This is a genomic window from Vibrio sp. 11-4(1), assembly GCF_013048625.1.
Taxonomy (GTDB): Bacteria; Pseudomonadota; Gammaproteobacteria; order Enterobacterales; family Vibrionaceae; genus Vibrio; species Vibrio diabolicus.
The window spans coordinates 345,215-442,253 of record NZ_VHSY01000005.1; the positions used below are offsets into that span (position 1 = coordinate 345,215).

General features: G+C 46.2%; 97 protein-coding genes, 1 rRNA gene, 1 pseudogene and 1 riboswitch (1 of these 100 only partly in view). Of the genes and pseudogenes, 43 read left to right on the forward strand and 56 right to left on the reverse strand.

From position 1 onward, the window contains the following. The 4 genes from FKN16_RS12485 to FKN16_RS12500 all read left to right on the forward strand — a co-directional run. Positions 1 to 777: the 3' portion of a hypothetical protein gene (locus FKN16_RS12485; protein ID WP_170902826.1), read on the forward strand. It extends 552 nt beyond the left edge of the window; only the last 777 of its 1,329 coding nucleotides appear in the window; its start codon lies beyond the left edge, outside the window; the stop codon is at positions 775 to 777. Further along, a complete protein-coding gene (locus FKN16_RS12490; protein WP_074190268.1) occupies positions 778 to 1,806 on the forward strand; it encodes a sensor histidine kinase in 1,029 nt (342 codons plus the stop codon). Between the two features lie 4 nt (positions 1,807 to 1,810). Continuing rightward, the gene (locus FKN16_RS12495; protein ID WP_053809536.1) at positions 1,811 to 2,602 is read left to right on the forward strand and encodes a LytTR family DNA-binding domain-containing protein; all 792 of its coding nucleotides are present in this window, start codon (positions 1,811 to 1,813) and stop codon (positions 2,600 to 2,602) included. A 68-nt stretch (positions 2,603 to 2,670) separates the two neighbouring features. Further along, positions 2,671 to 3,336 carry a DUF2268 domain-containing putative Zn-dependent protease gene (locus FKN16_RS12500; protein ID WP_170902827.1) on the forward strand — a complete coding sequence of 222 codons (666 nt, stop codon included), beginning with the start codon at positions 2,671 to 2,673 and terminating at the stop codon, positions 3,334 to 3,336. A 117-nt stretch (positions 3,337 to 3,453) separates the two neighbouring features. Here the strand turns inward: FKN16_RS12500 and FKN16_RS12505 are convergent, their stop codons facing one another. From FKN16_RS12505 to FKN16_RS12520, 4 genes are all read right to left on the reverse strand, one after another. Further along, positions 3,454 to 3,948 carry a peptidylprolyl isomerase gene (locus FKN16_RS12505; RefSeq protein WP_010644425.1) on the reverse strand — a complete coding sequence of 165 codons (495 nt, stop codon included), beginning with the start codon at positions 3,946 to 3,948 and terminating at the stop codon, positions 3,454 to 3,456. Positions 3,949 to 4,070: 122 nt separating this feature from the next. Continuing rightward, positions 4,071 to 5,732, reverse strand: coding sequence for a methyl-accepting chemotaxis protein (locus tag FKN16_RS12510; protein WP_005392065.1), 1,662 nt, complete (start codon positions 5,730 to 5,732; stop codon positions 4,071 to 4,073). A 180-nt stretch (positions 5,733 to 5,912) separates the two neighbouring features. Then, positions 5,913 to 6,299: a DUF393 domain-containing protein gene (locus FKN16_RS12515; protein ID WP_104970346.1), complete on the reverse strand. Its 387-nt coding sequence runs from the start codon at positions 6,297 to 6,299 to the stop codon at positions 5,913 to 5,915. 24 nt (positions 6,300 to 6,323) lie between these two features. Then, complete coding sequence (locus tag FKN16_RS12520; RefSeq protein WP_170902828.1) at positions 6,324 to 7,118, reverse strand: DUF4344 domain-containing metallopeptidase; 795 nt, start codon at positions 7,116 to 7,118, stop codon at positions 6,324 to 6,326. Between the two features lie 865 nt (positions 7,119 to 7,983). Between FKN16_RS12520 and gltS (FKN16_RS12525) the strand changes: the two genes are divergently transcribed. Then, complete coding sequence (gltS, locus tag FKN16_RS12525) at positions 7,984 to 9,219, forward strand: sodium/glutamate symporter (RefSeq protein WP_006740921.1); 1,236 nt, start codon at positions 7,984 to 7,986, stop codon at positions 9,217 to 9,219. Between the two features lie 101 nt (positions 9,220 to 9,320). Here gltS (FKN16_RS12525) and FKN16_RS12530 read toward each other — a convergent pair whose 3' ends face one another. From FKN16_RS12530 to FKN16_RS12540, 3 genes are read right to left on the reverse strand one after another with little or no spacing between them, the layout of a single operon-like run. Beyond that, complete coding sequence (locus FKN16_RS12530) at positions 9,321 to 10,151, reverse strand: hypothetical protein (protein WP_170902829.1); 831 nt, start codon at positions 10,149 to 10,151, stop codon at positions 9,321 to 9,323. After that, a complete protein-coding gene (locus FKN16_RS12535; RefSeq protein WP_170902830.1) occupies positions 10,151 to 11,008 on the reverse strand; it encodes an ABC transporter ATP-binding protein in 858 nt (285 codons plus the stop codon). The genes FKN16_RS12530 and FKN16_RS12535 overlap by 1 nt, the downstream gene beginning before the upstream one ends. After that, positions 11,005 to 11,376 carry a GntR family transcriptional regulator gene (locus FKN16_RS12540; protein WP_005392046.1) on the reverse strand — a complete coding sequence of 124 codons (372 nt, stop codon included), beginning with the start codon at positions 11,374 to 11,376 and terminating at the stop codon, positions 11,005 to 11,007. The genes FKN16_RS12535 and FKN16_RS12540 overlap by 4 nt, the downstream gene beginning before the upstream one ends. Before the next feature lie 415 nt (positions 11,377 to 11,791). Here FKN16_RS12540 and gltS (FKN16_RS12545) point away from each other — a divergent pair, with 415 nt between their 5' ends. Further along, positions 11,792 to 13,018 (forward strand): sodium/glutamate symporter, encoded by a 1,227-nt coding sequence (gltS, locus tag FKN16_RS12545; RefSeq protein WP_046875620.1) that lies wholly within the window; start codon positions 11,792 to 11,794, stop codon positions 13,016 to 13,018. A gap of 157 nt (positions 13,019 to 13,175) precedes the next feature. Further along, positions 13,176 to 14,042 (forward strand): glycerol kinase, encoded by an 867-nt coding sequence (locus tag FKN16_RS12550; RefSeq protein ID WP_170902831.1) that lies wholly within the window; start codon positions 13,176 to 13,178, stop codon positions 14,040 to 14,042. Between the two features lie 91 nt (positions 14,043 to 14,133). Here the strand turns inward: FKN16_RS12550 and nagB are convergent, their stop codons facing one another. After that, entirely contained in the window at positions 14,134 to 14,934 is an 801-nt protein-coding gene (gene nagB, locus FKN16_RS12555; protein WP_006740926.1) for a glucosamine-6-phosphate deaminase, read from the reverse strand. A 374-nt stretch (positions 14,935 to 15,308) separates the two neighbouring features. Between nagB and FKN16_RS12560 the strand changes: the two genes are divergently transcribed. Continuing rightward, positions 15,309 to 15,560: a DUF3081 domain-containing protein gene (locus tag FKN16_RS12560; protein WP_005392042.1), complete on the forward strand. Its 252-nt coding sequence runs from the start codon at positions 15,309 to 15,311 to the stop codon at positions 15,558 to 15,560. Between the two features lie 154 nt (positions 15,561 to 15,714). Here the strand turns inward: FKN16_RS12560 and FKN16_RS12565 are convergent, their stop codons facing one another. Continuing rightward, positions 15,715 to 16,068 carry a DUF413 domain-containing protein gene (locus FKN16_RS12565; protein ID WP_170902832.1) on the reverse strand — a complete coding sequence of 118 codons (354 nt, stop codon included), beginning with the start codon at positions 16,066 to 16,068 and terminating at the stop codon, positions 15,715 to 15,717. Between the two features lie 148 nt (positions 16,069 to 16,216). Between FKN16_RS12565 and FKN16_RS12570 the strand changes: the two genes are divergently transcribed. Further along, positions 16,217 to 17,110: a LysR family transcriptional regulator gene (locus tag FKN16_RS12570; protein WP_046875618.1), complete on the forward strand. Its 894-nt coding sequence runs from the start codon at positions 16,217 to 16,219 to the stop codon at positions 17,108 to 17,110. Positions 17,111 to 17,191: 81 nt separating this feature from the next. Here FKN16_RS12570 and FKN16_RS12575 read toward each other — a convergent pair whose 3' ends face one another. The 3 genes from FKN16_RS12575 to FKN16_RS12585 all read right to left on the reverse strand — a co-directional run bounded on the left by FKN16_RS12575 (position 17,192) and on the right by FKN16_RS12585 (position 18,870). Then, positions 17,192 to 17,887 carry a pirin family protein gene (locus tag FKN16_RS12575; RefSeq protein ID WP_005392038.1) on the reverse strand — a complete coding sequence of 232 codons (696 nt, stop codon included), beginning with the start codon at positions 17,885 to 17,887 and terminating at the stop codon, positions 17,192 to 17,194. A gap of 9 nt (positions 17,888 to 17,896) precedes the next feature. Further along, on the reverse strand, positions 17,897 to 18,340 hold the full coding sequence (locus FKN16_RS12580; RefSeq protein WP_005392037.1) for a DoxX family protein: 444 nt from the start codon (positions 18,338 to 18,340) through the stop codon (positions 17,897 to 17,899). Between the two features lie 326 nt (positions 18,341 to 18,666). Beyond that, the gene (locus FKN16_RS12585) at positions 18,667 to 18,870 is read right to left on the reverse strand and encodes a hypothetical protein (RefSeq protein WP_017633816.1); all 204 of its coding nucleotides are present in this window, start codon (positions 18,868 to 18,870) and stop codon (positions 18,667 to 18,669) included. Between the two features lie 194 nt (positions 18,871 to 19,064). On the opposite strand from FKN16_RS12585, the gene FKN16_RS12590 reads away from it, so the two are divergent. The 3 genes from FKN16_RS12590 (at position 19,065) to FKN16_RS12600 (ending at position 21,830) form a co-directional block, all read left to right on the forward strand. Further along, entirely contained in the window at positions 19,065 to 20,432 is a 1,368-nt protein-coding gene (locus FKN16_RS12590; protein WP_170902833.1) for an AlkA N-terminal domain-containing protein, read from the forward strand. After that, complete coding sequence (locus FKN16_RS12595; protein ID WP_005392035.1) at positions 20,429 to 20,911, forward strand: methylated-DNA--[protein]-cysteine S-methyltransferase; 483 nt, start codon at positions 20,429 to 20,431, stop codon at positions 20,909 to 20,911. The genes FKN16_RS12590 and FKN16_RS12595 overlap by 4 nt, the downstream gene beginning before the upstream one ends. A 100-nt stretch (positions 20,912 to 21,011) precedes the next feature. Beyond that, on the forward strand, positions 21,012 to 21,830 hold the full coding sequence (locus tag FKN16_RS12600) for a hypothetical protein (protein WP_170902834.1): 819 nt from the start codon (positions 21,012 to 21,014) through the stop codon (positions 21,828 to 21,830). A gap of 79 nt (positions 21,831 to 21,909) precedes the next feature. Here FKN16_RS12600 and FKN16_RS12605 read toward each other — a convergent pair whose 3' ends face one another. After that, on the reverse strand, positions 21,910 to 22,518 hold the full coding sequence (locus FKN16_RS12605) for a YitT family protein (RefSeq protein ID WP_170902835.1): 609 nt from the start codon (positions 22,516 to 22,518) through the stop codon (positions 21,910 to 21,912). Between the two features lie 201 nt (positions 22,519 to 22,719). On the opposite strand from FKN16_RS12605, the gene FKN16_RS12610 reads away from it, so the two are divergent. Next, complete coding sequence (locus tag FKN16_RS12610) at positions 22,720 to 23,115, forward strand: GFA family protein (RefSeq protein WP_053809316.1); 396 nt, start codon at positions 22,720 to 22,722, stop codon at positions 23,113 to 23,115. A 37-nt stretch (positions 23,116 to 23,152) separates the two neighbouring features. Here FKN16_RS12610 and nhaD read toward each other — a convergent pair whose 3' ends face one another. Next, entirely contained in the window at positions 23,153 to 24,583 is a 1,431-nt protein-coding gene (nhaD, locus tag FKN16_RS12615; RefSeq protein ID WP_170902836.1) for a sodium:proton antiporter NhaD, read from the reverse strand. 420 nt (positions 24,584 to 25,003) lie between these two features. Continuing rightward, positions 25,004 to 26,029 carry an acyltransferase family protein gene (locus tag FKN16_RS12620; RefSeq protein WP_170902837.1) on the reverse strand — a complete coding sequence of 342 codons (1,026 nt, stop codon included), beginning with the start codon at positions 26,027 to 26,029 and terminating at the stop codon, positions 25,004 to 25,006. A gap of 251 nt (positions 26,030 to 26,280) precedes the next feature. Here FKN16_RS12620 and FKN16_RS12625 point away from each other — a divergent pair, with 251 nt between their 5' ends. Beyond that, entirely contained in the window at positions 26,281 to 26,871 is a 591-nt protein-coding gene (locus FKN16_RS12625; protein ID WP_005392013.1) for a TetR/AcrR family transcriptional regulator, read from the forward strand. 130 nt (positions 26,872 to 27,001) lie between these two features. Beyond that, the gene (locus tag FKN16_RS12630; protein ID WP_005392011.1) at positions 27,002 to 27,859 is read left to right on the forward strand and encodes an alpha/beta hydrolase; all 858 of its coding nucleotides are present in this window, start codon (positions 27,002 to 27,004) and stop codon (positions 27,857 to 27,859) included. Positions 27,860 to 28,033: 174 nt separating this feature from the next. Here the strand turns inward: FKN16_RS12630 and FKN16_RS12635 are convergent, their stop codons facing one another. Further along, the gene (locus tag FKN16_RS12635) at positions 28,034 to 30,580 is read right to left on the reverse strand and encodes a glycosyl hydrolase family 18 protein (RefSeq protein WP_170902838.1); all 2,547 of its coding nucleotides are present in this window, start codon (positions 30,578 to 30,580) and stop codon (positions 28,034 to 28,036) included. Between the two features lie 369 nt (positions 30,581 to 30,949). After that, a complete protein-coding gene (locus FKN16_RS12640; protein ID WP_104972159.1) occupies positions 30,950 to 31,453 on the reverse strand; it encodes a DUF2850 domain-containing protein in 504 nt (167 codons plus the stop codon). 326 nt (positions 31,454 to 31,779) lie between these two features. On the opposite strand from FKN16_RS12640, the gene FKN16_RS12645 reads away from it, so the two are divergent. After that, positions 31,780 to 32,064 (forward strand): pyrimidine/purine nucleoside phosphorylase, encoded by a 285-nt coding sequence (locus FKN16_RS12645; protein ID WP_047009740.1) that lies wholly within the window; start codon positions 31,780 to 31,782, stop codon positions 32,062 to 32,064. A gap of 131 nt (positions 32,065 to 32,195) precedes the next feature. After that, the gene (locus FKN16_RS12650; protein ID WP_104972160.1) at positions 32,196 to 32,477 is read left to right on the forward strand and encodes a hypothetical protein; all 282 of its coding nucleotides are present in this window, start codon (positions 32,196 to 32,198) and stop codon (positions 32,475 to 32,477) included. Between the two features lie 3 nt (positions 32,478 to 32,480). On the opposite strand, the gene FKN16_RS12655 is transcribed toward FKN16_RS12650, so the two are convergent. After that, a complete protein-coding gene (locus FKN16_RS12655; RefSeq protein ID WP_104972161.1) occupies positions 32,481 to 33,629 on the reverse strand; it encodes a GGDEF domain-containing protein in 1,149 nt (382 codons plus the stop codon). Positions 33,630 to 34,162: 533 nt separating this feature from the next. On the opposite strand from FKN16_RS12655, the gene FKN16_RS12660 reads away from it, so the two are divergent. Next, on the forward strand, positions 34,163 to 35,503 hold the full coding sequence (locus FKN16_RS12660; protein ID WP_104972162.1) for an MATE family efflux transporter: 1,341 nt from the start codon (positions 34,163 to 34,165) through the stop codon (positions 35,501 to 35,503). Between the two features lie 97 nt (positions 35,504 to 35,600). Here the strand turns inward: FKN16_RS12660 and FKN16_RS12665 are convergent, their stop codons facing one another. The 3 genes from FKN16_RS12665 to FKN16_RS12675 all read right to left on the reverse strand — a co-directional run bounded on the left by FKN16_RS12665 (position 35,601) and on the right by FKN16_RS12675 (position 38,878). Next, positions 35,601 to 37,280 (reverse strand): pseudouridine synthase, encoded by a 1,680-nt coding sequence (locus FKN16_RS12665; RefSeq protein ID WP_104972163.1) that lies wholly within the window; start codon positions 37,278 to 37,280, stop codon positions 35,601 to 35,603. Positions 37,281 to 37,397: 117 nt separating this feature from the next. Then, positions 37,398 to 38,018, reverse strand: coding sequence for a DsbA family protein (locus FKN16_RS12670; RefSeq protein WP_006740943.1), 621 nt, complete (start codon positions 38,016 to 38,018; stop codon positions 37,398 to 37,400). Then, positions 38,012 to 38,878: an MBL fold metallo-hydrolase gene (locus FKN16_RS12675; RefSeq protein ID WP_104972164.1), complete on the reverse strand. Its 867-nt coding sequence runs from the start codon at positions 38,876 to 38,878 to the stop codon at positions 38,012 to 38,014. Before FKN16_RS12675 ends, FKN16_RS12670 begins: the two co-directional genes overlap by 7 nt. 126 nt (positions 38,879 to 39,004) lie before the next feature. Here FKN16_RS12675 and FKN16_RS12680 point away from each other — a divergent pair, with 126 nt between their 5' ends. Further along, on the forward strand, positions 39,005 to 39,892 hold the full coding sequence (locus FKN16_RS12680) for a LysR family transcriptional regulator (protein ID WP_005391995.1): 888 nt from the start codon (positions 39,005 to 39,007) through the stop codon (positions 39,890 to 39,892). 95 nt (positions 39,893 to 39,987) lie between these two features. Beyond that, positions 39,988 to 40,791 carry a Cof-type HAD-IIB family hydrolase gene (locus FKN16_RS12685; RefSeq protein WP_046875603.1) on the forward strand — a complete coding sequence of 268 codons (804 nt, stop codon included), beginning with the start codon at positions 39,988 to 39,990 and terminating at the stop codon, positions 40,789 to 40,791. Between the two features lie 110 nt (positions 40,792 to 40,901). Here FKN16_RS12685 and FKN16_RS12690 read toward each other — a convergent pair whose 3' ends face one another. From FKN16_RS12690 to FKN16_RS12710, 5 genes are all read right to left on the reverse strand, one after another. Beyond that, entirely contained in the window at positions 40,902 to 41,291 is a 390-nt protein-coding gene (locus FKN16_RS12690) for a hypothetical protein (RefSeq protein WP_006740947.1), read from the reverse strand. Positions 41,292 to 41,315: 24 nt separating this feature from the next. After that, positions 41,316 to 42,413 (reverse strand): GGDEF domain-containing protein, encoded by a 1,098-nt coding sequence (locus FKN16_RS12695; RefSeq protein WP_170902839.1) that lies wholly within the window; start codon positions 42,411 to 42,413, stop codon positions 41,316 to 41,318. 5 nt (positions 42,414 to 42,418) lie between these two features. Next, on the reverse strand, positions 42,419 to 42,874 hold the full coding sequence (locus tag FKN16_RS12700; RefSeq protein ID WP_005391987.1) for a hypothetical protein: 456 nt from the start codon (positions 42,872 to 42,874) through the stop codon (positions 42,419 to 42,421). Between the two features lie 451 nt (positions 42,875 to 43,325). After that, complete coding sequence (gene fghA / locus FKN16_RS12705; RefSeq protein ID WP_047009747.1) at positions 43,326 to 44,165, reverse strand: S-formylglutathione hydrolase; 840 nt, start codon at positions 44,163 to 44,165, stop codon at positions 43,326 to 43,328. Between the two features lie 61 nt (positions 44,166 to 44,226). Continuing rightward, positions 44,227 to 45,375, reverse strand: coding sequence for an S-(hydroxymethyl)glutathione dehydrogenase/class III alcohol dehydrogenase (locus tag FKN16_RS12710; protein WP_054866733.1), 1,149 nt, complete (start codon positions 45,373 to 45,375; stop codon positions 44,227 to 44,229). Between the two features lie 293 nt (positions 45,376 to 45,668). On the opposite strand from FKN16_RS12710, the gene FKN16_RS12715 reads away from it, so the two are divergent. Together FKN16_RS12715 and FKN16_RS12720 are read left to right on the forward strand one after the other, a co-directional pair. Further along, positions 45,669 to 46,475 carry an arylamine N-acetyltransferase gene (locus FKN16_RS12715; protein WP_046875599.1) on the forward strand — a complete coding sequence of 269 codons (807 nt, stop codon included), beginning with the start codon at positions 45,669 to 45,671 and terminating at the stop codon, positions 46,473 to 46,475. Between the two features lie 80 nt (positions 46,476 to 46,555). Beyond that, complete coding sequence (locus FKN16_RS12720; RefSeq protein WP_170902840.1) at positions 46,556 to 47,428, forward strand: LysR family transcriptional regulator; 873 nt, start codon at positions 46,556 to 46,558, stop codon at positions 47,426 to 47,428. A gap of 99 nt (positions 47,429 to 47,527) precedes the next feature. On the opposite strand, the gene FKN16_RS12725 is transcribed toward FKN16_RS12720, so the two are convergent. From FKN16_RS12725 to FKN16_RS12735, 3 genes are all read right to left on the reverse strand, one after another. Then, complete coding sequence (locus FKN16_RS12725; RefSeq protein WP_170902841.1) at positions 47,528 to 48,301, reverse strand: siderophore-interacting protein; 774 nt, start codon at positions 48,299 to 48,301, stop codon at positions 47,528 to 47,530. Positions 48,302 to 48,512: 211 nt separating this feature from the next. Continuing rightward, a complete protein-coding gene (locus FKN16_RS12730) occupies positions 48,513 to 50,435 on the reverse strand; it encodes a S9 family peptidase (RefSeq protein ID WP_170902842.1) in 1,923 nt (640 codons plus the stop codon). Between the two features lie 256 nt (positions 50,436 to 50,691). Continuing rightward, a complete protein-coding gene (locus FKN16_RS12735) occupies positions 50,692 to 51,276 on the reverse strand; it encodes a LysE family translocator (protein ID WP_006740964.1) in 585 nt (194 codons plus the stop codon). A 114-nt stretch (positions 51,277 to 51,390) separates the two neighbouring features. On the opposite strand from FKN16_RS12735, the gene FKN16_RS12740 reads away from it, so the two are divergent. Both FKN16_RS12740 and FKN16_RS12745 read left to right on the forward strand, forming a co-directional pair. After that, on the forward strand, positions 51,391 to 51,831 hold the full coding sequence (locus FKN16_RS12740) for an Lrp/AsnC family transcriptional regulator (RefSeq protein WP_005482841.1): 441 nt from the start codon (positions 51,391 to 51,393) through the stop codon (positions 51,829 to 51,831). A 215-nt stretch (positions 51,832 to 52,046) separates the two neighbouring features. Then, positions 52,047 to 53,225: a lytic polysaccharide monooxygenase gene (locus tag FKN16_RS12745; RefSeq protein ID WP_170902843.1), complete on the forward strand. Its 1,179-nt coding sequence runs from the start codon at positions 52,047 to 52,049 to the stop codon at positions 53,223 to 53,225. A 116-nt stretch (positions 53,226 to 53,341) separates the two neighbouring features. Here the strand turns inward: FKN16_RS12745 and FKN16_RS12750 are convergent, their stop codons facing one another. Genes FKN16_RS12750 through FKN16_RS12760 form a run of 3 tightly spaced genes read right to left on the reverse strand, consistent with a single transcriptional unit; the run spans position 53,342 to position 54,972 of the window. Continuing rightward, positions 53,342 to 53,962 carry an HAD-IB family hydrolase gene (locus FKN16_RS12750; protein WP_170902844.1) on the reverse strand — a complete coding sequence of 207 codons (621 nt, stop codon included), beginning with the start codon at positions 53,960 to 53,962 and terminating at the stop codon, positions 53,342 to 53,344. A gap of 38 nt (positions 53,963 to 54,000) precedes the next feature. After that, positions 54,001 to 54,312, reverse strand: a complete 312-nt coding sequence (locus FKN16_RS12755; protein WP_170902845.1) for a cupin domain-containing protein — start codon at positions 54,310 to 54,312, stop codon at positions 54,001 to 54,003. A 9-nt stretch (positions 54,313 to 54,321) separates the two neighbouring features. Further along, a complete protein-coding gene (locus tag FKN16_RS12760; RefSeq protein ID WP_140103685.1) occupies positions 54,322 to 54,972 on the reverse strand; it encodes a Qnr family pentapeptide repeat protein in 651 nt (216 codons plus the stop codon). Positions 54,973 to 55,468: 496 nt separating this feature from the next. Between FKN16_RS12760 and ompW the strand changes: the two genes are divergently transcribed. From ompW to FKN16_RS12775, 3 genes are all read left to right on the forward strand, one after another. After that, on the forward strand, positions 55,469 to 56,113 hold the full coding sequence (gene ompW / locus FKN16_RS12765) for an outer membrane protein OmpW (protein WP_005391962.1): 645 nt from the start codon (positions 55,469 to 55,471) through the stop codon (positions 56,111 to 56,113). Between the two features lie 215 nt (positions 56,114 to 56,328). Then, the gene (locus FKN16_RS12770) at positions 56,329 to 57,354 is read left to right on the forward strand and encodes an HlyD family secretion protein (protein WP_170902846.1); all 1,026 of its coding nucleotides are present in this window, start codon (positions 56,329 to 56,331) and stop codon (positions 57,352 to 57,354) included. Continuing rightward, positions 57,351 to 58,841 (forward strand): MDR family MFS transporter, encoded by a 1,491-nt coding sequence (locus FKN16_RS12775; protein ID WP_170902847.1) that lies wholly within the window; start codon positions 57,351 to 57,353, stop codon positions 58,839 to 58,841. The genes FKN16_RS12770 and FKN16_RS12775 overlap by 4 nt, the downstream gene beginning before the upstream one ends. A gap of 96 nt (positions 58,842 to 58,937) precedes the next feature. Here FKN16_RS12775 and FKN16_RS12780 read toward each other — a convergent pair whose 3' ends face one another. Then, positions 58,938 to 59,183, reverse strand: coding sequence for a Rho-binding antiterminator (locus FKN16_RS12780; RefSeq protein ID WP_140301714.1), 246 nt, complete (start codon positions 59,181 to 59,183; stop codon positions 58,938 to 58,940). A 180-nt stretch (positions 59,184 to 59,363) separates the two neighbouring features. On the opposite strand from FKN16_RS12780, the gene FKN16_RS12785 reads away from it, so the two are divergent. The 3 genes from FKN16_RS12785 to ygjK all read left to right on the forward strand — a co-directional run bounded on the left by FKN16_RS12785 (position 59,364) and on the right by ygjK (position 64,529). Further along, the gene (locus FKN16_RS12785; RefSeq protein WP_170902874.1) at positions 59,364 to 60,500 is read left to right on the forward strand and encodes an MBL fold metallo-hydrolase; all 1,137 of its coding nucleotides are present in this window, start codon (positions 59,364 to 59,366) and stop codon (positions 60,498 to 60,500) included. Between the two features lie 455 nt (positions 60,501 to 60,955). Then, positions 60,956 to 61,723 (forward strand): transcriptional regulator, encoded by a 768-nt coding sequence (locus FKN16_RS12790; protein WP_170902848.1) that lies wholly within the window; start codon positions 60,956 to 60,958, stop codon positions 61,721 to 61,723. 115 nt (positions 61,724 to 61,838) lie between these two features. Continuing rightward, positions 61,839 to 64,529: an alpha-glucosidase gene (gene ygjK / locus FKN16_RS12795; RefSeq protein ID WP_170902849.1), complete on the forward strand. Its 2,691-nt coding sequence runs from the start codon at positions 61,839 to 61,841 to the stop codon at positions 64,527 to 64,529. Between the two features lie 133 nt (positions 64,530 to 64,662). Here the strand turns inward: ygjK and FKN16_RS12800 are convergent, their stop codons facing one another. From FKN16_RS12800 to FKN16_RS12830, 7 genes are all read right to left on the reverse strand, one after another. Next, positions 64,663 to 65,175 (reverse strand): O-acetyl-ADP-ribose deacetylase, encoded by a 513-nt coding sequence (locus FKN16_RS12800; RefSeq protein WP_046875590.1) that lies wholly within the window; start codon positions 65,173 to 65,175, stop codon positions 64,663 to 64,665. A gap of 59 nt (positions 65,176 to 65,234) precedes the next feature. After that, positions 65,235 to 65,660 carry a VOC family protein gene (locus tag FKN16_RS12805; RefSeq protein WP_005391937.1) on the reverse strand — a complete coding sequence of 142 codons (426 nt, stop codon included), beginning with the start codon at positions 65,658 to 65,660 and terminating at the stop codon, positions 65,235 to 65,237. Between the two features lie 174 nt (positions 65,661 to 65,834). Further along, on the reverse strand, positions 65,835 to 66,320 hold the full coding sequence (locus FKN16_RS12810) for a VOC family protein (RefSeq protein ID WP_170902850.1): 486 nt from the start codon (positions 66,318 to 66,320) through the stop codon (positions 65,835 to 65,837). 138 nt (positions 66,321 to 66,458) lie between these two features. After that, complete coding sequence (locus tag FKN16_RS12815; protein WP_170902851.1) at positions 66,459 to 66,776, reverse strand: DUF4144 domain-containing protein; 318 nt, start codon at positions 66,774 to 66,776, stop codon at positions 66,459 to 66,461. Positions 66,777 to 66,872: 96 nt separating this feature from the next. Beyond that, a complete protein-coding gene (locus tag FKN16_RS12820) occupies positions 66,873 to 67,583 on the reverse strand; it encodes an HAD hydrolase-like protein (protein WP_023623092.1) in 711 nt (236 codons plus the stop codon). Between the two features lie 25 nt (positions 67,584 to 67,608). Further along, complete coding sequence (locus tag FKN16_RS12825) at positions 67,609 to 68,145, reverse strand: DUF924 family protein (protein WP_170902852.1); 537 nt, start codon at positions 68,143 to 68,145, stop codon at positions 67,609 to 67,611. Between the two features lie 65 nt (positions 68,146 to 68,210). Further along, complete coding sequence (locus FKN16_RS12830) at positions 68,211 to 70,058, reverse strand: M3 family metallopeptidase (protein ID WP_170902853.1); 1,848 nt, start codon at positions 70,056 to 70,058, stop codon at positions 68,211 to 68,213. Positions 70,059 to 70,341: 283 nt separating this feature from the next. Between FKN16_RS12830 and FKN16_RS12835 the strand changes: the two genes are divergently transcribed. After that, complete coding sequence (locus tag FKN16_RS12835) at positions 70,342 to 70,704, forward strand: hypothetical protein (protein WP_047009761.1); 363 nt, start codon at positions 70,342 to 70,344, stop codon at positions 70,702 to 70,704. A 69-nt stretch (positions 70,705 to 70,773) separates the two neighbouring features. Here the strand turns inward: FKN16_RS12835 and FKN16_RS12840 are convergent, their stop codons facing one another. Beyond that, positions 70,774 to 70,947 (reverse strand): hypothetical protein, encoded by a 174-nt coding sequence (locus FKN16_RS12840; protein WP_005391896.1) that lies wholly within the window; start codon positions 70,945 to 70,947, stop codon positions 70,774 to 70,776. Between the two features lie 234 nt (positions 70,948 to 71,181). On the opposite strand from FKN16_RS12840, the gene FKN16_RS12845 reads away from it, so the two are divergent. The 3 genes from FKN16_RS12845 (at position 71,182) to FKN16_RS12855 (ending at position 74,988) form a co-directional block, all read left to right on the forward strand. Next, positions 71,182 to 72,324: a sugar diacid recognition domain-containing protein gene (locus tag FKN16_RS12845; protein WP_170902854.1), complete on the forward strand. Its 1,143-nt coding sequence runs from the start codon at positions 71,182 to 71,184 to the stop codon at positions 72,322 to 72,324. Between the two features lie 158 nt (positions 72,325 to 72,482). Then, complete coding sequence (locus FKN16_RS12850; protein ID WP_005391886.1) at positions 72,483 to 73,835, forward strand: GntP family permease; 1,353 nt, start codon at positions 72,483 to 72,485, stop codon at positions 73,833 to 73,835. Between the two features lie 16 nt (positions 73,836 to 73,851). Then, a complete protein-coding gene (locus tag FKN16_RS12855; RefSeq protein WP_170902855.1) occupies positions 73,852 to 74,988 on the forward strand; it encodes a glycerate kinase in 1,137 nt (378 codons plus the stop codon). Between the two features lie 96 nt (positions 74,989 to 75,084). Here the strand turns inward: FKN16_RS12855 and FKN16_RS12860 are convergent, their stop codons facing one another. After that, positions 75,085 to 76,521, reverse strand: a complete 1,437-nt coding sequence (locus FKN16_RS12860; protein WP_170902856.1) for a PLP-dependent aminotransferase family protein — start codon at positions 76,519 to 76,521, stop codon at positions 75,085 to 75,087. 92 nt (positions 76,522 to 76,613) lie between these two features. Here FKN16_RS12860 and FKN16_RS12865 point away from each other — a divergent pair, with 92 nt between their 5' ends. The 3 genes from FKN16_RS12865 (at position 76,614) to FKN16_RS12875 (ending at position 78,631) form a co-directional block, all read left to right on the forward strand. Further along, entirely contained in the window at positions 76,614 to 77,513 is a 900-nt protein-coding gene (locus tag FKN16_RS12865) for a DMT family transporter (RefSeq protein ID WP_170902857.1), read from the forward strand. Between the two features lie 67 nt (positions 77,514 to 77,580). Next, a complete protein-coding gene (locus FKN16_RS12870) occupies positions 77,581 to 77,865 on the forward strand; it encodes a hypothetical protein (RefSeq protein WP_047009765.1) in 285 nt (94 codons plus the stop codon). A gap of 238 nt (positions 77,866 to 78,103) precedes the next feature. Further along, a complete protein-coding gene (locus tag FKN16_RS12875) occupies positions 78,104 to 78,631 on the forward strand; it encodes a hypothetical protein (RefSeq protein WP_005391876.1) in 528 nt (175 codons plus the stop codon). Here the strand turns inward: FKN16_RS12875 and FKN16_RS12880 are convergent. From FKN16_RS12880 to FKN16_RS12900, 5 genes and pseudogenes are all read right to left on the reverse strand, one after another. Further along, positions 78,615 to 79,127, reverse strand: a pseudogene (locus FKN16_RS12880) (GNAT family N-acetyltransferase). The gene FKN16_RS12875 and the pseudogene FKN16_RS12880 sit on opposite strands and share 17 nt — an antisense overlap. A gap of 33 nt (positions 79,128 to 79,160) precedes the next feature. After that, positions 79,161 to 79,628 carry an HAD family hydrolase gene (locus tag FKN16_RS12885; protein ID WP_170902858.1) on the reverse strand — a complete coding sequence of 156 codons (468 nt, stop codon included), beginning with the start codon at positions 79,626 to 79,628 and terminating at the stop codon, positions 79,161 to 79,163. A 118-nt stretch (positions 79,629 to 79,746) separates the two neighbouring features. Beyond that, on the reverse strand, positions 79,747 to 80,217 hold the full coding sequence (locus tag FKN16_RS12890) for a GNAT family N-acetyltransferase (RefSeq protein ID WP_170902859.1): 471 nt from the start codon (positions 80,215 to 80,217) through the stop codon (positions 79,747 to 79,749). Position 80,218: 1 nt separating this feature from the next. Beyond that, a complete protein-coding gene (locus FKN16_RS12895; protein WP_170902860.1) occupies positions 80,219 to 80,950 on the reverse strand; it encodes a glucose 1-dehydrogenase in 732 nt (243 codons plus the stop codon). 9 nt (positions 80,951 to 80,959) lie between these two features. Next, positions 80,960 to 81,475 (reverse strand): GNAT family N-acetyltransferase, encoded by a 516-nt coding sequence (locus tag FKN16_RS12900; protein ID WP_170902861.1) that lies wholly within the window; start codon positions 81,473 to 81,475, stop codon positions 80,960 to 80,962. Between the two features lie 270 nt (positions 81,476 to 81,745). Between FKN16_RS12900 and FKN16_RS12905 the strand changes: the two genes are divergently transcribed. Both FKN16_RS12905 and FKN16_RS12910 read left to right on the forward strand, forming a co-directional pair. Beyond that, on the forward strand, positions 81,746 to 82,840 hold the full coding sequence (locus tag FKN16_RS12905) for a NapC/NirT family cytochrome c (protein ID WP_104972194.1): 1,095 nt from the start codon (positions 81,746 to 81,748) through the stop codon (positions 82,838 to 82,840). A 22-nt stretch (positions 82,841 to 82,862) separates the two neighbouring features. Then, positions 82,863 to 85,310 carry a trimethylamine-N-oxide reductase 2 gene (locus FKN16_RS12910; RefSeq protein WP_145472540.1) on the forward strand — a complete coding sequence of 816 codons (2,448 nt, stop codon included), beginning with the start codon at positions 82,863 to 82,865 and terminating at the stop codon, positions 85,308 to 85,310. 70 nt (positions 85,311 to 85,380) lie between these two features. On the opposite strand, the gene FKN16_RS12915 is transcribed toward FKN16_RS12910, so the two are convergent. From FKN16_RS12915 to thiD, 8 genes are all read right to left on the reverse strand, one after another. After that, entirely contained in the window at positions 85,381 to 86,106 is a 726-nt protein-coding gene (locus FKN16_RS12915) for a phosphatase PAP2 family protein (RefSeq protein WP_170902862.1), read from the reverse strand. Between the two features lie 182 nt (positions 86,107 to 86,288). Continuing rightward, positions 86,289 to 86,903: a thiamine phosphate synthase gene (gene thiE / locus FKN16_RS12920; protein ID WP_170902863.1), complete on the reverse strand. Its 615-nt coding sequence runs from the start codon at positions 86,901 to 86,903 to the stop codon at positions 86,289 to 86,291. A 63-nt stretch (positions 86,904 to 86,966) separates the two neighbouring features. After that, a complete protein-coding gene (thiM, locus tag FKN16_RS12925) occupies positions 86,967 to 87,758 on the reverse strand; it encodes a hydroxyethylthiazole kinase (protein ID WP_170902864.1) in 792 nt (263 codons plus the stop codon). 18 nt (positions 87,759 to 87,776) lie between these two features. Beyond that, positions 87,777 to 88,439, reverse strand: a complete 663-nt coding sequence (gene tenA, locus FKN16_RS12930) for a thiaminase II (protein WP_006740999.1) — start codon at positions 88,437 to 88,439, stop codon at positions 87,777 to 87,779. Positions 88,440 to 88,457: 18 nt separating this feature from the next. Beyond that, entirely contained in the window at positions 88,458 to 89,408 is a 951-nt protein-coding gene (locus FKN16_RS12935) for an ABC transporter substrate-binding protein (protein WP_170902865.1), read from the reverse strand. 22 nt (positions 89,409 to 89,430) lie between these two features. Beyond that, the gene (locus tag FKN16_RS12940; protein WP_046875571.1) at positions 89,431 to 90,231 is read right to left on the reverse strand and encodes an ABC transporter permease; all 801 of its coding nucleotides are present in this window, start codon (positions 90,229 to 90,231) and stop codon (positions 89,431 to 89,433) included. Further along, a complete protein-coding gene (locus FKN16_RS12945) occupies positions 90,224 to 90,979 on the reverse strand; it encodes an ABC transporter ATP-binding protein (RefSeq protein WP_046875570.1) in 756 nt (251 codons plus the stop codon). Before FKN16_RS12945 ends, FKN16_RS12940 begins: the two co-directional genes overlap by 8 nt. After that, positions 90,969 to 91,829, reverse strand: coding sequence for a bifunctional hydroxymethylpyrimidine kinase/phosphomethylpyrimidine kinase (gene thiD, locus FKN16_RS12950; RefSeq protein ID WP_074190218.1), 861 nt, complete (start codon positions 91,827 to 91,829; stop codon positions 90,969 to 90,971). Before thiD ends, FKN16_RS12945 begins: the two co-directional genes overlap by 11 nt. A 97-nt stretch (positions 91,830 to 91,926) precedes the next feature. Continuing rightward, positions 91,927 to 92,034, reverse strand: a riboswitch (TPP riboswitch). Positions 92,035 to 92,346: 312 nt separating this feature from the next. Here thiD and FKN16_RS12955 point away from each other — a divergent pair. Next, positions 92,347 to 93,732: a TldD/PmbA family protein gene (locus tag FKN16_RS12955; RefSeq protein WP_139060482.1), complete on the forward strand. Its 1,386-nt coding sequence runs from the start codon at positions 92,347 to 92,349 to the stop codon at positions 93,730 to 93,732. Further along, entirely contained in the window at positions 93,732 to 95,075 is a 1,344-nt protein-coding gene (locus tag FKN16_RS12960; protein WP_170902866.1) for a TldD/PmbA family protein, read from the forward strand. The genes FKN16_RS12955 and FKN16_RS12960 overlap by 1 nt, the downstream gene beginning before the upstream one ends. A gap of 80 nt (positions 95,076 to 95,155) precedes the next feature. Here FKN16_RS12960 and trmY read toward each other — a convergent pair whose 3' ends face one another. Continuing rightward, positions 95,156 to 95,755 (reverse strand): tRNA (pseudouridine(54)-N(1))-methyltransferase TrmY, encoded by a 600-nt coding sequence (gene trmY, locus FKN16_RS12965; RefSeq protein ID WP_005459965.1) that lies wholly within the window; start codon positions 95,753 to 95,755, stop codon positions 95,156 to 95,158. Between the two features lie 160 nt (positions 95,756 to 95,915). On the opposite strand from trmY, the gene FKN16_RS12970 reads away from it, so the two are divergent. Together FKN16_RS12970 and FKN16_RS12975 are read left to right on the forward strand one after the other, a co-directional pair. Next, positions 95,916 to 96,440, forward strand: a complete 525-nt coding sequence (locus FKN16_RS12970) for a DUF3087 domain-containing protein (protein WP_170902867.1) — start codon at positions 95,916 to 95,918, stop codon at positions 96,438 to 96,440. A 512-nt stretch (positions 96,441 to 96,952) separates the two neighbouring features. Further along, positions 96,953 to 97,039 (forward strand): 16S ribosomal RNA (locus FKN16_RS12975); the annotation flags it as partial.

The window sequence follows — 97,039 nt, forward strand, 5'->3', positions numbered from 1 at the left end:
TCAAGCTGGGGGCAACAAGACCAAAGTGCACTTGATCAAGCCGCAGAGCAGCAAGGTGTTGGTATTCGTCGTTATGCGCTGGTGGGTGACATCGAGTATCAACTTATTGGTTATTACGATGATGTGCGCCGAGGTTTACTTGGAGCCAGTGTAATTGCGGTGTGGGATGAATCCATCGCAATGCACGGTTCCATGCTGTGGCAAAAGCAAAGTGTCGGCTATCAGTTTCAGCAGGATGATCTTTACCGACCCATTTCGGTTGAGGAGCAGGGCAGCGCATTCCAAGCCTTAGCTGGGGTGAACTGGGCAAACCAAGCCGGACACAACGTGATTGCTGAATATTGGTACGACAGCCGAGCATGGTCGAAAGGCGAATGGCAACAAGCAATGGAGCGTGGCGAATTTCTCTCTCAGCTCCCTGATCCGAATGTATCTCTACTTGCGACAAGCTACGCCCAAGGGTTTCAGCATGCCAATATCGTTCAGCATAACGTAATGCTGCACTGGAGTTGGGATGTGGAAGCGTGGGCTGCATGGAACGGCAAAGCAGATATGGGCTGGCTAAGTGATGTAACCCCTACGTTGGATGTGATGCTGTCGCCACAAGATGGTGGTGTGATTGTCACGCAGTGGCTTAACTACCAATGGATTGATACTGGCGTTCAAAGTGTAGAAGTGGAAGTTGCCGCACGCTTTTTAACCGGAGACGACCAATCTGCTTACGCACAAATCAATGATAAGCATATGATTGTATTTAACATCAAAGGGAAATTCTAAATGTATTCAGCTAAGTTAATGGTAGAAAGTGGATGGCTACGCAGTGTGGTTGTCACGACTTTATTCTGTTTGTTTATCTCGGTAATGACATTGTCTGTTTGGGGGGGGCCTTACTATGTGCATGTATTGGTGAGCTTTGGTTTTGGTTACTCCGCCTTGTTCTTCTCTTGGTTAGTCGACAAGTTGTTTCCTAGCATCCCTCGTAGACTAGAAATTGCTTTGTCACTGACCGCCTGTTTGTTGTTTGGCGTCATTAATGCGCAGTTTTGGCTCGGTGAATACTTCGGCATTTCGGGCATGCTGCCAGTGTTGCTGATGGGCTTGTTATTCAGCGGCATGTGTTACTTTTATTTCCACTCACGAGAGAAAGAAGCGATTGCTCAGCGTGAATTAGAGAGTATCAAGCGTGAAAAGGCAGAGCAGGAACGTGCACTGTTGCTAAGTCAGCTTAAACAGATGCAAAGCCAGATTGAACCGCATTTCCTATTTAATACCTTGGCAAATATCAGCGCGTTGATGTCCCAGGACGTTGATAAGGCCAAGCAGATGTTGGATCAACTTACCGCACTATTACGTGCGACGCTAAAAAGCTCACGTGAAGAGCACACCACGATTGAGAATGAAATTGCCTTAATTGAAGCCTACTTGAGTATTCAGAAGATACGTCTGGATGGACGTCTAAGCTACAAAATTGAAGTAGAAGACGGTTTAGGAACAACAGAACTGCCACCGATGATGTTGCAACCTTTGGTGGAGAATGCCATTGTTCACGGTATTGAGCCAAAGCGAGAAGGCGGCGAAGTCAGTTTACTCATAAAGCGCGAACAACAGAACTTGCAGATTGAAGTTAGAGACACAGGTGTTGGCTTGAATCATGTCAGCAAGCATTGTGGTTCAGGGGTAGGGCTGAGTAACTTGAAACAACGCGTCGATGCGTTGTTTGCAGGCGAAGGACAAGTGTCGATCAGTGAACCAGTTGAAGGTGGCGTGAGTGTCCGTTTGAGTTGGCCAATGACAAGCAAGGAATAGTGGAATGAATACAGGGTTTACTGCCATTATTGCTGATGATGAACCGCTATTGAGGCGTCATCTTGATAAAAGCCTAGCTGAAGTGTGGCCAGAGCTAGAGGTGATAGCCAAAGTCGCAGATGGTGAACAAGCGTTGCAAGCCATTGAGAAAAACCAACCTGACATTGCGTTTCTTGATATTCGTATGCCAGTTCTGGATGGCATGACACTAGCGCAAAAACTCAATCAACTCGCCAATCCACCTTTGATTGTGTTTGTTACCGCGTACGATGATTACGCCATCAAAGCCTTTGAACAAAATGCCGCCGATTATTTGCTCAAGCCTATCTCGGATGAGCGCCTCCTGACGACGTGTGAAAGAGTGAAAGCACGCCTTGCTAAGCGAGAGCAAGAAAGCAGCAATGTGCAGATGAACAGCCTGTTAGAACAGTTACAACAATTATCCGCGCCTCAAACGCCGCAATATCTTCAGTGGATCAAAGCAACGCAAGGGGAAGATATTCATCTGATCGCCACGTCTGATGTGCTGTATTTCAAAGCGGAAGAAAAATACGTTTCTGTGTATGCCCAACAAGGACAAGGTAAAGTGCAGGAGTATTTGATTCGCACATCGTTGAAAGAGTTGATAGGGCAGCTTAACCCAGAACAGTTCTGGCAAGTGCACCGTTCAAGCGTGGTGCAAGTGTGCAAAATTAGCAAGGTAAACAAAGACTTTGCAGGCAGAATGTTTGTTCACGTTGGAGAAAACAAGCTCCCCGTGAGCCGTGCATCTCAAAGTTTGTTCAAAGGGATGTAATCGCTAGAACTGTTCACTCTTTACACTGTAAACTCGCTGCTCTTAACCCACATTATCAAGGAAGATAAATGAGTTATCGCGTCACCCTCTTAAATGCGACGGGAGAGTTGTCTCCACTCGCTGAGTATTTACATCAGAAACTTGATGACCTGAGCTCACAGCTTTCTAGTTACTTTGATTTAAGTAACATCGATTTAAGTAGCAACGATTTAAGTAACGTAGACCTGACCGTTAGCCCGTTTGATCGCAATGACGCACCGCAGACGGGGATTGGTGGCTATTGCTTAAGCGCCCATCGTGTAGAGATTCTTCTTGATACTCAACGTGCAGATATTAAAAACGTGATTGATAAAGAACTAGCTGCGGTGCTAGCGCATGAGTTGCATCACCTGTTCCGTATGCGAGCGGGAGAGAATGGCGTTGCGCTTGGTGATGTGCTGATTATGGAAGGGTTAGCTTGTCATTTCGAACGCAAGGTGAATGGAGGCATCACACCGAGCTTGTTTGAGAACATCAAAGATCAAGATTGGCGTCCTTTCTATGCTGAGATGAAAGACAAGCTGACCAGCTTAGATTACAACTTCGACGCTTACTTTCTTGGCAGTGATGAAAGCCGCTGGCCGAAATACATGGGGTATTGGGTTGGGTATAACCTTGTCGCTGAATATCTGGTGGACTTTCAAGGCTCTGAGCTTGATTTAGTCGGAGCAAAAGCCGAGCTTTTTTATCAATAAATCCGGTACAAGCCAAACTCATCGATTGAGTCATAAAAACAAAAAGCGCCTAAGTCATAAGACATTAGGCGCTTTTTTCGTTTTGTAGCGACGATTTCTACCAAGAGGCAAATGGGCTTATTCGCTGACTGTCACTTTCTCGATAATGATTGGATCGCATGGCACATCATCATGGCCAAGCTTAGAGGTCGTTTTTACTTTCGCGATGCGATTTACAACATCCATACCCGCGGTCACTTTACCAAATACCGCGTAACCCCAGCCTAGGTTGGTGGTTGCGGTGTGGTCTAGGAAATCGTTGTCTTCCAAGTTAATGAAAAACTGTGCCGTTGCAGAGTGCGGTGCATCGGTACGCGCCATTGCGATAGTGCCAACAAGGTTCTTTAGACCACGGTTTGCTTCGTTTGCGATTGGGGCGCGCGTTGGCTTTTCTGCCATGTCTTCGGTGTGACCGCCACCTTGGATCATAAAGCCATCGATAACGCGGTGGAAAATGGTGCCGTCGTAGAAGCCATCTTCACAGTATTTTTTGAAGTTCTTTGAGCTAACTGGCGCTCGTTCTAGATTCAGTTCAATTTCGATGTCACCGAAATTGGTGGTCATGATAATCATCTGGTTTTGCCCCTGTGGGTACTAAGTTGGCGGCATTATAGCTAAGTCGTTTGAGGATAGCAGAAATAAAAACAGCGACGTTTTGGCGTCGCTGTTTCTACTATTAAGTATGGTTAAGGAAGTTAAACCGTGAAGCGTCCCACCAAGTCGTAAAGCTCGTTGGCTTTGTGATTGAGGTTTTGGCTGCCCGAGCGATTTTGATTGGCAAGGTGCGCCGATTGACTACTTTGCTGAGAAATGACTTCGATGCGTTGTGAAATCTCTTGTCCAACTTGGCTTTGCTCTTCGGTCGCGGTAGCGATCAGCGTGTTCATGTCCATGATATTCGCAATCGCTGCTTGAATATCTTGCAGCGCAACCGATGCAGCACGTGCTTCTTCTACTGTCGCTTCGCCACGTGCTTGGCTAGATTCCATCGCTTTTACTGCGGCATCCGATCCAGCTTTAAGTTGATCGATCATCTTGTGAATGTCACCTGTGCTGTCCTGAGTGCGGCTTGCAAGCTTACGCACTTCATCCGCTACAACTGCGAATCCGCGTCCTTGGTCGCCCGCTCGTGCCGCTTCAATGGCGGCATTTAGCGCAAGCAAGTTGGTTTGTTCAGCAATATCTTGGATGACTTCAAGTGAGGATGAGATGTTCTGCACGTCACTCTCTAGACGTGAAATTACAGTGCTTGCTTCAGAGACCTCATTCGCTAGCGCTTCAACGGAATTAGCGGCGGAGTCTACGATGTGTTTCGCTTGTTGTGCGTTGTCATCGGCGTTTTTAGCGGAATCGGCGGCTTGGTTTGCGTTGCCAGAGATCTCGTGAGCGGTGGCCGTCATTTCTGTCATTGCAGTCGCGACTTGTTCCGTTTCCTCACGTTGACCAGAAGCCAATTCATCCACTTGTGAGGCGCGTTGAGACATGTTGTTAGTTTCTGATACTACCTCTTGTCCGACATGGCTGACGCTCTTAATAATTCCTTGCAAGCTCTCAACGAAGATATTGAAGTTATGCGCGAGCTGCTTAAATTCTGGCACGCTAGATTCTTCCATACGCGCGGTTAAGTCGGCGTCACCTTGCGCGAAAGATTGGATTGAGCTGTCAAACTGTTCGATAGGGCGCATAATGCTACGGTTGACGAGTACGGCAAAAATGGCCACGACAACGGCAATAGAGACACAAAACATAGCAATAGCGGCTAAGGTATTGTTTAGCTCATCGTTTGCTGTGTTTTCCATCTCTGTAATGATCGCATCGATGTCATCAGTATAAAAACCTGTGCCAATCATAATATCCCACTTGGGAATGAACATGGAGTAGCTGAGTTTTGGTAATGCTTCGGTTTGCCCTAACTTAGGGAAGTAGTAGGTTGTGAAGTCACCCGTTTTGGCGTTTTTCAACAGGTCTTGGATCAGGTAGTTGCCTTTTTTGTCTTGAAGGTTATAGAAGTTTTCTCCAACCCCTTTGTTGTTTTTTCCGACAACAACACGCACGCCTTTTGAGTCGTACGCAAAAATATAACCTGATTGGCCGAACTCTAGCTCTTTGAGCACTGGAATAGCTTCTTGCAATGAGGCATTACGATCCAATAATGGTTTGAGTGCGGAATGAGCCATCTGCACATAGTTTTTCAGTTCCGCTTTCTTCATCGCCATCATCGTCGTGTGCGTATGATTGATTTGTTGTTGGTTGTAGGTACTGGTTTGGAGGTAGGTAAACCACATCATACCCAAAGCAATCGTTAACACGGGAATGATGGAAAGAATATAAAGTCGCTTTCTTATCGTTAGATTCATAGGTACTTCCTTACGTCTCGGCGCAGCGTTACAAACTGGTAAACTTCAATAGCTTTACCAAATAAAAGTGTTAATAATTATTTTTGTACTGATTGCAGATTAACCGAGTTGGCGGGTGAGAAGTACAGGAAGTTGGTGATCGTGGACGAGAGAGACTCACATTTTTAAGCAGGATCACAATTAGCGAGAGCATTGGCCCGAGTTGCAGCGGGAGTTACCAGTAAGCCAGTATGAGACACGATACCTATTGTTGGCAAAGCGCAGGTAAAGCCAGTCTGCAATTGGCTTGAGTAATGGCCAACGTAGTGGTGCATATAGCCAACCTCGTCCGACCAACTGCCATGCTCGGTGAGTCACATCAAGACCAAGTATCAGTTCATTGTTGTCATTCAGCGCATGCAAAATCGTGTTGGCTTTTTGCGCGTCTATCTGTGGGTAATCAGAAAATTCATCGCTGTAGATATCGACGATTTTTATCGCTTGTTTTACATCTCGTCGCTTAAGTGCGTGCATTTCTTTGGCGCACAGTGGGCAAGTTCCGTCATAAAATATGGTGAGTTTTGTCATTGCGATCGTCTTACTTGATTTGTCTTACTGAATTCTACGTGGCGATTTTTCTTTTGGTTCATTATGTTGCAGGTAGTGGTTCCAATTCGTGCGTATGTTCTCGTAGTTGTATTGGCAAAAGTCTTTGCGATCTCGTAGGTAGTCTTTTTCAACTTCATCGAGAAGCGACTTGTACTGTTCCGGATCACTGCCGTACACCAAACATAAGGTAGAGAAGTAGCGTTGCAAATCAAAACTGTGCTCATCAATGTACTCACCGAAGTCGTAGTAGTCCGGTCTGTCATCGGACTCAAATGCGAACATGTCGGCGGCGCTAATGGCCATCTCTGCGCCATCTTCTAGGAAGTCAATCATTAAGATCGTGGCAAAATTATCGACGGCATCTTCTTCTTTTCCGAGAACAGGGATGTTTTGATCTTCGATGTAAGCATGCCCGGCTTCATGCAGCAAGGTGTGTAATAACGTATCTAACGCCCCTGTTTTTGGGGATTTTCCAAGGCGTTCTTCATACTGGTTATTGGAGAAGTAATTGAGTGATTCCAAATAAAAAGTGTAGGGAATGTGTATCGTGTGCGTATCGGGATCGTACATTGGGCCATCTTCTCCGCCGTAAACCAGTGTGAGTGGTTTGCGAAATGGAAAGTGGATCTGAGATAGCTCAAGAAAAATTGGGTTTACATCGCTGTTTTGGATAGATTGCAGGGCGATGTTTTCATGGGTTGTTTCCACGGGAGAATATTCAATACGGATATTTTCCGCTGCAGTGGCAGATGAGATGGCACAGAGTAATAGCACAGGGAAAAGCGAATGAATTTTCATGTAGGGCTCTTGTTATTTGAATAACTTACATAAAAATTATACATGTTTTTGTGTGATGCATAATTGGGATTGTTTTTATCACCCAGAATCGGGTAGTTAGCCTCGAAAGATTACCATGACAACACCGTACATTTTGGTTGCTGGGCCCTCCAGAAAGCCTATCAAAACACGTTGTACTCAGTAGACCATAGATAAGTGATTGGCTTTTAAGGTTTATTTCTTGGCGAGTCTAAGCTGAATTCGCTTCGCTCTTTTGTCTGTAAAAATGCTATTCAGCAGTTAATCATTATGGAACGAAACCATGGGATTGGTGAATGTCACTGAATTGAAGAAAATTATCAGCAATATGTTATAATCCGGCTCCGTTGTGACGAAAACGTTTGTTGCAGCTTGAGAGTTTCCTCGGATTCGGTTCGTTTACACACCATGAGCCAGAGTTAAAAAACTACGACAGGAACAAGCAAACCCAATTGTTTTGAACGCGATCTCGGCGTTTAGAGGTTACAACGGGAAGGAACTTTGTTTGATAGTAATTGACACATTCTGTTTAAGTAAGGGAGCCCAATGTGGTTCAGAAAGTGTCACCCAGAATTTACTCACAACACTATACCCCAAGCAGTCACGCACAGGTATTGCGAGGGGGCATTTGAAGGAGCTATATCGGCTCCTTTCACATTTAAGGGCTTGCTAACAGCGGAAAACTGACACATCGCTAAAGGAGCGTCCCTTAAACTAGCCTAAGGCGCATCTACACCAACTTTTGAGTATTTTCGAAACAGTAAAGCGAGAACATTTGCTATTGAATGAAGGTTAAATTAACACTCGATCATTACGGAGGATGAAGAGAACAATAATAAGAGGCGATATGAATCATTTAATATCTGTAGGTGCACTGGAGTCCTTCTTGGTCGCAATCAGTGTGCTTTTCCTGGGGCATTTTATTAATGCTAAGCTACCGATTTTAAAGAAGTTCAACATACCTGAGCCGATTGTAGGTGGCCTTATTGTGGCCTGCATGATTACTGCTCTTCATTTCAACGGCATCGACTTGGAGTTCGATTTGCCGTTACAAAATACGTTTATGTTAATGTTTTTTGCGACGGTTGGTTTGGCCGCAAATTACACTCAGTTGATGAAAGGAGGTGCGAAGGTTTTTATCTTCTTAGCTGTCGCATCGTTTTACATCATCATACAAAACGGCGTTGGCGTTTCACTCGCGGCAGCGCTCGGTTTAGATCCTTTGATGGGGTTAATTGCTGGCTCGATTACTCTGTCTGGTGGCCATGGCACAGGTGCTGCGTGGTCACAAACCTTCCAAGACGTGTATGGATTGGATAACGTTTTGGAAATTGCGATGGCATCAGCCACTTTTGGTTTGATCATCGGCGGTATCATTGGTAGCCCAGTGGCACAGCGCCTCGTAGAAAAAAACAGCATTGAATCGGAGTATGGTCGTGGTGGTCGAGATGCCAAAACTCACGAAAAATTCCCTGAGTTGGTGACCTACAACGAGTACGAAGAAGATAAAGTAACGGCGAAAAAAGTGGTGGAGAAACTCTTCTTCCTACTGATCTGTGTTACGGGTGCGAAGTATGTTGAGCAATGGGTCAGCACGTATGAAATCTCATGGTTGATGATTCCAGACTTTGTATATGCGCTGTTCATTGGTGTGATCATCACGAACTTCTTAGAGGTGACCAAGCTTCGTAAGTTAGATGCAGAAACCGTCGATATGCTCGGTACTGTTTCTTTGTCATTGTTCTTGGCGATGGCATTAATGAGCTTGAAGTTATGGAATATCTTTGACTTAGCGATTCCATTCTTGGTCATTTTGGCTGTGCAGTCTGTGGTCTTAGCTATCTTCACTTACTACGTTACGTTCAAAGTGATGGGACGCAACTATGACGCTGCGGTTATTGCGGGTGGTCACTGTGGTTTTGGCTTGGGAGCAACCCCAACAGCCGTGATGAACATGGGCTCTATCGTTAACCGATTTGGCCCGTCGCCGCAGGCATTTATGGTGGTGCCAATTGTGGGGGCTTTCTTTATCGACATCGTTAACTTAATCATTTTACAAGGTTACATTTCATTCCTTGGTTAAATGTAAGTTCATGATCTCCTAAGGTCGAAATAAAAACGGTCACAACACCGGTTGTGACCGTTTTTTTATGGCTCGATTTTGGCCGTTTATCGAACGACGGATTATTGAATGGTTCGGCTGAACTTGAGACTAGCTGTCCAACCAAGAACGCCGATGAAAGCGTAAATGCCAACGTTTAACCAGCCCGCCTGAGGAATTGCATTAAATGGGTTTGGTGCAACAATGGCGTGCAGTGGAAGGTAAAGTACTTCGGAGAAGAACTGATCTAGGCCGTAATAGCCAAATAGTGCGATTGGCATCCAGCGCAGCGCATAAATGGCGATAAACAAAATGACCAGTGGTGAATTCACTTTCTGAGAAATAGCCATTGCGGTTAATGCCAACGGTAACAGTAGAATACCGGCGAACAACATTCTGATTAAAAACTCTCCCCAATGCAGCAGCACGTAACCTAACGAGGCTTGGCGGTACAATAAAGCCAATTGGTGATCGGTAGAGATGTTCAGCAACCACAACATCAAATCTGCTGCGAGCACAAGCGCCGAGCAAACGAGCGGAATCACCAATAAGCCAAACCCTAGCTTCACTAAGTGAGTTTTTATATCGCTGACCGGCATACTGCGCCAAAACATAATACTGCCCTCTGCGCGCTCTTTGCGCAGTGTTCTCGGGAAGTATTGAACGGCTAACAAGATAGACAGCAGTCCCGCCCCGCCGATAATCAACATGTTTACATCGTCACCAAGCTCTTTGTGAATGTCACTAACATCACCACCAAAGCTCATTTGAAAAAACATATTGTGTTGTAGAGTGTCGTTACTCATTAAACTGACAAAGAGGATAAGTCCACATGCCAACACAAACAGTGGAATACGTAAAACAAGAGGGTTTTCTAACCACTCTTTTTGCAACATCGCGACAACTGAACGCATTACGCTGCCTCCTTCTGCAATGCTAAAAATAGATCCGCTAACTTCACCCCATGGATGGCCCCCATTGTTTCTGCTTGTTGGGCATATTGGGCAGTGAGTAACCATTTCGTTGAACCGAGCCCTTTTTGTGACGACAGTGGGTTCATCGCTTCAATTTGTGTGCGGTATTCGTCGCTGGCCTCAAGGATGAAGTAGTCTTCACTGATACTGTCCATCGAGGTTTGTAGTACAGGGCTACCATGCTTGAGAATCAGCACATCAGTCAGTAAGTGCTCAATCTCTGATACTTCATGACTGGCGATGATCAACACGCGCTCGCCGTCGTGAAACCATTCCAATAAGTGACGATAAAACGTATCACGATACACGAGATCTAACCCGAGTGTCGGTTCATCCAATATGAGGATTTGGGTGTTGGTCGCGATTACAATCGCAAGGTGCAATTGCACCTTCATCCCTTTGGATAAAGATTTGATGCGCGCACGAGGTTTGATGTCCGTTTGACGAAGCAGCGTATCTGCTTGGGCGCGATTGAACCCTGGATGCACGCCTTCGGTATAGTTAAGCAGTTGAGCGACAGTCATCCAATCTGGCAGAACGTTCACATCCGAGATGTAGGACAAGCTCTGCATTATTTTGTCGCGTTGCATAATGGGTTCAAATCCGTTGATACGAACAGTGCCTTGATATTCATGTGCGCCGAGTAGGGCATTAATAAGCGTTGATTTACCTGCGCCATTATGGCCGAGTAAGCCAAGTACTTGTCCTGCATGTAGGTCGAAACTCACTTCATGCAGTGCTTCTCCTTGTTGCTGATATTGCTTGGAGACGTTGTTTACACTGACTAATGCGCTCATTGGTCACCTTTCAAGTGTGGTTTTAGTTGTTGAATGAATTCGTCGAGTGACATATCCAGACGCTGTATTGTGTCGGCTATCTGCGGAATTTGTTGTTGAAGAAAACGTGCCTTCTCGTCTGCGAGCAATTTGAGTTTTGCCCCTGAAGCGACAAACATACCTTGACCGCGTTTTTTCTCCACTAACCCCTCATCAACAAGCAATTGATAGCCTTTCATGACGGTGAGGTGGTTAATTTTCATATCCGCAGAGATGCTACGAACAGAGGGCAGAGCATCGCCTTCTTGCCAGATACCTTGCAGTATTTGTTGAGTGATCTGGTCAGCCAACTGTCGAAAAATCGGTTGGCGATCATGCCAATTGGTCATGAGTGAATCTCTTGGCTGAAGTGGTGTTATATATAGGTATAACACCTAGTGTGCCGGAGAGAAAGTAATAATTTAAAATTAAGCGTATGTTCCAGCCTTCGCTTTCCCTAAATATCTACCTATGTGATAGCTATTTTGAAGACTTTATTGTGAACATAAATTAGACACTTCTCATAAGTTGAGAAGTGTTATTTTTTTAATCCAATCAAGGTATTTACCACCAGCTTGGTATTGGTATTCTCATATAATGATAATCAGTGGGATTTTGGGTGCATCCATTTCTTACTTGATGAGAATTTGTGGTAAATACACCCTAGAAAACAAAAGGTTCGAGAGGCAATCTGATTGACTTAGGCACCTATCTCACGTTGGGCGCTTGCTCAATGAATGAGAAAGAGGAGAGTAAAGAGGTCTCATGAATCAGGTAATATCTATCGGCCCACAAGAGTCGTTTCTCGTCGCAATTTGCGTGTTATTTTTAGGGCAGTTCATTAACACCAAATTACCAACCTTAAAGAAATTCAATATCCCAGAGCCAATTGTTGGTGGTCTAGTGGTGGCTTGCGTGATCACGACGATGCACTTAAATGGTGTGGATGTATCATTTGATTTACCACTGCAAAACACCTTTATGCTGATGTTTTTTGCGACGGTTGGCTTAGCGGCAAATTACACCCAACTGATTAAAGGCGGTGCGAAGGTTTTCATCTTCCTTGTTGTGGCATCGGTCTACATTCTTATCCAAAATGCGGTCGGCGTATCATTAGCAACCGCATTGGGGTTAGATCCACTCATGGGGTTGATCGCCGGCTCTATTACGCTTTCTGGCGGACATGGAACTGGTGCGGCGTGGTCGCAAACTTTTCAAGAAATGTATGGTTTGCACAATGTCCTAGAAGTGGCGATGGCTTCTGCTACGTTTGGCTTGGTCATGGGCGGGATTATTGGCAGTCCTGTCGCGCAAAAGTTACTCAACAAGCACAACTTAGAATCGGAATACGGACGCACCAACCAAAGTCATCAGAGTTTCCCTGAATTGGTGACCTATAACGAACATGAAGAAGATCGTGTCACGGCGAAAAGAGTTGTAGAAAGCTTATCCATTATTTTGCTTTGCGTGACAGGCGCGAGCTATCTGGAGAGTTGGGTGAGCAGTTTTGGCATCAAGTGGTTGATGATCCCAGATTTTGTTTATGCGCTGTTTATTGGTGTTGTCATCACCAACATCATGGAAGTGACCAAGGTGCGCAAGGTTGATTTAGAAACCGTTGATATTCTTGGTACGGTTTCGCTATCGCTGTTCCTTGCCATGGCTCTGATGAGCTTGAAATTGTGGAATATCTTTGATCTTGCGATCCCGTTCCTTATTATTCTTGCTATTCAGTCGGCCGTACTCGCGGTGTTCACTTATTACATAACATTCCGCATGATGGGCAGTAATTACGATGCCGCGGTGATCGCCAGTGGACACTGTGGTTTCGGTTTAGGTGCCACACCGACTGCGGTCATGAATATGGGCTCTATCGTGAGTCGTTATGGTCCATCACCACAAGCATTTATGGTGGTACCAATTGTCGGTGCATTCTTCATCGACATTGTGAACTTAGTGATTTTACAAGGCTGCATCGCTTTTATTAAATAACACCCGCTTCTTTCAACTTAACATAACAAAGCCAGTCCCTTGAGGCTGGCTTTGTTATTTGTAACACGAAATCTTGTTTCTCTGACTTCAAGCCGTGAAATCAATACGTTACTATGATGACATAGTGTTCAGTTTTACAGCAGCATGAGGTACCCACATGTCTGAAAAAATATCGACGTCGGCATTAGCGAAAATGCGTAAGGTTGAAGCCAAGCTGTTGTTTGCCGATCTCAAACGTGCTGGCTACATTGTTCGCCAAGACGAAAAATGGATTCTGACGGAAGAAGGCGCCAAGTTTGGCGGCGAGTATGTGGATCACCCTAAATTTGGCCAGTTCATCGTCTGGCCGACCAATTTACATATTGAGCTGACTTCCAGCTCAGGGAAAACATTAAGCGCCACGCAGCTGGGTGAAAAGCTGAAACTGAATGCGAAGCGCATGAACCAACTGTTGAGTGAGTTGGGGTGGATCGCCAAATCTGAAGAAGGTTGGAGTGTCACTGAAGCTGGTATACGCGCTGGTGGACAGCAAAGAACCGATAAAGAGACACAAAATACCTTTGTCGTATGGCACGATGTGGTGCTGCGTAATAAGCGTCTTAAGCAGTCTGTCATTGAATTTTTAGGGCAAGATGCGGAGTCACACTCCACGGATAAATCTTACTCAAGCTTTCGCCAAAAGTTTGAAGCCAAACACCGAACATTAGATGGGCATTACGTGCGCTCTAAGGGGGAGTTGCTCATCGACAACTGGCTGTACTTGGCTGGTGTGGTGCACGCTTATGAACGTCAGCTGCCGATTGACCAAGATGTCACCAGTGATTTTTATTTGCCAGGCGGTAAAGTCTATTTACAGTTTTGGGGAAGTGATACTGGGGAGATGGCTGAGGCTGACCGTGAGACCATTCGTACTGTTTATGAGCAGCATCATTTTAACCTTATCGAAGTCGAACCGAGTGAACTAGACAAGTTAGATGAAGTGCTGCCTAAGCGTCTTCGTCAGTTTAGTATTAAAGCTTATTAACGACTTAAGCCCGCTGTTCAGATAAGAAAAAACCCGTGATCAATCACGGGTTTCGTATTTTTAGCGTGCATCTAGGCTGTCATCCTATGGATTAAAAACCTTTGATGTTTTCCGCTTCTAGCTCCGAGAAGTACTTCACTGTCTTCACTTTCAGTTCTTGTTGAGCTGGCTCGTCACATACGATCACTGCTTTAGGGTGAAGTTGAAGTGCAGAAACCGTCCATAGGTGGTTTACACAACCTTCTACTGCTGCTTCAAGTGCTTGAGCTTTGTTATGACCTGTTACCAGAATCATCACTTCTTCTGCGTCTAGCAGCGTACCCACACCGATAGTCAGTGCGTATTTAGGCACTTGGTTGATATCGCCGTCAAAGAAGCGAGAGTTCGCAATGCGAGTGTCTTCAGTCAGTGTCTTGATGCGAGTACGAGAAGACAGAGATGACGCTGGCTCGTTGAACGCGATGTGACCGTCGTTACCCACGCCGCCCATGAACAAGTTGATCTTGCCGTAAGACTTAATTTTGTCTTCGTAACGCTTACATTCTGCGTCGTGATCGTCAGTGTTGCCGTTCAGTAGGTTGATGTTTTCTTCTTGAATATCAATGTGATTAAAGAAGTTGTTGTACATGAACGAGCGGTAAGACTCTGGGTGATCTGCAGGGATGCCAATGTACTCATCCATGTTGAAAGTCACGACGTTTTTGAAGCTCACTTCGCCGGCTTGGTAAAGCTCGATTAGGGCTTTGTAGGTTGCTAGAGGAGTGCCACCAGTTGGTAGACCCAGAACGAATGGACGCTCAGCAGTAGGTTTAAAGTCGTTGATACGCTTAGCGATATGCGCAGCTGCCCACTTACCTACTTGTGCTGCTCGAGTTAACGGGATAAGTCTCATTTTGTGCCCCCAGTTATTGGAATTTACGATGTACCGAAACATTAATTCGCATTATAAAATAAGTAATGACGAACTGCTATTGTTTTAGGTCAAAATTTTGCTTTTTCTTTAACCAGTGTTGATATTATCGACTGTTTTTATATCTAAATGCTTTTATAAGCCGATTTTTTACAAAGAAATTGCATTATGAAACTGACGGATTGATAGATAAAATTTATGATCTAAATTAAGTTCTGTCTTCGCACTTAACCTTGTTTTTTAACAACCTACAGAGTGTGAAATCGCACACGAACTTCAAATATTATGGGATGGACATGGCACGACGCTCATTCCTTAACCATAATTAAAATGTGTAAACCAGTGAGGAATTCGGTATGAAAAATGAGTTAGATCCGAGCAAAGTACTACAGGCTTACGAATGTGTGATGAACAACGGTACACCAACCGAATTTGGCAAAATGTATGAAGGTGTAGAAGCGTTTTCCGATTACGACGGGTACAACGTTTTCTTACGAGGGAATGGTGTTGAGCTAAAGGTTGGCTTCCACAATACCTATCAATTGGAGTACGACCAAGAGCACTTGAAAGAGAGCTTTTTGAAAAAGATCGCGATGCTTGCAAAGTAGACTGGCAGCACTAAATACTAAAAAAGCCCTTGGGAGAACGCGCCCTTGGGCTTTAGGAGAAGAAATGAGCTTGTTTTGCTCGCTCAGTCAAACCAAACGAGCTTTCGCCTATTACCTACTGCTAGAAAAAGGCGAGAATTAGTTTATTTGGTTATTAATCGTCTTCGACCACACTCTCTTCAATGTAATCTTCTGTCGCGTCAGGCTTATTACGACCATTTAGCGTGTGGAAGCGCTTGCGACCACGAGCAAGTTGGGTGTACTTTAGCCACGTACGCTCAAGTTTTGTTTTTGCTTTGCCTGGGTTTTCTAGCACCTTGATGAAGTGTTTCTCTTCGCTATTTTCAGGTGTTAATTCGCCTGACTCTAAGCCAAGCATAGTATCCCCATAAATTGTTAGGATTTCCTCTTCCGAGAGAGTAAAATCGCCAGACTTTGCAAAGCCGCGTGGGAATTTTACGTTGTCGTAAAAACGTTTTTTGCCATGACGGAATTCAGTGTCAGACATGTCAACAGCCTCTGTAACCGTTATTGATGAATGTAGTGAACTACGGCGAAAATTAGGCGTAAAGCTAACAAAAGAAAAACAAAACTTTTTTGTCGTCATGATTTTAATTAGTTGTTAATCTGGTTTTATATTAACCAGGAGATGGTTTATGGATGTAAAAGTCTTTCGAACATTTTTAGAGCTGGCAAGGGTTCGTCACTTCGGACGCGCCGCTGAGAATCTTTATATTACCCAAGCTGCAGTGAGCGCACGTATCAAACAATTGGAAAGTTACTTCGATACGCAATTGTTTATTCGTGATCGAAATAACATAAAGTTGACCTCTGCAGGTGAGCGCTTAATCAGTTATGCAGAGGTGATGGTCACCACATTGCAACAAGCGAAGCTAGAGTTATCGCTTGAAGATGGCAAAGCGCTGCAATTAACGTTAGGCGGTACGCCAAATATTTGGGACGCTTACTTGCAGAACTGTTTAAGTGTCGTCACAGATTCATTTGGTGGTTATGGTTTTATGGCAGAAGTGATGGGGCGGGAAATGCTCAGTCGCAGCTTGCTAGAGCGCACGTTAGATATGGCATTTGCGTTCGACCAAATCAAAGCTGATGAGCTTAACTGCAAAAAAGTGGCTGATGTTGTTCTCGTTCTGGTATCGACTGAGAAAGACTCTTTAGACACCGTTTTTGAAAACAAATACGTGTATGTGGATTGGGGAACGCGCTTCTCATCAGAACATTCTGAACGTCACCCTAAGATCCCGGCTCCGTATCTGCGCACGTCAACAGCGCGTATAGCATTGGACTTTATTTTAGAGAAGGGCGGTGCCGCTTACTTACCCATCTCTCTGGTAGAGCCATTTATCGCCAATGGGCAGCTTCACAAGGTGTCTGGCGTAGAAGATTGGTGTCGCCCTATCTATTTGAGCTATCGTAAAGCTAGCTCGTCTGTAGACGCGATTAAGCAAGTGGAAGAAATTGTTAAAGAGATTGATCCACTGACGGCTTACAGTTTTCAGCAAATTGGTTCCGGTATTTCCGACGAATAGCGTTGAGTGAAGAGTCAGAGAAATTAAAAAGCCGCCTTGGAAGATCCAGGCGGCTTTATTTTTATCTCGATGAATCGATAGTTATGGCAAGTCAAATAGCAGGGCGGTTGTGCTCTCGTTTGATGTATTGCGTAAAACAACCTTACTTTGCTGTTCGATCTTCGCGCCGTCGCCTGCCGTCAAGGTGGTATTGTCGATGCTAAGGCTCCCCGTTACTTGGTGAACGAATAAGTTTCTACCCGATTCTATCTCAAAGTTAAGTTCGCTATTTGGTTCAAGAATTAACTGATGTAATGTGGCATCTTGCTTAATAAGTAGCGTACCGTTTTCTCCTGTTGGAGTCGCGATAGTTGTTAATCCAGGCGTGCGACCAAAATCTTTTTGCTGATAACCTGGTTTGGTTCCAAATGTATTTGGCTGAATCCAAATTTGTAGAAAGCGCAGCGTGTCGCGGTTCGACGCATTGTACTCACTGTGGTAAATCCCTTTCCCTGCCGACATGAGTTGGAATTCCCCGGCAGGTAATGTTTTCACGTTACCTTCGCTGTCTTTGTGCGCGATAACACCTTCCAGCACATAGCTGATGATCTCCATATCACGATGGCCATGTGTATCAAAACCTGCGCCAGGTTGGACTACATCGTCATTAATGACTCTCAGCTCAGAAAAGCCCATATGTTGAGGATCGTAATAGCTACCGAAAGAAAACGTATGTTTGCTATCAAGCCAGCCAAAGTTTGCTCGACCTCGGTCTGCTGCATGTCTTACCGTAATCATGGGGCCTCCTTAAGAGAGCTTTTTGTTCAAGAAGTTATCTAGCGCGGCCTTACCTGCGCCAGAAAACGCCAGTGAAACACTTGCTGCCAGTAAAGCTAATCCAAACTCGTAACCGTTGTTTGCCATGAACAAACCGTTTTCAAAGTGGACGGAGAATATCGCTACCACCATCGTGAACGCTAAAGCAACGGCGGCTGGGCGAGTTAGCAGACCAAGTAAAATGAACAAGCCGCCAAAGAACTCTGCGCTGCCCGCAAGGAATGCCATGAGCACGCCAGGACCTAAACCGATAGATGCCATCCACTGACCTGTGCCTTCTAGCCCGTAGCCACCAAACCAGCCAAACAGCTTTTGTGCGCCGTGCGCCATAAAGATAATGCCGATTGGAACGCGAAGGGATAGTGCGCTGTAACCTGCGTTTGATGTGGTAATTTTCTGTAATAGTGCTTTCATGATTCTGTCCTCTGACTCTTTTCAATGAGTGGGAAGCGTGTGCTCCCGTGCTGTTGAGAACAGTTTAGGTGGCGGTGAGAATAAAAATAACGGGAGTATTTTGATAAACTCGTTCTAAAAAATTGAATAACAGATTTTTGTTATTTTTAATCAGTTGCTTGAGTGTTTTTTATGAGTTTTTTTATGCCAGTTTTGTCGTGTTTTAAATCAGGCTCCATCATTATTTTCGATAAACATTTTTGCTGTTAAACAAAAAAAGAGCACAGGTTGCTGTGCTCTATTGCTTTCGCTATTAACAAGGGAGAAAGGTGTGTTAAAGAAAACCGTCAGAGGTTCATTAAGCTCTCTAGTGACTCCTCTACATTGTTGTAGTGATAGGTTCGAATATTACGCCCATCCGTGGCATTAATTTGAATTTCTGAGATCTCGTTATCTGAGTCTCGTTCGATAATTCCAATTGAATGATCTACGGATTTACTGGTAATAACCTTTTGGTTTCTTAGTACAATTACGCAAGTGTGTAAGTCCATGCCAATTCCCTTTAGCCGACGTTGTTGTGATGTTCTGAATCTAACTTTAGTGTACAAAAGCGCTAATGCCAATAAATCTCAATATTGAGTTCCGAAAATGGCTAATTGTAGACGCTTAAGCAAGCTACAATAACATTATATTGAACGATGCCTATGAACAATAAATGACAAAAGGCATGAGCAAGGAAAGCACTATGTTTATTCACCCCCATACCTCACTGACTTTCGAGCAGTGTCATAAGGCGCGAGTCGCGCGAGACAGCCGCTTTGATGGGCGATTTTATGTGGCTGTGAAAACAACGGGGATCTTTTGTCGCCCAATTTGTCCGGCTAATTTACCTAAAGAAGAAAATGTAGAGTACTTCACCGATAAAGCGCAAGCTCTCCAAGCGGGGTACCGTCCTTGTTTGCGCTGTCGACCTGATAGCGCGCCGGGTTCTTGGGCATGGAAAGGCGTAGAAACGACCTTTCAACGAGCGATTTCGTTAATTGATCGAGGGGAGTTGCATCACCACTCGGTGTCTGAGCTAGCAGAGCGTGTTGGGATTTCGGATCGTTACTTACGCATGTTGTTTGAGCAGTATCTAGGCATGTCACCCAAGCAGTATGCGCAATATCAACAATTAATGTTCGCCAAACAGTTGCTTCATTCCAGTTCTATGTCGGTCACCGAAGTGGGGTTTGCGTCTGGTTTTAACAGTACACGCCGCTTTAACGATGCTTTCCAAAAGTTTCTCAAACTGACGCCTTCTCAAGTCCGTCGCAAAGAGTTTGACGGTATGGGTAGCAATCGAATTGCCTTGCCTTATCGAGGTGAATTGAATTGGCAGCACATGTTGAACTTTTACCGTTTACGAGCGATTGAGGGGGTTGAGCTGGTGAGTGATGAGAGTTATCAGCGCAACGTTTGTCTGGATACCAGTAAAGCATGGTTTAAAGCGACCAAAGGTGAAGGGTACCTAGAGCTAGCGTTTGAAATTGAAGATGTAACGAAGCTGCAAAACTTGGTGTCTGACATTCGTCGTATGTTCGATCTTGACGCCGATATTTGTACTGTTGAGCAGCATTTGGATTATGTTGCACCGGGGCTTGTGTCGAGTAAAGGTATTCGGATTCCTGGTGTATGGAATGCATGGGAGGCTGGAGTTCGAGCGATTTTAGGCCAACAAGTGTCGGTCAAAGCGGCGATTGGTCAACTTAACTTATTGGTGGCCACACTTAGTGGAGAGTCAGAAAAACGCTTTTTCCCGACACCAGATGCGATAGCGAATGCCGACGTGAGCTTTTTGCGCATGCCGCAAAGCCGTAAAGAGACGCTAGTACGCTTCGCCCAGTTCATGCAGGACAACTCAGAAACCGACCCCCAGCAGTGGCTAGCTTTGAAAGGCATTGGACCTTGGACAGTCAGTTATGCTCAACTGCGAGGGCAATCTCAACCCGATTGCTTTTTAGATAAAGACTTGGTGGTGAAAAAGGCGATGCAGCGTTACCCATCACTGAATACGCACACTGCGGCCCCTTGGGGAAGCTACGCGACGTTTCACTTATGGAATCAATCATGAAAACATTTTATACCGAAATGCCGAGCCCATTAGGAACGGTGACCATCCAATCTAACACTGAGGGCTTGCTTGGCATTTGGTTTGAAACATGCACCACTAAGCCGAGTGAACTGGGAGCGCGAGACGATCAACACCCGATTTTGCGCCAAGCTGTTACCCAGTTGAATGAATATTTTTCTGGCCTACGTAATGAATTTGAGCTGCCTTTGGCGGCTACAGGCACGGATTTTCAAAATCAAGTTTGGCAGGCACTAACGACCATTCCATACGGCGAGACGTGGAGCTATCAAGATCTCGCCAACGCGATTGGCAACCCTAAAGCTGTGCGCGCTGTTGGGTTGGCAAACGGAAAAAACCCTATTTCTATCGTGGTACCTTGTCATCGCGTTATTGGCAAAAGCGGTAAATTGACAGGGTATGCTGGTGGAGTAGAGCGCAAGCAACGTTTACTTGCGTTGGAGCAAGGTACACCGCTTTAAGTGAAGCGATTCTCATATTGTGATTAAGCGTGCTGCACAGGGGAAATGATAGTGTAGAGTTTCATATTCGTTATACGAATAGAAAAAGGATAATAAGGACATGCCTTTCAAAACGGATTTTGATGCATTCATGAGTGAGTGTTGGCAGCATCACGAAACACAGCCCGAACAAACTTATGCTCAATTGGAAACGGCTCTGAGTGAGGTTGAAAACGTTAACCACATCGAGCGAATATTTGCATTGATGCTGCACACCGCGATTGGGCACCTCCAGCGTCCAGAACCGTTTCTTGCTTGTTTAGAGCGCTTTGATGAACGCAAGGTTGCCGAGAGTTCGGCATTGCAACGCAGTATTGCCGTTGCGCGCTTTTTCGTTGATGGCACTGACTGTGTGGGGTTGTTAGCAGAGCAAGACCAACGCCGAGTTTACGCTCTGATTTCGAATGCACTTTCTGTACTTGCTCAGCTTGAGCTGGCGAGCCAATGGCTGGAGAAAGCCGCGCTAGGTATGACACCACAAGATGCTGAAGGGCCGCTAGCGCGCTCTATCGCAATCACAGCAAACAACTTGGCGTGCCAGTATGAAGCGCTGGCTGAGCGCACGGATGTGGAAAAATCGAGGATGCTAGAAGCGGCGAAGCTCGCGTTGGATTACTGGAAAGTGGCGGGTGGTTGGATGCAAGAAGAACGTGCAGAGTATCGCTTAGCGATGAGTTTACTCAAAGCGGGTGAAGCCGGACAAGCCAAGCAGCATGCCGAGCGCTGCGAAGCCATTTGTCAGCAAAATGGTGGTGACGCGTTTGAGCTGTTCCATGCGCATGATTTGCTGATGCAAGTGCACTTCCATCTTAGCCAGAAATATAAAGCTAAAGTGGATGTGGGGATGCAGCAATACTGCACAACGAGTTCGTTGACATGATCTCAACGTTGAATAAAAAAGCCCCGAGCGAATGGCTCGGGGCTCATATTTTGTAAGTTCACTCATTACACGATGTTGATTAAGCTATTTGCGCTTTTGCCTGGTATCGTCCTGGTTTATGGTTCATCGCCAAAATCAAATTTGTCGCCACGGCACCTAGGACGGATAGAGCGATAAGGTGAGCATCCACAATGAACAGCGACATCACTACGATGGCACAATCGAGCGCCATCTGAACTTTACCCGCTCTAATTCCAAAACGTTCCTGAAGGTACAACGCTAGAATGTTAAAACCGCCTAAACTCATCTTGTGACGGAAAATCACCAACATACCTATTCCAATTAACCCACCACCTAGAAGTGCTGCATAGAAAGGTTCGATTCGTGAAATTTCAATCACATGGTGCAGATGATCGACCGCAAAAGAAACAATCGAGACCGCAATGAAAGTATTAATGGTGAAGCGCCATCCCATGCGCATTACAGACAAAATATAAAAAGGGAGGTTGAGAGCGAAAAATATCTGACCAAAGCTGAAGTCACTCACTTTGGTAAGGAAGATCGCCAAACCAGCCGTACCTCCGGTGAGCAATCCTACTTTGCTGAAAAATATTACCCCAAGCGACACTAACGCACTGCCGAGCGTCAGAGCCAAGAGGTTCTCTCTTAGGCTATGATCTTTATCCATAAAATTTTTTCCTTGGTTTAAAAACCGCGCCGGAGACAACACGTCCATCCAACGAGATAAACAGTTGCCAAAATAGCAACTAACAAATCGGCCAATAAAATGTCGCGAAAAGTGATGAATGTCGAGTTTTTGGACAAGATTGTGCTGATGCTAGCCTGTTTAACATAATGTACACAGGTAGAAAAACAACAAGGAAAAGTTATGATTAAGAAAGTCGGCACTACCCAAATCAACGCATTACATCGACTGAGTTGTCACTGCGGAAAAGTTGAGCTGGAACTTGCATTACCTAATGGTATTGAGAAGCCGAGACGATGTGATTGCTCCATGTGTCGACGTCGCGGCGCGATTGTGGCATCTGTGCCTCTGAATGGTATTCGTATCGTGCAAGGCGAAGACGTTTTGAAGCTGTATCAATTTAACACTCGCACAGCGAAGCACTTTTTCTGTGGCGAATGTGGTATTTATACGCACCATCAGCGTCGCTCTGACCCGAGTGAGTACGGCTATAATGTCGGCTGTTTAGAGGGCGTCAACCCATATGAATTGGGAACTATCGAAGTGATGGATGGCGTTAACCATCCATCCGACAGTTAGGTTATATCGCAAGTTAAGCGCCTGACTCACGGTGCTTTTAGGTAAATAAACCGCTATTCATCCACAAGTGCACTGCAATACTGGCGGCATAACCCAAGGCGATGACGGGAGCCCATTTTAGGTGGCCAAAGAAGGTATATTGACCACGCGCGGCTCCCATTAATGCGACACCTGCCGCAGAGCCAATTGAAAGCAAGCTGCCCCCCACACCCGCAGTCAATGTGACAAGTAACCAGTTCCCCATCGACATGCTTGGTTCCATAGTCAGTACAGCAAACATAACCGGAATGTTATCGACGATGGCAGATAGAACACCAACCATCACGTTGGCCCAGACAGGGTTCCATTGGTTGTACATGACGTTTGAAACCAGTTCGAGATAGCCAAGTAAGCTCAAACCGCCGACACACATCACTACGCCGTAGAAGAACAGCAAGGTATCCCATTCTGCGCGAGATACACGGTGGAACACGTCAAACGGAACGACTGAACCTAAGCGTTTTAATGCGTGATCGTCGCCATTGGCAATTGCCATGGCCGCTTTTTTTGCCAAGGAGTGTTTGAGTGTTTGGCGTAAGAAGTAGCCGAAAAATTGTAAGTAGGCCAAGCCCATCATCATGCCCATAACGGGTGGGAAGTGCAGCAAAGCGTGGAAAGAGACTGCGGTGGCAATCGTCAGAATGAATAGTGCGACAATACGTCTCGCGCCGCGTTTCAGTTCTACGTGTTGGTGAATCGTATTCGGTTTGGTGCTTGGAACAAAGAGTGACATCAAAAATGCAGGAACCAAATAGTTCACCAGTGACGGGACGAATAACGGGATGAATTCAGCAAAGCTGACATGTCCGGCTTGCCACACCATCAGGGTCGTAATGTCACCAAATGGGCTGAATGCACCGCCAGCGTTGGCAGCGATAACAATGTTGATACAGGCAAGATTCACGAATCTAGGATTATCACCAGAGACTTTCATCACCACAGCGCACATCAAGAGGGCTGTGGTTAAGTTATCGGCAATCGGTGAAATAATAAAGGCGAGAAACCCCGTCAGCCAAAACAGCTTTTTGAAGCCAAAGCCTTTGCCGACCATCCACGCCTGTAAGGCATCGAAGAGTTTGCGCTCTTCCATAGCATTGATGTAAGTCATCGCTACTAACAAAAACAGCAGCAGTTCCGCGTATTCCAACAAGTTGTGCTCTAGTGCGGATTTGGCGACTTCTGGCTGGTTGTGTTGAGCAAAGGTGTAGCCAATTAGAATCCAAATTAACCCTGCAGCGAGCAGCACAGGCTTGGATTTTCTCATTTTCAGATACTCTTCCAACATAACCAGTATGTAAGCAATCGAAAAGATAATGAGAGCCGCGTAACCGACACCAGAATTAACAAGGTTCAGTTCATTGGTGGGGGCAGCAAAGGTGGCGCTAGAGAACAACAAACAGCAGAAAGCTACAATTGGATAGATTGGCATAGACATTTCTCCTTTGTCTGGTTGGAGAAATATTAGCCACAAATTAATGAGTTAGTTGTGAGAGAGCTCGAATTAACAGTAGGAGTTAGGAAATGATAGTGTGCGCCACTATTTTCTGAGTGACGCAATGCTTGCTGCGCCAAATAAAACCACAGCGGCATACAAACCGTAAGTTAACCAATGGCTAATCTCTAAAAAAGGAACGAGTCCTTGACCTGCCCACATACAGCCTCCGTTTAATGAGCAATGTTGTAATAGTCGAGCCAATTTAAAGGAAATGAACAATGTTTTTTGTGAGTGACGGCAAATTCTGAAGGATTAGAAAGTCAAAAATTGGTCAGTGAGAGAGAAATCTCATTTTTAACTGGTTAGCTCTAACCCTTTTGAGTTAGAGCTAGCTATATCGAGCGCTGAATGGATTTAGCGCAGCAGCCATTTTCTCAACGGTGAAGCCTCAATTGCTTTCACAAGCAGTATGGTTGCGACAATCGTTGCAGGATAAATAAACACATCTTTCTCAAGGTGTTGCAACCCGATAAATCCAGCGACATTCATCATAATAATTATCACAAGAAGATGGCTAACATAAATGCCTAACACGCTAGGAGATAGTTTGAATACCCAAGGCATATCGCCAAAATGTGGGTGGACTAACAGCCACATGAAGACACCCAGGGCCCAGATAACAGTACCAAACAGGAAGTCGTGAGAATTAAAAGCGACCTCGTGTTGCATTAGCCAATAAGCTTCACCAAAATGCAGCGCCATACCAAGAAGAATGCATCGAATCGTATTGTTTCGCGACCATCGCCACTGTTCTTCTCGTGCTAGATAACCCAGTGTTACCAGCAAAGTACTGAAAAACGGCCCATTACGAGTAAAGAAAGGCGCTGGCAGATCGGTAATGGTCGAATAACTGCCAGCAAACACGCCGTATATGTATAGCAATACGGCGGTTGGCAGTACCAATTGAGCCATATTGATATGCACGAGGAAGGCAATTAAGGCAACGGCAATGACCAGAGCTGGAATAAACCACAGGTGAACGAGCCCGCCTTCGACGAGTGAATTGAACGGGGTCGACATTAAGTAGCCCCAGTAGCCCTGCCTTTCGGCGAGATACCCCGCCTCAGCGACAGTTTGCCACTGGAATGGCATCAATAAACTGATCACGCTCCAAATGAGCCAAACCTTCATCAGTGGTTTGGCGTAGTTTTTTAGTGTTTCGATAGGTGCGCGGCTTAACTTGGGCTGGATAAGATAACCAGAAATGAGAAAAAACAGTGGCACAGCAAAACGAGCCAATTGGTTGAGCATATAGCCAACCCACGGTATTCCATCCCATTGCCAGTATGTCAGGGCCATCTGGCAGTGCAATCCTATAATTGCAAACATCGCAATTATACGCGCAAACTCTAAGCTGGCTATTTTTTGTTTCTTTGCCATTACATTACTTACCTAAATAAAAAAACTTAGGTGAAAGTAGCAGGTTGTGACTGAATTAATGCGTGAAAAAGTCAACAGACTCGCGCTTACACTGAAGCTGTGTTTAAATTTAAGACTTACTTCAAACTTCTTAATTATTAACCCATTAACCAACTCAATACGTGATTGGCGAGTCGAAAATGACACTAATGTATGGTTAGACCAGTTAACTCTAGATTGAAAAAAAGAACGATCGTGCTAAAAATAAGATTATGCAAAAAGGAAAAGTGACAAAAGAGTTTATTCTGCAACGGGCTTTTGAGATCGCCAGCGAAGACGGATTAGAAAGTCTTACGATTGGTGAGTTAGCCAAGCAATGCGGTATGTCGAAAAGTGGTCTGTTTGCCCACTTCAATTCGAAGTTGAATTTACAACTATCGGTATTGGAGCACGCCAATAAAGTGTTCGCCGCCCGAGTTATTGAGCCTGTTCGTGAAGCAGGGGATGGCAATATCGAACGTAAAATTCGAGGGTTGCTCGACTCTTGGATGACTTGGAACCACGCATTTCAAGGAAGTTGTATGTTTCTAGACGCTTGGAATGACACGGCAGATAAAGATTGCCCACTTCAGGCCGGACTGCGTAAATCCATAGACACTTGGCTGAGCTACTTGGAGATCCAAATAACGAAAGGCAAAGAGAAGCAAGAATTTGCAGCAGACTTAGATACACGCCAAGCAACGTTTGATTTATACGGTCTTTATTTGAGTGCGCATGTTTTTTACTCAATTAAAGGTGAGGAAGAAAGCTTGCGCCTGTTTTGGCAAGGGATCGACAACTTATTTTCTCGCTGGAAAGGCTGATACCAGTTATTCGCTTTCCAGATTTGTAGACATAAAATCATAAAGAGCGGCTGAGTTCGCTCTTTCTTATCAGTATAAAAAGCACGACCGTTCTATTTTTTGTGCGAAGCTGATAGTTAAGGACATAATCATGAGTGAAAAAATTTACTTTAATACATCGCAACGTTTCAGTATTAAGCGCAGTTTGGTGAACATCAGTACGCGTTTACACCATACACTGGCCCCTTCCCATGCAAAGAATACCGCGCGTAAGTTGCTCCTGACACCTGCTCGCACAGCACCTAAAAACACCGAACCTCAAGGACTTGCCAAGGGTGAAATTAAAGGGCATGCAGGCATTATCAAAACCTACACTTTGGGCTCTGGACCTATTTGGGTGCTAACTCATGGTTGGTCTGGCACCGCAAGTCAGTTTTATCCGTTGATGGAACATATTGCGTCGAAAGGGTTCACCGCTTTGGCATACGATCATCCAGCACATGGTGAGAGTGAAGGGCAGTATGGGCACATTCCGGGTTTTGTCAAAGGGTTAGAAGATGTGTTAGATACGGTAGACGATATTGTTGGTCTAGTTGGGCACAGCATGGGCACCGCTTCTGCTCTTGAGTGCAGACATAGCAAATTAGAAAACAAGCCTTTACTGCTTATTGCACCGGTATTGAATTACGTAGAGAACCTATTCGGTAGCATTGCGCGTTCAGGTTATTCGATGAAGCTTTTTAATGCTGTGGTTTCAGAAGTTGAAGATCAATTTGGTTACCCATTACAGTCAATTGATCCGCTAAAGCGTTTGGCTGAGCGCTCGTCTCCAGCCATCATTGTTCATGATGAGCAGGATAAGTTCACTAAGTACAGTATTTCTGCACAAGCCGCTGAAGAGATTGAAAATGTTGAGTTAGTGACAACGCAAGGTCAAGGCCATGGCCGAGTGATGAAGTGTGCACAAGTCTTCAGTAGTTTTGACCGTTTACTCGATCGTTCTTGGTAATCTTCATGCTTGCTAATTGGCTCGATCCGTTTTGGGCTAATTAGATTTGAAAGTAATACCTCGGATGGTTTTTCGTCTATGGTATCGCTTTTCTCGTTATGAGATAAAAACAAAAAAGGACAGCCGAAGCTGTCCTTTGATCGTTAACTTTACAGAAAGTCTGCAAGGTTGGGCTTAGTTACAGTTAGCTACGCCAACTTCTTTCCAAACGCCCCATTCGCCAGATTGGCTAGGATCGTCACCCTGAGTCCACCATTTCGCTTCCCAAGTTTTACCTGCATGAGTGACTTGGTTGCCGCCTGTGTACACTGCGCTTGCATCCCATGTGTTGTCACAGGTGCCTGGGTTTGGATCGGTTGTATGCTGTGCAACAACAACAGTTGCGCTTGCCGTTGAAGACGCTTTGCCGTCGCTCACACTTACGGTAAAGCTTAGGCTAGTGTCTTGCGGGTATTCAGCAGCAGTGAAAGTTACTTTAGAACCTTCAACCGTTGCGTTCAAACCTTGAGGCAGCGTCCAGTTGAAAGTAAGAGTATCGTTGTCTGCATCGCTAGAGGCTGACGCATCTACAACCACAACGTCACCAGCGTTTGCTGTTGCTGGAGCAACAACTTGCGCTACTGGCGCATTGTTCGCTGGGTCAACCACACCTGCTGGCTTCACAGTTACTACAACAAGGTCAGATGCCGTTGCACCTTCGTTGTCAGTCACTGTCAGCTTGAAAGTTAATTGCTCCTCAACAGTAACTTCTGCTGCATCAAAGCTTGCTTTCGCTGTGTCTGCGCCTGCTAGTACCACTGCTGTACCAGATACTTGTTCCCACGCGTAACTCGCGATAGTACCGTCAGAGTCTTTCGATAGGCTACCATCTAGAACCACACTTGCAGGGCCAGTTACAGATTGATCTGCGCCAGCAGCTGCGGTTGGTTTACGGTTTGGTTGAGGAACCACACCGCCAGCCATACCTTCGTGCATTGCGTTGAGAATGTCGCCGTTATCCGCGTCGATTTCCCAAGAGAATAGACCCGCAAGACCTAGAGACTTAGCGTAGCTACCTTTTGCTAGCACTGAGCGGTGGTCATCAAATGTGATCAACTCGCCCGTAGTGCGGTTCCATACCCATGGTGCTTCTGCTTGTGCATCATAGCCGTACTCGAAGCCGTTAATGCCAGTGTTGTTTGCACCTAGCATGAATGACTTAATGCCTTTGTAGTCAATTACGCCATCTTCCCAAACACCTTGCGCTGTACTGCCCTTCAGTTTACCTGTAGCAGTACCTGTCATTGGGTCATTTGGATCGGTTAGCGTATCTGGAGTTACGCCTTCCCAGCCACGACCGTACATTGCTGTACCAAGTACTAGCTTGTTCGCAGGAACGCCTTGAGCAAGAAGAAGCTGGATGCCGTTATCTGCTGTGTAAGCAGGACCTTTGTACGGTTCGCCGTTCTCATCTACGCCACTACCGTCACACTGACCAGGGCGCATGAATGAACCACAGTAAAGCGCAGTCTGGTGACCAGGAACGTTGTTCCAACCGCCATAGAAGTCGTAAGTCATCGCGAAGATGTAGTCCATGTATTGAACCGCATCTGCATAGTCTACGTCTTCAATCTTGTCGTAACCGACACCGATAGCTGACGTTAGCTCGTAAGTACGGCCTGTCTCAGCTTCTAATTCATCAAGCATTACGCGCAATTCGCGCATCAGTGCGATGTAAGCTGGGCCATCGTTTACAGGGTCGCCCTTATCCGCGGCTGCACCGCCACCACCAGGGAATTCCCAGTCGATATCAACACCGTCGTAGAATTTCCAAGTTTTCAGGAACTTCTTAACCGATGCGACGAATGTGTCTCGGTTTTTCTTGTCTACGAAATCGAAGAATGGGTCAGACAGTGTCCAGCCACCGATAGATGGGATGATTTTTAGATCAGGGTTACGTTGTTTCAATGCCATTAGCATTGCGTAGTTACCCTTGATAGGTGTGCTGTATTCATGACCAGCTTGTGGGAAGCTCTTCTGATAAGCGGCCCAAGGGTCGTGGATCACGACTTCGTAGTCAGGCACGCCTGTACAAGCGGTTTGTAGTGCATTGAAGCTGTTGCCGCCAACAGACTTCACAGACTCATTTGGGCCACAAATTGGGATAAAACCGTAAAGGATGTGAGTCAAGTTGTCGACTGGCATGTTATCGACCGTGTAGTCACGACCATAGATGCCCCACTCAACAAAATACGTACCCATCACGACGCTTGGATCGGTATTGTACGTTTTGTTGTTTGGATCAACATTCATCGTCAGTGGCTTCAAGTGAGAACCATCGGTATCTGCAATCGTGATTTCAGCTGGTGCGCTTTTCGCACAACCTGTCGCATCACACGCCTCGATTTCCATTTGGTATAGGCCGCCCTGACCATATTCAAATGTCGCTGTTGTTTGGCTACCAGTGATTGGGCCGGTTGCTACTTTTGCACCATCAAAATAGACGTTGTAAGTATCACCTGGCGTGCCACTCCACTGGTTAAACTTAACAGTGATCTTCGCTTGCTCATGGTATTTCACCATGTCGTAGTAGCCTGACGTGGTTTCCATCGCGAGTTCAATTTTAGAAAACTGAAGGTTGTTGGAACCGTACATATCGATACTTGGTGCGGTTGGAGCCGCAACTGCAGCACCTGATAGTGCTAAAGCAACGCCAGCTGCACATAGGTTAAATCGAATCATAACTTCTCTCTCAATCCTTGGATTCATGTTCTACCTAGAACATAGGCTGCTCTTGCACCAGATAAGATGATTGGATTTACTCCATGTGCAAAAGCATCACACTCAGCATTTCAGAGAGTTTTTTTTCGTCAAAAAAAATTAAGACGGTTTTCGAGGCACTTGAGAGAACTTAACTAAAACTCGCACTCTGTTACACAGAAAGTGTCAGACTGAGTCAATAATTTATAAAATCTCAGCAGAAACTAAAATTATTGTTTACTCAGTAGCGAGTGTGATAAATGCGATGAATACCTTATTTCATTGTTTATTAAGGTTTTGTTTCATCGAAATATAAAGAGAATTGAAAGGAGAAATAGCCGTGAAGACGTGCTAGTCACGGCTGAAATGTTCACTTAATGCAGCGCGACGTTTTGAAGCCGCTCCGGTTTCTGAGCCTTGAACGGTATGCTCAAATCCCTTACGGATGAATCGTTGGTCTGGAATAAGAGGCTCAATACGGCGAATCTGAGGTGAAAGGTGAGAGCCCGAGATCTGGTACGCGGTTTTTCCTAATCCGGTGTTCAACGTGATGACCTTTCCATCGAATTCAAATTCTGTCGTGATGAGTCGATGGTTTCGATATACCCCATCCTCCGTGAAAGTCAGACGTTCTGTTTGGTAGGGTGGCGCGCCGATCTCAATCCACTCGCCGTAGACTTTTTCTGGGTCAATATGGTCTTGATAGGATAGGTGGATTTGATAGCTGAAAAACGTCAAAAGACCCACCCCAAAAACGGCAAATGTGCTTTTGAGGACTTTGGATTGGTGGCGAGCCCAAAATGAAAGTTTTGGTTCCTGTCTTGTTTTCCGCCTTCGGCGAGCTGAGTCCGTCATTGGTCTACTTTTCTTCCCTTTTTTAATATGGTGGAAACCTTCCTTCTCAAAAACAAACAATCCCGCCATTAAGACTAAGAAATTATGATCTAATGTCCACTTTTACATTCGGATACACTCTTATTGATGGTTTTATTGTTTGCTAGCGTTAACTAATTCATCGACTTTATCTCACTAATTACGTCGTCTGGTTAAGCCTAGAAAAAGGTGGCCTCGCTCAGTAGCAAAGGATGTGCTTTATAACGTTGAGCTTAATGACTTTCAGAGCTTGAGTAACAGGAAGAAACAAGGTAAAAAAGAGCGGACTTTTGATAAGGAAACCAATAATGAGTATTAAGGAAAATAGCTATTTTGCAGGTAGTGTAAAATCACTAGGCTTTAACCAGAATGATCAGGACGTTAGCGTTGGAGTAATGCTTCCTGGTGAATACACGTTCGGCACTCAAGCGCCTGAGCGTATGACGGTTGTAAAAGGTGCGCTTGTGGTCAAGCGTGTCGGCGAAAGTGATTGGACGACTTACCAAAGTGGTGAGTTTTTTGAAGTGGAAGGGAACTCTTCATTTGAGCTTCATGTGAAAGACGCGACCGCGTATTTATGTGAGTACTTCTAGCGCTCATTTGTTGCTCGTCATAAAACCACCTTCGGGTGGTTTTTTCGTCTATGTGCTTCACTTATAACGCATCTTTTGGTTATTTGGGTATATACTTAATAAAAATGTACCCATCGACCAGGGAGGAAGTGATGGCAGTACAACGCAAGCATTCTGATCTCCCTCCTCGTTACGAGGACAAAGATCTCACCAATGAGCAAAGACATCGTTTTACCGAGGTCGCCAATGCAGCCCATAAGAGACGTGAATTCTATCGACGTGCTCTAGGGAAAGGCTTAATAGGCAAAGTGAAGGATCGTGCGTTTAAAGGCCAATTCAGTCGCCAGCAAGATAAGCCGAGCAGAGTGTTGCAAGCTGTGTGGCTAATCGTATTTCTGGTGCTGGGGCTATGGGTGATGCATGTATTCGCTTAACCGTTAGCAAGCTTCTGACACAGCCGGCGTTTCAGAGGCTGACTTCTCTTCGGTATTGCAGTGCTCGTAATACGCGTATTGGTTTTTCCCTGTGTGTTTAGCCGCATACATTGCTTTATCTGCGCACCGAGTCAATTCAGATAAATCCTTCGCATCTTGTTTGTAGATAGCAGCGCCCACACTCATCGTTAACTCGTTAATCATATCGTAGCTTCGGTAGCCTTTTGGGAATAGATTCACAATACGCTTCAAAATGCTGTCTAGGTCATCTTTACTGTTTATGTCGTACAGCATGAGCACAAACTCGTCGCCCGCAAATCGAGCGATGGAGTAGTCGTGTTTGTCTGTTTTTCTGTCTTTATGGCGAACATTGTTTTTTAATCGAGTTGCAAAAGCTTGAAGCACTTGGTCACCAATATCGTGCCCGTAGGTATCGTTAATGTGTTTGAAGTTATCAATATCTAGGAAGACCAGAGCAGTGATACTGTCATCAGATGAATGGTTGATCTCATCGAGCTTTGCACGAGCCCAAGTTTCAAAGCTCCAGCGGTTGGCAAGCCCTGTGAGTTGGTCAAAATACGCCAACTCTTCAATCCCTTCACGATAAAGTGCTTGAATGTAGTTGAGGACTTTTGTGTAGTAGTACGAGAATGTGTGACATACAAATGCAGTCGCTATCAAGGTCAGCATAAATCGTCGTTCTATGATGTCACTGGCTGTTGGTAGCCGATCTAAAAAAACGACGCCAAAAAAGATCAGTAAGATATAGGTGCCACTAAACAGCAGACCGACTTTAAACTCATTGATCAGCACCAGAGTGGCGACAATGGGGTATAGCCATAGCAGTTTGCCTGAGGGGGCATCGTTATACAGAAGTAGCAATAACCCTTCGAACATCAAGACTGCACTCAGCCATAGGTCGGCATATTGATGATGTCGTTGGACCTTTATTACATAACTGATACCTAAACAGGCTAAGGCACACAGAGCATGGAAAAAGCTTAATCCCCAATTATCCTCAAACAATTGAGCAATGGAGCCATAAGTTAAACATGCCGCGGCGATACTGGAGCATAAAAAGACAATTTTCTTTTTTCTTGTTGAGCGGATATCCGCCATTTCCTCTAAGCGTGCTCCAGCCAATGTCGACATTACGTATCCTTGCTTAATTAACGTGTACGCTTATTCTAGGCGGTATTTTAGCGATAAATAGAACAACAAAGTTTCCAAATGTGATGTCAGTCATTTTTAGTATGGGCCTAGAAGTGTGGTTTGGTGAGAGTGCTCAAAGCACAACAAAGGCTTATAAAGTTTTCCATGGCGGATCTTTATGGTTTCAGATGGTTCGATTAATAATTCAAAGTAATGCATTTCCACCGCTGTATTTGCAGGATCTATCCTGACTCAACTCTGTTGGGACTAGCATGAACTGCGCCTTCTACCTATTGAGCTCATTGTTCGTCAATCGATGATCTCTAAGCTCCGTCAATGAGTTTTTCGTTGTGAAAAAGCATTAGAAATATTTTTCCGAAACAGAGCGAAATATTGTTGTCGTTGTGACCAATATGCGACTAGAATCCGCGCTAAATCACGACCTCATCTCGAGCTTCGTTCTAGTTACTCTTTTTCCAAACTGCTTCACACATTTTGTGAGGCAGTTTTTAGTTGTAGGAAAGGTTAAAAACATGCCTAAAAGCCAAAACATCAACCAACGAATGTCCATCGTGGCATTGGCTTGGCCGATTCTTGTCGAAATTTTGCTACGGACGGCTTTAGGAACCAGTGACGTGTTCATGCTGAGTGGCTACTCAGACAAAGCGGTATCCGCTGTTGGTGTGATCACGCAGATTACCTTTTTCTTAATCATCGTTTCGACGTTTGTCAGCAGCGGAACGGGGATTTTGATTGCCCAATACAATGGCGCAGGGCGCGAGCAAGAGTCTGTGAGCGTCGGCGTTGCAAGTATTGCGCTGTCTGTGATCATCGGTGTGCTATTGAGTGTGATTGCTGTGCTTGGCGCGATATTCCTGCTCCCGTATTACGGTTTGGAGGCACAAGTCGAGCAATACGCACGTGAATATCTGCTGATCAGCGGTGCGATGACGTTTAACGTTACGATTGGCGTTGTTTTTACGACCATTCTACGTAGCCATGGCTATTCACGTTCTCCAATGGTGGTGAACTTGATCTCGGGTGTGTTCAACATCATTGGTAACTATATTGCGCTTTACCAGCCATTTGGTTTGCCTGTGTATGGTGTGCAAGGTGTAGCAATAGCAACCGTCGTCAGCCAAGTCATCGGTACGTTAATGTTATGGTTTATTCTCGCACGCAGTAGCATTGAACTACCAATGTCGACCATGAAACAAGTACCCGCAGAGATTTATAAAAAAATCTTAAAAATCGGCGGTATGAACGCGGGTGAAGTGCTGTCTTACAACGTGGCGCAAATCTGCATTGTGTACTTTGTGGTGCAAATGGGGACGGCATCGTTGGCGGCTTTCACTTATGCACAAAACATAGCCCGTTTCTCGTTTGCTTTCGCATTGGCAATTGGTCAGGCAGCGCAAATCCAGACTGGTTACTACATCGGTAAAGGTTGGGTGAGCAGCATTTTAAAACGCGTACAAATCTACTTCTTAGTGGGATTTGTGGCATCAACGGCGGCAACCACACTGATTTACCTGTTTAGAGAAGATATTCTGCGCGTATTTACCGATCAACCGGAAATACTCACATTGGCAGGCTCGTTAGTCATGGGCTCAATTTTGCTCGAAGCCGGACGTGTGTTTAACCTGATTTTTATCGCGGGGCTCAAAGGCGCGGGTGACATCAAGTTTCCAGTGCAAATGGGGATTTTGAGTATGTGGGGACTAGGCGTGCTTTTCTCTTACATCTTTGGCATCCACTTGGGTTATGGCGTTTTAGGAGCTTGGATGGCAATCGCACTCGATGAATGGGTGCGTGGTATCATCATGGCAAGACGTTGGCGCTCTCAGGTGTGGAGCAAGTTTAAGGTGAGCTAACGGTTTGCTTTATCACGCATCACGCTTATTCTGTTGTTAGAAACCAAAAAAGGCACTGATAGTCAGTGCCTTTTTGTTATTTAAAATCTGGAAGAAGTTAGAATTCGCACTCAGCTCTGAACACCATGCGCTCTTTGCTGTATGGATGATCCAGCTCTAGCATCTCAGCATGCAGGTGTAAGCGATTCGCTTTTTCGCCGTATAAACCATCACCAACCATCGGCATGTTTAACCCCATGTGATGAGCACTGTGTACACGTAGTTGGTGAGTTCGCCCGGTTTTCGGATACATGTATACCTTGCTGCGTCCATCTTTGACATCAATCAGTTGCCAGTAGGTTTCTGCATGTTTCCCGTGTTCAAAACACACCAGTTGACGTGGGCGGTCGTCTGGGTCGCCACGCATTGGCAGTGAAATTTCCCCTTCCGGCTCGTTTAATACGCCTTCGAGCAGTGCCATATAACGTTTTTGTACGCCGCGAGCCATAAACTGTTTTTGCAGACTTTTGTTCGCGCGTTTAGTTAAGGCAAACACCAAAATGCCAGAGGTCGCCATGTCGAGGCGATGAATCACAAACGGCCCTTCCACATCAGGGAACATCGCTTGTAGGCGCGTATAAGCAGAGTCTTTGATGGTTTTACCCGGCACTGAAAGTAAGCCCGAGGGCTTGTTGACGACGACCATAGCGTCGTCTTGGTAGATTATCTCTAGCTCTTTGTCTTCTGCCCAATTCTCCGCCAATGGGTTAGGTTCGACATCCAGCCCTTGCATCATATGGCCTAAAATCGGCTGACATTTGCTGTTGCACGATGGGTAGAATTTTTTGTGTTGGCGAACCTCAGACTTTGGCGAAACACCCCACCAAAATTCTGCCAGCGCCAGCGGTTTGAATCTGTGTTTAAATGCGTATTGGAGCAGTTTTGGCGCAGCACATTCCCCCGCACCTGCTGGTGGGGTTGGGTTTGTGGTGTCCGCAAAAATGTCCACCAAGTCGCGTGTTTCGCCATGGCTGTTTAGGAAGCGGTATTGTTTATGCAGTTTGTGCTGTAAAGCGTTGGAGAGTGTCTTGCGCTGCTCTTTCAGGTGAGCAAGTTGCTGCTCTAACTCGGCCAAGCGCGCTTCTTTGATTGCAAGCTTTTCATCCCACGCTTGCTTTAAGTATTTGAGAGCGTTTTTCTCGGCGACACTTTGTTTACCCAACTCATCCAACAAGATTTTGAGGTCATCGGCATTGAGAGTTTGCTCGCCCTGTTGGCGCTGTCGTTTGCGTGCGGCGCGGCCGTCTATCATCACTTGGCGCTGTGTTTGCTCTTCTTGCTGATAAGCGGCTCGGTCGGCTTGGATTTGCGCTTTAAGATCCGCTAATTCCGGATTCGCAGCACAGGTTTTGTACTCCGCATTGGCGGCGTTGATGGCATCCGTTTCTGCGCGGAAGAAGCCTTCATCGGTCAGCATGTCGTACACAGGAGGGACAAATCCTGGAATCAAGTTTTGGTCAGCAATTTTGCCAGAAAATGCACTTAAAAAGCCGAGCTCGCCTTGAGGGCTTTCTACCAGCAATACGCCAAACATTTTGCCTCGCCCCGTTTCTTCATTAACCAAACCAAAATCGTGTTCGAAGTCGGTTTGCGCTAATAAGTGCTGTTGCAATTGCTTTGCGGCCAAAACGCAAAGAGGATGCGGCGTGTAGTAGAACGGAAACGTAAACTGCGTTGGTAATTCATAGTCAGAAGTATCAGCAGTAAAACGTGTAAAACAATGTTCAGGCGAGTGCATGGTGGGTATCCGCGCGAGTAAAAATTCGAGCGAGGATTGTACCTGTTTGAGTCAGGATTGCCATGTCGGTGTTGGCACTCGCTCTTGGCTTAAGAACAAGAGCGAGTGGGGAAGAGCTTATTGCAGTTTTCGTAATGCAAGCTTCCACTGTGCCGGTTTGTCGTAGTAGGTCGAGTGCGGCAAGGTCAAGTACTCGCCATTTACTTCTGCAATCAGGGTTGGATAACCACCAACGTGTAACTGGCGCATCAACTGTCGGCTGGAGCGAATTCTTTCGTTTAGCTCGGCTTCGCTTAACGTCATGTTTTGCTCCCACGCATCGTTTGCTAAGCCTAGCGATTCTGCAATGGCTTTGAGCGTCGATGCTTCATTCACTTTTAACCCGAGCTGATAATGCGCGGATTGGATGGCCTTTAGCATGTGCCATGGATTCAGCCCCATTTTCTCCGCACTCAAGATCGCTTGTGTGGGTAGATAAGAATCAAGAACAAACGCATCTTCGCTTTTCACGCGTTGCAGATATGCTTCACCAAACGTTGCTCCGGTTTCGGTTGCGATACGAGCGTCACTGTTGATGATGTGCTGACGAAATTCAGATTCAATCGCGCGTTTCTCAATCATACCGCCGGGATGAAGCTCTACCTTAAATTGAGAGGTGTCCATCAAGGCTTCGATGAGTGGTGATGCCCCGTAGCACCAACCACACATGGGATCGAAGAAGTAATGCACGGTTACCATGACATTTCACCAGTATGCACTTTCGCACCGATTTCTAGCGCGATTGGCAATTGAGCTTCTGGGTATTTCGCTGACATGGTGTCAATGAGTTGAGCACTGTTATTGCTGTGTTTTTTCGCTTGCTGAAAATCCTGTAAGTATTGTTGCGAGTAGCGAATGGTGTCTGCGTTCAGCTTTGTGCCTGCTTTCATGTGACCAGGAATGACCACTTGAGGTTTAAGCGCAAGCATCTCGCTAAGCTGCTGCTCCCAAGCATTGATAGCGGTTTGGTCAGCGGCATCTGCCATCCATAAATGCACGTTTGAGTACACGGCTACGTTACCTAGAATCGCTTTGTTATCTGGAATCCATAGGTAAGGGCGGTGTGCTGATGTGCCATGGTTACCACGGATTTCAATCTTATGACCTTCTAGCTCCAATGATGCTTTATCGTATGCGACAGGGATCACTGGTTTTACCGGTGCGTTTGCGCCAAGCTTTGGTCCCCAGTACGCCAGCTTTCCAGCCAGTTTCTCTTTAATAATTTTTTGAACCGCAGGCGTTGCGATGATCTGCGCATCAGGGAACTGTTGGTGTAGGGCCTCTGCGCCAAAGTAGTAGTCTGGGTCCGCTTGGCTGATAAAAATGGTTTTAAGCGTTTTGCCTGAGTCCAACACTTTAGCGGCAATGCGCATCGCGTCAGCTTTGGTGAAGCCAGTGTCGATGACCATGGCGTCAGTCTCACCGTATACCAAGGTTGAGTTAACGTGGAAGCTGTTACCGTCGGCGTTGTAAACCTCAAGAGTAAGGGGAGAGTGGTTTGCCGCTAGGACAGGGCTTGCCATTAAAATGGATGTAGCAATCAAAGTGAATTTTTTCATAATAAGCTCCTAAAGAATTTGGGGCCAAGCGACGATGGCTTGGGAACGGGAGCTATATTAGGAAATTGATACGCTCGGAAAAATACACAATAATGTGCATCACTATTTCTTATTTCGAGCAAATATATGGACAGAGTAACGGCAGCAAAAGTATTTGTGGATGTGGTGTATTCTGGCAGTTTTACCGCGACCGCAGAGCGGTTAGACATGTCTCGGCCAATGGTGACTCGTTATGTAGAGGCGATGGAGAACTGGTTGCAAACTCGTTTGTTGCACCGCACCACGCGCAAGGTGTCGCTCACCACCGCAGGGGAACGCAGCTTGCCTCAGATTGAGCGTTGGTTAAAACAGGCCGATACGTTGACGTCGAACATTGCCGTTGATGGTGAGCTGTCCGGAAAAATCCGTCTCGCGTCTAGCACTTCATTTGGGTTCTCACAGTTGATCCCAGCAGTAAACAGTTTTATGCAAAAGCACCCCAAAGTGCATATCGACATAGATCTGCAAGATTCAGTGAGTGATCTAACCGAGCAACGCATCGATCTGGCAATCCGAATTGCGTCAGATCCCGATCCTTCTTTGATTGGTAAGCCGATTGCGGTGTGTGAATCGGTGTTGGTGGCATCGCCGCAATACTTGCAAACTCATCGCGCGATCGCGCATCCGCGAGATTTATCTTCACACGACTGTTTGGGTTACAAAAACTTTGAGCGTCACGTGTGGCATTTGTCTCAGGGCGACCAGTTCGAATCGGTGGGAATTGAGTGTCGCCTAACCAGCAATGAGGCCACGGCGTTATTGCATGGCGCTTTGCAAGGCATGGGTATTTCGATGCTGCCAACCTATTTGAGCAATATCTATCTGCAATCGGGTCAGCTTGAGTCAGTGTTGCCGGATTGGAAGCCAAATGATCTCAACATTTACGCGCTTTATTCATCGCGTAAGCACTTGTCTCCTGCGGTGAGAGCCTTCATCGATCACAGTGAAGATTACTTTAAACAGCACCCTTGGTAATCGCGAAAGGCGTCGTCATCCCGACTTGAGATTCATACAAGATCCTGTACCTTACATGGATTATATTTTCGCAGCGTCATTTAGAGTTTTAGTTAATGTCACAAGTTCGCATCAAATTTATTGCTTCCGATATGGACGGCACTTTGCTTGACCAATACGGTCGTTTGGATCCAGAGTTTTTCGATCTGTTTTTGCAATTGGAAGAGCAAGGTATTTTGTTCTCCGCTGCGTCTGGTCGTCAGTATTACAGCCTGCGTGACACGTTCGCGCCAATCAAAGATCGAGTGTTGTATGTGGCCGAAAACGGCACCTTGGTGATGTACCAAGACAAAGAGCTCTACAGTTGCACCATTCCTAAAGCGGAAGTGGCGGAGATTGTGAAAGCGGCTCGTGAAATTGACGGGGCGAACATCGTATTGTGTGGCAAGCGCTCGGCGTACATCGAAACGCATGATCAGCAATCGCTGGAAGAATTTCAAAAGTACTACCACCGCTGTGAATACGTGCCGGATTTGCTTGAGGTCGAAGACGAGTTTATTAAGGTGGCAATTTGTCACTTTGACGGTTCGGAAGAGCTCCTGTTCCCGACCATGAACGCGAAGTTTGGCGCAACGCATAAAGTTGTGGTGAGCGCAAAAATTTGGCTGGATGTGATGAATGCCGAGGCGTCTAAAGGCGCGGCCATTCAGCACCTTCAAGAGACGATGAATTTTACTCCGGCAGAAACCATGACGTTTGGTGATTACCTCAACGACCTCGAAATGCTGCAAGTCAGTGAGCATTCGTACGCGGTTGCTAACGCGCATGAAGAGATTAAGAAAATCGCTCGTTATTCTGCGCCAAGCAACCAAGAGGCTGGGGTACTAAAAGTGATTAAAGAGAAAGTGTTAGCGAAGTAACGCTCATCCTTTCGATGTTCTTTTCTTGTTAACGTAAAAAGCCCCGCAGTGCATGCGGGGCTTTGTTTTTTTGTGTGTGTGGTGGGAGGGGGTAGTAATGTTCCCGTTTTTTAGCGCACGTACTTAGCGGTTGCGCTGACCAAAAAGTGCTGCAACTTTCCATTCGATTTTGGTACCCACAAGTCGTTGTGGTATTGGTAGATACGGCCATTGACGGTCACAGACAAGGTGTTATCACCCGTTTGTTCCATGCGAATAAACTGATCCGAAGTGACCAAAAACGGCTCTTGCTCTTCAATGCTCTGGCCAGTTGCCAATACGAAGTAGCCGAATCGGTTGCCAGCATCCGGATCGGTTGAGTAGATTCGATGCCCAACGAGGCTGTAGTCGTCGTTGAGTGCCTGCTCAAGCGTTTTTTGCCCGATGGTTTCGTGCGATGGAATAAATACCCAAGCCAACACACCTGCCGCAATGACTGCCAGTAGAAGCAGTATTTGCATGAACTTTCTCATCATAAATACCGTTTAACGTTGAAATTTCATTTTGTACATGCGCTTATCCGCTATGCTGATAAGAAAGTCAACATTGTTACTGTCTTTTGGGTATTGCGCTAAGCCCATGCTGGTTGATAGTGTTGCGACGTTGTCGGAATTTAGTATTGGCGCATCAAATACCGCATTGATATGCTCACGAACGCCTTCTTCATCAACATGCTCCCCTTCGAGGATGACGGCGAACTCATCGCCTCCCATGCGATAGACGGTAAAATCATTCAACGCCATAGATTTAAGCCGTCTAGCAATTTCACGCAGTACGGTGTCTCCCACTTGGTGACCGTGTGTATCGTTGACACTTTTAAAACCATTTAAATCTAAAATCCACAGAGAAAAAGGCCTTTTCTCTTGAGTGAGCTCATTTAGGTTGATAAATAGCGCATTGCGATTTCCAAGATGAGTCAGTGGGTCGCTGAGCGCCAGTTTTCTATGGAAATGGGATTCACGATAAAAGAAATAAGTCAGAGACAGGATCGACAAAACGAATGTAGCAAACAGCATATACTGCGCTTGCATTAACCGTTGCGTTTCTCCTTTCTGTGCCTCATAGACTTTGCTGCTTAGGCGAAAGTTCTGATTAACGAAATCGACCAAGCTTAAGTACAGTGTTTGAGTGGATCGATAAAATTGAGCCGCAGCTTGGCTATCGCCAGTTCTTGCTTCAACTAATTGCGCTTCCAGCCCCTGAAATTCCTCAAAAAGATCAATGAAATACTGATGCATATTATTTCGAGAGAAAAAAGTGTAGGCTTCATTACTACTAATTAATAAATCGAATCTACTCCAGGCCAATTCATATTGCAGCTCTGCACCTTCGATATTTAATACATTTTCATCGACTCGTCTCGCTTCTCCGACAAGCTCCGAAAGCTCTTTAGAGAGTTGGAATAAAAACCAGGTTGCTTGTTTTTGCTCATTATTAAAGTTTTGTGACAGTGCGCGTGTCTGCTGCAGAAGCAATACATTTGCGAGAAGCAAAGAAGTGGCAAACACCACAAGCAACATTTTACTGGTTGTAGAGTATTGTGGTGCTCTCTGCTTTTGATAGATGGGTTCTGATAACTTCATTCTTATTATTTTGCTTTCATCTCATTTACTTGCCAGACCATTTGCGCATGATATTTATTGTAGTTGAGCTCAGGATAGAGACTAAGAGAGTATATTACCCAAAATGGCCCCTTATTCCTGACTTTTATATAGTGTTGATCTTGTTGGTAAGCCAGTATTGGTTGGTATCTAAGAATGTCTTGTCGAGACAGTGTCGAGTGATAGTCATTCAAGCTACTGACATCAACTTGTTCTGGCACTTTGCCATAGACGTGGGTGAGGAGCGTGCTAAGTTTGACCCCAAGAAATTCAGAAGAAGCAGGGATCCAAGGCAGCGTGGTTGTGTAGCTGGTGGTTGGTAAAGATTGAATCTCTTCCAGTTTTAATGTGACACTAGGTTGTTGGCTACTGCTAAATACGATCGTACTTGCAGATAAGAATGGCGCAACAAAAAACAGACCTAGCGCGACTATCTTTTTCATCATATGCCCTTTGAGTTTTATTCTTTTTGCTGAGCTAGGACAAAGGTGCTAGCGGTACTTTATTTGTAATTGTAATAATAGAGCCAACCGGATGAGATTTTATAATATGTTATGTTTGAAAAGTAACTGTCGGTTTACTGTACGTCAAGGTTATTAAGTGACTTCTTAATTAAAAGGTCAGAAATATGCATTATTATTTCGCTCTATAACGAATTCGTGTCAGTTCGCAGATTTTTAATGGAAATTAATCCTATTTTCAACCGATGAATTGTATTGTGAATGAGAATTAGAAGGGTTAATGATTGAGGTACAAGCAAATCCGATTTCATCCTTACATTGTTCTCTATCTTTATTCCAATGTTATTTAAGATTGGTATGTTAATACGCACCAAAAATAAAGCCACCTAGGTAGGTGACTTTATTTTTTAATTCATCAAGTTACTTCTATGAATTAGGCAAACAAATACTTCGCATGGAAGTTGAGATGATCGTCAATAAAGCTTGAGATGAAATAATAGCTATGGTCGTAACCAGATTGCATTCTTAAGTTCAGGTTTGAATCATGCACTTTTGCTGCAGCAACCAGCGCTTCTGGCCTAAGTTGCTCGTTAAGGAAGCCATCAGCATCACCTTGATCAACCAAAATAGGAAGTGGTGATGGTTTTTGCTTGAGAAGCTCACTTGCATCGTATTGCTTCCAGCTTTCAATATCTTTGCCCAAGTAAGCAGTAAAGGCTTTTTGTCCCCAAGGGCATTGGACTGGGTTACAGATAGGGCTAAACGCCGATATTGAGCGATATTGTTCTGCGTTTTTCAGACCAATGGTTAATGCTCCGTGACCTCCCATGCTGTGCCCAGAAATGGATTTTACTTCTGAGACAGGGAAATTGCTTTCAATGATCTCTGGTAACTCTTTAGTCACGTAATCGTACATGAAGTAATGCAGTGACCAAGGTGCTTGAGTCGCATTAAGGTAAAAGCCAGCTCCTTTACCCAGGTCATAGTTTTCATCGTCAGCGATACCTTCGCCTCTTGGGCTCGTGTCTGGTGCAATGATCGCAATGCCAAGCTCGGCCGCCATACGAAATGCGCCCGCTTTCTGCATAAAGTTTTCATCGGTGCAGGTTAAGCCCGACAACCAGTACAAAGCGGGTACGGGGTTCGATTTAGTGGCATTCGGTGGTAAGAAAATCGCAAAGCGCATCGTGCAGTTTAGGGCTTTGGATTCGTGTGTATATTGTTTGTGCCAACCGCCAAACACTTTGGCCTGGCTTACATTTTCAATGGTCATGAATAAACTCTCTAACAACAGAATGAATTCAGGCTCCCCAAAAGGAGAGCCTGAGGTAGCATTATTGATCCATATGAATAACAGTACGGATGCTCTTACCTTCGTGCATCAGATCAAACGCTTTGTTTACGTCAGCCAATCCCATTGTATGAGTAATGAACTCTTGCAAGCCAAACTCACCAGCCATGTAACGGTTTACGATTTCTGGAAGCTCAGAGCGGCCTTTAACACCACCGAAAGCCGAGCCACGCCATACACGACCAGTTACTAGCTGGAATGGACGAGTTGAGATCTCCTGACCTGCACCCGCAACACCGATGATCACCGACTCACCCCAACCTTTGTGACAACACTCAAGTGCCTGACGCATCACGTTTACGTTACCGATACATTCGAATGAGTAGTCAACACCACCGTCAGTCATTTCAACAATCACTTCTTGGATAGGCTTGTCGAATTTCTGTGGGTTAATCACATCGGTTGCGCCTAGCTGTTTTGCAAGATCGAATTTGCTTTCGTTGATATCGATACCGATGATGCGGCTTGCACCTGCCATGCGCGCACCGATGATCGCTGAAAGACCGATGCCGCCCAGGCCAAAGATCGCAACCGTGTCGCCTTTTTCAACTTTTGCCGTATTCATAACTGCGCCCATACCGGTTGTTACGCCACAACCTAACAGACACACTTCTTCAAGTGGTGCATCTTTGTTTACTTTCGCTAGCGAGATTTCAGGGAGTACCGTGTACTCAGAGAAAGTAGAACAACCCATGTAGTGGAAGATGGTTTCACCGTTGATAGAAAAACGGCTTGTACCATCGGGCATCAGACCTTTACCTTGTGTTTCACGCACTGCCTGACAAAGGTTGGTTTTGCCCGATTTACAGAACTTACACTCGCCACATTCTGCGGTGTAAAGAGGAATCACGTGGTCGCCAACCTCAACGCTGGTAACGCCTTCGCCAACCATTTCAACAATACCGCCACCTTCGTGACCAAGAATCGAAGGGAAGATGCCTTCTGGATCGTCGCCTGACAGAGTGAACGCATCAGTATGACAAACACCTGTTGCGACGATGCGCACTAGCACTTCACCCGCTTTAGGAAGCTGTACATCCACTTCTTCCATTTTCAGTGGTTCGCCAGCGGCCCATGCAACCATTGCCTTGGATTTGATGTGAGTTTGACCAGGTTTGATTTCAACAGTCATTGGATTTTCCTTTATATTCTCAGTATATGGAGTGACGTAATAAGCGTAGTTAAGGTTTGCTTACTGCGCTGCGTCGTTTTGTTGGTATCTATTCTAGGTGTTTCAATAAAAATGATAATCCGTCCATTTTGAAAATGATTTTTACATATACGTAATAATGGTAAGGTAAGCAGATTATAAGAGTGTGATGCCTCCTCAACGCGGAAGGGAAAGCGGAAAAGGCAGTTGACCTGAAGTTAGGTAGAGGGGCTAGAGTAGAACGCAATCAACCCATCAGCGAAGTAAGAGTGATTATGAACAAGACGGATCTGAATGCCTATTTAACCAAGCTCGGTTTGCCAAGAGAGCTACCTGCCGATTTAGAAACATTACATAAAGTACACGTGGCGCAGCACCGCAGCCTGCCGTTTGAGAACTTTGATATTGCGTTGCAGCGCGGCATCTCTGTTGAGATTGAAGACATCATTCAAAAAACGGTGTATCACTCTCGCGGTGGTTACTGCTTTGAATTGAATGGCTTAATGCTTGAGGTACTCAATACTCTCGGATTTGAAGCACGCAGTTTACTAGGACGTGTGCATGTGTCGGGCACACCAACGGGCCGTAGTCATCAAATCACGTTGGTAACGCTGGATGAACAAGCATGGATTGTCGATGTGGGCTTTGGCTCCAATACGCCGCGCGCGCCATTGCCGTTTATCCTCAACCAAGTGATTCAGACGGACTTACAAACCTTCCGCTTTGTCGAAGATGCTCAGTTTGGTTACTTCCTTCAAGTGTTGTCAACGGATGGAACGGACACATGGAACAACCTTTATAGCTTCGATTTAGAGTTTGTGTTTGCGGGTGATATCGCGTGTGGCAACTTTTTTACCTCCACTTCTCCTCACTCGCGTTTTACCAGCGCAAGAGTCGCGGCGAAAGCAACAGAAAGTGGGTTGGTGACATTGCTTAACTACACACTCAAATACACCAGCCAAGGTGAGCAGACAGAATTGGAGTTAGAGCCAGGCCAAGCCTATTTGGATGCATTGAAAGAATACTTCGGCATTGAGCTTGATGCGCAGTACGGCGATCTTCGTCCGTTGCCTGATGCGTAAAATTCTCCCGTTTTCAAAGCGTAGCGCGACGAGAACATTTTCATCACTATTTGTCTAAAAGAGGTCGACAGGAATACAGCATGGCGAATTGGGAAGGGGTCAGCGAATTTGTTGCTGTGGCGGAAACCAACAGTTTTACCGGAGCAGCAGCTAAGCTGAAAACATCGGTGGCACAAATCAGTCGTCGGGTATCAGCACTTGAAGAACGACTTGCGGTGAAATTGCTGCATCGCACGACGCGAAAAGTCTCCCTGTCTGAAGCCGGACAACTCTATTACCAGCAGTGTAAACATTTGGTGGAAGGGTTAGAACTGGCCGAGCTTGCCGTAACGCAAATGCAGACCGAACCGCGCGGTTTACTGCGCGTGACGGCTCCTGTGACGTATGGGGAAATGAACCTCGCGCCGCTTTTGCATCAGTTTTTGGAAAAGTACCCGCGTGTGGATCTCGATTTAGTGCTGACCAACCAAAAGCTGGATTTGATTGAGCAAGGTGTGGACGTGGCGATTCGTCTTGGCCGCTTGCAAGATTCCAGCATGATCGCCAAGCGTCTTTCCTCACGTCAAACCTACGTGTGTGCCAGTCCTATGTACTTGGAGCGTTTTGGTGAGCCACATACGTTGTCGGAATTGGGACGGCATCAGTGCTTGGTTGGCTCTGTCGACTATTGGCACTTTAAGGAAAATAAACGCGATAAATCTTTGCGCGTGTCGGGACGGATTAAATGCAACAGCGGCTTTGCTTTGGTGGACGCAGCGAAACGCGGTCTGGGTTTAGTGCAGCTGCCGGATTACTACGTTCAAGAAGCGTTAGACAGTGGTGAGTTGGTCGAGGTGCTGACCGATTACCGAGATAATCGTGAAGGCATTTGGGCGCTGTATCCGCAAAGTCGCAATTTGTCGCCAAAAGTGCGGTTATTGATCGACTTTTTGGCGCAAGAGCTTGTTGATTAGCGGTTTAAAGTGTCTCATTACAAGGTATGTTGCTAAAACGCCCGGTAATGCCGGGCGTTTTTATTGGGATGAGAGCTGGAATCGAAAAGACATGAACCACTATTGATTGGATTCCGCGTCTTCACGTTTAATCACTTTGTGCCCGTCTTCCGACACGCCTTGTTTCCAATAGCTGCTGATGTAGATATTTTCACGATCAACTTCTTTCTCATTGCGGAAATATTGGCGCAGCGCACGCATTGAGTCGAACTCACAGGCACACCATACTGCGGCGTCCCCATCTAGCCATTTTTGTTCGCGTACCGCTTCTGCTAGGGTTTGACCTTCTGTAAGCCAAATTAGCTCTATACCAGCTGGTGCGTGCAGAGGCTGGATGTCGGCCGCAGACATCACACTGATCACGGCGTAGCCTTTTGCCTCTTCTGGTAGCGTACGAATTTTCGCTGAAAGAGCAGGAAGTGCTGTCATATCGGCGGCCATAAAGAACCAGTCAGCCTCGGTATTCAAATTAGAGATACTGCCTGGACCTACGATATTAATCGTATCGCCTTTTTGTGCGGCCATCGCCCAACGCGCGGCAAAGCCACACTGTAAATCTTGTGTGGTGTGGCGGACAAAATCGACTTCGATGGTGTGTGTTTCCGGATGGAAACGACGAATAGTATAGGTTCGCATTAATGGTCGGTCATCGTCGCTTAGCGTGTTCAAATCGGTACCGCCCATCTCATTGAACAATAGCTTGATGTAGCTACCTTCGCAGTCGCGTGGAAACTGGCTTAGCGCTTCACCTTGCAAAGTAATACGCTGCATATTTGGGGTAATTGTCTCTGTATCTGTGACAACAATCGTTTTAGGTTGAGGCTTCTTCTTCATCTTTGACTCTACTCGATAATTATTCTCTTTCTCATTTAAGATTATCAAGATCTCTCATAAGAGGGTAGTGTCTTTATATAAATTTACACTGTGAATTGAGCTGGATTATTGGAGTATTGCAGTAGTACTGGGGACTGGGTCGAGCAAAATACGTAGAAAAAATAAGAAAGGGCACGCCAACATGCCCTTTCGAACTTAACGATGTAAAGGCTTACTGAGTTTGCTCAAGTAAATGTGTTTTTAGGAATCTATCCATCGCTTGATAACCATCAAGACGGTTCTCCAAAGAGCGGAATCCGTGCCCCTCATTTTCCTTCACGATGTATTCGACCTCGACGCCTCGTTCACGCAGTGCATTAACGATTTGGTCTGACTCGCTCTTCACCACGCGTGGATCTTGTGCTCCCTGTAGAACCAATAAGGGTGCCTTAATTTGGTCGACATGGAACACTGGTGAGTAGGCTTTCATCATTTTCGCATCTTCAGGATCATTCGGATTGCCTACTTGCTCGTGTAACATTGCAAGGAATGGTGCCCAATAAGGTGGAATGGAGTCCATAAAGGTAAATAAGTTAGATACGCCAACGTAGTCGATTCCGCACTTATACAAATCAGGAGTGAATGTCACCCCCGCCAGAGTTGCGTAGCCGCCATAAGAGGCACCATAAATACATACGTTGCCATCTTGTGCGTAACCTTGTTCGGTAGCCCATTTGACACCGTCGGTAATGTCATCCTGCATGGATTGTCCCCATTGCTTAAACGACTTCTCCCAAAACTCGCGACCATAACCAGTTGAGCCCCTGAAGTTCATTTGCAGCACCGCGATACCGCGGTTAGCGAATAATTGCACCTCAGGCTGAAATCCCCAGTGATCACGAGCCCATGGACCGCCGTGTGGGATCACAAGCAAAGGCAGATCTTTGGCTTCTCGACCCTTCGGCAGCGTTAGGTAGCCATGAATGGTTTCTCCATCGCGAGCGGTGTATTGGATAGGCGTCATCTTCGCCATATGTTCTGGCTTATGCCATGGAGCGTTTTCTGCCAATTTCTCCAATTTATCTGCTTTACGATCGTAGAAGTAGTAATTTGGTCGATCGACATCGCTGTAGGTGACGACAATCATTTTACTTTCATCTCGCGTCGCACTGGTTACAGAAATTTCTACATTTGGCAGTTTCTCTGAGAGGCGTTCGAAGGTTTGTTGGTAGGAATCATCTAAGAAGTGATAGTGGTTTTTATCTGTCACGTAAGAGACTGAAACCAGCTTATTAAGCGCTTCAGAGTAGTGAGCGCTATTCACGTCAACTTCCGGGTGAGAGAAGATTTCTCGTATTTCTTTATTGGCTTTTACATCGTATTCAACGATGGCTGATTTATCACGCGTAATTCGTGATGCCACATATAAGTTTTTGTTGTCCGGCGTGAATGAAATGGGGCTAAAGCTCTCTTTGAAAGTGAGATTCTTTAGCGGCTTAAATTCATCTTCAACCGTGTCGCGATATAAAACGGAGGTATTAACACCATCTGATGTGGTGATGACACGAATGTTGCCATCGTGATCGGTACCCCATGAGCGCACATTGCCCGGGTTTTGCGCGACGAGAGTATTTTCGCCTGTTTTTAGATTATGTCGATATACATCAAAGACTTGCGGGTTACGTTCGTTACTCGAAATCAAAATGTCATCGGGTTGATTGTCTAGTGTGTCGATGACGTATGCCACAACACCGGATGTCGGTGTGATGGTTTTCTCTTCGCCTGTTTTGACATTAACCGTCACGAGATAAAAGTTCTCATCTCCTCCCGTATCACGAGAGTAAATTACGGTGTCTTCGCCAACCCAGTAGTAGTATGCGATGTCACGCCCTGTTACGGATGTGACGCGTTTTATCTGATCGGGGTTATCTGTGGGATAAACAAAGACGTTCTTACGGTCTTGCCATGGCTTCATCATTGAAATGTAGTCACCAGCAGGAGAGATTTGATAGCTAGAAACTTCGCTGTTTTTAAAGAAATAATCCACTGGATACTCGGGTGGAATCATTTCAGCATTGGTTGTGGTGGATGTTTGACTGCAACCCGCCAATAATAATCCAAAAGTGGCAGCAAGAATAAGCTTGCGAGTGTGCATTGTGTAACGCTCCTTGTGTAAAGGACCTTAAGCTAATGAGCTTTTGGCCAGGGTGATAGATTCATCGCAGTTACTGCGAGCAAGCAACGAACATTAAAAATAGCTGTGGCTTATAATTAGTGTGCTTTTAATAAATAGCGCATTGCTTCGCTACTATGACCCTGGCATTGTCCAAAAGTGGCGTTAGATTGTGATTATTGATTCAGTATCTACCTGAACTTTGTATTAGATCACGGTTTTACGGCTATTTTGTCTTCTATATCATTGGGATAGTCGACAGCAGTAAAAGCGCTGCCATCCCATAGTTAAACCCTTTTACACGCCTAGATGTGGTCAACCAGCGTTGAAGTTGCATGCCTGCTGCGGTCCAAAATGTTACCGATGGCAAGTTGGCTAAACAGAAGATACCGGCGATAAAAGTCAGTTCAAGCCAAGAACCGCCACTGGTGTATACCGTAATGGCCGTCAACGCCATCGACCAACCTTTTGGGTTCACCCACTGGAATGCCACCGCCCCTAAAAAAGACATCGGGCGAAAATCGTGTTTTGCTTCGGTTTTGCCGCTCGTGGCGATTTTGTACGTCAAGTACAGCAAATAACTCAAGCTCAATACTTTCAAAATGGAGTGAGTAATCGGGTAAGCGTTGAAGAGACTCATCAAACCAATGCCTACTAAAATCAGCATGGCACCAAAACCGAAGGTAATGCCCAACATGTGTGGAATGGTGCGTTTAAATCCAACATTTGCCCCTGAGGTCATCAACATAATGTTATTGGGACCCGGCGTAAAAGTGGAGACAAAAGCGAACAACGCCAAAGCGCCCAGTTGATGATATTCCATAGATTGTTCCTTGAATCAGTTCTCGATAAGTTGAGAACAACTATAAGTAGAACTGAGGTCAATATTGTGCTTTTATTTGATGATTAGAAACTAAATAAGCAATGAAACATCATCATGGATAGATTTGACGAAAGAATATTGCAAGTGCTCAAGCGAGACGGAAGAATCTCCAATGTGGAGCTGTCGGAACGCGTTGGTTTATCTCCGTCTGCAACCTTACGCCGAGTGCAAGATTTAGAGCGTAAAGGCGTGATCAAAGGCTACCGAGCGGTGCTGGATAATCAGCAACTTGGTGTGGGTTTTGTCGCTTACGTGTCTATTGGTTTAGCCTCGCACTCTAAGCAGGCGCAGCTTGGTTTCGAAGAGCATGTGCGTTTTGTCAACGAGGTGGTGGAATGTCACAACATCACTGGCGCGAACGAGTATTTGCTGCGTGTGGAAACGCAAGATCTCGCCGCTTATAAAGCGTTTCACGCTGATGTGTTGGGTGAGTGCGAACACGTTAAGTCGATCACAACCATGGTGGTAATGGACACACCGAAAGACGAACGTTAGTCGGTCAAGAGTGTCATGGTTTTGTGGCACATGAATTTGAAGTGACTCGAAAGAGTCAGTCGAGTATGAGATAAGTACACAACAAATGCTGGAAAGCAGATGGCACTCTTACAATTTCCACCTTTATTCTAACCTTCGAAATAATCTCATCCTGCTAGTTTTGCTTAAACCGCTTGTGTTCATGAGCGGCGAGTCAGCAAATTTAAGGATGAACGATGAAATCACATGTAACACTTCCTCTTTTGAGCTTAAGCGCTGTTGCCGCATTGAGCTCATTTAACGTCAACGCCCACGGCTGGGTAGAATTTCCAAGTGCTCGTCAGAATACGTGTTATTTAGACGGTGGTTTTTGGACCAATGAGATCCCCAACCAAGCGTGTAAAGCGGCTTTTGAAGAATCTGGTGCTTACCCGTTTGTGCAACGCAGTGAAATTGCAGCAAACGTACCAAATTACCGAGATATGGAGCATGTTAAAGCCGTAGTCCGTGACGGCGAACTGTGTTCTGCTGGAGATGCGGCTAAGAAAGGCTTGAACATTCCTTCTCCAAACTGGCAGCGCACCAATGTTACGCCAGATGCAAATAACCAGATTGAATTGGTGTTTTACGGCAAGGCGCCGCACAACCCATCATACTGGGAATTCTATCTCACCAAGCCGACCTATGATGATTCAAAACCGCTTACTTGGAGTGATTTAGAGCTGATCGACACCGCAGGTGATGTGTATGTTGATGCGGAAAAACGCTACCGTATTCAGGTGACTTTCCCAGCTGAGCGCTCGGGCGATGCAGTGCTTTATACTCGTTGGCAGCGCATTGATGTGGCTGGTGAAGGTTTCTACAACTGTAGTGACATTACGTTAAACGGAACAGGTACGACGCCGCCGACTGACCCCGTTGATCCAACCGAACCGAGTAATAATCTGACATCTCTGGGCTACTTTGTTCAGCAAGGTTTTGGACCAGTAGAAGCGGGTGACACCATCCGTTTCCGTACGTTTAATGCGACAGGCAATGAAATTGTTGATATTTCACTGCCAATCAGCGCAAACAATACGACGACTTGGGCGGCAGAAATTGCGGATCAATTTAACGCGCAGCAAACGGGCGATTGGTATGTGGGCATTTGGCATCAAGAGATGAACCACTACATGTTCGATAGTAAGAACGTGAATGCGAACCAAGTATTAGCGCCAAGCGCAGACTTCAGTTATGCGTTGTCACTGATCAAAGCGGATGTACCGCCACCAGTTGAACCAACCAACTTGTGGGACAAGACGGCTGTTTACGACCAAGGTGATGTGGTGACGCACAACGGTAAAGAATGGACCGCTCAGTGGTGGACGTCTGGTGAGGAACCAGGCACAACGGGTCAATGGGGTGTATGGCGTTAAGCCATTTATTCGGGCCCTGAACAATAAAACCCTTCTCATGTGAGAAGGGTTTGTTTTTTCAGTCTAAAACGACCACTTTGGTGGAGTGGTTGTCTTGAAAATCAGAGCACATATCGTTATTCGCTTGCTCTCCACTCGATCCAGTTGAGCATCGCGTAGTCTGCCAGTTTGAGCATCGGAATGTCTTCGTGTGTATCACCGTAGGCATAAATAGACTCAAACTCGTCGAGCGAAAACGCCGCCTTAACGCGCGAGACTTTTCTTTCTAAACTGCAATCACCTTGCTGGTAAAAGCCACTCAGTTTTGGCTGTTCTGAGATCAGTTCACTGCACAGCAAGCGGTAACCGTTCGCTTCACACCAAGGCTTGAGATACGCATTGAGTGATGCCGACACCACCACAATGGTATCGCCTCTGTGTTGATGCCACGCCAACCTTTCGATCGCTTCTGGCCGTAAGTACAGCGGGATCACTTCATGGGCAAACTGAGCGCCAATCGCTTCAATTTGCTGCTTTTCTTTCCCTGAAAATGCAATAAAACTGCTGAGCGGACGCATAAGACGAGCGGGTAACACTCCGAGTTTGTACAGCGCATAAAATGGCATAATAGCGACCTTTCCTACTCGCTTGCGCAGGCCATAAGCAGAATAGTGGAGGAAAAGGCTAAACATATCCTCTCGGGTAATGGTGCCATCAAAATCAAACAGTGCCAGTGACGGCTTAGTAGTATCGAGCAAATTCAGCGCCTATTTTTGGGTTTAAGATCGTTTTGTGTTTATTGATAAAACACCGCCAGCCAGATGGTTTCTTGCGTTGGGTCAGTCCAGCTCACTTTGTGTTTGGTATGCGCTGGAATCGTAACGTGATCGCCTGCCTCAAGTCGTTGCACTACATCTGATTCAAAAGTCAGCTCTCCTGTTCCTTTAAGAACCAATACCCATTCATGTTCTTCTTGATCGTACCAGCCACTTTCGGGCGAGGCTTGCCCCGTTGAGACAATGCGTTCTATACGCAGGTTTTTGTGGGTCAGCAGGTCTTCGAACACTTCCTCGTCGAGGTTATTCGGTAAGTCTTTAAACAGGTTCATGGCCTTTCCTTAGAGAATGATCAGTCCAAAAGGCGCAAGCAATTGCTCTTGTTGCCAATCACAAATTTTAACACCAAACAGAGAAACGCGGCGAATATCCAGCCCGTCCAGTTCGACATGAGTCAGATCACACTGCTCAACGTTAAAGGTTCCCCATTGTTCTGGCGAGAATTCGCAGCGAGATAAATCCGAGCCTTTGAGAGTTGCCCCTGCGAGGTTCGCACCGTTCCAACGGTTTTCAAAGAGGTCACATTTTTCTAGTAACACTCGCTCGAAGTTACAGTAGGTGAGGTTGCAGCCAGTAATAAAAGCAGAACAGAAAAACATGGTGTTACTGACGCGATTAGCAAAGTTCGCACCTTGGAAGTTTGCCCCTTTGAGATCGCACTTACGCAGCTCCAAGCCCATACAATTTGCGCCGTTAAACAGGCTCATCGCCAACATACAGTTCGTAAAGCTGGCGTCTTTTAAGTTTGCGAAGCGAAAACTACACCCTTCTAGCGCTTTGGATTCGATAAAGCGACAGTCGATGAACTTAGCATCGCGCAGATCGGCATGCTCGAAACTGCACATATAAAAGTGACAGTTTTTAAAGGTGGCATTCTGAAAATCGTGATGAGAAAAGTTTTCTCGTTCAAAAATGAGATCGGTTTTTAACATGTCTTCTCCTTAGCTGCGAGCAGACTAGCACTCCAAGTGACTGATTTTCCAGAAAAATAACTCCTTGTATTTCAGTGTTTTACAAACCCCTCAAATCGTGATTTTAAGGGGTCAAACGAGCGTTTTAAGTGGGTTGTTTTTTGAAAATAGAAGACGTAGAGGAAGAAAAAAGTTTTTGCTGACTACGAGCCTTAGCGAGAGGATTCGTGTTTTTGAGTAAGCATGGCTTCTCACACGCACAGTTTGCATTACAGAATTGTATCCTATTTGCATAATTTGTTGATCGGTATGGCGTTTCTCTATACAAAAAACCTATATTTTTCACAAATTGATTTCCATCAAAATAGTAGGGTTTCTATGTGCTAGATTGCGCGCAGCTCAAAAAAATATAGATGCCCGTGTGCTTCAAGGCGCTGAGTTTACTTGAAATCTAAGGCCAGTCAGCAGGCACACCTTTGGGTACGACATAACGAAGCCCTATAAAAGGAAATAAAAAATGAAAAAAACAATCTGCAGTCTAGCAGTGGTTGCTGCACTCGTGTCACCAAGTGTTTTCGCTCATAAACAAGGTGACTTCGTTCTTCGTGTTGGTGCGGCGTCTGTCGTTCCAAATGACAGCAGCGATAAGATTCTTGGTTCTCAAGAAGAATTGAAAGTGGATTCAAATACGCAGCTTGGTTTGACGTTTGGCTACATGTTCACAGATAACATCAGCCTAGAGCTTCTAGCAGCAACACCATTCAGCCACGATATCTCAACAGATTTGTTAGGTCTTGGTGATATCGCGGACACCAAACATCTTCCACCAACGCTTATGGTTCAGTACTACTTTGGCGAGCCACAAAGTAAATTCCGTCCATATGTTGGTGCAGGTCTCAACTACACCATGTTCTTTGATGAGGGTTTCAATAGCACGGGTAAAGGCGCTGGTCTTTCAGATCTTAAGTTGGATGACTCATTCGGTCTAGCAGCGAATATTGGTGTGGACTACATGATCAACGATCAATGGTTCCTCAACGCTGCTGCGTGGTACGCAAACATTGAAACAGAAGCAACTTACAAAGCAGGTGGAGCGAAGCAAAAAACCGACGTCAAAATTAACCCTTGGGTATTTATGATCAGCGGCGGTTACAAGTTCTAAGAAAAACCAGTAGTTACACGCACATTACTATTATTGGCATGACTTTGGGGGCGGTTACGGGGACTGCCCCTCTTTTTTTATCCTCGTTTTGATTGCACATCATTTACTCAACTTAGCAACACGTAAAATTGGATCTTTACCTTGCAGATCATTTTATTGTCCGAAGATCGAAAAGTCCTACACTGATCACATAATTGAACAAGTGGACAATATAAATGAGCGACGACATCGCGAAGCATTCTTCCTTCAGATCTAAGCTGGTAAAAACTCTTTCCTTTACTCTCTGTGTTATCGCATTTGGTGCGATGTATTGGTCTTGGCAGTATTCAGACAGTCATCCAAGCACGGAAGATGCCTACGTTAGGGCAAAAATTTTGTCGGTAGCGCCTCAGGTAAAAGGCCAAGTGGTTTCTGTGGATGTCAAAGATTTCCAATCTGTTAACAAAGGTGACCTACTGCTGAAGATAGATTCACGCCCATATTTGTTGGCAGTGAAGCAAGCAAAAGCGGCATACCAATTGGCGGTCCAACAACATGACGTTGCCGATAAGCAGGTAACTGAAGCTGTTGCGGGCTTAGATGCGGCGCGCTCTAACCTGATAGAAGCGCAAGTAGAGTACAAACGTACGGATTCCCTAGTGAAACGCAAACTGGCGTCGGACCAAGATTTAGATACGGCGAAAAACAAACTCGCCAATGCCCAAGCGAGCCTAGAGCAAGCACGTGCGACGGTAGAAAAAGCCATTGCGAACCGTGGTGAAGAAGGCGTAGAGGCTGCGGTCGTTCAACAAGCGGCAGCACAGTTAGCGCAAGCGGAGCTGAACTTGAGCTACACCGACATTACGTCACCAGTGGATGGCATTGCCGGTGAAATCAATACGCACGTAGGCTCGGTCGTTAGCGTGGGTCAAACGTTGTTCCCTGTGATTTTAAAAGACAGCTATTGGGTACGCGCGAACTTTAAAGAAACCGATCTTACTCATATTAAACCTGGCATGCATGCGGATGTGGTGATTGATATGTACCCAGACGTGGTTTGGAAAGCAACGGTAGAGCAGCTGTCGCCTGCGAGTGGTACATCGTTCTCCTTGATGCCACCAGAAAACGCAACGGGTAACTGGGTTAAAATCAAACAGCGTTTCCCTGTACGTTTGGCATTAGAAGTACCGGCCGATGCGCCGCAACTTCGCGTGGGTGCGAGCTCAGAAGTCACCATTGATTTGCAAAGTAGCGTGCAATGAGCCATCAAATTACGGCAGACAAACGGGGGATTGCCACCGTCGCCGTGATGCTTTCTGCCATCATGGTGTTAATCGATATGACCGTTGCGAACGTGTCGCTATCGCACATGATGGGCGCGTTGGGCGCAACGGCAGACCAAATTACTTGGGTGCTGACGGGTTACAGCATGGCGGAAGCGATCTTCATTCCGATGACCAGTTTCTGGGTGTCGCGCTTTGGTGAACGCAAAGTCATGCTGGTTGCCGTGGTCGGTTTTGTGATTGCCAGTGCGCTTTGTGGGCAAGCACAGTCGCTTGAAGAGATGGTGCTATTTCGCATTATCCAAGGCGCTTTCGGCGCGTCGGTGATTCCATTGGCGCAGTCGACGTTAGTACAGATTTATCCGTATGAGCAAAAAGGCAAAGCGATGGCGATTTTCTCCATCGGTATTTTGCTTGGTCCTATTTTGGGCCCAGTTGTGGGTGGCGTGATCACCGACAACATCAACTGGCGCTGGATTTTTTACATTAACTTGCCATTCGGTTTGATCTGTACCTCTTTGATTTATCGCTATATCCACATCGACAACAAATCCAAACCTAACTTTGACTGGTGGATCATCGGTTACATGGCGTTAGGTGTGGGCGCGTTGCAGTTTGTGTTGGATAAAGGGAACGAAGAAGACTGGCTCAACTCACGTATGATCCAGACCGCGATATTATTCGCGGTCATGGGGTCGGTGATGTGGATTTATCGCAGCTGGAAAACCAAAAGCCCAATAGCGCCATTATGGCTGCTTAAAGACCGAAATCTTATGGTCTCGTCGCTGATGATTGCTGTGGTGTCGATGGCGATGTTTGGTCTGACGACTCAACAACCGATGTTGTTGGAAAGCTTGCTGAATTATCCGGTCTCAACCACTGGCTTGTTAATGGCACCGCGTGGATTGGCGTCAGCGGCGATGTTGATTTTGGTGATTAAACTCAATCCGCAATTCGATCCCAGAATCAAAATAGTCTTTGGCTTGAGCTGCATCGGGATTGGTAGTTATTTGATGACGCAATACTCACTGCAGATCGATACATTTTGGATTGTGATGCCGAGTATGATTCAGGGCATGGGGCTTGGTTTAACCTTCTCGACGCTGTCCACCTTGGCGTATTTAACGATTCCGAAAGAGCAATCTGTCGCGGCGGCGAGCATTTACAATCTGTTCCGTACCATTGGTAGTTCGTTTGGTATTTCTATCGCCACCACGTTCCAATATCGAGATAGTCAGCAGCAATGGCATGCGCTGGGAGAGGGTATTAATCCTTATAACCCCAACTTGCATGACTGGGCGGCCAATCAGGGGCTTTCCATTACTGACCCGGTTGCGTTAGACCAATACCAACAGATGTTGCAGCAGCAATCGCAAATGGTCGCGTTTGTGCACACCTTCCAGCTTGTGGGAGTGATGTTCGTGATCATGATGCCGATGCTAGTTTTCATCCGGTCGCGTGAATAACAACAAGTTCAGGTGAACCGTGTAAGAGAACGCCTCTCAAGTTGTGTCAGCTTGAGAGGCGTTTTTTATTGGACAGCGTCAGTGAAAGAAGAACGTTTACTCAAACGTCACTTCGTCAAAATGCGGATTGGCTTTGAGCGCGCGTATTGCGACTAATTGTTCAGTCGGGAAAGCGGTGTGCTCACCATCCATATCTAAAAACAAGCACTCTTGTCGCTGCATGTCGTAGCCTGTGTCGAACGCGTTGCCCTGATGAGTTTCACCATTTTTTAGTGTGATCTCGATAGGGAGCTTAAACATACAGGCGATTTCAATAAAATCGTATTGGCTGCAAGTCACCATAGTTTTCTCCTTTCAAACCGACGCAGTATTCAGAAGGTTTGAGAACCGTATCCTTAAATAGAAGACGTTTGATTGAAACTGAATCTTCATCTTACACCTCATTTTGGTCACGAAATAGACATACACGCACGTTTTAATAAACCTACTGTTGAGCGTTCGCAAGCGAGACAAAACTACGATATGTCTGAGACGATACTTAAGCGCACATACCTAACGAGTGAACAAAAGACACAAAAGCCAAGTTCACTGATTCCGCCTCAAACCTACCATGCGCAGTTGGCGCACCGTGTTCACCACTCGCCTCAATTTGAAAACGGCCGCGTTAAAAACGAGATGCCAAATGTCCCTAGTCCGCAATCGTTCTGGCAGGTTTGTTGGAGTTATCTTGGTGGTAGAACACCGTTGAGTCCTAACGAACATCTGCCACATTCCCCAATTCAACCCACGCAGTTTGCGCAGCGAAGTGAATCGATGCGCCTTACTTGGCTGGGCCATTCCACTATGCTGGTGGAGGTCGATGGCATTCGAATTCTGACCGATCCGGTATTTGATTACGCTTCTCCGTTCATCGCAAAAGCGTGGTTTGAACGCAATATTCCCAATACTCACGCCAGAGATTGTTTGCCGATTCCTGAAATTATCGTGATTTCGCACGATCATTACGACCATTTAGAAGCGTCGACCATACGTTTCTACGCCGATAAACCCGTGACGTTTTATGTGCCCTTAGGGGTTGGCAAGCATCTGATAAAATGGGGCGTTTGCGCAGACAACATCGTGGAATTCGATTGGTGGGATAGCGTGCACTATGCTGGAATCGAACTGATTTGTACGCCCGCTAACCATAATTCGGGTCGTACTTATTTCGATAAAAACTCGACCTTGTGGGCTTCTTGGGTCATCAAAGGCAAAGAAGAGACGCTCTATTTTAGTGGTGATTCAGCTTACGATTCGCACTTTTCTGAGATCGCACAGCGATGTGGGTCAATCGACATTGCCTGTTTGGAAGTGGCTGCCGATGTGAAAGGCCAAGGTTATCCGGTCGAAAACTGGGGGCACATGCAGGCTCATCATACCGTGCAAGCGTTTCGCGATTTAAATGCGAAAAAACTGTTGCCAGTACATTGGGCTACATACGAACTGTTTACTCACCGCTGGGACGAACCGATTTTAGATTTGCTTACCCATTGTCAAAAAGAACATATAACGCTGCTGACGCCAATGCCGGGGGAGAGTTTTTACGTTCATCAAGAACATATAAATAAACAATGGTGGCGAGAAAAAGAAATATGTGAGCCAGATATAATTTTGACTTAATAACATGATCTTACTTCAATAATTATTTTATAAATTAACCTTGTTATTTTCAGAATATAACAAGGTTTTTACTGGTCATTTAAATTCAAAATTTCCATAGGTTCACTTTCCAATTGTGATCTCACGCTTTTATAAATCGATTGGTGTCATTTTTTGATACTTTTCATCTGAAAATTTGCGCTCTTATCAGAAAAGTTTTAGTAAAAACCTTTGCCATCTTAATTTTACTCTTCAAAACAATTATACTGACTATTATCTTGATAAGCCCATAGAGCAATGTCCACAACTTGTTCAGATTGGGTAAAATGCATCCAGTTAAAGAAAAGTAAAAAATTTAATGGATAAGATATGTTTTACGCCAACAAGATAGAATATTGAGACCAAAATCACAAGAGTAGGACTCTCTTGAATTTATCATCATGGATGCTGAATAAATAAAATACAGGCATTGTTAGATGAATAATTCTGCAACGTATTTACTTGCTGCTTTACGAGAAAAAATAAAAGAAAAAGGCATTGGATATTCCGAGCTTTCTATTGGACTTGGAATCCCGCTTTCTACTATAAAAAGGCAGCTTCACAATACGTCTCTTGGTTTAGATAAAATCTTGTTGTACGCCACGCACCTTGATACGGATTTGGTTGAGTTATCCATGCGAGGTAAGCAGCTGCAGCAAGAGAGTGAACAGTTTATCACCGACACCAACAGTGAGATTTTCCATCAATATCCTCACCTATTTGATTTTCTTTATCTTTTGCGTCGACCTGAGTGGTCTTTAGAAGAGATCGCTCGGAGATACCAGCTGAGTGATACTTCCGTTGCGCTTTATTTACGCGCGCTAGAAATGATGGATTACATTGAACTAAAAGGGGATAAACACTATCAATTTAAAGATACAGGCCGCTTTATTTTTGAAGAAGGTTCAAATTTAGACACGCTATTTGCACAGCGCTTTCGTGAAGAAGTGTTTAGCCATGATATTCGGCCTCCAATTTGTGTTGGACGCATTGCGATTACCGAAGAACAAGAAGAAAAACTGGCAAATGAAGTGTACAACAAATTAATTGAGTTTGGTGTTCAAAATAAAACTAGTGACAACAGTCAACGACTAAAAAACGTTTTACTCACTTTTACGCCTGGTAATCAGATATTTTTGGCTGACACAATTCCGAATATTAATGGCGATTTATTAAAAGCCATCACTATCGCTAAAGAAAAATAAAAGAATAATTATTGGAAGCTCGTGCTTATTTAGTGCGAGCCGGGCTTCTGCACACTAAAAACACTCATTTATATAAATGAAAATATAAAAATAACGTAAATAATAGGGAAAAAGTATGTTTAAAAAGAGCACACTTGCCATTCTGATCGGGGCTACTATTTCGCTTGTTGGATGTGGTTCCAATGATAAAACTGAAATCCGTTTACCACAGGCGCCAACTTCGGAATTTACTAACGTGATTGATCGCACTGGTAATCCAACTTACCTGCGTGATTACGACAGTTATTCGAACCTGAAGTACAACGCACTCACGGATAACGGCGCGTGGCATGGCCATTTGCTACCTGAAGATGCGGCGGGTTATGGCGCTTTCGGCGGTATTATGCAAGTGACGCAAGAGTACGCGCATTTTATGTCTGGCCAAACGTTCGACAAGCTCACGTTGACCGACAAAGTGAGTGGCCAAACTTACGATTTATCGAACGCAGAAGCGAAAGTCTATTCCATTCCAGGTGCATTAGTGCAGGTGTTGGACTTGGACGATATTCACGTGCAAATGGTGCTGCGCTTCGTGACTGACCGCTCTTCGCTGGTGGAAACGCTCATCACTAACAAAACTGATCGTGATATGAACTTGGCGTTGGAGTGGGACGGCGAGTTGGTGAAATATGCGCTGTCGACGCGCAAAGACCAAACCGTGGCGCAGTACTACCCAGATTACAAGCGCCAGATTTCGACCATTGAGAGCGGCATTAAAATTAACTTTAGTGAGATGAAAGGCAACTGGGCGATCCGTAATGACCGCGATGCCGAGTTCCGCATCACGCGTTCTTTACCGACTAAGACCTTCACCAACGAAACCTCGTTCAGTTCTACTGCAGAGATGAGCCTACCAGCTGAGCAAACATCGGCGGTTTATACGGCGTATTCTAGCCTGCACAATGCGAAAGAAGTGCAGTCAGAATCGTTGAAATTGCAAGATGTATTAGCGAATCCAACTCAATACATGGAAGCGTCGAAAGCGCGTTGGGACGGCTATTTAGCGAATGGTCTCATTAACAAAGAAGCGACAGCAGACCAAGCTCGTGTGGCCGTAAAAGCGATGGAAACCCTAAACGGTAACTGGCGCTCTGCGGCGGGCGATATTGAACAAGCGACAGTCACGCCATCGGTCACTGCGCGTTGGTTCTCTGGTAACTTAACGTGGCCGTGGGATTCGTGGAAACAAGCGTACGCGATGGCGCATTTCAACCCAGATGTTGCAATGGACAACATTCGCACGGTATTCCAAGAACAAGTTCAAGCTGATGACAAGATTCGTCCGCAAGACAAAGGCTATTTGCTGGATGTGTTGACGTACACCAAACCTGTTAGTCGTGGTGGTGCTGGCTCTGAAAACTGGAACGAACGCAATACGAAACCATCGTTGGCGGCATGGTCTGTGATGGAGGTGTATCACGCTCTCGTGAACCAGTTTGATCGCCCAGAAGACGCGCAAAAATTCATTGATGAAATGTATCCGAAGTTGGTGGCATACCACGATTGGTGGCTATCCAACCGCGACCACAACCAAAATGGTGTGCCTGAATACGGCGCGGCAGTAGACCCAGCACACAACACGGAAGAAGGCGTGATGTACGTTTGGGTAGAAACGCGCGATCCTAACTTCACGACCATTATTCCTGCAGAAGACATCATCGAGCAAAACGACAATTCTTATAAAGTAAAAGGCATGGCGTCTTACAATAAGATTCTCGATAAAGTGGATTACATGACGATTCACGTCGGCGCACAAGAAGCGGCGGGCTGGGAATCGGGCATGGATAACGCGGCTCGTTTTGGCTTTATCTACAACATCCACAATATGAATTCGCAAGCTGAAGACATCAGCAATCCAGACAGAAATGTGGATCAACTTGGTCGCTACGCGGCAAGTGCGTACGGCTTTGATAACAGCATCAAGCTGGAAGGCGAAGAGTGGGTGTACAGTAATACGTCAGCGGAAAACTTAGCGAAACTCGATCTAGCGAAGAAAGATTGGGAAGTTCGTTTTGCAGAAAACCGCACCAACAATAACGCAGCGGACGGTGAGCTGCTTGGCTTCTCTATGCTGCAAGAATCGGTGGATCAAGCCTCTTACATGTACTCAGACAACAAATACTTAGCGGAAATGGCGAAGTTGGTGTCCGATGGCGTAGAAGGTAAAGATCGTGCGCAAGAATTCCTTAACGGCGCAGAAAAAATCAAGACGTACATTAACCAATGTATGTTTGATGAAAGCACAGGATTCTTCTACGACATTCACTTAAATGTGGCTGAAGATGGCACTACTCCTGCGCCTCTTGCAAATGGCTGTGCGGGTTTGCCGATTGTAGAGCGTGGACGTGGCCCTGAAGGTTGGTCGCCGCTGTTTAATGGTGCAGCAACGCAAGAGCATGCCGATAAAGTGATCGCGGTGATGCGTGATCAAGACGAGTTCAACACGCCAGATAAATTCCAAGGAACGGGTGTGCCTTTGCCGACCGCATCGCAAACTAACCCTGCTTACGGTAAAGATGTGTACTGGCGTGGTCGTGTGTGGCTAGACCAAGTGTACTTTGGCTTCCGTGCGATGGAAAACTACGGCTACAAAGAAGAAGCGATTGCAATGGCGAATGAGCTGTTTAACAACGCAGAAGGTATGACGGGTGACATGCCAATCCGTGAAAACTACAACCCAGAGACGGGCGCGGTACAAGGTGCGTCGAACTTCTCTTGGTCTGCGGCGCATTTGTACATGATGTACAACGGATTCTTCAAAAACTAGATCGCACACATTAGGCGCTTTGGATGACCCCCCTAGCATTCGTAGCGCTTAACGAACGATAATTCAGTGATAAATAAGACAAACCGGACTGTATTGGCAGTCCGGTTTTTTTATGTCTCTTGTCACACAGATTTTAGTGCTGGGTCAGGGCGCGTTGCCAAATCGAAAGCATCTCTTCACTAAACAAGTAAAAGCGCATGTCGAGTGCCGCGTATTCCGGTCTTTGGCAAACGGCCATCGCGACTTCTGCTGCTTCTTGGGGCGGGTAACCATACACTCCGCAAGAAATCGCAGGCAGTGCCACACTTTGGCAATGCTTGTCGAGCGCGAGATCCAGCGAACGTTGATATGCAGATTCCAACACCGCTTTTGGATCGGCGAATTTATCGTAAATCGGGCCAACGGCATGAATGACGTAACGCGCGTTTAAATTGCCAGCCTCAGTAATGCGTGCGTCACCAAACGGGCATCGAATACCGTCGACATCATCAACGGCATAACACGCATTGATAAGCGCAGGCCCTGCTGCGCGATGAATGGCACCATCGACGCCACCTCCGCCGAGCATTCTCGGGTTTGCTGCATTCACGATGGCATCGACATGTGCGGTGGTAATGTCGCCTTGGACTAACGAGATCGCGTTCATTTTTTTGAGCCTTCTACAATGATGAGAAACAAATGGTCAGTAACACAGTTAAGTGTAGTTTACTCATCAATCACTTGAGGTTTTAACTCGACGACATTTCCTTCCGGATCATGTATATAGAGTGATCTACCGAACCCTTGTGCGCCATACCGCTTCGCAAACTCTTCGGTTTCAATGCCGTTCGAACGCAGATATTCCAGTATTTCATTTTCGGAAAAAGGCGCTAGTTGCAGGCAAAAATGGTCAATATTACGACCATTTTGAACTGGTGGCTTTCCGCCAAGTTGCCCTAACTCGCTGTCCACCGTCACCACATCAATCAATGCGTTACCAGCCCTAAGCTGGGTTAAACCAAGCTCCATTACTTCGCGCTCGACAGGGCAGCCCAAAATATCTCGATAGAAATGCAACATAGCGTCGAGATTGCACGTTCTTAACACGACATGATCAAGGGCTTGGATTGCGATTGGATTGTTGGTGGGCATGCTTCACTCCTTTTTGCATTGTGTTGAGGTAAGTATAAAGTGACCTTAAAAGTGGTGAGAGAAATGATCAAATTCAAGACGTTTTTTTGCTAGAGCGAGTGCAGAAACACTGCAACTCAAAGCAAACAAAAAAGGCTAGAGTATTGCTAGCCTTTTGGAATATGGATGGGGCTATTACTCGTAATCATAAGCGTAAGTTTCTTCGTAAGAGTGTGAGTAAAGCTCGAATAGGTTGCCGAATGGGTCTTCTAGGTAAACCATTTTCGCAGGCTTGTTATCGTTTTCTGGGTGGTAACGCATGATGTCCATACGCACTTTGCCACCAAACGCTTCAGTGCGCTTGATTGCACCTTCAAAGTCGTCCGTCTGCAAACAGAAATGGAAGATACCGATGCGAGAAAAATCCACTTCATGGCGCGCTTGACGCTCTTTCATTTCAAATAACTCAAGTCCGATGCCATCGCTTGTCACTAGATGCGCAATGTTGAAGCCTTTAAAGCCCTCACCAAAGATCGCAATACACATTCTGCCAATTGCGGTTTCGCGTTCTTCAATCACTTTCGTGTTACCCATAACGACTTTTAGACCAAGCGCTTGTGTGTAAAACTCAACCGCTTTATCCATATCTCCGACCATAATACCGACATGATTCATTTTCATTTGTTTGCTCCCAACATGTGTGCTTAAACGTTGTTTTGTTTCGATGTGGGAGAGTATATGGCGCGGTTTTAATTACATGAAATTATCATAAATTATAAAAATAATAATTTTGTGTAATCATCATGAGCGGGGTTCGAGCTAATTGGCTAATGCCTCAACAGCTTGCTGTACCGAGGTGAAGTGAATTTTGATGATGCATCTTTGTGCGAGACTAAACTCATGCGACTGGATGAGTGACGTAACTTCCTCGACGGACAGAGTGCGTTCTTCCGGTTGTAAAACGGTGGTGTTCGAATCGTTGTATTGCAACCCGAACGTGTTGCCATTTGAGTCAATTACGTAATCATCTGGCCCCAAAATGAGCGCTTCGCATTCGGAATCAAGATCGGCATGAGAATGCAAATAGATAAGTTCATCGTCGCCATCGAGTTTCAATAAACATGGCCATGTAACCATGGGGCCTCCGGTGTAGTGGCTAAAATTGTTTCAATGTCTGAAAGGGCAAGGTGAGCGCTGGCATTCAAGGTGTTGGCCTTAAACCGCAGTCAAAAATTACGTGTGTTGAGCAATAATCGAAAACAGCTCGTCAACCGTTCTTGCCACGTAATCTGGTTGCACGCTCCAATGCTCTGGCATCGCGCCGCTGTACGCTGCTGCAACGGCAATCACTTTACTTTGGCCACCCAACTGCTGTTCGATGTTGCGTGCGAATTGCGTGTCGGCTTCATGGTCACCGATGTACATCAGCTGTCGATTTTCTGCGTGACCAAAAATCGACTCAACGCATTTGATGCCACTGTACGCATCGGGCTTTTGATGCCCGTTCGAGACGTCATCATACCCGACGATGGATTTAAACGGCGCGCTGATGCCGTTGTCGGACAGCACTCGACGAATATTGCTTTGTGAGTTTTGAGAACAAATGCCGTGAGGCAGCTGCACAAACTCTTTAATGACGCCATCAATGCCTTCAAACAGGGTTACTGGTGTTTGGTTTTTCTCTTGATGCTCTGCCCATAAACCGCCAGCTTGCAGCATTTCATCATGGGACATGCCGTAGTAATCCACGTAGAGCTCTTGCCAGTTTTTCGCCGCGTGGTTTGCGTAGTGATAGTTGGCTTCTGAATGGAGATATTTCGGTAAATTATCGCCAGTTAAATGCGGGGCAACGATGGATAAGATCGCTTTGGTGATGTCGATGTTTTTCGGTACAGAGTTTACGAGTGTCCCATCGTAATCCCACAATATGGCGTCTAATTTCATTCAACGTTCTCGTTGTTATTGATGGTTAAAAACTGGAACCGGGTTGCTGCAAAAATGCCAACTCTTCAGGTGTGCTTTCTCTACCCAAGATGGCGTTGCGATGTGGGTAACGTCCAAATTGGTCGATGATGGCTTTGTGTTTTAGCTCAAAATCGTAGTTATTTTCAAGCCCTGATGCGCGAAACAATTTCTCAGCTTCGACATGAATGAGGCGAGATTCGCTGTGCATAAAAGGCATGTACAAAAAGCTTAGCTGCTCAGGCACTAATTCTTGATCGTGTCCTAACCGAATTGCTTCTTGAGCCAATGCTAATGCGAGTGGGTCTTGTGCAAATGCTTTTGGGGTGTTGCGATACACATTCCGTGAAAACTGGTCGAGCACGATGATTTCGGCCAATCGCCCTTGTACGCTGTCTCGCCAGCTAAAAAGCTCACAGCGAGCGGCTTGCTCTAATACAGAGGTAAATCGCGATGTAATATGTTTGTCCAGTTCAGGGTTGCTTTCAAACCAGTTTTGAGGTGTCAGCTCTTCGAACCAGAACTTGATGATTTGTTGATGCATAACGCTTCCTTTTGTTGTGCCTTAATAGTAAAAAGCCAGAAGCGTGGCTTCTGGCTCTTGGCGTGTTATCGACCGTAAGTCTCTACGATGTAACGTTCAAAATCGTCACACATTTGTTCGTCAGAGATGACGTTGCTTGCCAGTTCTTTACTGCCATCGACGACTTTAATCGTCGCGTTCAGTGAAGCAACTGGTGCTCGTTCTCGTGTTGCAAGTGAGTCTATTTTCTTCTGCTGTACTTCCCACGCTTGCTCTGGCGATAGATTACATACATCTGCCAAGTACTTAGCATTGAACCCCTCGCCAGTTAGGCTGAAAATGGTTTCGTTGTGTGACAAATGATTGCCCGCGTGCCAGTAGTGTTTTGCCAGCAGTGGGCCAATTTCTGGGTTATCCGTCAGATAGCCAAACTTCTCAAGGAAGTATGCACGGGTCTGGTACACCGCCATGTGCGCGAGTAGGTAACCTTGATACGCACAAGCTGCTTCGTCGGATAGCAAATGTGGAATCGCCATCAGTGGGCGAGGGCTGCATTCCAAACCAAGGATCTGTTTTTCACAATCGCGAGCCAGCTTAGTGATGCGCTCTGGCGTTAACTCGTCATCGCTAAGTTGATATAACGCGCGTTCAAAGTACGGCACAACCAAGATGCTACGTTCTTCATAAGCTTTGAATGGCTGACGACTGTTGATCATCGCTTGAATGATCTCATCAGGAACCGGATTCCCTTCATCATCCAGTGCGTATTGTTTTAGCCAATCGGCATCGGTTAACAGGCTGTCACAGAACATCGACTGAGTTTCTGCATAAGCCATTGAAGTCGGTGCAAACTCCTGCGAGAAACAAGGTGCGTTCATTTTTACGTTCGCAAAGTGTGCTGCGTGGCCACCTTCGTGGAACAGCGTGTTAATGCCATCGTAGCCGCTGCCCACTTGGTCTGGTTTGGCATTGCTGGTGAAGTTCACCTGTGCTGCGACCCATTCGCCTTGATTGTAGAAAGAAGGGATAGGGCCGTGGCAGAACCCGTTCGGGTACTTACCTTTCCGGTCTAACAAATCAAGCGTTAGCGTCGCGCCAGAGTAATCAATATTCAGACGACCAAACGATTCTACCCAGCGTCTCAGAGATTTTGAGAACGGCACGTATGGGTCAAGGTCACGCATGACGTCACCCGCGAACGAGTAAACAAAGTTGAAGCCAGTTAGCGCGCTTGCGCCTTTCTCTTTCGCCAAGTTTTCTAAGCTGTTTAGGTGTGCATCTCGCGTGCGTTGTTCGAAATCTTCCAAAATCTCGAATAGCTGCTCAGAGCTCATCTTTTCCGTTTTTTTCACGGAGTAATCAAAGAAGGTCGCATAACCCAGTGAGCGAGCGAACTGGTTGCGCAGTTTGATCAGTTCTATAAAGCCGTTTTGCAGTAGCCATTGTTCAAGGTTCAGCAACGCTTGGTGAGCCGATTGGCGAACTTCTTCATGATTGTTGGTGCGAATGGTTGAGCTCAATACTGGCAGTGAACCTTCCACTTGCTCGCCGTTTTCATCGGTAAACGTTTGTACGTGGTTCTGTTTTTTCTCGAACAGCTCAGCTTCAAAGGCAATGAGCTGATTTTTCAACGCTTGTGCCTTTTCGCCCTCGATTGCGTGAGATTCAAACATCGCCAGCCAACCAGAAAGACCCGTAATGGTTTGCTGTTTCTCTTGTGGGTCGGTAATTGAATCCGCGGCTTCAAGCTGTTGTTTGATGGCAGTAATTTGCTCGGCGTTGCTCAAAAAGCTTGTCCATGCGGTTTGTGCTTGCGTCGAGCCATCATGGTCATCGCTGATCCCCATGTAAGTTTCCCAAAAGAAATCTTCTTTGGTGCGGTGAATCGCGAGGTAACGTTGATTGAGGTCGTTGAGATAATCCGTTGCGGTCATTTTGATCCTTCAAATGGTTGGGAGTAGACCCCTAATTATTGCACGCTTGTTGATAATAAAGGAGGGACAAATTAATTTGCTGGTAGTGTACTGCGTAAACGTGATTTTACTATTTGTTTACATTTTAATGAGTTAGCAAGAGTTGTTACGAGTTTGGAGTGCGCAGTGTTAAGACTGGCACGGGTTTTACAGTTCATCAGTTAATTAATCTGCGAGGCGCTCTCGATGATCTTTGTCATGTGTAATAATATTTCTATATCGCGGCAGTACATATGGAAACGATATGATAAATAAGACAAAAGTTACGCTATTGGCGCTAGGTACGATTTTGGTTGGATGCTCTTCAGTCACGCCGCCAAGAAATGATGCGGTTGAGAACATTCAACAAAAGTGCTCTGTAATTTTAAGCAGTGATGTTTCAGGTGAACAGCGCTGGCAGACATACAACGGCTTGCTTGTAGAATATGCTGTGCATGGCATTAAGACTCAGGCGCAGTTAGAACGCTTTGAAGCGTTTGTGCAGCGAGTACAAAATGATGAATCTGGACAGTTAGTTACCGAGCTGATTGAAGTCACCGATTGGGGATGCTCAAACGGCAATTATCTTGAAGAGATGGGCTTGTTTATTCAAGAAGTTCAAAAGTAAAAAACCGAGCGTTAAGTCGCTCGGTTTTTCTGTTTATGGAGCGCTTTGTGCGCTGGCCCGTCAGGACGTTTACTCCTCTGGGTACTCGCCCATACCTTGCGTTTTACCTTCCGCTTTCCAATGCTCACCGGGGTCAAATGCTTCATCGCATAAATCTACGGTGTAGCCCATTTCTGTGATTTCCTTCAAAGTGAGATTATCTGCAATTTTTGCGACTTCACCCGATTTATTACGTAATTCCATGTTGTTTCCTCCTCTGTAGGTAGACGAGCGGTATCGATGCACAGTGACGAATGCATCGGTGACCTTTGTTCTAAGTATATAACTCTCAGCTCAAAATGAGGGTTTAATCCATTTTCATCGTGTGGTTAATTGAGTAATGCTTTGAGCTGCTTCAGTTATTTTTAACTGCATCATCGCGACAGTTGGTTATTTGTGATTTATTGAACGATTAAATTGTCAATCTGGAAACTCGAAATGGTTATTCTCGACCACTCCTTAGCACAGCAAATTGTCGATCGAACCATGTCCATCATTGGTCACAACGTAAATGTGATGAACTCAGCGGGCATCATCATTGGCAGTGGCGACCCTAAACGCTTTGGGCAAGTGCATGATGGCGCGGTATTGGCGTTGAATCACGGCGATTCGCTAGAGCTGAATGAGCAGCAATGTTTGACGTTGCAGGGTGTCAAACCCGGAATCAATATGCTGTTGAAATTGCATGGAGACGTGGTCGGTATTGTTGGTGTGACAGGCGAGCCCGAGAAAATTCGAGATTTCGCCAAACTGGTTAAAATGACCGCTGAACTAACAATCGAGCAAGCTGCGCTGGTGGAAAAATTTCAGTGGGACAGACGTCATCGTGAAGAGTTTATTCTGGCTTGGATCAATGGCAAATTGACCGATGAAGAGCTGAAAGATTGGGCGATGCGTCTTTCTATCGATGTTACTCAACCACGGGTGGCAACGGTGATTGAAGTCTCGACGCCGTCCGCCTCAAAAAGCATGAAGAGTGTGCGCAATATTGTTGAGCTGCTTGAATACCCAGAGCGTAACAACCTAGTTGCGATTGTCTCAGTGAATGAAATTGTGGTGCTGAAACCGTGTCATTCCGCCAAGCAATGGGATAGCCAAATCGAAAGTGAACGCATTGATAAGTTGATGTCGCGTTTAAGCGATCACGATTCGCATACGTTTCACATTGCGCTAGGGCAGCTGTTTAATGAGCCTAAAGATGTCGCGTTGTCATACCAAAGCGCGAAGCAGGTATTAGCCATTGGCAAGCAGTTCTACCCAGAGAAACGTAAGTACCTGTTCGATGAACTTCGTTTGCCTGTGCTGTTAGCGCCGTTGGCGGATATTTGGCAAGGTGAACAAATTATTGATGGCGTGAAACGATTGAAAGAGAAAGACAAGTCTGGGCAATTGCTGAAAACCCTAGATGCATTGTTTGAATGCAATGGCAATGTGACGGAGTGCTCTAAAATGCTGTTTATTCACCGGAACACACTGCGCTATCGATTAGAAAAAATCACCGAGATAACAGGGTTGCCAACCACCAATTTTGTGGGGTTAGCGGAGCTTTATATTGCGACTCGGCTCTCAAAAATGGCGTGATATTGTGCATTTGCACAATACGCGTCATTTTTTGACCACATCATTTGTCACTCCGCCTAAAGGAATTCGAAAGCAAACGATTAATAATTCATGCGTCCCTACATGTTGAGTGAGCCAACACGGACTCGCTTAGCACAATAAGAATAAATGGAGTTATCATGAACCTTATATTAATCCTGCTTGGGGTGATCGCATTTATTGTGCTCACGACCACCAAATTCAAATTACATCCCTTTTTAGCGCTGATCATCGCAGCGTTCCTTGCTGCATTTGCTTACGGCTTACCGGCAGATAGCATTGCCAAAACCATTGCTTCTGGCTTTGGCGGCATCCTTGGTTACATTGGCTTGGTTATCGTTTTAGGTACCATCATCGGTGTTATTTTGGAAAAAAGTGGTGCGGCGATCACCATGGCCGATACGGTTATTAAAGTGTTGGGTGAGCGTTTCCCAACATTGACTATGAGCATCATCGGTTACATCGTTTCTGTTCCGGTATTTTGTGATTCAGGCTTTGTCATTCTGAACTCGCTCAAAGAATCACTCGCGAAGCGTTTAAAAACCTCAAGCGTTGCGATGAGTGTAGCGTTGGCTACTGGCCTATACGCGACGCACACGTTTGTGCCGCCAACTCCTGGCCCGATTGCCGCTGCGGGTAACTTAGGCCTGGAATCTAACCTTGGTTTAGTGATTGGTGTGGGTGTGTTTGTTGCAGCGGTTGCGGCGTTAGCGGGTATGCTGTGGGCGAACCGATTCCAACATGTTGAACCAGATGGCATTGAAGCCGTAGAAGAAATTCAGCAAGACTGGCAAGCACTCAAAGCGTCTTACGGCAAATTGCCAACGGCGAGCCAAGCATTCGCTCCTATTTTTGTTCCTATCTTATTGATCTGTTTTGGCTCTATCGCGAAATTCCCAAGCTTACCGTTGGGCGAAGGTTTTGTGTTTGATGTTCTGACTTTCTTAGGACAGCCACTAACGGCATTGGTGATTGGCCTGTTCCTTTCTGTTCGCCTACTCAAGTCAGACAACAAGATTGAAGAATTTGGCGAGCGAATCAGCCAAGGTATTACGGCTGCTGCGCCTATTCTTTTGATTACCGGTGCGGGTGGTGCATTTGGCGCGGTATTAAAAGCAACGCCGCTAGGTGAATACTTGGGTACGACGTTATCGGCGCTGGGCGTGGGTATTTTCATGCCATTTATCGTTGCGGCTGCGCTAAAATCGGCGCAAGGGTCATCAACGGTTGCATTGGTGACCACATCGGCTTTGGTTGCGCCTATGCTTACGCAATTGGGGCTCGATTCAGAAATGGGCCGCGTATTAACGGTGATGGCGATCGGTGCAGGTGCGATGACGGTTTCTCATGCAAACGACAGTTTCTTCTGGGTAGTTTCGCAGTTTAGTCGCATGTCGGTGGGCTTAGCGTACCGCGCGCAAACCATGGCTACGCTCGTTCAAGGTGTCACGGCAATGGCATTGGTGTACATTTTGAGCCTCGTTCTCTTATAAGTCTCTGGAAATACGTATGAAAGTGGTAATTGCACCTGATTCATTTAAAGAAAGTTTAACCGCCAAACAAGTGAGCGAGGCGATCAAAACAGGTCTTGCTCGCGTATGGCATGATGCTGAGTTTGTTACGGTTCCGGTCGCAGACGGTGGCGAAGGCACGGTTCAATCTTTGATTGATGCAACTCAAGGCGAACAAGTCTTCACAACGGTGACCGCGCCATTAGGGAATGATGTTGAAGCGTTTTATGGCATCCTCGGCGACGGCGAAACCGCGGTTATTGAAATGGCGGAGGCCAGTGGGCTGCACCTTGTGCCGAGTGATGCTCGCGACCCAAAACTGACCAGCAGCATTGGTACCGGACAGCTGATCAAACACGCGCTAGACAGAGGTATTCAACGCTTAATCATTGGTTTGGGTGGCAGCGCTACTAATGATGGTGGCGTGGGCATGTTGACCGCGTTGGGGGTAGCGTTTCTTGATGAATCTGGTCATGCAATTACCCCAAATGGAGGCGGGTTAGCGACGCTTGCGTCCATCGATATTTCTGGTCTTGACCCACGTTTAGCAACTTGTGAAGTGTTGGTAGCATGCGATGTTGACAACCCACTCTGTGGCGACAAAGGCGCGTCGGCTATCTTTGGCCCGCAAAAGGGAGCGACGACGTCAGACGTCACTCTGCTCGATAACGCATTGCGCAAGTTTGGCGAGTTGACGGAACAAGCGACGGGTAAGCATGTACTGACTCGTGAAGGGGCGGGTGCTGCTGGTGGTATGGGCGCGGCCTTGCTCGGGTACACGCCAGCACGTTTGCAACCGGGAATTGAGATTGTGCTTGAAACGGTCAAGCTTGCTCAGCATGTTGCGGATGCGGATATTGTATTCACAGGCGAGGGTCGAATCGATCATCAAACCGCACATGGCAAAACGCCGATGGGGGTTGCTCAGGTGGCCAAGCAGTTTGATTTACCAGTCGTTGCATTAGCAGGTTGTGTGGGCGACAACTATCAGGCGGTCTATGAATGCGGCATTGATGCGGTGTTTGCTTGCGTGCCAAAGGCGATGAGCTTATCTGAGGCCATGAAAGAGGCCGACGTCAACGTTGCCAATTTAGCCGAAAACGTCGCGAGAATGTGGCAAATTCAGTCGCACTGAGGGCGATAGCGATACGAGAAAACTCCACCTTTGCGTGGAGTTTTTTGTTGTTACCTGTTTGCGTGTGTGGGCATAAGTTCATTTATTAAGAGTGAGTTAACAGACATGCTTTGCTATCAACTTTGCCAATGTTTGCATCGCTTGACTCCAATCGGTTTCACTACCAAAGTTTGCCACGCTGAGGCGCACGCAATGTCGATATTGCCCTTGAGTGCCAAATACGGTACCGGGAAGTAGGCTGATTCTGTGTTGATTACACGCTTGATACAACGCATAGCTGTCCGTTTCTTTGGGCAGGCGCAACCAAAGCAAGAACGAGCCTTGCACGGCGTTGATCTGGTATCGATGTTTTAGAGATTCGTATTCATCCAAGTATTGATGAAGCATCTGGATAAATCGGCGCATGTTGTTTTGATAAACCCGACCCATTCGCGAAGTATGCGTTCGATACTTGCCTGACGTTAGAAACGTTGCCACGGCTGATTGCATCAGGTTCAAGCTGCCCATGTTTTCACACAGTAGATATTGCTCAATTTGATCTCGATATCGCCCCGCTAACATCCAACCAATTCTCAAACGCGAATCGAGCGTTTTGGATAACGAATTCACGTAAATTACGCGTTGCTTGTCATCGAGCAACCTCAAGCTTGGCAAAGGCTTGTTATAACTTAACCCGCCAAATACATCGTCTTCGATAATAGGAATATTGCCAGACGCCAATAACAATTGCCGGCGCTTTTCTAGCGGCATCATGGCACCAGTTGGGTTGGTGAAGTTTGGCGTTACGATGATCGCTTTTATGTCCCATGTCGCCATTGCTGTTGCTAAGGCTTCGGGGCACATACCGTCTCGTGGGCAACTCGGAATTTCCACCACTTTGAGGCCGAGTGATTCGAGCATCAATAAGTTGCCAAAATAGCAAGGGGACTCCACCGCGACAATATCGCCTTTTTGTGTCGTTGCGCGCAGCGCTAGGCTAATTGCTTGTTGCGCGCCGTGCGTCACCATGATCTCATCCAACTTGGCTGGCGTGCCCAAATCTTGCGTGATTTTCGCCAGTTGTTTGATTAAGAGGTGATCACCGGGTGGCAATTGGTAATGGCTCGGTACATGCGTTTGCTGGCGGCTGTGGCGGCCAATCTCGGCGTACAAGCTTTTGATCGCGGGGGAGTCAATGTTTGGGTGGGCAGAGCCTGCGGGCAAACGCTCTTGGTATTCAGGGTACGTGAGGATTTCTTTGCAGATCGAGAGCAAATCCACGCGAGTCGGATCCGGAATTGAGCGATAGGTCGGCAAAGCGACTTTCACTCGATAACCCGATTTGGGAACCGAGTACACCAAGTTTTGCGCTTCCAACTCTTGATACGCACGAATCACGGTGTTTTTGCTGACGCTTAATTCTTGGCTCAACGAGCGAATGGAGGGCAGTCGATCATCCGCTTGATAAACGCCACCATTGATGGCTTGTTTGAGGTGTTTTTCCACCACGAGGTACTTATTCCCTTCACCGCTTCCCAATAAATCTGTACCCATAAAAACACTTCCATCTGTCACTTTTTGAAAACACTGTACCTAATTACATTAGCAGCATCTCAAAACATAAAACAAGCGTGAGTGAGGCGAACATGTTAATCCGAGCCATCCCTTTTGTATTTGTCATCCTTTGGGCTTCTGGATTTGTTGGTGCGCGTTTTGGTTTGCAGTATGCCGAGCCAGCGACACTACTTTCTATCCGTATGGCATTCAATGTCTTACTGTTTTTGGTTCTTGTGGCGGTATTGCGTAGAAGGTTGCCGACAGGAAGCGATTTCTGGCACAGCTGTGTGGTGGGTGTGTTGATCCATGGCTTCTATTTAGGCGGCACTTATTTCGCTATTGATTTGGGTATGCCTGCCGGGCTGAGTTCGTTGTTGGTGGGCATTCAGCCGATTTTAACCGCGGCTTTGCTGGTGGTGTTTGTTCGTGAGGAATTTAAACCCTCGCAATGGCTGGGTTTGGCTCTTGGCTTTGTCGGCATCGCCATGGTGCTGATGGGAAACATGGAGTGGCAGTCTGAGCAACATAAGTTTTTAGCCATTGGAGTCTGTTTACTGTCTTTGGTTGGTATCACGTTAGGGACGCTGTATCAGAAAAAACATTGCCAACAGGTGGATATGGTTGGTGGTGCGACGGTGCAATATTTGGCCGCACTCATCATGTTTCTGCCTGTTGCGATGCAGTTTGAAACCATGCAAGTTCAGTGGGAACTGGAGTTTATTTTGACCGTGTTGTGGTTGGTCGTCGTGCTCTCTTGTGTGGCTATCCTGCTGCTGCTGTACATGGTGAGAAATGGCGCGTCTTCGAGTGTGGCGTCTGTGTTTTACCTAGTGCCGCCAACAACCGCGATTCAAGCTTGGCTCGCGTTTAGAGAGTCGTTTGATTGGATGGGCATTTCTGGCTTTGCATTGGCGGCCACGGCGGTCTATCTAGTGGTTAAAAAGCCAGAGCTGACGATAAAAAAATCGGTTCAAACAGAATATACCTAAATTGGGTAGGGACATTAACGTGCCAGTGAGTACAATTCTGCTTCATCTTAATCCGTGGAGCAGAGTGATGACGTTAAAGCCAGATCGAATGACCGCGATGCGTAATATCATCGAGCAAGTAAAAGCTGAACTACCGATTTACGAACCGGAAACCTTTGTGTGTGGGCCGGAAGGGCAGTGCATCGGTTGTCCAAAGAAATTATTAGAAATGGTCGATTCAGAGGTTACTTATTGGGAGTCGGCAATGGAGCGGGGTGTGATTCCGCAGTTTGATGAGATCCGTCGTTTCGGGAAGATGTGCACTAACGTACGTCGCGGACTTGTTCGTAATAACGTTCCACTACTCGGGTAATCTACTTCAGTAAATAAGTGATTGATAAATAAAGTCCTAAAATTGACACATAAATGTGTGCGTTTGCATAGTAACTTGGCGAGCGGTCTCAACTTTGGCCCATGACTCTTGTTTGTCATCTACTAGGGCTTTAAACGTTTTAAATCAGCGATATATTGGCAAGGTCTCACATGGATGTGAGGCAAACGACCATTCATTCTGCTGAGATAAAAAAGTGAGATTAAAGGGATTTACTCTGATGGAAATCACCATAGTGCTCGCCACTTTGGCTTTCATCGCTTTGGCTGCGTTGCCAACACTACTCCACATTCATCGCCAAGCCTATGCGTCGATGTTACACAGTTCCAATTCGTCATTGGGTACCGCGCTTAAATTTTTCAACGCCCGAGTGGTGATAGACAATGCTGCCGAGCAAAACCAAGTCCACTATATTGATAGGAACGTAAAAACCTTAAGTGGTATGCCAGAAGCGAGCGCCAATAGCATTGGCGCGTTATTAGAAATCGATTTGCCGCAGAGTGGCGTGTCCAAAATTGATGTTCCCTGCAAAGGCAGTGACTTTTGTATTATTGGTCAGCAACACCCAAATAGTACCCACTTTGTGTCTATTCCCGATTATCAATTTGTCGACCAGTCAGGTCTTGATCGGGTGGTGTACATTTGGCCGCAAGGGTATACCTTGGCAGAAGAGGCATGCTATTTCTATTATGTAAATCAAGCATCCACAGAGTCTATCGTCCGAGGGCACGTTACTGAGGGTTGTTAGGCGCGCTTAACATCATCTTCTGACTCATCAACACTTCGCCATTGGGGAGAGTGACTTCTCCTAGTTCACCATAGTGCTCAAATCCAAATCGTTCGTACAACGCTATCGCGGCAAGGTTGTCCTTATAAACATTAAGTACAATGGTGTCGTAACCATATTCCCAGGCACTTTTAAGTGCGACAGACAATAGCTGCTTACCTAGCCCTTTTCCTCTGAATGTTCTATCGATATGAATACCTAAAATGCCTGTGCTAGTGAGTTGACCGCCTTCATAACCGCACAGTTCGGCAGGAAAAATCTCTACACTACCAATCAGAACGTGATGGTCCAAAGCAACAAATTGAGGAATCGATTCAAGTTATACGCGACGTAAAATATTGGTCAGGGTGTCTTTATCTGGAGCCGGACTGCGCAGGTATTTACCTTCGGCATAGACTCGGTTCCACAGTTCGGTAAAGCGCTCGATATCGCTTACCTGGATGGGTCTGATTTGCATTCATCTTCCTTGATTAGTGCAGGTTAGTGATGGTTAAGGTACGAGTTCAGATAAACAGCGAATTTGATTCGGAATGGGATCGGCTGGCGCATTGGCTCCTGTTGGATTAAACCAAATCGTATTTACGCCAGCTTGCATTGCAGGGTAAATGTCTTTATAGGGCAAGTCGCCAACCATAGTTAACTCACTCACGTTAACCCCTAGCTGTTTTGCGATAGCAAGATAAAACTCAGGTTGGTTTTTAGCGATGCCGAGATTGGCAAAACAAAAGTAGCCATTTAAGTACTGGTCTAAGTCGACGCGGACGAACGCACGCTGAACCTCTTCCATGTTGGAATCAGACGCACTGGTCGCGATGTAAATAGCATGATTTTGGGAAAGTGTTGCCAGTGTTTTTTTGGCCAGAGGAATCGTTTCTACGTGTTCCCAATCGCACATTTTTCCTTGTGCGTGAGGGAAATCCACCATTAAGGTGTTCCCCCAATCGAAAAGATAAATCATGTTCGAATCTCCTTTATCCGCACATCATATCGTCTTTTCTAAAATCAGGGGATAAATTGCATCGATAAATGCGATTTAGGTGGCTTTAGTCGTGAAAAGCGCTTAATTGTCGTTATCGTTACAAATGTTTCAGCATAATGCGTGAGTTAGTTTTAAAACCTTGCTTGTCGTAAAACCGCTGTGCTGATTGATTGAATTCCATCACTTCTAATCGAACTTGTGTAGCATTGGCATCGCGCGCCCATTGCTCACAGACCTCAAGCAGTTGGCGACCGATGCCCTGCTGCTTCTGCTCCTCATCGACAACAATCGTTCCTACTCGACAAATTGGATCTTTGATCAGAAAGCTGACGGTTTCATTCTGAGTGATCATCGCGGTTAAAAAGCCGACTACCTCCTTTTCATGTTCTGCGACTAAAAACAAGCGTTCATCATTCTCGAGAGCCTGAGTGAGGAACGCTCGGTCGCCTTCCGAAGGTGCTACAAAAGCTTCAGGCGCGTTGGCAAAATGCAGTGCGTTGATTTGTAGGTTTAATTCAAAAATTGCATCCAAATAGTCAGGAGTTGCTTGTCGAATGTTGACTTCCATTTTACTTACCGCCTGAAAGATCGATAAAAGATCCTGTAACATAAGAAGCTTCATCACTGAGTAGCCAAGCGATCGCATTCGCCACTTCTTCTACCTTACCGCCCCGTTTCAGTGGAATTTGAGGGCTGAGCCTATCCACTCGGTTTGGTTCTCCACCATCGGCGTGCATATCGGTGTAAATGAAACCAGGTCGAACGCCATTGACGCGAATATTTCGGTCTGCCAATTCAAGCGATAGCCCTTTGGTTAAGGTATCCATTGCGCCTTTTGATGTGGCGTAATCGACATATTCAAATGGCGCGCCTGAGCGTGATGCCCCAGAAGAAACATTCACAATTGCGCCACCAGTACTGAATCGCTTCGCCGCTTCTCTACAACAAAGAAAGCAGCTATTCACATTAGTGTTCATTACTTTCTGAAAGCGTTCCAAGCTGATTTCCGCCAACGGTGACTGAGTAAATAGAATGCCAACGTTGTTGACCAAATGGGTGACTGAGCCTAGTGCGTTTTCTGTTGCATCGAAAAGGTTGAGCACTTGTTGCTCGTCAGATACATCTGCTTGAACGGCGATCGCTTTTCCGCCATTTGCTTGTATGTCTCTGACCACTTGGTGAGCTGCTTCACTTTGCGCACGGTAATTAACACACACGGCATAGCCTTGCTCGGCCAGTTTTTTCGCCGTTGCGGCTCCAATGCCTCGGCTTGCGCCAGTAACGATGACTACTTTATTCAAAATACATCCTTATTTTTGTAGTGAGTAGATTTTGTCGGCGTAACGCTTGTCGCCAATTTGGTATGCGTCAGGAATGACTTCAGATAGCTCGAATCCGCACTTCATGAGAACACGCTCTGAAGCAATATTCCCTTCAGTGACCGTAGCGGAAAAGCGGTCAATGTCATGTGTTGCTCTCGCCCAATTTAGAAGCGCTTGAAGGGTTTCTGTTCCAAACTGTCGGCCATGAAATTCAGGCAAAAGTAAGTAACCCACCTCTGCGTTACCTTCTTCAATGGCAAGGCCAGTGACGCCAATCGGTTGTTCAGATTGCTTATCGAGTATGACGAGGCAAAGCCAGTGCGGACTGTCTGGTGTCCATGGTAATAATCGCGAAGCAAATTTTTCTTTCATTTGTTTTTCGCTCGGGCGATCAAAACAGAGCTCAATGATCTCTGGTTCGGAATGTAATCGCTGAAATAGTTCCCAATCGCTGGCTTCGATAGGTCTTAATCGGCTTCGGTGAGTCTCAATATAAACTGACATGCGTGTCCTTACAGCATTTATGTAGAGAGCCAGTTTCTCATCCTCTTATCTCTTTAATCAAACGGTTGCACTTACAAAAGTGATTTGTGTGGTGAATGCCTAGTTGGGTAATGAATTCTTACTGAATATTCATTTATGGGATGAAAATAACGAAATTTCATACTTGAGACACTTAGAGCAACACGGAAATGATGTGGATCAAGAGATAACTACCCATAAAGTAGTATTTTGCGATCTATAATTACATTTTATTTGGAAGTGTTGCTAATTATGTCAATAAAAAAACGATATGTTGCACTGCTGGTTGCTGCCGGCATTGGTGTGGGCTGGTTAACATTAGGTGGTACTGCAGCGGTAATGCATTACACCTCTGATACTGAGTTCTGTCTCTCGTGCCACTCTATGGAAATCCCTTACAAAGAGTACCAAGGCTCAGTGCACTTCAGTAATGCGAAAGGCATTCGTGCCGAGTGTTCTGATTGCCACATCCCACAAGAACCGATGGACTACCTGATCACGAAGATTCGTGCATCGAAAGACATCTACCATGAGTTCGTGACTGGCAAGATCGACACGCCAGAAAAATACGAAGCGCACCGCAAAGAGCTTGCGGAGATGGTGTGGGAGCAGTTCCGTGAAAACGACTCTGCAACGTGCCGTTCTTGCCACGACTTTGACGCGATGGAAGAATTTGAGCAATCTCGCGATGCAGCGAAAATGCACGAGTACGCAAAAGCGAACGATCAAACGTGTATCGATTGTCACAAAGGCGTTGCTCACTTTGCACCAGAAGCTGAGCTAGACAGCAAGGCATTTGAAACGTTGATGAGCTTCACCACAAAAACATCACCTGGTGCCAAAGTCGTTTACCCTGTGACTGAAATCGCAATGGGTGAGATGGGTAAAATTAACCCAACGACGAAGTTAGAAGTAATCAGCTCTGAAGGTGATGAGCGTACTGTTAAGTTGGACGCATTCCAAATGAAAGGCGCAGAGCAAGTGCTGTACATGGGTGAAGGTCAACGTGCCATCGTAGCAACGCTAACCGAGCAAGGTCAGCATGCCCTTGAGGGCGGTGAGTTTAAGGCCGACGTTTACGGCAACGAATGGCGCGCAGTGTCACTAACAGGCACGATCGATTCTCCTGTTGTGGATACGCTTGACCCAGTTTGGTCATACGCAGAAGAGCTAGACAACGTTTATTGTGCAACTTGTCACGCGAAAATTCCTTCAAATCACTTCACGGTGAACGCATGGGGACCAGTGGCGAAGAGTATGGGTGATCGAACAGACATCACTGCCGAAAACCTAGAAATTCTTACTAAGTTCTTCCAGCACCACGCGAAAGATGTGGTTGGTCACTAACGATAAATAGAAGGATAAGATTATGACTAATTTAACCCGTCGTGGATTTCTAAAAGGCACAGGTATGGCGGCTGGCGCCATGGCATTTACTTCTTTTGCACCTATGTCTGTTGCGTCTTCAAACCAGCGTGGCAAGGGCATTTTGACAGCGGGCCGCATGGGCCCAATGTTATGTGAAGTGAAAGATGGCAAGCTAGTATCGACCACTAATGCTCTGCCACAAACTGTACCAAATAGTCTACAAACTACTGGGCCTGACCAAGTGCATACCAAGGCGCGTGTGAAGTACCCAATGGTACGTAAAGGCTACTTGGCAAACCCATCGTCGCCAGAAGGTGTGCGCGGTAGTGATGAGTTTGTGCGTGTGTCTTGGGATGAGGCTTACAAGCTGATCCACGAGCAGCACATGCGAATTCGTAAAGAATATGGCCCGGCTTCTGTGTTTGCTGGCTCTTACGGCTGGCGTTCAAGTGGCGTGCTGCACAAAGCACAAACCTTGCTGCAACGTTACATGAGCATGGCGGGCGGCTATTCAGGCCACTTGGGTGACTACTCAACGGGTGCTGCGCAGATCATCATGCCGCACGTTGTGGGCTCTATCGAAGTGTACGAGCAACAAACCACGTACCCAGTGGTACTAGAGCACAGCGATGTGGTTGTGCTTTGGGGCTTAAACCCGATCAACACCCTAAAAATCGCGTGGAGCTCAACAGACTGTGCTGGTCTTGAGTTCTTCCATCAATTAAAAAAATCAGGCAAGACGGTTATTGCGATTGACCCTATTCGTTCTGAAACCATTGAGTTCTTTGGCGAGAATGCGGAGTGGATTGCTCCTCACCCAATGACCGACGTAGCGATGATGATGGGTATCGCACACACCTTGGTGAAACAAGGTAAGCACGATAAAGCCTTCCTCGATAAATACACCGCTGGTTACGACAAATTTGAAGCGTACCTGATGGGCGAAGAAGACGGCGTAGAAAAATCAGCGGAGTGGGCATCGCAAATCTGTGGCGTACCAGCGAAGCAACTTGAGCTCTTAGCTGACATCTTCAGTAAAAACCGCACCATGCTGATGGCGGGTTGGGGAATGCAGCGCCAACAATACGGTGAACAGCGTCACTGGATGCTGGTTACACTGGCAACGATGTTGGGTCAAATCGGTTTACCGGGCGGTGGTTTTGGTTTCTCTTACCACTACTCAAACGGTGGTAACCCTGCTCGTGACGCTGGCGTGCTTCCTGCGATTTCAGCATCACTGGGTGGCGGCTCTTCTGCGGGTAACGACTGGGCGGTGTCTGGCGCGGTGCAAAGTTTCCCTGTGGCGCGTATTGTCGAGGCGCTGGAAAACCCAGGTCAATCCTACCATCACAACGGTCATGAACTGACGTTCCCAGATATCAAGATGATTTGGTGGGCAGGTGGTGCAAACTTTACTCACCACCAAGACACCAACCGCTTGATTAAAGCATGGCAAAAGCCTGAACTGATCGTGATTTCAGAACCTTACTGGACAGCGGCTGCGAAGCACGCGGACATCGTCCTACCAATCACCACATCGTTCGAGCGCAACGACTTAACGATGACGGGTGACTACAGTAACCAACACTTGGTGCCAATGAAGCAAGTGGTTGAGCCGCAAGGTGAAGCGCGTAATGACTTCGATGTATTCGCGGACATGGCGGAGATGCTAGCACCGGGTGGACGTGATGTGTACACCGAAGGTAAAACTGAAATGGAATGGCTGTACGGCTTCTACAAGGCGGCGCAACAAGGTGGCCGTGGCTCTCGCGTAGCAATGCCGAACTTCAGCAAGTTCTGGGAAGATAACCAACTGATCGAGATGAAGTGGAACGAGAAGAACGCACAGTTTGTTCGTTACGCAGATTTCCGTGAAGACCCGATCATGAATCCACTCGGTACACCAAGTGGTAAGATCGAAATCTTCTCGAAAACCATTGAAGGTTACCAGTTGGAAGACTGTCCTCCACACCCAACGTGGATGGCACCAACCGAGTACACCGGCAATGCAAAAGATGGAGAGTTGCAGCTAATGACCGCGCACGCAGCGCATCGTCTACACAGCCAGTTTAACTACGCGAAGATTCGCGAAGAGTACGCAATTGCAAACCGTGAACCTATTTGGATTCACCCTGAAGATGCGAAAGCGCGTGGTATTAAAACAGGCGATCTAGTTCGTGCGTTTAACAACCGTGGCCAAGTATTGGTTGGCGCAGAAGTGACTGACCGAATCAAGCAAGGTTCAGTGTGTATTCATGAAGGCGGTTGGCCGGATTTGGATCCGAAAACCGGCATTTGTAAGAACGGCGGTTGTAACGTGTTAACGTTGGATATTCCGACCTCTCGACTTGCAAACGGCTGTGCGGCGAACTCGGCACTGGTTCGTATTGAAAAATACACTGGCCCAGAATTAGAACTAACGGCGTTTGAACCACCAAAAAATGGCTAGAAAAAAGTAGCGCTTGAAAGCAAGAAGCCAGCGAATCGCTGGCTTCTTTTTTATCTAGTCATCGTTCACATTAGCGCGAAGCGAGAGAAACAAACGGCATCTGTTTCTTAATTTGAAATGTCGGGAGTAAAGTAAATACAATCGCGACAAACAAGACCGAGCCTATTAAATCTTCAGGGCGATGCATGCCCAGCCATAAGCGGCTATATGCGATGCTCATTCCCCACATCCATAATGACAGTGCAGAAATATAGCACTTGTTCTGTAAGAACAACCCACCAAAGAAAGCCAAACAAATCGAAACGAAAATTGTATGGCCGGATGGGAAAGAATAGTCTTTCTCGCCTTGCCAATGGCGTGTCCGCCAATCACTGACTTGTTCAGAAATCTGGTTAATTACGTTGGCTTGTTGCTTTGTCTCCAACTGATAAAACGTTTCTGGTGTTTCAATCAATTGTTCTGCTGCGAGCAATTCCGTGTACGGGCGCGGGCTTTCTGTCATCAGTTTTAGCCCCGTTTTGCTGGCAAAGCCAATCACAAGTAACAGCCCTAACATTGAGAGTTTTTGCATCCACTCAGTGCGACTTGGTTTAAAGCGAAATAAAGAAAGCAGTAGCAGTGTTAAGGTAATTAAAAAGCCTTTGCTGCCAGCAGAATCAGTGAGCAAAGTAAAAGTAATACCCAGACTTTCAGGCACCTGTGAGGTGAGATCATGATAAGAGCCAAACAGCGACATTGGGATGATGCCAAGAACAAACAAGGCGAGCATCATCAATCCATATTTTTTGGTTTTCATTGAGAGCGTTTTGTTTTTATTGAGGGTTATTCAACCACGTGAAAATAAGGGGCTTATCTTACGTTATCTGGCGTGAAAAACTTATCAACGCTTTGTCAATTTGACGAGAGAATGAAGGCTGAGTGATGAATTGATGACATTTATCCGAAGGGTAAAGGCGCTCATCCTTAAGCGTTGGGGTCTTAATCCATCAGAGAAAGTAAGTATTCTGCTGCTTTGGTTGGATTTTCTGCATGACAAATGGCAGAAACCAAAGCCAAACCATGAACACCAGTGGCGCTAAGCTGCGGAATGTTACTCTCGTTAATGCCGCCAATGGCAACAATCGGTAGTGAAGTCGTCTCTAACGCCATCTTCAAACCATCAATACCCCAATGTTTTTTGGTGTTGGTTTTGGTTGGCGTCACGAAGATCGCGCTCAAACCGATGTAATCAATCGGAAGAGAGTCCGCTTCTGCAAGCTGCTCTTCATTTTCGATGGATAAACCGAGAATTTTGTTTGGTCCAATCAACTCGCGAGCGATAGTTGCGGGCATATCTGATTGCCCCAAGTGGACACCATCAGCATCAACAGCAAGGGCAACATCAACACGATCATTGATGATTAACGGGACTCCAGTGCCTTCAAGGATCGTCTTGACGGCTTGAGCTCGTTCAATAAATGCACGAACGTCACCATGTTTTTCACGCACCTGCACCATGGTGACCCCACCTTCTACCGCCTTTCTTACAACGTGTTTGAGAGTGGATAAATCTTGTTGGTCGTCGGTGACCAAATACAAACGATAGGCGTTCATTGTGTTTCCTTTCGCCTCCCACTTTCGTTGGAGTGAGAGGCGTTTCAAGCATTGAGAAGCGATTTATCTCACTTGTAATGTAAGACGTGTTGCCAGTGTTTCTTCATCCAGTTGGTAAAGCTCATCCAAAAGATGCATTTGCAAGCTACCTGGCCCTCGCGCTTGCTCAGCCGCAATTTCACCCACAACGCCAAGCACCGCTGCCGCAGCAAGGCCCGTTTCGTCGCCGATTGCTGCGAAAGCGCCAGTCAGTGCCGTTAGTGTGCAGCCCATGCCCGTTACGTATGGCATCATCTCGTGACCATTATTCAGCTGGACGGTTTGCTCTTTTGTCACTATGTAGTCAGTTTCGCCGGAGATCACCACGCTCGCTCCGTATTCTTCAACTAAGAAGTGAGCCGCCCCAAGGGCTGCATTACTACTGTCGAGTGCATCTACACCTTTGCTTTGCGCTTGCTCACCAGCGAGAGCAATGATTTCGGAAGCATTACCACGAATGATTAACTTGTTTGCAAGGCGGGCGATTTCGCGCGAGGTTTCGGTGCGTAGTGAACTTGCACCGCAACCGACAGGGTCGAGCACAACAATTTTACCGTTCGAGTTGGCTTGCTCTACAGCGTAGATCATGCGCGGCGTCCAAACGCTGTCTAGGGTGCCGATGTTGATCACCAAAGCGCCTGCAAACGACATCATTTCTGCCATTTCTTGCTTTGAATGCGCCATGATTGGCGAAGCACCGATAGCCAACAAAGCGTTCGCCGTGTTGTTCATCACCACGTAGTTGGTAATGTTCACGACTAAAGGCTTTTGCTGACGTACTGCGGTTAATGCTTGAGTGATTTGTTCTATTAACATGAGATTCTCCAATTAACCTTATTGCGCGTTTAGACCTTGTTGCCAAAACGCCACTTCCATACGCGTTGCAGTTTTGAAGACCTGAATCAGGTTTTGACCGCGCTGGCTGTGGATGTCGATTTCAGCCAGCAACTGGTTAAAGTGTTCGGCCCCACTTGCCACGCCTGATTGGAACTCTTCACCGCCGTACAAGTTAATCCAACTTGCGTAAGGATTGCCTTCGAATACCGTGTTTTCATCTTCAATCAGCATTTTACCAATGACGGCGTAGCCGATGGAGCAAGGGGCGAGCGCGGCATACAAGTCAACTAAGTCGCCCGTCATTCCCGCATCCAATACGTAGCGCGTGTAAGCCACCGTGCCAAAATCTTCCGGCTCGTTTTCGAGATCCGATTCCGTTAATCCCCACTGGCCGCAGTAGGTCACATGGTGGGCAATCTCTGAATCTAAAAGCGCATGTACACTTGGTAGTGCGCGGCGCATGTCGTCTAACGTACGTGCTTTGTAGATTGCCAGCGCATAAGCTCGCGCGTACTGTTTTAGGAATAAGAAATCTTGTTTCAAGTAATGCAGAAAACAAGGTTGAGCCAGCGTGCCTTTGGCCAATTGCTGCACGAAGGCATGCTCAGTGTATTCTTGCCAATCTTGGCGGCAAGCGTCGATCAAATCTTGGTATTTCATAATGGGGCAGCCTCGTAATTAGTCAAAGCTCGGTACGTAATCTTTCGCTTTTGGTAGCGTTTCGATGATTTTTTGTGAATACATGAACTCGGCGTAATCGTCGTAGCGTTTTAGGTCAACTGCCGATGGGCGAAGCGCGAAACGAGTTAACGTGTCATTCCAAGCGCGTTGGTTGAGCTCGTTGTTTAGCGTGTCTGGTGAGTAAGCGACAAACTCTTTCCAAGACTCTTTAGGGTGGTTGACGATGTAAGTGGTCGCTTGCTCCAGCGCTTTGTTGAACGCTTTAATAGCCGCTTTGTCGTAGGTTTTTGCATTCGCCACAAACACCAGTTCGTCATACGCTGGTACGCCGTGTTCTTCTGGGAAGAAGGCTTTGGCTTTGTAGCCTTCTAGCGCAAGTTGGTTGGTTTCGAAGTTGCGCAAGCCGCCCCAAATCGCATCCACCTTGCCAGACGCAAGAGACGAAGACAGCGCCCAACCTACGTTGATGATTTGTACGTCAGAAAACTTCACGTTCTCTTGCGCAAGCATGGTGCCGATTGTCGCCTCTTCGTTACCTGCGATCGCAATACCGATCTTCTTGCCTTTAAGGTCGCCAAGGTTGTCGTTCTTACCGTTATCTAACACCATCAACGTGTTTAGTGGCGTTGCGATAAGCGTTGCTGATCGAATCAACGGTAAGCCAGCGGCTACGTCGATGGTTAAGCTCGGCTGGTATGAAATCGCCATATCGACTTTGCCAGCCGCAACTAGTTTAGGTGGTGTGCTTGGGTCGGCAGGCTCTTGAATGTTGATCTTCAAACCTTGCTGTTTAAAGTAGCCGCGCTCTTGTGCGATCACGATAGGACCATGGTTCGGGTTAACGAACCAATCCAGCATTAAAGTAAGCTCTTTTTCGGCAGCAAGTACGTTAGTTGAAACAATTGATGCGAGCAGAGCAACAGCGCTCATGAGTTTGTTTTTATTCACGGGGTTCTTCCTTTTTCTTTCCCTATTTGTTTTCCCAGGGAATGGCTTTTTTCAGTAATTTGTCAGTGGTGAAATAGAGTGCGATAGACAGCGCGGCGAGAATAAACAGCGCCGCGAACATTTCATTGATGATCATGCGAGCGTTGGCTTGCAGCATCAGATAGCCTAGGCCCTCACTTGAACCAACCCATTCACCTACCACGGCACCAATCGGCGCAATAACCACGGCAACACGAATACCAGACGCTAACGTTGGTAGGGCGGCAGGTAGTTGAATATGGCGCAATAATTGCCATTTTGATGCGCCCATGGTCTTGGCAAGATCGAGATAGCCGGTGGGGGTGTTGCGCAGTCCGTCGTAACAACAAGTTGTTACAGGGAAAAAGATGATGATGGCCGCCATCACCACTTTTGACGCGATGCCGTAACCGAGCCACAGCATCAACACGGGCGCGATAGCAAATACTGGAATGGCTTGGCTAGCGATAAGAATCGGCAATAGCCAGCGTTTGAGCGGCTCGAACATCAGCATTTGTAATGCGAACAGCAAACCCATCGATAATCCAAGCGCCAAGCCAAGTAGGATCTCTTGTGCTGTTACCCAAGTGTGTTTGAGTAGCACGTCGTAACGAGTGACCAATCTATCCAGCACTTCAATTGGTGAAGGCAAGATGAAGCCTGGCATGTCGAATACCACAACAACCAACTGCCACAATCCCAAGATCACCACCGTGCTGATGACCAAACGGAGAGCCGGATGGGTCACGCGTTCTTTTTTACTAATACGTGCCGAAACGGAGTTGTACTGAGTCATATCACTCATAGTCTTTCTCCAATTGATCCAAAATCGCTTGTTGTAGCGCCGCGCATTCTCCATCGAGAACTCGTGGAGGCGTAGAACCCGGAACAACCAAGTGCTGAGCTTGCGCAGGTGAGCCTTGCAATACATAGAGTTGATGAGCTAATCGCACCGCTTCTTGAGGGTCGTGTGTAATCAGAACAACCGTCTTATCTTTCAATAATTCGGCAGACAAGGTTTGCAACTTATGGCGAGTAACCGCGTCCAGCGCAGAGAAGGGCTCATCCATCAGAACCAGAGGCTTGTCTTGCATCAGAGTACGAGCAAGGGCAACACGCTGTCTCATACCGCCAGAGAGCTGAGCTGGCTTAGCATCCGCGTAATCGGCGAGTCCCACTTGGCTGAGTAAAGTCAGTGCACGTTGTCTATTTTGCTCTGGTGCTTGCTCTTGAGAAAATCGAGAACTGAGGCAGACGTTGTCTAACACATTCAACCACGGTAGCAATAAATCCTGTTGAGCCATGTAAGCGATACGGTCATGCAGTGCAGCGCCATCGGTTGTGATGAGTTCGCCATGCCAGTCAACTTGGTCATCCAGTAGGCCAGCTAAGTAACGCAATATTGTGGTTTTCCCGCAGCCACTTCGTCCGAGTAATACCGTCCATTTACCGACGGGAATGGTCATGTTCACTCCCGCTAAAGTCGGTGTTTGGCTATCTTTGTATTGCAGACTGGCATCGGAAAGCTGAATGCCAATCGCGTTAGCGAACATAGGTATGACCCGCAAAGAAGTGATTCACTGGTCCGTGACCTTTCCCCACTTCCAATTCATCCGCGTGTGCGATAGCTTGGCTGATGTACTGCTTACCAAGATGCACCGCTTTGTGCAGGTTGTTGCCTTGACTAAGGTAAGACGCAATGGCGGAAGACAGTGTACAGCCCGTACCGTGGGTGTTTTTGGTCGGAAAACGCTTGGCGCTGATTAACTCCGCACTGTTTTGCATGATCAGCAGATCGTTGCTGTTTTCATTTTCTTCAAGATGACCGCCTTTGAGCAGAATAGCTTTGGCACCAAGTGCACGAAGGTCGGTAATCATATCGTTCATTTCAGATTCTGATTGAGGCACTGGCTTACCCGTCAATGCTGCACCTTCTGGCAGGTTAGGAGTGATGATGTCTGCCAGTGGAATTAGTTCTTCTTTTAATGTGCTGATTGCTGATTGCTCAAGTAGCAAATCACCGCTGGTGGCGACCATGACGGGATCAATCACAAGATGCTTGGGTTGGTACTGTCTTATTTTGCTTGCCACCACTTTGATGATGTTCGAATCCGCCAGCATGCCGACTTTTACCGCCACAATATTGAGATCGGTAAACACCGCATCGAGTTGGCTTTCAACGTGATCAAGTGGGATCGGGAAAATCGCAGAAACGCCTTGCGTGTTTTGTGAGGTGATGGCGGTAATCACTGAGCAGGCAAAGCTGCCAGTTGCGGACATCGCTTTGATATCGGCTTGGATGCCTGCGCCGCCGCCGCTGTCGGAGCCTGCGATGGTTAAGACAACAGGGGTGGTTATAGGTGATTGTGCCTGGTGTAAAGATGGCTGTGATTGCTGCGTCATGGTCGCTCCTACTACAAGACGTATAGGAACTGACTTTGACCGTTGTGGATAGATCGATTGTTCGATCGTTATCGCTCGCCGAAGAGGAGCGGCGAAAGGCAAAGTGCGCATAGTTCCCTACGTCAGTGCTAACTGAATCAGGTTCAACGGGTCTCGAATCTCGATCTCAGCCAACGCTTATCGCGTGGCCCCCCGACTATTTCGCTCGGATGATAGCAGGACCCTTGTAGAAGGGATACGTTTTTTGAGAGTAATTATTATTGAGTATTCAATTATGCGAGGTGAGTGATAGAGTAAGCATCTAAATGGTTCGTCGTGTGGAATTTACTAGTGCAACGCTCTGGTGAAAGAGCTGAACCTGGAATATTTAATAAATAATCGTGGTCTCGTTAAGCAAGGATTAGCACAAAACAAGGTTAAAAAACTGTTAAAATTTAACGCGTTGCCAATTTAACTTTGTTGAACTTTTCGACAGTTAATTAGGAAGGCTAAGACGATCATCGAGCAAGGAGACTTCATGCTTAATTCTGCAACAGCGAAGTCAGTGATCGATCATGCTCTCTTTTTAGGGGCTGATTTCGCTGAACTATTCGTTGAACATCATCAAACTAACACCGTCCAGATCGCATCTGGTGAGGTGGACAAGGTCAATTCGGGGATTGATTTTGGTATCGGTATTCGCCTCTTCTTCGGTCACAAAGTGCTTTATGGATACACCAATAGCACGGACGAAGCCGAGCTAAAACGCGTAACCTCATTGCTTGCGGCAAAAGACAAGCGTGAACAAATCGCGTCAGCAGGTTCTTTAAATTTGAACCGCTACCCAATCCAACACGGTTGCCGCATGCCGTTAAGTCAGGATGCCAACTTAGATTCAAAAATCGCGTTTCTATTGAAAGTTGACCAAGCTGCGCGTGCAGAAAGTGAGTACATCAGCCAGTTCATTGGTAGTGTGCTTCAGCGCGAGCAGCAAGTGTCTATCTTCAACTCAGAAGGTTTGCATGTAGACGATACGCGTCACTACATTCGTGTGGCGGGTAACACCGTTGCTCAAAAAGGTAATGAGCAGTCTTCTGGTATGGAAGGTCCTGGCGCTCTTGCCGGTTGGGAGTTCAGTGAGCAGATAGATGCGAAAGAGCTGGGTCAAACTATCGCGCAGCAAGCGTTAGTGAAACTTGGCGCGGATGCTTGTCCATCGGGTGAAATGCCAGTGGTAATTGGTAACGGCTTTGGCGGCGTTATCTTCCATGAAGCGTGTGGTCACTTACTCGAAACCACTTCGGTTGCGAAGAAAGCGTCCGTATTCCACGACAAAATGGGCGAAATGGTTGCTCACACTGCCGTGAATGCTGTCGATGATGGCACCATGACCAACGAATGGGGCTCGATTCATGTTGATGACGAAGGCATGAAGACTCAGCGAACTCAATTGATCAAAGACGGTAAGCTAACCAGCTTTATGGTCGATAAAATGGGTGGCATGAAGACTGGTTATGAGCCTACGGGTTCTGGTCGTCGTCAGAACTACAAGTTCGCACCAACCTCGCGGATGCGTAACACCTTTATCGAAGAAGGTGAGCATTCACTTGACGACATGCTGGCAGGTATCGAACGTGGTATCTATGCGAAGAAGATGGGCGGCGGCTCGGTTCAACCGGGAACGGGCGAGTTTAACTTTGCTGTTCGTGAAGCTTACCTCATTGAAAATGGCAAAATCACCAAACCTCTGAAAACAGCAACGCTGATCAGCACTGGCCCTAAAGTATTGAAAGAAATCAGTATGGTCGGTAAGGACATGGCACTTGCTCCAGGTATGTGTGGTTCAGTGAGTGGCTCAGTACCTACAACAGTCGGCCAACCAACCCTTAAAGTGGACAATATTCTGGTAGGAGGCGGTAACTAATGAGCCAAGAACAACAACTTCTTAATGCGGTTGATTACGTCCTGTCAGAAGCCAAACGCCAAGGTGCGGAAGCGGATGTGATTGTGAACCGTAACAGCAGCTTTTCGCTGAAAGCAAACCAAGGCAAGCTGGATGAGTACAAAGTTAGCTCAAGCCAAGTGCTGGGCGTTCGAGTCATTAAAGATGCCCGTGTTGCGACCAGTTATTCTGAATCACTAGAGCAACCAAGTTTAGATTTGATGCTCACCAACGCGCTGCAAAGTGCTCGCTTTTCCAAGCAAGATGAACATCAAACCATCAGCTGCGTAAACAGCAAAATCACCACTGATATTGCAGAAATTGCGCAAGAAGATACCACATCGGTCGATGAGAAAATTGAACTGTCCCTTGCGCTTGAGCAAGGTGTTGTGGCCCTGCCTCACGCTTCAAGCTCACCATACAATGGTTACAGTGACGGTGAAACTCAGCTCATCATCGCGAATACTCAAGGTACGTTATGTCAACATTTCGAGCGATCGTTCACTTGTTACGCTTATACCCTGTTTGAAAAAGACGGCAAACAGTCGATGGCGGGAAGAATGTCGCTAGGTCGCCGTTTTGATGAGTTGGATCCAGCTTATTGTATAGAAGGCGGTTATAACCTTGCTCGTGATCTTCTTGAAGGTGTACCGGTTGCGACGGGTAACTACCCCGCTATTTTCCACATCAATGCGCTGGCAAGTTTATTCGGTGCTTTCGGCAGTGCTTTCTCTGGTGTAAGCGCGATGAAAGGCATTACGCCACTGGGTGATAAGCTTGGTCAACGTGTTGCGAGTGACTTGATTACCTTTACCGATGCGGCATACATGCCGAATGGTATGGCTATCGCAGGGTTTGATAGTGAAGGTTTTGCCACCCAAGACAATGTGTTGATCGCTAATGGCCAACTGAATACGCTATTGCACAATAGCCAAACAGCGAGTTATTTGGGTGCAGTGTCGACGGCAAGTGCTGCTCGCGGTGCAAAATCGAGCTTAGACGTGTCAGCGAATCACAAAGTGATTGCGACAGGCAACAGCAGTGCGCCAGAAGTCAAAGCAGGTGAATACCTAGAATTAGTGGAGCTGCAAGGGGTTCACTCTGGTGCAGATGCTGTCAGTGGTGATTTCTCATTTGGTGCGAGTGGTTTCTTGTGTCGTGATGGTCAACGTGTTCAACCTGTGCGCGGAATTACAGTTGCCGGTAACTTCTATAAGATGCTGCAAGAAGTAGAAGCTGTGGGTGATACCCAGCTTATTAATGATAGCCGCACTTTCTTCGCACCAGATGTGCGTTTTGCTCGCTTGAGTATTGGCGGAAAATAAGCGCGGCATAGAAAATCAGAAACAAAAAAGAGGACTCAATCGAGTCCTCTTTCATCATCTAGCAACGTGTACGCGAATAACTAGAATTCGCGGATATCCAGTTCGTTGTGGATCAGTACTACACACTGAGAAGCAAACAGCATCTTAGGCCCAAGGCTGATTTTCTCAGTACCTAGGCGCTTCAAGCTGTTGAACGACTTCTTCGGCATCGGAATGTGATCGGTTAGTAAGAAACATGGATTTTCACCAATTTCTGCGTCACGAACAAATTCGCCTTTCTTGTCCAACATATAAAGTTGGTGGTCTTCCGCCAGTTCTTGCACCAAGCGTTCAAAGCTCACTGTACGAACCGTAATACCGGGTTCAACTTCACGAAGCTGCTCTTTACCCATACCAACAGATGCGTCTAACGCACGGGCAACGGCAGCGATCAACGTTGACTCGTGAAAACCACCAATATTGGTAATGTCGTTTGAACGAATGGTAATCGTGCGCGAGTAATCCTTCGTGCTCTCTAATACCAAGTGGACAACCACATCTTCACGGTGAGATTGTGCCACGAACATGGTGTTCATCATGGTATGAGCAAGGATCTCGGTATGCGCCTCGTTACCAACACCTTCTAATAGTGCTTTGCTGGTGGTTGGCGCCGCGCGAGCTCGTAAAACAAAAGAGCGCATGAGTTTAGCCTCTATATAGGAAGAGTGAATGCGCGGAAGTATATACCCAAGCAGGGAAGGGATGCGAGTTTAATAGTAAATGTGAACTTACTTACAAAGCTTCGATTGTCGTGCGGAGTGTGCTGGTTAGAATAGGAGGCAACCCTGTTAGGAGCGGTATATGGAAATCAAAAAGATAAATAAAGACATTTATAAAAAGAAAGTAAACCTGGTGATTGGCGGTTTTGTTGCGTTGCTCGCTATCTCATCTCTTGCCTTTAGTACCTTGCTTATTGTTTTGTTTGGTAACACTGAAGTCGTACCTGAACAATCAACGGGAAACTTCCATTGGAATTTGATTGGTGTCGTTCTCGCAGTCGCAACTTCCCTCTCTTTATTGAATCAAATTAAAACTCGGCCATACATGGAAGAGGTGTTGTACGTTTGGAAGCTCAAGCAACTGCACAACAAAATATTTCGTAAACTAAAAAGCATTAAAGCAGCCGCGAGCAATGACGATGTAAAAGCGCTCACTACGCTTAAGTTCTATTACAAAACTCAACAACAAGTGTTTGAGTTAGACAACAACACATTGACGATGAATAGTGTAAATAAAGAATTAGAGGCAATTGAGAAAATCGAAGCGGCGCAATCACTGGATCTTGATATCACCAGCTTTAAAGAGAGCTGGGTAGACACATACTGATTGCCTATTTGCTACTTGAAGTTAACAACTGAGTGCTAAAATTAAGCGTTTGAGTGAGATTTAATCACTCGATGCTTTTTTTAAGTTTTTTTTCTAAAAAGGGGTTGCCAAGAAAAATCATCTCCCTATAATGCGCCTCCGTTGTCAGGGCAAAGCGGAAACGCAAAAGCAATGGCAATAAGGCGAAAGAAAGCTTCTAAAAATTAATTTAAAAAAGTGTTTGACACTGAAAGTTAATTCCTTAGAATACGCCTCCGCTTCGATAGCAAAGCTTACGAAGCAAGCTCTTTAACAATATAGACCTATCAATCTGTGTGGGCACTCGTTGATGATAATCCAATTAGAAGCTTCGGCTTCAAATTAGGTTTCAATGAAACGAAGTGACCATTCGAATTGGAAAGCAGCCTTGAGCTGTTTTATTTCACTTTTTAAAAGTGAAAACCAATAAGAGCACAGTCAATTCAAACATTACTTATGTAATGTTCAGTATTCATTGAGCCGAACAAAATCTTAAATTGAAGAGTTTGATCATGGCTCAGATTGAACGCTGGCGGCAGGCCTAACACATGCAAGTCGAGCGGAAACGAGTTATCTGAACC

Excerpts from the sequence above, each read along its gene's own strand:
- FKN16_RS12490 (WP_074190268.1), top strand. The coding sequence starts at position 778 with ATGTATTCAGCTAAGTTAATGGTAGAAAGTGGATGGCTACGCAGTGTG.
- FKN16_RS12495 (WP_053809536.1), top strand. The coding sequence starts at position 1,811 with ATGAATACAGGGTTTACTGCCATTATTGCTGATGATGAACCGCTATTG.
- FKN16_RS12500 (WP_170902827.1), top strand. The coding sequence starts at position 2,671 with ATGAGTTATCGCGTCACCCTCTTAAATGCGACGGGAGAGTTGTCTCCA.
- FKN16_RS12505 (WP_010644425.1), bottom strand. The coding sequence starts at position 3,948 with ATGATTATCATGACCACCAATTTCGGTGACATCGAAATTGAACTGAAT.
- FKN16_RS12510 (WP_005392065.1), bottom strand. The coding sequence starts at position 5,732 with ATGAATCTAACGATAAGAAAGCGACTTTATATTCTTTCCATCATTCCC.
- FKN16_RS12515 (WP_104970346.1), bottom strand. The coding sequence starts at position 6,299 with ATGACAAAACTCACCATATTTTATGACGGAACTTGCCCACTGTGCGCC.
- FKN16_RS12520 (WP_170902828.1), bottom strand. The coding sequence starts at position 7,118 with ATGAAAATTCATTCGCTTTTCCCTGTGCTATTACTCTGTGCCATCTCA.
- gltS (WP_006740921.1), top strand. The coding sequence starts at position 7,984 with ATGAATCATTTAATATCTGTAGGTGCACTGGAGTCCTTCTTGGTCGCA.
- FKN16_RS12530 (WP_170902829.1), bottom strand. The coding sequence starts at position 10,151 with ATGCGTTCAGTTGTCGCGATGTTGCAAAAAGAGTGGTTAGAAAACCCT.
- FKN16_RS12535 (WP_170902830.1), bottom strand. The coding sequence starts at position 11,008 with ATGAGCGCATTAGTCAGTGTAAACAACGTCTCCAAGCAATATCAGCAA.
- FKN16_RS12540 (WP_005392046.1), bottom strand. The coding sequence starts at position 11,376 with ATGACCAATTGGCATGATCGCCAACCGATTTTTCGACAGTTGGCTGAC.
- gltS (WP_046875620.1), top strand. The coding sequence starts at position 11,792 with ATGAATCAGGTAATATCTATCGGCCCACAAGAGTCGTTTCTCGTCGCA.
- FKN16_RS12550 (WP_170902831.1), top strand. The coding sequence starts at position 13,176 with ATGTCTGAAAAAATATCGACGTCGGCATTAGCGAAAATGCGTAAGGTT.
- nagB (WP_006740926.1), bottom strand. The coding sequence starts at position 14,934 with ATGAGACTTATCCCGTTAACTCGAGCAGCACAAGTAGGTAAGTGGGCA.
- FKN16_RS12560 (WP_005392042.1), top strand. The coding sequence starts at position 15,309 with ATGAAAAATGAGTTAGATCCGAGCAAAGTACTACAGGCTTACGAATGT.
- FKN16_RS12565 (WP_170902832.1), bottom strand. The coding sequence starts at position 16,068 with ATGTCTGACACTGAATTCCGTCATGGCAAAAAACGTTTTTACGACAAC.
- FKN16_RS12570 (WP_046875618.1), top strand. The coding sequence starts at position 16,217 with ATGGATGTAAAAGTCTTTCGAACATTTTTAGAGCTGGCAAGGGTTCGT.
- FKN16_RS12575 (WP_005392038.1), bottom strand. The coding sequence starts at position 17,887 with ATGATTACGGTAAGACATGCAGCAGACCGAGGTCGAGCAAACTTTGGC.
- FKN16_RS12580 (WP_005392037.1), bottom strand. The coding sequence starts at position 18,340 with ATGAAAGCACTATTACAGAAAATTACCACATCAAACGCAGGTTACAGC.
- FKN16_RS12585 (WP_017633816.1), bottom strand. The coding sequence starts at position 18,870 with ATGGACTTACACACTTGCGTAATTGTACTAAGAAACCAAAAGGTTATT.
- FKN16_RS12590 (WP_170902833.1), top strand. The coding sequence starts at position 19,065 with ATGTTTATTCACCCCCATACCTCACTGACTTTCGAGCAGTGTCATAAG.
- FKN16_RS12595 (WP_005392035.1), top strand. The coding sequence starts at position 20,429 with ATGAAAACATTTTATACCGAAATGCCGAGCCCATTAGGAACGGTGACC.
- FKN16_RS12600 (WP_170902834.1), top strand. The coding sequence starts at position 21,012 with ATGCCTTTCAAAACGGATTTTGATGCATTCATGAGTGAGTGTTGGCAG.
- FKN16_RS12605 (WP_170902835.1), bottom strand. The coding sequence starts at position 22,518 with ATGGATAAAGATCATAGCCTAAGAGAGAACCTCTTGGCTCTGACGCTC.
- FKN16_RS12610 (WP_053809316.1), top strand. The coding sequence starts at position 22,720 with ATGATTAAGAAAGTCGGCACTACCCAAATCAACGCATTACATCGACTG.
- nhaD (WP_170902836.1), bottom strand. The coding sequence starts at position 24,583 with ATGCCAATCTATCCAATTGTAGCTTTCTGCTGTTTGTTGTTCTCTAGC.
- FKN16_RS12620 (WP_170902837.1), bottom strand. The coding sequence starts at position 26,029 with ATGGCAAAGAAACAAAAAATAGCCAGCTTAGAGTTTGCGCGTATAATT.
- FKN16_RS12625 (WP_005392013.1), top strand. The coding sequence starts at position 26,281 with ATGCAAAAAGGAAAAGTGACAAAAGAGTTTATTCTGCAACGGGCTTTT.
- FKN16_RS12630 (WP_005392011.1), top strand. The coding sequence starts at position 27,002 with ATGAGTGAAAAAATTTACTTTAATACATCGCAACGTTTCAGTATTAAG.
- FKN16_RS12635 (WP_170902838.1), bottom strand. The coding sequence starts at position 30,580 with ATGATTCGATTTAACCTATGTGCAGCTGGCGTTGCTTTAGCACTATCA.
- FKN16_RS12640 (WP_104972159.1), bottom strand. The coding sequence starts at position 31,453 with ATGACGGACTCAGCTCGCCGAAGGCGGAAAACAAGACAGGAACCAAAA.
- FKN16_RS12645 (WP_047009740.1), top strand. The coding sequence starts at position 31,780 with ATGAGTATTAAGGAAAATAGCTATTTTGCAGGTAGTGTAAAATCACTA.
- FKN16_RS12650 (WP_104972160.1), top strand. The coding sequence starts at position 32,196 with ATGGCAGTACAACGCAAGCATTCTGATCTCCCTCCTCGTTACGAGGAC.
- FKN16_RS12655 (WP_104972161.1), bottom strand. The coding sequence starts at position 33,629 with ATGTCGACATTGGCTGGAGCACGCTTAGAGGAAATGGCGGATATCCGC.
- FKN16_RS12660 (WP_104972162.1), top strand. The coding sequence starts at position 34,163 with ATGCCTAAAAGCCAAAACATCAACCAACGAATGTCCATCGTGGCATTG.
- FKN16_RS12665 (WP_104972163.1), bottom strand. The coding sequence starts at position 37,280 with ATGCACTCGCCTGAACATTGTTTTACACGTTTTACTGCTGATACTTCT.
- FKN16_RS12670 (WP_006740943.1), bottom strand. The coding sequence starts at position 38,018 with ATGGTAACCGTGCATTACTTCTTCGATCCCATGTGTGGTTGGTGCTAC.
- FKN16_RS12675 (WP_104972164.1), bottom strand. The coding sequence starts at position 38,878 with ATGAAAAAATTCACTTTGATTGCTACATCCATTTTAATGGCAAGCCCT.
- FKN16_RS12680 (WP_005391995.1), top strand. The coding sequence starts at position 39,005 with ATGGACAGAGTAACGGCAGCAAAAGTATTTGTGGATGTGGTGTATTCT.
- FKN16_RS12685 (WP_046875603.1), top strand. The coding sequence starts at position 39,988 with ATGTCACAAGTTCGCATCAAATTTATTGCTTCCGATATGGACGGCACT.
- FKN16_RS12690 (WP_006740947.1), bottom strand. The coding sequence starts at position 41,291 with ATGCAAATACTGCTTCTACTGGCAGTCATTGCGGCAGGTGTGTTGGCT.
- FKN16_RS12695 (WP_170902839.1), bottom strand. The coding sequence starts at position 42,413 with ATGAAGTTATCAGAACCCATCTATCAAAAGCAGAGAGCACCACAATAC.
- FKN16_RS12700 (WP_005391987.1), bottom strand. The coding sequence starts at position 42,874 with ATGAAAAAGATAGTCGCGCTAGGTCTGTTTTTTGTTGCGCCATTCTTA.
- fghA (WP_047009747.1), bottom strand. The coding sequence starts at position 44,165 with ATGACCATTGAAAATGTAAGCCAGGCCAAAGTGTTTGGCGGTTGGCAC.
- FKN16_RS12710 (WP_054866733.1), bottom strand. The coding sequence starts at position 45,375 with ATGACTGTTGAAATCAAACCTGGTCAAACTCACATCAAATCCAAGGCA.
- FKN16_RS12715 (WP_046875599.1), top strand. The coding sequence starts at position 45,669 with ATGAACAAGACGGATCTGAATGCCTATTTAACCAAGCTCGGTTTGCCA.
- FKN16_RS12720 (WP_170902840.1), top strand. The coding sequence starts at position 46,556 with ATGGCGAATTGGGAAGGGGTCAGCGAATTTGTTGCTGTGGCGGAAACC.
- FKN16_RS12725 (WP_170902841.1), bottom strand. The coding sequence starts at position 48,301 with ATGAAGAAGAAGCCTCAACCTAAAACGATTGTTGTCACAGATACAGAG.
- FKN16_RS12730 (WP_170902842.1), bottom strand. The coding sequence starts at position 50,435 with ATGCACACTCGCAAGCTTATTCTTGCTGCCACTTTTGGATTATTATTG.
- FKN16_RS12735 (WP_006740964.1), bottom strand. The coding sequence starts at position 51,276 with ATGGAATATCATCAACTGGGCGCTTTGGCGTTGTTCGCTTTTGTCTCC.
- FKN16_RS12740 (WP_005482841.1), top strand. The coding sequence starts at position 51,391 with ATGGATAGATTTGACGAAAGAATATTGCAAGTGCTCAAGCGAGACGGA.
- FKN16_RS12745 (WP_170902843.1), top strand. The coding sequence starts at position 52,047 with ATGAAATCACATGTAACACTTCCTCTTTTGAGCTTAAGCGCTGTTGCC.
- FKN16_RS12755 (WP_170902845.1), bottom strand. The coding sequence starts at position 54,312 with ATGAACCTGTTTAAAGACTTACCGAATAACCTCGACGAGGAAGTGTTC.
- FKN16_RS12760 (WP_140103685.1), bottom strand. The coding sequence starts at position 54,972 with ATGTTAAAAACCGATCTCATTTTTGAACGAGAAAACTTTTCTCATCAC.
- ompW (WP_005391962.1), top strand. The coding sequence starts at position 55,469 with ATGAAAAAAACAATCTGCAGTCTAGCAGTGGTTGCTGCACTCGTGTCA.
- FKN16_RS12770 (WP_170902846.1), top strand. The coding sequence starts at position 56,329 with ATGAGCGACGACATCGCGAAGCATTCTTCCTTCAGATCTAAGCTGGTA.
- FKN16_RS12775 (WP_170902847.1), top strand. The coding sequence starts at position 57,351 with ATGAGCCATCAAATTACGGCAGACAAACGGGGGATTGCCACCGTCGCC.
- FKN16_RS12780 (WP_140301714.1), bottom strand. The coding sequence starts at position 59,183 with ATGGTGACTTGCAGCCAATACGATTTTATTGAAATCGCCTGTATGTTT.
- FKN16_RS12785 (WP_170902874.1), top strand. The coding sequence starts at position 59,364 with ATGTCTGAGACGATACTTAAGCGCACATACCTAACGAGTGAACAAAAG.
- FKN16_RS12790 (WP_170902848.1), top strand. The coding sequence starts at position 60,956 with ATGAATAATTCTGCAACGTATTTACTTGCTGCTTTACGAGAAAAAATA.
- ygjK (WP_170902849.1), top strand. The coding sequence starts at position 61,839 with ATGTTTAAAAAGAGCACACTTGCCATTCTGATCGGGGCTACTATTTCG.
- FKN16_RS12800 (WP_046875590.1), bottom strand. The coding sequence starts at position 65,175 with ATGAACGCGATCTCGTTAGTCCAAGGCGACATTACCACCGCACATGTC.
- FKN16_RS12805 (WP_005391937.1), bottom strand. The coding sequence starts at position 65,660 with ATGCCCACCAACAATCCAATCGCAATCCAAGCCCTTGATCATGTCGTG.
- FKN16_RS12810 (WP_170902850.1), bottom strand. The coding sequence starts at position 66,320 with ATGAAAATGAATCATGTCGGTATTATGGTCGGAGATATGGATAAAGCG.
- FKN16_RS12815 (WP_170902851.1), bottom strand. The coding sequence starts at position 66,776 with ATGGTTACATGGCCATGTTTATTGAAACTCGATGGCGACGATGAACTT.
- FKN16_RS12820 (WP_023623092.1), bottom strand. The coding sequence starts at position 67,583 with ATGAAATTAGACGCCATATTGTGGGATTACGATGGGACACTCGTAAAC.
- FKN16_RS12825 (WP_170902852.1), bottom strand. The coding sequence starts at position 68,145 with ATGCATCAACAAATCATCAAGTTCTGGTTCGAAGAGCTGACACCTCAA.
- FKN16_RS12830 (WP_170902853.1), bottom strand. The coding sequence starts at position 70,058 with ATGACCGCAACGGATTATCTCAACGACCTCAATCAACGTTACCTCGCG.
- FKN16_RS12835 (WP_047009761.1), top strand. The coding sequence starts at position 70,342 with ATGATAAATAAGACAAAAGTTACGCTATTGGCGCTAGGTACGATTTTG.
- FKN16_RS12840 (WP_005391896.1), bottom strand. The coding sequence starts at position 70,947 with ATGGAATTACGTAATAAATCGGGTGAAGTCGCAAAAATTGCAGATAAT.
- FKN16_RS12845 (WP_170902854.1), top strand. The coding sequence starts at position 71,182 with ATGGTTATTCTCGACCACTCCTTAGCACAGCAAATTGTCGATCGAACC.
- FKN16_RS12850 (WP_005391886.1), top strand. The coding sequence starts at position 72,483 with ATGAACCTTATATTAATCCTGCTTGGGGTGATCGCATTTATTGTGCTC.
- FKN16_RS12855 (WP_170902855.1), top strand. The coding sequence starts at position 73,852 with ATGAAAGTGGTAATTGCACCTGATTCATTTAAAGAAAGTTTAACCGCC.
- FKN16_RS12860 (WP_170902856.1), bottom strand. The coding sequence starts at position 76,521 with ATGGGTACAGATTTATTGGGAAGCGGTGAAGGGAATAAGTACCTCGTG.
- FKN16_RS12865 (WP_170902857.1), top strand. The coding sequence starts at position 76,614 with ATGTTAATCCGAGCCATCCCTTTTGTATTTGTCATCCTTTGGGCTTCT.
- FKN16_RS12870 (WP_047009765.1), top strand. The coding sequence starts at position 77,581 with ATGACGTTAAAGCCAGATCGAATGACCGCGATGCGTAATATCATCGAG.
- FKN16_RS12875 (WP_005391876.1), top strand. The coding sequence starts at position 78,104 with ATGGAAATCACCATAGTGCTCGCCACTTTGGCTTTCATCGCTTTGGCT.
- FKN16_RS12885 (WP_170902858.1), bottom strand. The coding sequence starts at position 79,628 with ATGATTTATCTTTTCGATTGGGGGAACACCTTAATGGTGGATTTCCCT.
- FKN16_RS12890 (WP_170902859.1), bottom strand. The coding sequence starts at position 80,217 with ATGGAAGTCAACATTCGACAAGCAACTCCTGACTATTTGGATGCAATT.
- FKN16_RS12900 (WP_170902861.1), bottom strand. The coding sequence starts at position 81,475 with ATGTCAGTTTATATTGAGACTCACCGAAGCCGATTAAGACCTATCGAA.
- FKN16_RS12905 (WP_104972194.1), top strand. The coding sequence starts at position 81,746 with ATGTCAATAAAAAAACGATATGTTGCACTGCTGGTTGCTGCCGGCATT.
- FKN16_RS12910 (WP_145472540.1), top strand. The coding sequence starts at position 82,863 with ATGACTAATTTAACCCGTCGTGGATTTCTAAAAGGCACAGGTATGGCG.
- FKN16_RS12915 (WP_170902862.1), bottom strand. The coding sequence starts at position 86,106 with ATGAAAACCAAAAAATATGGATTGATGATGCTCGCCTTGTTTGTTCTT.
- thiE (WP_170902863.1), bottom strand. The coding sequence starts at position 86,903 with ATGAACGCCTATCGTTTGTATTTGGTCACCGACGACCAACAAGATTTA.
- thiM (WP_170902864.1), bottom strand. The coding sequence starts at position 87,758 with ATGTTAATAGAACAAATCACTCAAGCATTAACCGCAGTACGTCAGCAA.
- tenA (WP_006740999.1), bottom strand. The coding sequence starts at position 88,439 with ATGAAATACCAAGATTTGATCGACGCTTGCCGCCAAGATTGGCAAGAA.
- FKN16_RS12940 (WP_046875571.1), bottom strand. The coding sequence starts at position 90,231 with ATGAGTGATATGACTCAGTACAACTCCGTTTCGGCACGTATTAGTAAA.
- FKN16_RS12945 (WP_046875570.1), bottom strand. The coding sequence starts at position 90,979 with ATGTTCGCTAACGCGATTGGCATTCAGCTTTCCGATGCCAGTCTGCAA.
- thiD (WP_074190218.1), bottom strand. The coding sequence starts at position 91,829 with ATGACGCAGCAATCACAGCCATCTTTACACCAGGCACAATCACCTATA.
- FKN16_RS12955 (WP_139060482.1), top strand. The coding sequence starts at position 92,347 with ATGCTTAATTCTGCAACAGCGAAGTCAGTGATCGATCATGCTCTCTTT.
- FKN16_RS12960 (WP_170902866.1), top strand. The coding sequence starts at position 93,732 with ATGAGCCAAGAACAACAACTTCTTAATGCGGTTGATTACGTCCTGTCA.
- trmY (WP_005459965.1), bottom strand. The coding sequence starts at position 95,755 with ATGCGCTCTTTTGTTTTACGAGCTCGCGCGGCGCCAACCACCAGCAAA.
- FKN16_RS12970 (WP_170902867.1), top strand. The coding sequence starts at position 95,916 with ATGGAAATCAAAAAGATAAATAAAGACATTTATAAAAAGAAAGTAAAC.